The 115,343-nt window shown below is 65.0% G+C and carries 85 protein-coding genes, 2 tRNA genes, 1 other RNA gene and 1 riboswitch; of the genes, 22 read left to right on the plus strand and 66 right to left on the minus strand.

The window, feature by feature from the left end; translation table 11 throughout:
* Together KOM00_RS21030 and KOM00_RS11645 are read left to right on the plus strand one after the other, a co-directional pair.
* On the plus strand, positions 1–86 hold an 86-nt coding region (locus KOM00_RS21030), incomplete at its 5' end, for an IS3 family transposase (protein WP_407931683.1).
* A 145-nt stretch (positions 87–231) separates the two neighbouring features.
* Entirely contained in the window at positions 232–3,444 is a 3,213-nt protein-coding gene (locus KOM00_RS11645) for a DNA polymerase III subunit alpha (protein ID WP_216499095.1), read from the plus strand.
* On the opposite strand, the gene KOM00_RS11650 is transcribed toward KOM00_RS11645, so the two are convergent.
* From KOM00_RS11650 to KOM00_RS11765, 24 genes are all read right to left on the minus strand, one after another.
* Positions 3,410–5,569 (minus strand): sensor histidine kinase, encoded by a 2,160-nt coding sequence (locus KOM00_RS11650; RefSeq protein WP_216499096.1) that lies wholly within the window; start codon positions 5,567–5,569, stop codon positions 3,410–3,412. The two genes, KOM00_RS11645 and KOM00_RS11650, sit on opposite strands and share 35 nt — an antisense overlap.
* A 258-nt stretch (positions 5,570–5,827) precedes the next feature.
* Positions 5,828–6,982 carry a cell division protein FtsZ gene (gene ftsZ, locus KOM00_RS11655; RefSeq protein ID WP_216499097.1) on the minus strand — a complete coding sequence of 385 codons (1,155 nt, stop codon included), beginning with the start codon at positions 6,980–6,982 and terminating at the stop codon, positions 5,828–5,830.
* Positions 6,983–7,093: 111 nt separating this feature from the next.
* A complete protein-coding gene (ftsA, locus tag KOM00_RS11660) occupies positions 7,094–8,332 on the minus strand; it encodes a cell division protein FtsA (RefSeq protein WP_216499098.1) in 1,239 nt (412 codons plus the stop codon).
* 15 nt (positions 8,333–8,347) lie between these two features.
* Positions 8,348–9,172 (minus strand): cell division protein FtsQ/DivIB, encoded by an 825-nt coding sequence (locus KOM00_RS11665; protein WP_216499099.1) that lies wholly within the window; start codon positions 9,170–9,172, stop codon positions 8,348–8,350.
* A 196-nt stretch (positions 9,173–9,368) separates the two neighbouring features.
* Complete coding sequence (locus tag KOM00_RS11670; protein ID WP_216499100.1) at positions 9,369–10,286, minus strand: D-alanine--D-alanine ligase; 918 nt, start codon at positions 10,284–10,286, stop codon at positions 9,369–9,371.
* 109 nt (positions 10,287–10,395) lie between these two features.
* Complete coding sequence (gene murB / locus KOM00_RS11675) at positions 10,396–11,301, minus strand: UDP-N-acetylmuramate dehydrogenase (protein WP_216499101.1); 906 nt, start codon at positions 11,299–11,301, stop codon at positions 10,396–10,398.
* On the minus strand, positions 11,298–12,683 hold the full coding sequence (murC, locus tag KOM00_RS11680; protein ID WP_216499102.1) for a UDP-N-acetylmuramate--L-alanine ligase: 1,386 nt from the start codon (positions 12,681–12,683) through the stop codon (positions 11,298–11,300). Before murC ends, murB begins: the two co-directional genes overlap by 4 nt.
* Before the next feature lie 116 nt (positions 12,684–12,799).
* Positions 12,800–13,882 carry an undecaprenyldiphospho-muramoylpentapeptide beta-N-acetylglucosaminyltransferase gene (gene murG / locus KOM00_RS11685; protein ID WP_216499103.1) on the minus strand — a complete coding sequence of 361 codons (1,083 nt, stop codon included), beginning with the start codon at positions 13,880–13,882 and terminating at the stop codon, positions 12,800–12,802.
* A complete protein-coding gene (ftsW, locus tag KOM00_RS11690; RefSeq protein WP_216499217.1) occupies positions 13,879–14,958 on the minus strand; it encodes a putative lipid II flippase FtsW in 1,080 nt (359 codons plus the stop codon). Before ftsW ends, murG begins: the two co-directional genes overlap by 4 nt.
* A 20-nt stretch (positions 14,959–14,978) precedes the next feature.
* Complete coding sequence (gene murD, locus KOM00_RS11695; RefSeq protein WP_216499104.1) at positions 14,979–16,340, minus strand: UDP-N-acetylmuramoyl-L-alanine--D-glutamate ligase; 1,362 nt, start codon at positions 16,338–16,340, stop codon at positions 14,979–14,981.
* Positions 16,341–16,508: 168 nt separating this feature from the next.
* On the minus strand, positions 16,509–17,585 hold the full coding sequence (mraY, locus tag KOM00_RS11700; RefSeq protein WP_216499105.1) for a phospho-N-acetylmuramoyl-pentapeptide-transferase: 1,077 nt from the start codon (positions 17,583–17,585) through the stop codon (positions 16,509–16,511).
* The gene (locus KOM00_RS11705; RefSeq protein WP_216499106.1) at positions 17,585–18,994 is read right to left on the minus strand and encodes a UDP-N-acetylmuramoyl-tripeptide--D-alanyl-D-alanine ligase; all 1,410 of its coding nucleotides are present in this window, start codon (positions 18,992–18,994) and stop codon (positions 17,585–17,587) included. The genes mraY and KOM00_RS11705 overlap by 1 nt, the downstream gene beginning before the upstream one ends.
* Positions 18,995–19,112: 118 nt before the next feature.
* On the minus strand, positions 19,113–20,627 hold the full coding sequence (locus KOM00_RS11710) for a UDP-N-acetylmuramoyl-L-alanyl-D-glutamate--2,6-diaminopimelate ligase (RefSeq protein WP_216499107.1): 1,515 nt from the start codon (positions 20,625–20,627) through the stop codon (positions 19,113–19,115).
* Between the two features lie 13 nt (positions 20,628–20,640).
* Positions 20,641–22,605 (minus strand): penicillin-binding protein, encoded by a 1,965-nt coding sequence (locus tag KOM00_RS11715; protein ID WP_216499108.1) that lies wholly within the window; start codon positions 22,603–22,605, stop codon positions 20,641–20,643.
* Positions 22,602–22,937, minus strand: a complete 336-nt coding sequence (gene ftsL, locus KOM00_RS11720) for a cell division protein FtsL (protein ID WP_216499109.1) — start codon at positions 22,935–22,937, stop codon at positions 22,602–22,604. The genes KOM00_RS11715 and ftsL overlap by 4 nt, the downstream gene beginning before the upstream one ends.
* A 14-nt stretch (positions 22,938–22,951) precedes the next feature.
* On the minus strand, positions 22,952–23,890 hold the full coding sequence (rsmH, locus tag KOM00_RS11725; protein WP_216499110.1) for a 16S rRNA (cytosine(1402)-N(4))-methyltransferase RsmH: 939 nt from the start codon (positions 23,888–23,890) through the stop codon (positions 22,952–22,954).
* Entirely contained in the window at positions 23,891–24,373 is a 483-nt protein-coding gene (gene mraZ / locus KOM00_RS11730; protein WP_216499111.1) for a division/cell wall cluster transcriptional repressor MraZ, read from the minus strand. It lies immediately after the preceding gene.
* Positions 24,374–24,649: 276 nt separating this feature from the next.
* On the minus strand, positions 24,650–24,976 hold the full coding sequence (locus KOM00_RS11735) for a hypothetical protein (protein ID WP_216499112.1): 327 nt from the start codon (positions 24,974–24,976) through the stop codon (positions 24,650–24,652).
* A 30-nt stretch (positions 24,977–25,006) separates the two neighbouring features.
* Positions 25,007–25,501, minus strand: coding sequence for a hypothetical protein (locus KOM00_RS11740; RefSeq protein WP_216499113.1), 495 nt, complete (start codon positions 25,499–25,501; stop codon positions 25,007–25,009).
* A 267-nt stretch (positions 25,502–25,768) separates the two neighbouring features.
* Positions 25,769–26,161: RNase P RNA component class A (gene rnpB / locus KOM00_RS11745), an RNA gene on the minus strand.
* Positions 26,162–26,267: 106 nt separating this feature from the next.
* Positions 26,268–26,984 (minus strand): zinc ribbon domain-containing protein, encoded by a 717-nt coding sequence (locus tag KOM00_RS11750; RefSeq protein ID WP_216499114.1) that lies wholly within the window; start codon positions 26,982–26,984, stop codon positions 26,268–26,270.
* A 47-nt stretch (positions 26,985–27,031) separates the two neighbouring features.
* Positions 27,032–28,150, minus strand: a complete 1,119-nt coding sequence (locus KOM00_RS11755) for a Nif3-like dinuclear metal center hexameric protein (protein WP_216499115.1) — start codon at positions 28,148–28,150, stop codon at positions 27,032–27,034.
* Positions 28,151–28,270: 120 nt separating this feature from the next.
* Positions 28,271–28,347, minus strand: a tRNA-Ile gene (locus KOM00_RS11760).
* A 75-nt stretch (positions 28,348–28,422) separates the two neighbouring features.
* Complete coding sequence (locus tag KOM00_RS11765; protein WP_216499116.1) at positions 28,423–29,547, minus strand: THUMP domain-containing class I SAM-dependent RNA methyltransferase; 1,125 nt, start codon at positions 29,545–29,547, stop codon at positions 28,423–28,425.
* A 377-nt stretch (positions 29,548–29,924) separates the two neighbouring features.
* On the opposite strand from KOM00_RS11765, the gene KOM00_RS11770 reads away from it, so the two are divergent.
* Positions 29,925–31,214: a sensor domain-containing diguanylate cyclase gene (locus KOM00_RS11770; protein ID WP_216499117.1), complete on the plus strand. Its 1,290-nt coding sequence runs from the start codon at positions 29,925–29,927 to the stop codon at positions 31,212–31,214.
* 87 nt (positions 31,215–31,301) lie between these two features.
* On the opposite strand, the gene KOM00_RS11775 is transcribed toward KOM00_RS11770, so the two are convergent.
* The 5 genes from KOM00_RS11775 to KOM00_RS11795 form a co-directional block, all read right to left on the minus strand.
* Complete coding sequence (locus tag KOM00_RS11775) at positions 31,302–32,081, minus strand: outer membrane protein assembly factor BamD (protein WP_216499118.1); 780 nt, start codon at positions 32,079–32,081, stop codon at positions 31,302–31,304.
* A gap of 77 nt (positions 32,082–32,158) precedes the next feature.
* Positions 32,159–33,964: a translational GTPase TypA gene (typA, locus tag KOM00_RS11780; protein WP_216499119.1), complete on the minus strand. Its 1,806-nt coding sequence runs from the start codon at positions 33,962–33,964 to the stop codon at positions 32,159–32,161.
* Positions 33,965–34,068: 104 nt separating this feature from the next.
* Positions 34,069–34,797: a tetratricopeptide repeat protein gene (locus tag KOM00_RS11785; protein WP_216499120.1), complete on the minus strand. Its 729-nt coding sequence runs from the start codon at positions 34,795–34,797 to the stop codon at positions 34,069–34,071.
* Positions 34,798–34,855: 58 nt separating this feature from the next.
* A complete protein-coding gene (locus tag KOM00_RS11790; protein WP_216499121.1) occupies positions 34,856–36,364 on the minus strand; it encodes a lytic transglycosylase domain-containing protein in 1,509 nt (502 codons plus the stop codon).
* Positions 36,365–36,836: 472 nt separating this feature from the next.
* Entirely contained in the window at positions 36,837–37,970 is a 1,134-nt protein-coding gene (locus tag KOM00_RS11795) for a DUF362 domain-containing protein (RefSeq protein ID WP_216499122.1), read from the minus strand.
* Between the two features lie 60 nt (positions 37,971–38,030).
* Here KOM00_RS11795 and xerC point away from each other — a divergent pair, with 60 nt between their 5' ends.
* A complete protein-coding gene (gene xerC, locus KOM00_RS11800) occupies positions 38,031–38,906 on the plus strand; it encodes a tyrosine recombinase XerC (protein WP_216499123.1) in 876 nt (291 codons plus the stop codon).
* A gap of 101 nt (positions 38,907–39,007) precedes the next feature.
* Here xerC and KOM00_RS11805 read toward each other — a convergent pair whose 3' ends face one another.
* Together KOM00_RS11805 and KOM00_RS11810 are read right to left on the minus strand one after the other, a co-directional pair.
* Positions 39,008–40,606, minus strand: coding sequence for an acetyl-CoA hydrolase/transferase C-terminal domain-containing protein (locus KOM00_RS11805; RefSeq protein ID WP_216499124.1), 1,599 nt, complete (start codon positions 40,604–40,606; stop codon positions 39,008–39,010).
* Between the two features lie 669 nt (positions 40,607–41,275).
* A complete protein-coding gene (locus KOM00_RS11810) occupies positions 41,276–43,357 on the minus strand; it encodes a methyl-accepting chemotaxis protein (RefSeq protein ID WP_216499125.1) in 2,082 nt (693 codons plus the stop codon).
* Positions 43,358–43,566: 209 nt separating this feature from the next.
* Here KOM00_RS11810 and KOM00_RS11815 point away from each other — a divergent pair, with 209 nt between their 5' ends.
* Entirely contained in the window at positions 43,567–44,007 is a 441-nt protein-coding gene (locus KOM00_RS11815) for a PAS domain-containing protein (protein ID WP_216499126.1), read from the plus strand.
* Between the two features lie 75 nt (positions 44,008–44,082).
* Here the strand turns inward: KOM00_RS11815 and bfr are convergent, their stop codons facing one another.
* From bfr to KOM00_RS11835, 4 genes are all read right to left on the minus strand, one after another.
* Positions 44,083–44,550 carry a bacterioferritin gene (gene bfr, locus KOM00_RS11820; RefSeq protein ID WP_199387718.1) on the minus strand — a complete coding sequence of 156 codons (468 nt, stop codon included), beginning with the start codon at positions 44,548–44,550 and terminating at the stop codon, positions 44,083–44,085.
* 236 nt (positions 44,551–44,786) lie between these two features.
* Entirely contained in the window at positions 44,787–46,067 is a 1,281-nt protein-coding gene (locus tag KOM00_RS11825) for a uracil-xanthine permease family protein (protein ID WP_216499127.1), read from the minus strand.
* A 63-nt stretch (positions 46,068–46,130) separates the two neighbouring features.
* Complete coding sequence (upp, locus tag KOM00_RS11830; protein WP_216499128.1) at positions 46,131–46,760, minus strand: uracil phosphoribosyltransferase; 630 nt, start codon at positions 46,758–46,760, stop codon at positions 46,131–46,133.
* A 230-nt stretch (positions 46,761–46,990) separates the two neighbouring features.
* Positions 46,991–47,827 carry a rhomboid family intramembrane serine protease gene (locus KOM00_RS11835; protein WP_216499129.1) on the minus strand — a complete coding sequence of 279 codons (837 nt, stop codon included), beginning with the start codon at positions 47,825–47,827 and terminating at the stop codon, positions 46,991–46,993.
* Between the two features lie 212 nt (positions 47,828–48,039).
* Here KOM00_RS11835 and KOM00_RS11840 point away from each other — a divergent pair, with 212 nt between their 5' ends.
* A complete protein-coding gene (locus KOM00_RS11840) occupies positions 48,040–49,131 on the plus strand; it encodes a Glu/Leu/Phe/Val family dehydrogenase (protein ID WP_216499130.1) in 1,092 nt (363 codons plus the stop codon).
* 110 nt (positions 49,132–49,241) lie between these two features.
* Here the strand turns inward: KOM00_RS11840 and KOM00_RS11845 are convergent, their stop codons facing one another.
* The 5 genes from KOM00_RS11845 to KOM00_RS11865 all read right to left on the minus strand — a co-directional run bounded on the left by KOM00_RS11845 (position 49,242) and on the right by KOM00_RS11865 (position 54,957).
* Entirely contained in the window at positions 49,242–50,456 is a 1,215-nt protein-coding gene (locus KOM00_RS11845; protein ID WP_216499131.1) for a dihydrolipoamide acetyltransferase family protein, read from the minus strand.
* A gap of 140 nt (positions 50,457–50,596) precedes the next feature.
* Positions 50,597–51,559 (minus strand): alpha-ketoacid dehydrogenase subunit beta, encoded by a 963-nt coding sequence (locus tag KOM00_RS11850; RefSeq protein ID WP_216499132.1) that lies wholly within the window; start codon positions 51,557–51,559, stop codon positions 50,597–50,599.
* 1 nt (position 51,560) lies between these two features.
* Positions 51,561–52,616: a pyruvate dehydrogenase (acetyl-transferring) E1 component subunit alpha gene (gene pdhA / locus KOM00_RS11855; RefSeq protein ID WP_216499133.1), complete on the minus strand. Its 1,056-nt coding sequence runs from the start codon at positions 52,614–52,616 to the stop codon at positions 51,561–51,563.
* A 66-nt stretch (positions 52,617–52,682) separates the two neighbouring features.
* The gene (locus KOM00_RS11860) at positions 52,683–53,366 is read right to left on the minus strand and encodes a TVP38/TMEM64 family protein (RefSeq protein ID WP_216499134.1); all 684 of its coding nucleotides are present in this window, start codon (positions 53,364–53,366) and stop codon (positions 52,683–52,685) included.
* Positions 53,367–53,427: 61 nt separating this feature from the next.
* The gene (locus tag KOM00_RS11865) at positions 53,428–54,957 is read right to left on the minus strand and encodes a mercuric reductase (protein WP_456264251.1); all 1,530 of its coding nucleotides are present in this window, start codon (positions 54,955–54,957) and stop codon (positions 53,428–53,430) included.
* A gap of 249 nt (positions 54,958–55,206) precedes the next feature.
* Between KOM00_RS11865 and KOM00_RS11870 the strand changes: the two genes are divergently transcribed.
* A complete protein-coding gene (locus KOM00_RS11870) occupies positions 55,207–57,780 on the plus strand; it encodes a sensor domain-containing protein (RefSeq protein ID WP_216499135.1) in 2,574 nt (857 codons plus the stop codon).
* A gap of 108 nt (positions 57,781–57,888) precedes the next feature.
* Here the strand turns inward: KOM00_RS11870 and KOM00_RS11875 are convergent, their stop codons facing one another.
* The 14 genes from KOM00_RS11875 to KOM00_RS11940 form a co-directional block, all read right to left on the minus strand.
* Entirely contained in the window at positions 57,889–58,641 is a 753-nt protein-coding gene (locus KOM00_RS11875) for a hypothetical protein (protein WP_236026913.1), read from the minus strand.
* 155 nt (positions 58,642–58,796) lie between these two features.
* Positions 58,797–58,946, minus strand: coding sequence for a lmo0937 family membrane protein (locus tag KOM00_RS11880; protein ID WP_199396604.1), 150 nt, complete (start codon positions 58,944–58,946; stop codon positions 58,797–58,799).
* Between the two features lie 56 nt (positions 58,947–59,002).
* Complete coding sequence (locus tag KOM00_RS11885) at positions 59,003–59,194, minus strand: Thivi_2564 family membrane protein (protein WP_216499137.1); 192 nt, start codon at positions 59,192–59,194, stop codon at positions 59,003–59,005.
* A gap of 158 nt (positions 59,195–59,352) precedes the next feature.
* Positions 59,353–59,532, minus strand: a complete 180-nt coding sequence (locus KOM00_RS11890; RefSeq protein WP_216499138.1) for a CsbD family protein — start codon at positions 59,530–59,532, stop codon at positions 59,353–59,355.
* A 200-nt stretch (positions 59,533–59,732) separates the two neighbouring features.
* Positions 59,733–60,023 carry a hypothetical protein gene (locus KOM00_RS11895; RefSeq protein ID WP_216499139.1) on the minus strand — a complete coding sequence of 97 codons (291 nt, stop codon included), beginning with the start codon at positions 60,021–60,023 and terminating at the stop codon, positions 59,733–59,735.
* Positions 60,024–60,151: 128 nt separating this feature from the next.
* Positions 60,152–60,802 carry a response regulator transcription factor gene (locus KOM00_RS11900; RefSeq protein ID WP_216499140.1) on the minus strand — a complete coding sequence of 217 codons (651 nt, stop codon included), beginning with the start codon at positions 60,800–60,802 and terminating at the stop codon, positions 60,152–60,154.
* 20 nt (positions 60,803–60,822) lie between these two features.
* Entirely contained in the window at positions 60,823–62,760 is a 1,938-nt protein-coding gene (locus KOM00_RS11905) for a sensor histidine kinase (protein ID WP_216499141.1), read from the minus strand.
* A complete protein-coding gene (locus KOM00_RS11910) occupies positions 62,744–63,751 on the minus strand; it encodes an ABC transporter substrate-binding protein (protein WP_216499142.1) in 1,008 nt (335 codons plus the stop codon). The genes KOM00_RS11905 and KOM00_RS11910 overlap by 17 nt, the downstream gene beginning before the upstream one ends.
* A 289-nt stretch (positions 63,752–64,040) precedes the next feature.
* Entirely contained in the window at positions 64,041–64,931 is an 891-nt protein-coding gene (locus KOM00_RS11915; RefSeq protein WP_216499143.1) for a M48 family metalloprotease, read from the minus strand.
* Between the two features lie 10 nt (positions 64,932–64,941).
* Positions 64,942–65,451, minus strand: coding sequence for an SH3 domain-containing protein (locus tag KOM00_RS11920; protein ID WP_216499144.1), 510 nt, complete (start codon positions 65,449–65,451; stop codon positions 64,942–64,944).
* A gap of 52 nt (positions 65,452–65,503) precedes the next feature.
* A complete protein-coding gene (locus KOM00_RS11925; protein ID WP_216499145.1) occupies positions 65,504–73,765 on the minus strand; it encodes a CHAT domain-containing protein in 8,262 nt (2,753 codons plus the stop codon).
* Entirely contained in the window at positions 73,750–74,319 is a 570-nt protein-coding gene (locus tag KOM00_RS11930; protein WP_239027588.1) for a DUF1318 domain-containing protein, read from the minus strand. The genes KOM00_RS11925 and KOM00_RS11930 overlap by 16 nt, the downstream gene beginning before the upstream one ends.
* A gap of 151 nt (positions 74,320–74,470) precedes the next feature.
* On the minus strand, positions 74,471–78,088 hold the full coding sequence (locus KOM00_RS11935; protein ID WP_216499147.1) for a hypothetical protein: 3,618 nt from the start codon (positions 78,086–78,088) through the stop codon (positions 74,471–74,473).
* Between the two features lie 85 nt (positions 78,089–78,173).
* On the minus strand, positions 78,174–78,596 hold the full coding sequence (locus tag KOM00_RS11940; RefSeq protein WP_216499148.1) for a cytochrome c3 family protein: 423 nt from the start codon (positions 78,594–78,596) through the stop codon (positions 78,174–78,176).
* A 309-nt stretch (positions 78,597–78,905) separates the two neighbouring features.
* On the opposite strand from KOM00_RS11940, the gene KOM00_RS11945 reads away from it, so the two are divergent.
* The 11 genes from KOM00_RS11945 (at position 78,906) to KOM00_RS11995 (ending at position 94,659) form a co-directional block, all read left to right on the plus strand.
* Positions 78,906–79,523 (plus strand): TetR/AcrR family transcriptional regulator, encoded by a 618-nt coding sequence (locus KOM00_RS11945; protein WP_216499149.1) that lies wholly within the window; start codon positions 78,906–78,908, stop codon positions 79,521–79,523.
* Positions 79,513–81,054, plus strand: a complete 1,542-nt coding sequence (locus KOM00_RS11950) for an ABC1 kinase family protein (RefSeq protein ID WP_216499150.1) — start codon at positions 79,513–79,515, stop codon at positions 81,052–81,054. The genes KOM00_RS11945 and KOM00_RS11950 overlap by 11 nt, the downstream gene beginning before the upstream one ends.
* Before the next feature lie 97 nt (positions 81,055–81,151).
* The gene (locus KOM00_RS11955; protein WP_216499151.1) at positions 81,152–81,841 is read left to right on the plus strand and encodes an ABC transporter ATP-binding protein; all 690 of its coding nucleotides are present in this window, start codon (positions 81,152–81,154) and stop codon (positions 81,839–81,841) included.
* Positions 81,838–84,390: an ABC transporter permease gene (locus KOM00_RS20820; RefSeq protein ID WP_216499152.1), complete on the plus strand. Its 2,553-nt coding sequence runs from the start codon at positions 81,838–81,840 to the stop codon at positions 84,388–84,390. Before KOM00_RS11955 ends, KOM00_RS20820 begins: the two co-directional genes overlap by 4 nt.
* Before the next feature lie 198 nt (positions 84,391–84,588).
* A complete protein-coding gene (locus KOM00_RS11965; protein WP_216499153.1) occupies positions 84,589–85,395 on the plus strand; it encodes an outer membrane lipoprotein-sorting protein in 807 nt (268 codons plus the stop codon).
* A complete protein-coding gene (locus KOM00_RS11970; RefSeq protein ID WP_216499154.1) occupies positions 85,392–86,624 on the plus strand; it encodes a hypothetical protein in 1,233 nt (410 codons plus the stop codon). Before KOM00_RS11965 ends, KOM00_RS11970 begins: the two co-directional genes overlap by 4 nt.
* A 160-nt stretch (positions 86,625–86,784) precedes the next feature.
* Positions 86,785–89,367, plus strand: coding sequence for a sigma 54-interacting transcriptional regulator (locus KOM00_RS11975; RefSeq protein WP_216499155.1), 2,583 nt, complete (start codon positions 86,785–86,787; stop codon positions 89,365–89,367).
* Positions 89,368–89,520: 153 nt separating this feature from the next.
* Complete coding sequence (locus KOM00_RS11980) at positions 89,521–89,793, plus strand: hypothetical protein (RefSeq protein ID WP_216499156.1); 273 nt, start codon at positions 89,521–89,523, stop codon at positions 89,791–89,793.
* Positions 89,794–89,976: 183 nt separating this feature from the next.
* A riboswitch (M-box (ykoK) riboswitch) is annotated at positions 89,977–90,145 on the plus strand.
* Between the two features lie 437 nt (positions 90,146–90,582).
* Positions 90,583–93,264 (plus strand): magnesium-translocating P-type ATPase, encoded by a 2,682-nt coding sequence (gene mgtA, locus KOM00_RS11985; protein ID WP_216499157.1) that lies wholly within the window; start codon positions 90,583–90,585, stop codon positions 93,262–93,264.
* Positions 93,264–94,055 (plus strand): PTS sugar transporter subunit IIA, encoded by a 792-nt coding sequence (locus tag KOM00_RS11990; protein WP_216499158.1) that lies wholly within the window; start codon positions 93,264–93,266, stop codon positions 94,053–94,055. The genes mgtA and KOM00_RS11990 overlap by 1 nt, the downstream gene beginning before the upstream one ends.
* 13 nt (positions 94,056–94,068) lie before the next feature.
* On the plus strand, positions 94,069–94,659 hold the full coding sequence (locus tag KOM00_RS11995; protein WP_216499159.1) for a DUF4337 domain-containing protein: 591 nt from the start codon (positions 94,069–94,071) through the stop codon (positions 94,657–94,659).
* Between the two features lie 9 nt (positions 94,660–94,668).
* Here KOM00_RS11995 and KOM00_RS12000 read toward each other — a convergent pair whose 3' ends face one another.
* A complete protein-coding gene (locus tag KOM00_RS12000) occupies positions 94,669–96,150 on the minus strand; it encodes a hypothetical protein (protein ID WP_216499160.1) in 1,482 nt (493 codons plus the stop codon).
* A gap of 179 nt (positions 96,151–96,329) precedes the next feature.
* Here KOM00_RS12000 and KOM00_RS12005 point away from each other — a divergent pair, with 179 nt between their 5' ends.
* The gene (locus KOM00_RS12005; RefSeq protein ID WP_216499161.1) at positions 96,330–99,197 is read left to right on the plus strand and encodes a hybrid sensor histidine kinase/response regulator; all 2,868 of its coding nucleotides are present in this window, start codon (positions 96,330–96,332) and stop codon (positions 99,195–99,197) included.
* A 129-nt stretch (positions 99,198–99,326) separates the two neighbouring features.
* Here KOM00_RS12005 and KOM00_RS12010 read toward each other — a convergent pair whose 3' ends face one another.
* The 8 genes from KOM00_RS12010 to KOM00_RS12045 form a co-directional block, all read right to left on the minus strand.
* The gene (locus tag KOM00_RS12010) at positions 99,327–101,585 is read right to left on the minus strand and encodes a response regulator (protein WP_216499162.1); all 2,259 of its coding nucleotides are present in this window, start codon (positions 101,583–101,585) and stop codon (positions 99,327–99,329) included.
* 17 nt (positions 101,586–101,602) lie between these two features.
* Positions 101,603–102,868: a sensor histidine kinase gene (locus tag KOM00_RS12015; protein ID WP_216499163.1), complete on the minus strand. Its 1,266-nt coding sequence runs from the start codon at positions 102,866–102,868 to the stop codon at positions 101,603–101,605.
* A gap of 38 nt (positions 102,869–102,906) precedes the next feature.
* Entirely contained in the window at positions 102,907–105,096 is a 2,190-nt protein-coding gene (locus tag KOM00_RS12020; RefSeq protein WP_216499164.1) for a CHASE domain-containing protein, read from the minus strand.
* Positions 105,093–107,585, minus strand: a complete 2,493-nt coding sequence (locus tag KOM00_RS12025) for an ATP-binding protein (RefSeq protein WP_216499165.1) — start codon at positions 107,583–107,585, stop codon at positions 105,093–105,095. The genes KOM00_RS12020 and KOM00_RS12025 overlap by 4 nt, the downstream gene beginning before the upstream one ends.
* A 586-nt stretch (positions 107,586–108,171) precedes the next feature.
* The gene (locus KOM00_RS12030; RefSeq protein WP_216499166.1) at positions 108,172–109,005 is read right to left on the minus strand and encodes a hypothetical protein; all 834 of its coding nucleotides are present in this window, start codon (positions 109,003–109,005) and stop codon (positions 108,172–108,174) included.
* Positions 109,006–109,119: 114 nt separating this feature from the next.
* Complete coding sequence (locus KOM00_RS12035) at positions 109,120–109,572, minus strand: phosphate-starvation-inducible PsiE family protein (protein ID WP_236026914.1); 453 nt, start codon at positions 109,570–109,572, stop codon at positions 109,120–109,122.
* 324 nt (positions 109,573–109,896) lie between these two features.
* Positions 109,897–109,972 (minus strand) — tRNA-Phe (locus tag KOM00_RS12040).
* 111 nt (positions 109,973–110,083) lie between these two features.
* Positions 110,084–110,647 (minus strand): elongation factor P, encoded by a 564-nt coding sequence (locus KOM00_RS12045; RefSeq protein WP_216499167.1) that lies wholly within the window; start codon positions 110,645–110,647, stop codon positions 110,084–110,086.
* A 95-nt stretch (positions 110,648–110,742) separates the two neighbouring features.
* On the opposite strand from KOM00_RS12045, the gene KOM00_RS12050 reads away from it, so the two are divergent.
* Positions 110,743–110,940 (plus strand): RNA-binding S4 domain-containing protein, encoded by a 198-nt coding sequence (locus KOM00_RS12050; RefSeq protein WP_216499168.1) that lies wholly within the window; start codon positions 110,743–110,745, stop codon positions 110,938–110,940.
* A 5-nt stretch (positions 110,941–110,945) separates the two neighbouring features.
* Here the strand turns inward: KOM00_RS12050 and KOM00_RS12055 are convergent, their stop codons facing one another.
* Both KOM00_RS12055 and KOM00_RS12060 read right to left on the minus strand, forming a co-directional pair.
* Complete coding sequence (locus KOM00_RS12055) at positions 110,946–111,311, minus strand: translation initiation factor Sui1 (RefSeq protein WP_216499169.1); 366 nt, start codon at positions 111,309–111,311, stop codon at positions 110,946–110,948.
* A 183-nt stretch (positions 111,312–111,494) separates the two neighbouring features.
* On the minus strand, positions 111,495–112,574 hold the full coding sequence (locus tag KOM00_RS12060; protein WP_216499170.1) for a ribonuclease Z: 1,080 nt from the start codon (positions 112,572–112,574) through the stop codon (positions 111,495–111,497).
* 112 nt (positions 112,575–112,686) lie between these two features.
* On the opposite strand from KOM00_RS12060, the gene KOM00_RS12065 reads away from it, so the two are divergent.
* A complete protein-coding gene (locus KOM00_RS12065; RefSeq protein WP_216499171.1) occupies positions 112,687–113,019 on the plus strand; it encodes a cupin domain-containing protein in 333 nt (110 codons plus the stop codon).
* Positions 113,020–113,267: 248 nt separating this feature from the next.
* Positions 113,268–114,137, plus strand: a complete 870-nt coding sequence (locus KOM00_RS12070) for a rod shape-determining protein (protein WP_216499172.1) — start codon at positions 113,268–113,270, stop codon at positions 114,135–114,137.
* A 161-nt stretch (positions 114,138–114,298) separates the two neighbouring features.
* On the opposite strand, the gene hemB is transcribed toward KOM00_RS12070, so the two are convergent.
* Entirely contained in the window at positions 114,299–115,318 is a 1,020-nt protein-coding gene (gene hemB / locus KOM00_RS12075) for a porphobilinogen synthase (protein ID WP_216499173.1), read from the minus strand.
* Between the last annotated feature and the right edge of the window lie 25 nt (positions 115,319–115,343).

The following is a 115,343-nucleotide window of genomic DNA, read 5'->3' on the forward strand; positions in this document are numbered from 1 at the left end:
TTTACAATCGCAAGAGGCTACACTCTGCCATTGGCTATTGCTCCCCAGAAGAGTTCGAGCAGCAGGAGTTGAAGATGGCAGCATAAGGGTTTCTAACGTGTCCTCTATTGCGAAGATAGGCCAGACCTAACGGCCGCGTCCTCAACCTCCCGCTCCTGTCCCTCCCCCTCAGGGGCGGGAACTGAGTTTAATCCCTTGTATCCCTTGTATCCCTGTCAATTAGGTTTCCCGATGTTTATCCATCTCCACGTACATTCGTCCCTCTCCCCCAACTGGGGGGTGCACTCGCCGGAGGCGCTCTGCGCCGAGGCGGTGCGGCTGGGCTTCGATACCCTGGCGATCACCGACCGAAACGGGCTCTACGGGGTACCGCGCTTTCTGGACGCGGCACGGGAGGCGGGCATCTCCCCCATCATCGGCACGGAGGCGGTGACGCAGCAAAACCGCGCGGTGCTGCTGGCGGTCGACCAGGAGGGTTACGCCAACATCTCGCGGCTGCTCTCGGATCTCCACTGCGACAAGTCGTTCGATCTCTGTCACGCGCTTACCCGCTACCGGCACGGGGTGATCGTGCTGAGCGACGACCGGCGCCTGCTCTGCGCGCTGAAGCGAACCTCGGCGGAGGGACTTTTCGTAGAGCTCTCACCGGGCCACGACATGCACCGGGCACTGGCAATGTCGCGGGAACTGCGGCTGCCGCCGGTGGCAACGGCAAGGGCTGTCCTTCGCGCTTCGCGCTTCGCACCGGAGTCCCATGCTGCCGACGCCCTCACCCCGACCCTCTCCCGGAGGGAGAGGGGGGATGGGGACGAATCCAATCTCTTGGTTAAGGGGGAAGGGGTTAAGGCAACAGGGGGTAAGGCAACAGGGATTAGGGAGACAGGAGGAACGGGGGGAGGGGGTAAGGGGACAGGCACCTTGCGGAACACGTACCCATCAAGGGACCGCGGGGAGGTGACCGACTTCCACCTGCACCGGGTACTGCGGGCCATTCACCTCAACGCGAAACTGTCCAGGTTGGCGCCGGAACAGACGGCTTCGGAGTCGGATGCGCTGTACTCTCCGGCACAGATGGCTGACTTCTTCCCGCATTGCCCGGAGGCGCTGGAAAACACGCTGCGCATCGCCCAGTCGTGCCGCCGGGAATGGGACTTCTCCCGCACCATCTTCCCCGCCTTCCGCGAACTCGGCAACGACGACGCCTTCGAAACCTTGAAAGCGCGCGCCCTCTCCGGCGCGCTCTGGCGCTACGGCGCCGTCGACGACAGGGTGGCGGCACGCCTGGAGAAGGAACTCGCCATCATACGCGACAAGGGGTTCGCCCACTACTTCCTGGTGGTGGAAGAGATCACCAGGCAGTCCCAGCGCACCTGCGGCAGGGGGAGCGCGGCGGCGTCACTGGTCGCCTACTGCCTCGGCATCACCCACGTCGATCCCATCCGCCACAACCTCTTCTTCGAACGCTTCCTGAACGAGGGGCGCAGCGACCCGCCCGACATCGACGTGGACTTTCCCTGGGACGAACGCGACGCCATCCTCGACTTCGCCTTCGCCCGCTACGGCGCGAGACGCGCGGCGATGGTGGCGAACCAGGTGGGCTTCAAGGGGAGATCGGCGCTGCGCGAGGTGGCCAAGGTGTACGGCCTGCCGGACTTCGAGATCAAGGAGATGACGGAGCGGATCTCGGGTTTCTGGCGCGCGGAACAAAGCGCCGCGGCGATGGCAGGGCACCCGCTGTTCCAGGGGGAGGCGCTTTCCGAGGACTGGCAGGAGATCCTCGCCACGGCGCGCCACCTCAACGGGCAGCTGCGGCACCTCTCGCTGCATTGCGGGGGGCTCGTCATCGTCCCGGACGAGATCCGCAGGTACGTCCCGGTGGAGATATCGCACAAGGGGCTCCCCCTGATCCAGTGGGAGAAGGACCAGGCCGAGGACGCGGGGCTGGTGAAGATCGACATCCTGGGGAACCGCTCGCTCGCCGTTATCCGGGACGCGCTGGCGGCGGTGCAGGAACAGACCGGGATCGAGATCGACTACGCGTCCTGGCGCCCGCTCGAGGACCCACGGACGCAGAGCCTCATGCGCCGCGGCCTCACCATCGGCTGCTTCTACCTGGAGTCCCCCTCGGTGCGCCTGCTTTTACGAAAGATCTGGAGTTCCACGGCGCCGCCGGAGACCTTCGACAGCGACATCTTCGAGGTGCTGGTACAGGCCTCCTCGATCATCCGCCCCGCCGCCAACTGCTTCATCCAGGAATACGTCGCCCGGATGCAGGGGAAGAAATGGACCCACCTGCACCCGCTGCTGGAACCGGTCCTCGGGGAGACGCTCGGGATCGCCATCTACCAGGAGCAGATCACCCAGATCGCAATGGAACTGGCCGGTTTCTCGGCAAGCGAAGGGGACCAGCTCAGGAAGGTGATCACCAAGAAGCACCGGGAGAAGAGGCTCGCGGACTTCCGGGCCAAGTTCATCGCGGGGGGGAGGGAGCGGGGCGTCGCGGAACCGGTGCTGGACGCGATCTGGGAGCAGATCCTCTCCTTCGCCGGTTACTCGTTCTGCAAGCCGCACTCGGCGAGCTACGCCCTGTTGAGCGCGAAGGCCGCCTACATGAAGGCGAACCATCCCGCGCAGTTCATCGCCGCGGTGATATCCAACCAGGGTGGCTACTACTCCCCTTTCGCCTACATCTCGGAGGGGCGCAGGCTGGGGCTCACCATCCTGCCGCCGGACATCAACGGGAGCGACTACCACTACACCGGCTTCGACAAATCCCTCAGGATCGGTCTGATGCAGATCGACGGGCTGACCCGGGAGGGGGCGCAGCGGCTCCTCAAGGAGCGCCGCGAGCGGGGGGCGTTCTCCTCGTTCCGTGATTTCCTGCGCCGGGCAGCCGTGCAGCGTGCGGACGCGGAGCGCCTGGTGAAGGCGGGGTGCTTCGACGTGCTGGAGGGGGAACAGAGGCGGCCGGCGCTTTTGTGGGAGCTGCTCCAGTTCCAGCAGCAGGCGACGGCGCTCCTCTTCGAGCAGAAAACCGAGCTCCCCGCGCCGCCCCCCTACGACGCGGCCACGGTGCTGAGGCAGGAGGTGGAGGCGCTCGGTTTCCTTGCCTCGCGGCACCCGCTCACACTGTACAAGGCGCAGTGGCAGCGGCACCGCCCCATCAAGGCATCGGAGCTGATCGGGCATGCGGGGAAGTGGGTGACCATGGTGGGATGGTGGATCACGACCAAGACGGTGGAGGACAAGCGCGGCCGCCCCATGGAGTTCGTCTCCTTCGAGGACGTGACGGCGATCTTCGACGCCACCTTTTTCCCGGACGTCTATGCGCGCTTTTGCCGCAAGCTCTCGCAGCGCCGCCCCTACCTCTTGAAGGGTGTGGTCGAGGAGGAGTTCGGCGTAGCGACCCTCAGGGTGAAATGGGTCGGCTTCCTGGACTGCTGAAGGAGCCGCCGCTTTGCGCCGACGCATCGGGGTCCCGCAGTTCGGGAACGCCCGCCGCGGCCGCCCCGGTGAGCAGCGGGAGGTACACGTTCAAGGTTGTGCCTATGCCGGGGGTGCTGTCGATCTCCACGTACCCCTCGTGCTGCTTGACGATGCCGTAGACGATGGCGAGCCCCAGGCCGCTCCCCTTGCCGACCTCCTTGGTGGTGAAGAACGGGTCCAGGACGTGCGCCTTGGTCGCCTCGTCGATGCCGGTGCCGGTGTCCGTGACCGAGACCACGGCGTAGCGCCCCGGCCTCCCGTACCCTCGCAGATCGATCCACTCCTCGTTCATCTCCATCAAGCTGGTGCCGATGGTGAGCGTGCCCCCGTCCGGCATGGCGTCGCGGGCGTTGTTGACCAGGTTGGTGATCACCTGGTCGATCTGGCCGGAGTCCGCAACGACCGCCAGCTTCTCGGGCGAAAGCTCGATGCGCAGCGTGATCTTGGACGTCACCAGCCGGCTCAGGAGCCTGCGCAGGTTGCCGACCACCTGGTTCAGGTTGACCGGTTCGGGATGGTTGACCTGTTTCCTGCTGAACGCCAGCAGCCCCTGCGTCAGCTCCGCGGCCCGCTCCGCGGCACTCAGCACCTGTTCCAGGTATTCCTGGGCGGGATCGTCCCTTTTCAGCTTCATCTGGGCCAGTGCGACGAACCCCATCATGCCGGTGAGAAGGTTGTTGAAGTCGTGGGCGATCCCACCCGCCAGGACCCCGACCGATTCCATCTTCTGCGACTGCCGGATCTGCTCCGACATGCGCCGCTCCCGCTCCAGGTAGATGGCGTTACGCAGGCTCATGCCGATGACGGGGGCGATGCCGGCCAAAAGGCTCAGGTCGCTCTGCATCAGCGGGCGCTGCGATTGCTTGTTGTCCACCGCCAGGATCCCCAGCACCTCGCCGTCGCAGGCGATGGGACAACAGATGAAGGAACGCGCCTCCAGTTCCTGGGAAAAGACGAGGCTGCGCGGCGTATGCAGGTGCGCGACCTCGGCGAAGTCGCTCACGAACCTGATCTGGTTGTCACGGAAACAGGTTACGAAGACCCCCTGGGCGTCGGGGGAGGTGAGGTCGAAGGAGGCGTTGAGGAGTGCGTCGCGTTGGGCGTCGGTATAACCGTAGCCGGTACGGAAGGTTAGCCTCGATTTCCTGGCATCGGCGAGCATGATGACGGCCCGGTCGTAGCCGAGCCGCTTCTCGATCACCCTGATGACGCTTTCCAGCACCTCGTCGATCCCGCTCTGCTTGCTGAGCGCCTGACCGACCTCGTTGACCATGCGGGCGTTGTTGTAGTTGACGCCCATCTGCGCGAGCACCTGCTCGGTCGATTCCTTCACCTGGGAGAGGGCGGTGTCGATCTCCCGCGTCTCCAGCCGCTGGGCCAGGTAGGAAGTCCCCAGGGCGAAGAAGGCAAGGGCGGTAACCACTTCCACCAGGTGCCCGACCTGCCAGAAGTGCTGCAGCAGCGCGTAGGCGACGACGGCGATGGGGATAAACCGGTTCCTGGCGCTGCGAACGGAGGCGTACAGCGTCTTCCTCCAGGAGATGACGTAACGGCAGCACTCGCCCCCCTGGAAGATGCACTCGGTGTGCTCGATCTCCGGGGGCTGGTAGTTGAAGAGCATCACCACCGCCTCGAAGAGACCGATGCGGTTCTCGCACTGGTAGGGCTGCTCCTCCACCCCCTGGTGCGGCACGGCGGTGATCTCCACCTTGTTGTCGGCCAGTTTGGTCGCCGTGTAGGCCGCGGACCGGCTGAAGTGGCCGGAACACTTCCCTATGGCAAGGAGCGTGTTGGCCGGACCGATCAGCCCGAAGGTGTACTTCATCATCATCCCGTGGGCGGCCTCAGAGGCGGCGTAGCGCCCCCCTTCCCTGGAGATGTCACTACCCACCATCTGGGTCATCCGGGCGTGGAAGCGGTCCACCTGGCGCTGGGTGAGCCAGTGCCCCTCGTCGCTCACTTCGTAGGGGCTGATCTCCGCGTACTGCAGCAACTCCCCGACATCCACATGCGGGTACTTCTTCCGCAGCAGGCTCACGAAGATACTGACGATCTTGCTGTTGTAGAGCGGCTGTTCTTCCATCGTACGTAACTCCGGCTGCGGGCGCGGCGCAGGCTCGGCCTGGATTTTAAGAGGCCATTATGCACCTATCGGAGAAATCAGCGGTTGCTTGAGGAATTCGGGCTTGTCGCGGCGGATAAGGACAACTTTTCCCCCTCCCCCTTCGCGGGACGAAGCGCTTGGGCGCGCAACCCCGCCACGGGAGGGGGAAAAACGACACAAAAAAGGCCCGGCTCCCTTGCGGGGCCGGGCCTTGTCGTGCCTTGTGTGCGGTCGGTGCTAGTCGACCGACTTCCTCAGGAAGGTCGGGATATCGTACTGATCCTCGTCATCCATCAGGAAGCTGCGCTGCTGCCGGGAGACTTCGCGCTCCTGCTTGGCGCGGATGTAGGTCGGGATCTCGCGGTTCACCTCGGGCTGCGGCTTGACGAGGCTGCTCACGTTCTTAATCTCGTGACGCCCTTTCTCGAGGTCGAAGCGGTCGCCGAAGCCGGTGGCGATGGCGGTCACCTTGATGGTCTCACCCAGGTTCTCGTCGATGACCAGACCGACGATGATGTTGGCGTCCTCGTGGACCTTCTCGTGGATCACCTTGCTGGCCGCGTCGAACTCGTCCATGGTCATGGAGGAGGAGCCGGAGATGTTGACCAGGACGCCCTTGGCGCCGGAGATGTCGATGTCTTCGAGGAGCGGGCTGGAGATGGCCTTCAGCGCCGCGTCGACGGCGCGGTTCTCGCCGTTGCCCAGGCCGATGCCCATCATGGCCATGCCGCGCTCGCTCATGATCGATTTCACGTCGGCGAAGTCGACGTTGATCAGGCCGGACTGGGTGATCAGGTCGGAGATCCCCTGCACCGCCTGGCGCAGCACGTCGTCGGAAGGCTTGAAGGCGTCCAGGATGGACATGGACTTGCCGGCCAGGCCGAGCAGCCTGTCGTTGGGGATCACGATGAGGGAGTCGACGTGCTTCTTGAGTTCCTTGATCCCGTCCTCGCCCTTGGCCAGGCGCTGACGCCCTTCGCGGGTGAAGGGCTTGGTGACCACGCCCACGGTGAGGGCACCCTGTTCGCGGGCGATCTCGGCGATGATCGGGGCTGCGCCGGTTCCGGTGCCGCCGCCCATGCCAGCTGCGACGAAGATCATGTCGGCGCCCTTCAGCGCCTCGGTGACCTTGTCCTTGTCTTCGAGGGCTGCGTCACGGCCGACGTTGGGGTTCGCGCCTGCGCCGAGACCCTTGGTGAGCTGGGTTCCGATCTGTATCTTGACGGGCGCCTTGGACATCCTGAGCGCCTGCGCATCGGTATTGGCAACGATGAAATCGACCCCGGTGATGCCCACGGACATCATGGTGTTGACTGCGTTCCCACCGGAACCACCAACGCCTATCACCTTTATCTTCGCACTCTGGTCGATGCTTTCATCGAAATGAAACATGAACTACCCCCCTTATTATCGCGCCCCCCGGCGGCGGAAAAATTATTAGCCGGTTTTATACTACGTTTACTGTGATAATGGAAGCCCAAAAACACTATATGTTGTGTTTTTTTAGAAGAACTCGCCGAACCAATCCTTCATCCTGCGGCTCACCCGACGGAACACGGTCTCGTCACTTTGCTGGGTCGGGAACTCGTGCGCGCCGACGTTCTTGGAACCGTAGACCACAAGCCCCACGCCGGTCGCGTAAACCGGCGAATTGACGACGTCGGTGAGGCCGCCGATCCGCTGCGGCAGGCCGCGGCGCACCGGGAGGTTGAAGATCTGCTCGGCCAATTCCGGCATCCCTTCCAGGATGGTGGAACCGCCGGTGATCACGACGCCCGAGGCGATCATGTCCTCGAGGCCGCTCTTCACGATCTCGCGGTTCACCAGGGTGAAGATCTCCTCGACGCGCGGCTCGAGGATCTCGCACAGCAGCTGGCGGGAGAGGATGCGCGGCTTCCTTCCGCCGACGCTCGGGACCTCGATGGTCTCGTCCTTGCCCACCAGGGAGGAGAGGCAGCAGCCGTACTTCTGCTTGATGCGCTCCGCCTCGGCCATCGGGGTCCTGAGGCCGACGGCGATGTCGTTGGTCAGGTGGTTGCCACCGAGGGAGAGCACGGAGGTGTGCTTGATGGCGCCGTCCACGAAGATGGCGATGTCGGTGGTCCCGCCGCCGATGTCGACGAGGGCCACGCCCAGTTCCTTTTCGTCGGCGGAGAGGACCGCCTCGGAGGAGGAGAGCTGTTCGAGGACGATGTCGGCGACCTCGAGCCCTGCGCGGTTGCAGGACTTGACGATGTTCTGGGCGCTGGCCACGGCGCCGGTGACGATGTGCACCTTGGCTTCCAGCCTGACGCCGCTCATCCCCAGCGGCTCGCGGATGCCGTCCTGGTCGTCGATGATGAATTCCTGGGGGAGGATGTGGATCACTTCCCGGTCCATCGGGATGGCGATGGCCTTGGCGGCCTCGATCACCCGCTTCACGTCCTCGGGGGACACCTCGCGGTTCTTGATGGCGATGACACCCTGGGAGTTGAACCCCTTGATGTGCCCGCCGGCGATGCCGGCGTAGACGGACTTGATCTCGCAGCCGGCCATCAGCTCGGCCTCCTCGATCGCCTTCTTGATCGCGGAGACGGTGCTCTCGATGTTGATCACGACACCCTTTCTGAGCCCCTTGGACGGGCTGGTGCCGATGCCGACGATGTCGATTCCGTCCTCGGTGACGTTGCCGACGATGGCGCAGATCTTGGTTGTGCCTATATCAAGGCCGACGATCAGGTTATCCCTTCTGGTTGCGGACATGCTCCCCCCCTTTTCCTACACTTTTTTCACTATGATTTTGTCGATGTAATCGAGGTCTATGTAATCCAACGCGTGCATCTGAGGTTTAAGGTCACGGTAGATGTTGGACAGGCGCGCGAGCTTCTGGCTGAAATCGCCGTTGCCCAGCTTGACCGGAACGCCCCCCTGCATGGTGAACAGGGTGAAGCCGTACCCCTTGCTGTAATGAATCTCCGAGATATCCGCCAGACTGAACACGCTTCCCGACCTGAGGGTTCCGATCAGTTGCAGCGCACTCTTCAGCGCCTCCTGGCATCCCTTCGGGTCCTGGGTCAGTTCCTCCTCGGTGATGCCGGTGATGAGCGGGAAGTCGAGCCGGTCCCCTTCGGAGAGGGACTTGAACAGCACGCCCTTCTCGTCCAGGTAGTAGAGGCAGCCTACGTTGGCCACGGCCTGCGGGGTCCGTTCGGAGGCGGAGATGGAAAGCGTGTGCGGGAAGTAGCGGCGCACCTGGACCTGCTCCAGCCAGGGATCCTTGGAGAGGCGGGCCATGATGGTCTTCAGGTCCAGCCCCAGCATGGAGTCGCCGGGCCTGACCCCCGCCCGGGTGATGATCTCGTCCCGGGAGACCCTCTTAAGCTGTGACACCTCGATGGTTTCCAGACGGAGCAGCGTGGTGCGCGTGACGAGCCCGTACGCCTTCCAGCCGCCGAAGCCGGCGACGGCGCAGATGGCCGAGGCGCCTATCCCCCGGGAGAGCCACTTGAGGATGGGGCCCCAGTTGATCGGCTTCCGCTCCTTGGGTGGTTTCTTGACCCTGTTATGGGGCACCCTCTGTTTTTTGGCGTGTAGATCGCGCATGGCAGTTACCGTCTAGATTGAATTTCAATGCACAGTGCAACAAATAACATCGGTGAACCAGGTTAATACTGAGACAGGTTAATACTGAGACTAAGATTAAGACTAAGATTAAGATTAAGATTAAGACTGAGGTCGTTGATCCTTACTTTATCTTTATCTTTATCTTAATCTTTATCTGCTTTACCTTATCTGTTTTTCAGATCTTCAGCGATGCGGCCAGCAGGATGCGCACCACCAGTTGATCAAAATCGATGTCCGAACCGCGGGCGATCTCAGGGAGCAGGCTCAGGTCCGTCATCCCCGGCAGGGTGTTCACCTCGAGGAGGTAACACTCGCCCGCCTCGTTCACCAGGAAGTCGACGCGGCTGTAACAGTCGCAACCCAGGGCGGCATGCGCCTTCTCCCCTTCCTTCAAGACCGCCCGGTACACCTGCTCCGGAAGACGGGCGGGGAGGATGTGCTCGGCACCTCCGTCGGTGTACTTCGCCTCGTAGTCGTAGAACTCGTTTTTCGGCACGATCTCGATGGCGCCCATCGCACGCCCGTCCAGGATGCCTACCTGCACTTCCTTGCCGCTGATGAACGCTTCGACGAGGATCTCCGAGTCGTAACGGAAGGCTTCCTCGAGCGCCTTTTCCATCTGCCCCGGCTCTTTCACGATACTGACCCCCACCGAGGAGCCTTCCTTGGAGGGCTTCACCACCACCGGGAGGGGGTTCTCAAGCTTCAACTCCTCGCCGCGGCGCAGCACCTGGTAGGGGGCGAGCGTCAGCCCGGCGGCGGCGAACATCACCTTGGCGGCGATCTTGTCGATGGCGAGGGCCGAGGCGAGAACGCCGGACCCGGTATAGGGGATCGCCATCAGCTCCAGGAGCCCCTGGACGGAACCGTCTTCGCCGAAGCGGCCGTGCAGGGCGATGAAGGCGAGCTCCACCTTCTCTTCGGCCAGCCGCTGGGCCAGGTCGCGCCCGACGTCGATCCCCACCGCGTCGTACCCCTGGCGCTGCAGGGAGGCGAGCACGGCCTTGCCGCTGTTAAGGGACACCTCGCGCTCGGCGGAAAGTCCCCCCATCAGCACGGCGATCTTCTTGTTTTTCAGCTCCGCTACGGTCATCTCGAAGGTTCCTTTGTCCTTATACTGCTTTCAGCTCTCGCTTCCCCCCTCTCCCCCGGGGAGAGGGTCGGGGCGAGGGTTGTGCACCCCGGGGAAGGGCTGCTTCGATTTATGCTTCGCCGACGATCCTTACTTCTTCCTCGAGCCCGATCCCGGCGGCCTCCTTCACCCTGACCTTGACCAGCTCCGCGAGAGCCAGGAAGTCCGCGGCCTGCGCGCCCCCCGTGTTCACCAGGAAGTTCGTGTGCACCTCGGAAACCTGCGCTCCACCCACCGTGGCGCCGCGCAGCCCGGCCTGGTCTATCAGCCGCCAGGCGCTCTCTCCGGCGGGGTTCTTGAAGAAGGAACCCGCGTTGGGGAAACCGACCCGCTGGCCGCCGCGCTTCCCGATGTACTCCCGGATGTTCTCCTCAATGAGGCGACGCTCGACCGGTTCGAGTCTCAGCCGCGCCCCCAGTATGATCTCGCCAGGCGCAAGCTTCAGGAAACGGTAGCCGTACTCCAGCTCGCTCCGCTTCCGGACCAGCACCCCGGTCTCCCGCAGCGTGGTCAAAAGCTCGACCCGCTGCATGGTCTCGCCGCCGTGGGCGCCGGCGTTCATGGTCAGCGCGCCGCCGAAGCTCCCCGGGATGCCGCTGAGGAATTCGATCCCCCCCAGGCACTGTTCCGCCGCGAAGCGGGTGAGAACCTGGTTGGTCACCCCGGCACCCACCTCGAGCCTCGCGCCGGGAAGCGGCTCCAGTGAGTCGAAGCGCTTCAGGGAAACCACGCACCCCCTGATGCCGCCGTCGCGCACCAGCAGGTTGTAGCCGGATCCCACCACGAGGCAGGGGACGTTTGCCGACCGGAGCAGCTCCATGCCCCTCTCCAGGTCGGCGAGGTCCGCCGGTTCCAGGTAGAGGTCCGCCGGGCCGCCCACCCTGAGCGAGGTGTGCCGGGCCATCGGTTCGTCCCACAGCACGGTTCCCCGTACCCCTTGGGCGACCCGCTCGAGATCGGCCCGGGACCAGGTCACTTTTCCCCCGCCGCCTTCATGCGCTCCAGCATGCTCTCCCCCACCTGCCAGACGTTGCCGGCACCCAGGGTGAGCAGGATGTCACCCGGCACCAGCACGCGGTCAAGATGCTCGCAGAGCTTGTCGCGTTCAGGGATCCAGGTCACGTCCTTCTGGCCGTGCCGTCTGACCCGGGCCGCCAGCGACTCGGCGGTGATCCCCTCGATGGGGGTCTCCCCGGCCGCGTAGATGTCGGTGAGGATCAGGACGTCGGCGTCGTGGAACGCCTTGACGAAGTCCTCGAAGAGCTCCTTGGTGCGCGAATAGCGGTGCGGCTGGAACACGACCACGAGGCGGTTCTCCGCGAAGCCGGACTTGGCCGCGGCGAGGGTCGCCTTGATCTCGGTCGGGTGGTGGCCGTAGTCGTCGACCACCATGACGCCGTTCACCTCCCCCTTCAGGGAGAAGCGGCGCCCGACGCCGCCGAAGGCCTTGAACCCTTCCTGGATCGTCTCGAAGGGGATGTCCAGCTCCATGGCGACCGCGATGGAGGCCAGGGCGTTCAGCACGTTGTGCGCGCCAGGCATGGAGAAGGTGATCTCGCCGAGCTTCACCCCCTTGTGGTGGGCGACGAAGCTTGTGGAGAAGCCGGAGAGGCGCACGTCGGTGGCGCGGAAGTCCGCCTGGGCCGACAGGCCGTAGCTCGTGAAGCGCTTCTTCACCCGCGGCAGGATGTCGGCGATGTTGCCGTTATCCAGGCAGAGCACGGCCAGGCCGTAGAAGGGAACCTTGTTGATGAACTCGACGAAGGTGTCCTTGATCTCCTCGATGCCGCTGTAGAAGTCGAGGTGGTCGGCGTCGATGTTGGTCACCACGGCGATGGTCGGGGAGAGGAGCAGGAAGGAGCCGTCGGACTCGTCTGCCTCGGCCACAAGGAATTGTCCCTGCCCCAGGCGCGCGTTGGTCCCCAGCGAGTTCAGCCTGCCGCCGATCACCATGGTCGGGTCGATCCCCCCCTTGGCCAGGAGGGTCGCCACCATCGAGGTGGTAGTGGTCTTGCCGTGGGTGCCGGCCACCGCGACGCCGTACTTCATGCGCATCAGCTCGGCCAGCATCTCGGCGCGCGGGATCACCGGGATCAGCTTCAGGTGCGCCTCGACCACCTCGGGGTTGTCTTCGTGCACGGCGCTGGAGATGACCACCACGTCGGCCTGGGCCACGTTCTCGGCGGCGTGACCGATGAAGATCTCGCCCCCCAGGCTTTCCAGGCGCTGGGTGGTGTCCGAGCTCTTCAGGTCGGAGCCGGAGACCTTGTACCCGAGGTTCAAGAGCACCTCCGCGATCCCGCTCATGCCGATGCCGCCGATGCCGACGAAATGTATCCTCTCTATCTTTCCGTACACGCTTGCTCCCTTCGGTCGCAGACTGAGATCAAGATTAAGATTGAGAACAACCTTTCCTTTTTCTCCCTGCCCACCGAGCTGCTATCTCTCTTCGTTCCTTAGTCTTAGTCTCAGTCTTAATCTGTCTTCAAAACCATGGCCGCGACGATGGCCTGGGCTGCGTCCAGCTGGGCCAGGGACCTGGCGTTCTTCTCCAGCTCGGCCACCTGCTCGGGGTGCTCCATCAGGTTCAGGATCTCGGCGGCCAGGTGCTCGCCGGTCAGATCCTCTTCGAGAATCATCCGCCCGGCGTCTCGCTTCACCAGCGACTCGGCGTTCTTCCTCTGGTGGTCGTCGGCGGCAAAGGGATACGGGATGAAGATGCACCCCTTGCCGCAGGCGGTCACTTCGGCGATGGTGGTGGCCCCGGCCCGGCAGATCACCAGGTCGGCCGCCCCGTACGCCGCGGACATGTTGTCTATGAAGGAGAGCACCTGCGCCTGGACTCCCTGGGCCTGGTACCCCTCGCGCACCCGCGCCACGTCCTTCTCACCGGTCTGGTGCGTGATGCGCAGCTTGTGCTTCACCTGCTCCAGGTGGGGCAGCGCCTCCAATAGCGCGCTGTTGATCCGCTGCGCACCGGCGCTGCCGCCGAAGACCAGCAGGTTGAAGGTATCGCCGGTCAACCTGGCGCGCTGCTCCTGGAATCCCCAGAGGATCTCCTTGCGGATCGGGTTCCCGGTCATCTGGGTGACCTTCCCGGGGAAGAAGCCCGCCGCCTCCTCCATGGAGATGAAGATCCCGTCGACCACGCGGCTCAGCACCTTGTTGGTGAGGCCGGGGGCGGCGTTCTGCTCGTGGATGAAGGTCCGGACCCCCATGCCGCGCGCGGCCAGCAGCATCGGCGCCGAGGCGTATCCCCCCACCCCCAGCACCATGTCGGGCTTGAAGCTCTTCAGGATCTTCCTCGACTGCGAGTAGCCGTACAAAAGGCGCCCGGCGCTCAGGAGCTTCTTGACGCTCCCCATCCCCTTCATGCCGCTGGCGGAGATCAGCTCCAGCCGGTAGCCGAGCTTGGGCAGAAGGCGCGCCTCGATGCCGCGCTCGGTGCCGACGAAAAGCACCTCGTTTTCCGATCCGCGTCCCAGGAACTCGTCGGCCACCGCTATCCCCGGGAAGAGATGCCCCCCGGTCCCCCCCCCCGCAATGATAAGCCTCATGGCGTCCCCCTCATCCTGGTCGAGACGTTGAGAAGCACACCCACCGCGCAGAGCGAGATGATCAGCGAGCTGCCGCCGTAGCTCAAAAACGGGAGCGCGATCCCCTTGGTGGGGAGCAGTCCCGTGACCACGGACATGTTGATGAAGGCTTCCAGGCCGATCAGCGAGGCGATGCCGAAGGCCAGGAAGCGTCCGAAGCTGTCCTCGGCGGAGATGGCGACCCGGATGCTCCTTTGCACCAGTAACAGGAACATCGAGGCGATCACGATCACCCCGATGAACCCCATCTCCTCGCCGAGCACGGAGAGGATGAAGTCGGTATGCGCTTCCGGGAGGTAGAAGAGTTTCTGTTTCCCCTCCCCGAGCCCCTGCCCGAAGAAACCGCCGGTCCCGAGAGCCAGCCAGGACTGGATGATCTGGAACCCCGCGTCGGTTGGATCCTGCCAGGGGTCCAAAAACGCCGTGATGCGCCGCATGCGGTAGGCCTTGGTGAAGACCAAGTAGCAGATGCCGGGCAGGGCGACGAGCCCCATCCCCAGGATGTACTGCACCTTGGTACCGGCGGCAAAGAGCATGACGATCGCCACCACCAGCATGGTGAGCGCCGCCCCCATGTCGTGCTGCGCCAGGAGCACCGCGATGAAGACCCCGAGGATCAGCATGTACGGGAAGAAGCCGGACATGAACTGCTTGAGCTTCTCCTGCCGCTTCTCCAGGGAGTAGGCCATGTACATGATGAGCGCCACCTTGGCGAGCTCGGAGGGCTGGAAGTTGAAGCCGGGAAGGCGGATCCAGCGCGATGCCCCCTTGGCGGTCCCCCCGATGCCGGGCACGAACACCAGCAACAGCAGGAAGAAGGTCCCCAGAAAGAGCGGCACCGCCCACTTCTTCCAGACGTGGTAGTCGACGTGCATGGCGACCCCCATGCCGATGAAGCCGATCAACGCGTAGAGGGACTGCCTTTTCAGGAAGAAGAAGCCGTCGTGAAACTTCTTGGCGGCCATCACGGAGGACGCGGAGTAGACCATGACCACACCGAAACAGGTGAGGATCACCGCCATCATAAGCACGATCATGTCGTACCCCTCCAGTCGCCTCACTTTCCTTCAGCCTCCTTGGCCGCGCGTACCGCCGCCTTGAAGCGCTCGGCGCGCTCCTCGTAATTCTTGAACATGTCGAAGCTGGAGCAGGCCGGCGAGAAGAGGACCACGCCGCCGGGCTGGGTCACCCTGCGGGCGATGTCGACCGCCTCCTCCAGCGTGTCGGCGAAACGGGTGTCGGTGAGATCGCCCAGCGCCTGGTGCATGCGCTCCCGCGCCTCGCCGATCAGGACCAGGTGGCTCACCCGGTCGGAAACGAGCTGGACCAGCGGCTCGTAGGAGCCACCCTTGTCCTTCCCCCCCGCGATCAGGGTGATGCCGGAGTCGAAGCTCTCCAAGGACTTGACCACGCTCCCCACGTTGGTCCCCTTGCTGTCCTCGTAATAGGCGACCCCGTTCACCTCCTCGACGAACTCCATGCGGTGCGGCAGCCCCTTGAACTCCTTGACCGAGGCGTAGGCGCAGTCGCCGTCGCAGCGCATGAGCAGGGTGGATGCCATGCTGGCCATGATGTTGTCCAGGTTGTGCACCCCTTTGAGCTTGAAACCGTCGGTGCCGAAGCGGAGCACCTTGCCGTCGTGGGCGAAGGTGATGAAGCCGTCGCGGTAGCTGATCCCCTCCTTGAGCTCGTGGAAACGGCTCATGGGGAAGAGGCGCGCCTTCAGCCTGGTGGCGCAGGCGGCCACCAGCGGGTCGTCGATGTTCAGGACCGCGAAGTCTTCCGCCCCCTGGTTCTCGAAGATGCGCAGCTTGGCGTCGATGTACTCCTGGAAGCTGTGGTAGCGGTCCAGGTGGTCTTCGGTCAGGTTCAAAAGCACCGCGACGTGGGGACGGAAGCTCTCGATCCCCTCCAGCTGGAAGGAGGAGAGCTCGACCACGACCCGCTCCACCCGCTCGCCGCTCATGGCGAGCTCGATGAGGGGGTTGCCGATGTTCCCGCCGACGAAGGTGTCGAAGCCGCACCCCTTGAAGATCTCGCCGGTCAGGGTGGTCGTGGTGGTCTTGCCGTTGGTGCCGGTGATGGCGACCATGGGGGCCTCGATGAACCAGGAGGCGAGCTCCACCTCGGAGACCACGCGGCGCTTCTGGGCGCGCGCCATCTCCAGCGGCTTGATGTCCATCGGGACGCCGGGGGATACCACGATCAGGTCGGCCATCAGGAAGCTGTAGGGGACGTGGCGCCCGAGCTCCAGGCAGAGGTCGAGGTCTGAGAGTTCCGCGAGGACGTCCTTGAGGGCCTCCTCGTCACGCATGTCGGTGACGGTGACGAGCGCGCCGCGCTCGGCCAGGAAGCGGGTCACGGCCACGCCGGTCTTCGCAAGCCCCACCACCAGTATTTTCTTGTCCTTTAATTCCATATGCCCTTCTTCTCCAAGAAAACCTAAATCCCCCTGCCCCCTCGCAAAGGGGGGGACGCGGGATCACGTGCAGTACTTTGTGGCCGGGAACGGCCTCGCTTCCCATCCCCCGACGAAACCGCGCAAAGGGGAGGCGGGGAGTTGGCACATCCTCACGCGGAGACGCGGCTAGCGCATCTTCAGCGTCGAGATGGCGACGAGCGCAAGGATGATGGTGATGATCCAGAACCGGACGATGATCTTCGGTTCGGCCACCCCCTTCAGCTCGAAATGATGGTGAATGGGCGCCATGCGGAAGATCCGCTTGCCGCGGTACTTGTAGGAGCCCACCTGGAAAATGACCGAGAGCGCCTCCACGACGAAGACGCCGCCGACGATGACCAGCAGGATCTCCTGCTTGGTGAGCACGGCCAGGGTGCCCAACCCTCCCCCCAGCGACAGGGAGCCGACGTCCCCCATGAAGACCTCGGCCGGGTAGCTGTTGTACCAGAGAAAGCCAAGTCCCGCGCCGACCATGGCCCCGCACAGGACGGCGAGCTCGCCGGCGCCCGGGACGTACGGGATCTGCAGGTAGCCGGAGAGTCTCGCGTTACCGGCGATGTAGCAGAAAAGCATGTAGGTGGCCGCGTTGATGGCCACCGGCCCGATCGCCAGCCCGTCCAGGCCGTCGGTCAGGTTCACCGCGTTGCTCGCGCCCACGATGACCAGGGTCACGAACGGGATGAAGAGGATACCCAGCTCCGGGTGCAGCCTCTTGAAGAACGGGAAGTAGAGCTCGGTGGAGAAGCCGGGGAGGTAGTAGAGGAAGATGCCGACGCCGCCGGCCAGAATCACCTGCCAGAACATCTTCTGGCGCGGCGAGAGCCCCTTGGGGTTCTTTTCCACCACCTTCTTGTAGTCGTCCACGAAGCCCAGCACCCCGTAGCCTGCGATGATGAGCAGGGTGAGCCAGATGAAGACGTTCTTCAGGTCGGCCCAGAGGAGGGTCGGCACGATGATGCAGACCAGGATCAGCACCCCGCCCATGGTGGGGGTCCCCTGCTTCTTCAGGTGCGACTCGGGACCGTCGGTGCGGATCACCTGGCGCGCCTGCAACCCTTCGAGCTTCCTGACCACCCAGGGCCCCACGATGAAGGAGAGCACCAGCGCCGTGATCATGGCGTAGATGGTGCGGAAGGTCAGGTATTTGAAGACGTTGAAAAGCTTGTAGTCCGAGGCGAGCGGATACAAAAGATGGTACAGCATCAGTCATGCCCCCCTTGTTTCGTGGGTGCCAGCGCCTCTTTTACCGCCGTCGCCACCTTTTCCATCTTCATGCCGCGCGACCCCTTGAAGAGGACGCAGTCGCCGGGCTGAAGCCAGGCGATGAGCCCGCCGGCCAGCGCCTCGTGGCTCGTCGCGCGCACGATACGCTCGGCGGGAAGCCCCGCTTCGAGCGCCCCTTTCTCGACCTCCGCGGCCAGTTCGCCCAAAAGGTACAGGCGCTCCACGGTGCCGGCGGCCTTGCGGCCGAGCTCCCGGTGCGCCTCCTCGGTACCGAGCCCCAGCTCCAGCATGTCGCCAAGGACCGCCGCGCTGCGCGCCCCGTCCGCCACCTCGTGCAGCGTGGTGAGGGCCGCCGCCATGGAGGCGGGGTTGGCGTTGTAGCTGTCGTCGATCAGGGTGATGCCGGCGACCTCCTCGAGCTGGAAGCGCTTGTCGTAAGGGGTGAACTCCTCGAGCCCTTGGCGGATCACCGCTCCCGGCACGCCCAAGGCGTGCGCCGCGGCCGCCGCGGCCAGGGCGTTGTAGATGTTGTGCCGGCCGAAGGCCCTGAGGGTGACCTGCTCCTCGCCGTCGGGTAGCCTCAAGGTAAAGCTCTCCCCCAGCTTCCCAAGCCCCCTGATGGATGCGGAGGAGACCTCCGCGCCGCGAAGGCCGAAGGTGAGCCGGGTCACGTTCAAGTGGGTCGGACAGGCGGAGACGAGGGGGTCGTCCACGTTGTAGACCGCGACCGCGCCTTCCTTCAGGCGCAGGAAGAGCTCCCCCTTTGCGCGCGCCACCCCTTCCACGCTCCCCAGGGTCTCCAGGTGCGCCGGGAAGGCATTGGTGATGATCCCCACCTGCGGCTCGGCAATCTCGGCCAGGCGATCGATCTCGCCGAACTCGCTCATGCCGATCTCCACCACCGCCCAGCGCTCGCGGCCGGTGAGCCTGAACAGGGTGAGCGGCAGGCCGATCAGGTTGTTCAGGTTCCCCTCGGTCTTCAGGCCGGGGCCGGTCTGGGACAGGATGCCGGCCAGCATCTCCTTGGTGGTGGTCTTGCCGTTGCTGCCGGTCACCGCGACCACCTTGAGGTCGAAGCGGCGGCGGTGCCAGGCGGCCAGATCCCCCAGGGCACGCAGGGTGTCCGGGACCGCTACCGCGCAGGCACCCGCCGGCAGGGCGTGTCCGGCGAGCCAGCTCTCGGCCATGAGAAACGCGGTGACCCCGCGTCCCGCGGCCGTGGTGATGAAGTCGTGGCCGTCGAAGCGCTCTCCCACGAGCGGCACGAACAGCTCTCCCGGGGCGACCTGGCGCGAGTCGGTGGACACGCCCGACACCACGGTCTGCGCCTCCCCGATCATCCTGCCGCCGGTTGCCTCGGCTATTTCTTTCAGCGTGAACATCGCCATCTAAATCCCTGTTTCCTTTATGCTGCCGGGCGTCTCGACGCCCTTCGTTTTCCGTTTTTCCAAGGCACGACGCAAAACCAGTAATGTGCCGCAAAATAAGGGAAAAGGGAACCTTTTTTTACGCCCTGAGTTTCAGGGCCGCGGCCGCCTCTTCACGGTCGTCGAAGTGGAACTTCTCGGTGCCCACGATCTGGTAATCCTCGTGCCCCTTCCCGGCCAAAAGCACTATGTCGCCGGGCCGGGCGGCCAGGATGGCGGTGCGCACCGCGGTGCGCCGGGACTCGATGGTGGCGAACCCCTTCTCGCGCACCCCCCCTTCCAGTTCCTCCAGGCTGTACTCCTTCAAGCCCGTCGGGATGCCGGCCCGGACGTCTTCGAGGATCGCCTGCGGATCCTCGGTGCGCGGGTTGTCCGAGGTGACGATGGCGAGGTCGCTGTAGCGGGCCGCGATCTCCCCCATCACCGGGCGCTTCCCCTTGTCGCGGTCGCCGCCGCAGCCGAAGATGGTGATGATCCGGTCGGTTTTCAGCTCGGCTATGGTGGAGAGGACGTTCTCCAGCGCGTCGCCGGTGTGGGCGTAGTCGACCAGCACGATGATCCCCTGGTCGTTTTGGACCCGCTCCAGGCGCCCCGGAACCTTCTTGTGCCCCTCGATCCCGGCCTCGATCGCCTCCTTGGGGATCCCCAGGGCGAGCCCGGCACCCACGGCACCCATCATGTTGTACAGGTTGAAGCGACCCAGGAGGTCGGAGTTGATGTTGATCTCCCCCACCGGCGAGTTGAGGCGGCAGCGGATTCCGTGCACCGAGAAGTTCACCTCGGCGACGCTCAGGTCGGCCGGTGCGTTCACGGCGTAGGTCAAGACCGGCGCTGCGGAATCGGCCGCGATCCTCGCCCCGTAGGGGTCGTCCAGGTTCACCACCGCGCGCCGAAGCGGCTTGTGCGCGCTCGGGGTCAGAAGGTCGGTGAAGAGCCTCAGCTTGCTCTGGTAGTAGGACTCCATGTCGAGGTGGTAGTCGAGGTGGTCGCGGGTCAGGTTGGTGAAGATGGCCACGTCGAAGATGCAGCCGTCGGCGCGGCGCTGCTCCAGGGAGTGCGAGGAGACTTCCATCACCGCGCCCTTCGCCCCCTGGTCCACGAGCTCCCTCAGGATCCGCTGCAGGTCGACCGATTCGGGGGTGGTGTTCGGGGCCGGGATGCTGGTGCCGCCGAAGCGGTAGCTGATGGTGCCCAAAACCGCTGCCGGGATGCCGGCCTGCGCCATGATCCCCTCGACCAGGTAGGTGGTGGTGGTCTTGCCGTTGGTGCCGGTGATGCCCACCAGCGGGATCTCCCCGGTGGGGGTGCCGTAGAACACGGCGGCCATGAGGCTCATGGCGCGGCGGGCGTCGGGGACCTCGACGCAGGCGACCCCGGCAACGGCGCAGGGGCGGTCCGCAACAATTGCGACCGCCCCCCCCTTTACAGCGGATGCCACGTATTCTGTCCCGTCGCTCTTCACGCCGCGCAGGGCGAAGAAGACGGCACCGGGCGTCACCTGCCGCGAGTCGTAGCAGAGCGACCCTATCTCGATGGCGTCGTCCCCGGTCACCTTGGCGCCCGGAACACATGCCAGAAGTTGTTTCAGTTTCATACTTCCCCCATGGTCAGGCCGTCGGCACGAAGCGTACCCAGACCTGGTCCTGCGTGGTGATGCGCGCTCCCGGCGGCGGGTTCTGTTCCACCGCCCTCCCGCTCCCCTGCAGCTTGACGTTGAGGCCGCGCTGCTCCATGACCCTCAGCACCTGCCTCATGCTCATGCCGCGGAAGTTGGGCATGGTCCCGGCGTCCGCCCCTTCGACCGTCCCCCCCTCGACCACCGCCTGCTCCGCCTGCGGGGTGACCTTCTCGGGTGCCGGCGCCGGCTTCTTCTTGATGCTCTTGTCAGGCGGGACGTTCAGGTAGCAGAGGGACTGCTGCGCTATGGCGCTGAACGCGGGGGCGGCGACGACCCCCCCGTACACGTTGGCGGTCGGCTCGTCCACCATCACCATGATGGCCAGCCGCGGCTTCTCGACCGGCACGAACCCGATGAAGGAACCGATGCGCTTGCTGGCCGAGTAGCTGCGCCCCTCGACCTTCTGGGCGGTGCCGGTCTTGCCGGCGACCCGGTAGCCGTCAACCGCGGCCCCGGTCCCGGTCCCGCCATCGGCCACGACCCCCTCCAGCATGCGGGCCACGGTCCTGGCCGTCTCCGGGGAGACCACCCTTCTCTTCAGCTGCGGCCCGAACTGCTGCAGCACGACCCCCTCGTCGTCCACGATCCGGTCCACCAGGTACGGCTTCATCAGGTTGCCGCCGTTGGCGACGGCGGACACCGCGGCGGTAAGCTGCAGTGCGGTGGCGGTCACCCCTTGGCCGAAGGAGATGGTGGCCAGGTCGATGCCGTACCACTTCTCCTGCGGGCGGAGCATCCCGGAGACCTCGCCGGGGAGGTCGATGCTGCTCTTCTCTCCGAACCCGAAACCGGTGAGCGCCGTGAACAGGCGCTGCGACCCGAGCCTCTGGCCGATCTTGGCGGCGCCGATGTTGCTCGAGTACTTGAGGATCTGCGGCACGGTCAACGCACCGTACTTGTGCGTGTCGTGGATGGTCCTGCCGTACATGTTGCAGGAGCCGTTCTCGCAGTTGAAGCTGTCGCCCGGGCGGATCACCCCCGCCTCCAGCGCCGCCGCCACCAGGAAGATCTTGAAGGTGGAGCCGGGCTCGAAGCTGTCGGCTATGGCGCGGTTCCTGATCGCCCCGGGGGCGAGCTCCTTGATGTTGTTCGGGTTGAAGGAGGGGTAGTTGGCCATGGCCAGCACCCGCCCGGTGTCGGGCTCCATCACGATGGCGATCCCCGCCTTGGCACCGTTTTTCTCGATGGTCTTGGTGAGCTCCTTCTCCGCTATGTACTGGATGTTCTTGTCCAGGGTGAGGACGACATTACTCCCCTTGGAACCCGCCTTCCCCTCGCTCCCCTTCTTGAGGGCGATGTCGCGCCCCAGGGCGTCGCGCTCGGTCACCAGGTAGCCGGTGTTGCCGAGGATGATGTTGTCGTACTTCTTCTCGACCCCTTCCAGTCCGCTCGGGTCGACCCCGGTGAAGCCGATCACGTGGGCGGCGACCTGGGAGTTCGGGTAGAAGCGGCGGCTCTCCTTGACGAAGCCGACCCCTTCCAGGTCGAGCGCCTTCACCCTTTTCGCCTGCTCGGGGGGCATCCTGCGGGCCAGCCAGACGAAGTTCTTCGCCCCCTTCAGCTTCGCCTCGAGCTCATCCTTGGAGTACCCAAGCGCCGGGGCGAGCTGCGCCGCGGCCTCGGGGATGTTCTCCATGTTCCGGGTCTCCGCGTAGCAGGAGTCCATCTCGATGGAGACGGCGAAGGGCGCGTTGTTGCGGTCGTAGATCCCGCCGCGGCTGGGCGTCAGCAGGATGCTCTTCTGGTGCTGCTTCTCGGCGATCTTCACCAGCTTGTCGTTGTCAAGCACCTGCAGGTAGAAGGCGCGTCCGGTTGCCGCTATGAAGAATCCGACGAAGAGCAGAGCCACGAAGCGCATGCGGACCCTGGCCCATTTCTCCCACTTGTCTATCACTTGACCAGGACCACCTGCTGGTCGGTGGGGAGCGCCATGCCGAGCTCACCCTTGGCCAGCGCCTCGATGCGGGCCGGCGCCTTGAGCGACGCCACCTCAACCTTGAGGCGCTTGTTCTCCTGCTGCTGCTCCCTGAACTGCCGGCTCGCCTCGCCTATCCTCAGGTTCATGTCGATCACCTCGACCCGGGACCAGACGTGGAAGATGGAGACCAGCGTGAGCATGACCATGACCCCCGTCAGATAACGGAAGCTGATCCAGTTTTCCCTTACTACCGCGCCCGGGCGTGCCGGTGCGGCGACCTTGCCGTAGGCAACTTTGCTCTGTGCCATAGTGCTACCTCTTGTTAAATCTTCTCGATGCCTCTAAGGCGTGCGCTCCGGGAGCGCGGGTTCGCTTTCAGTTCCTCATCCCCGGCCTTGACCGCCTTCTTGGTGAGCACCTTGTACTGGGGCACCCGTTTGCAGACGCAGATCGGGAGTTCCTTGGGGCAGATGCAGCCGGCGGAGGCGTCTCGGAAGGCCTCCTTCACGATGCGGTCCTCCAGCGAGTGGAAGGAGATCACCGCGCCGCGCCCTCCGGGTTTGAGGAGCTTCAAGAGGTCGGAAAGCCCGTCCTCCAGGCTCTTCAGCTCCTCGTTGACCGCTATGCGCAACCCCTGGAAGGTCCTGGTCGCCGGGTGCAGCCGCTCTTCCCACTTCGCCTTGGGAATCGCCCCCTTGATGACGTCCACCAGTTGCATGGTGGTCTCGATCGGGTGCTCTTCCCTCGCCTTGACGATGAAGGAGGCGACCCTCTTGGCCCAGCGCTCCTCGCCGTAGTCGGCGATGATGCGGTGCAGCTCCCCCTCGGAGAGGGTGTTCACCAGGTCGGCCGCGCTCGGCCCCGAGCTTCGGTCCATGCGCATGTCCAGGGGCGCGTCGGCCTGGAAGCTGAAGCCCCGCTCCTCCTTGTCCAGCTGGTGGCTGGAGACCCCGAGGTCGAGCACGAAGCCGTCGATCGCGGCCACACCGGCTTCGGCCAGGGTCGCGGCTATGGAGGAGAAGTTCCTCTGGAAGATCCTGACCCGGTCCCCGAAGGGTGCGAGTCTTTCCCGGGCCACCGCGATTGCTTCGGCGTCGCGGTCGAAGCCGATCAGCATGCCGTCCGGCGCGCTCGCCTCGAGGATCAGGCCGGCGTGGCCGGCGCCCCCCAGGGTGCCGTCCACGTAGATGCCGCCCGACTTGGGGGCGATGAGCTCGAGGACCTCGTCCGGGAGCACCGATATGTGATGGAAGTCCGCCATCTAGAGACCCAGACCCGCGAGGGCGGGCGAATCGAGCGGGAAGTTCTGCTCGTCCTGGGCGCAGACCTGGGCCCAGACGGCCTGGCTGTAGATGTCGATCTTTTTCTGCATGCCCACGAAGTGGAGTTCGCGCTCCAGCTGCGCGGTCTTTCTCAGGTCGGTGGGGACCAGGATGCGCCCCAGCTTGTCCGCCGTGCATTCGACGGCGGGGACCAGGACGGTGCGGCGCACCGCGGCCAGCTGTTCGACGGAGAAGCCGAGGGCGGCCCCGTCCTTGAGCCTTTCTTCCAGGGCCAGGAACTCGGTGTAGGGATAGATGACAAGGCCATAGCCCATCGCCCCACCCCCCAGCCGCAGCGGACTGGACTTGGTGAGGAAGAAGCGCTCGTCGCCGAAGCTGTCAACCAGAACCTCGCGGAATTTCGCGGGAATGCTGGTGCGCCCCTTGGCGTCGATGGTCGTGTCGAACTTCCCTCTGAACATGGTTTCCCCGGCACTCGTTGCCACTTTATACCACTACATACCACTTTCGTGCACGAACTATACGGGAGGCACGCATTGATGTCAAGGCAAAATTAGCGGCAAATAGGGAATTTTTGGGAGGTTTTCCGATGAGTTAAGCGGGGAGCGGGAACCGGTGGCAAGAAGTGGTAAAAGCCGGGGGGTGAATCGGGGCAAATTAAAAAGCCTAGCGAACAGCGCGGTGGAAAACGAGGCGGGCGGGGCCTTGATGACCCCGCCCGGAACGGTGCGACATTACTAATTCTTTTTCCTGTCGAACAGGGACACCACGTTCCCCTTCTTCTGGGAGCCCCCGTTGTCGACCGGGGGGACCGGCTTCAGGGGAGGCTCCGGCGAGACGATCTTCTCGAGCATTATGGGCGTCCCGGACATGGTGAAGGGGGCGCCGTTCACCTGGCTCTCGTCCAGGATCCAGTTGTAGACCTGGAGCGGCACGGTGAGCACCAGGAGCTTCACCTGCCACCACCCCGGCTTCGCGTCAGGCGAGATGTCCTCGATCCTGGCGTGGAAGGCGGGTTTGTTGTCGATGTGCACCAGCACGATGTCGTTGATCGTTGTAGCCATGGTCACTTCTCCTGTGGGGTCAAAGCAGGGTCAAAGCAAGGGGCCGTCCATGCTCCGCGCCGGGAACAGGGCGCGGATCTCGGCGTAGCGGGCGGAAAGCTCCTGCTCCATCCGGTAAAAGCGGGACACCTCGTCCCGCGTCAGCTGGTCCTCGATGAGGTCGCAATTAAAGGTGATGCAGTTGAAGGGACGGTAGCCGGCGGGGATCAGGCATTCCGGCTCGCCCAGAAACGGGCAGAGGCCGTTGTCGAAACGGGGTGCGAAGAGCGGCTTTGCCGTGGCCAGGTAGACCAGCAGGTCGACGGCGCTGAAGTGGTAGCGCCCCCTGACGCAGCAGGCCCCGCCGCAGCCGGCGCAATGGGCGGCGGCGTCGGCGCGGGCGACCAGTTGCTGCATCGCCTCCTTGTGCGCCACCATGCCGCGGGCGTGCCCTTCCAGGTTCTGCCGGGCGGCATCGGAGAGCCGCTCGAACGCCGCCGCCACCCTGCTCACCGCCTCCTGCCACTCATGATCCCATCCGGCCACGCGAAACCTCGTGCAACATAAAAAAACGCCGTCCGGAGCGACCGGAAGGCGGTCTATACTTTAAAACCGTTTTTTTAAACGCAAAGACGCCAAGACGCAGAGACCGCACAAAAACGAAGAACGGCAAAGGCATGAAGCGGCGCGCCCCCCACGGCTTTGCGCCTGGACCCGGTCGTTCGAGACTCGGCACTCAAGGCTTGGGGCCCGCCGTCGCCGGGTCAGGCCGGAGCGAGCGGACGGCGAAGCTTGAACGTCTTTTGTATTTTTGGCCGAAGCAGCCCGTAAGCCGGGTTCTGTTCCCGCAACCGGTTACCCGGAGGCGGGCGATGGTCATTCATCTAGGAGTGCCGTTGCCGACACCCTCAAGCAACCAACCCGGAAGCACGGACGGGCCGTCCTTGGCGCTTCCCTATTTGGTCTTGCTCCTGGTGGGGTTTACCTGGCATCCGGCGTCGCCGCCGAACCCGGTGAGCTCTTACCTCACCCTTTCACCCTTACCCCCCTTCGCCAAGGCTTCGGAGGGCGGACTTCTCTCTGTGGCACTTTCCCTGGGGTTGCCCCCGCTGGACGTTATCCAGCACCATGCCCTGTGGAGCCCGGACTTTCCTCCCTCCCCCTTCGCACAAGGCTACGGGGGACGGCGGCCATCTGGTCTGCTTCGGCCAAAACTTAACTGCAGTCTGAGACAAAGATTGAGACTAAGAAAAGGCGCCCCCTTGGGGTTGTGCCTGCTTAATCTTAGTCTCAGTCTTAATCTGGATTCTCTTTAGTCCTGCACTTCCAGCTTCATGATCAGGATACGCTGGCAGTGGGGACAGGTCACCACGTCGTCGGCACGGAACAGGGTGTTGTAGAGCTGCGGCGGCAGATGCATGTTGCACCCCATGCAGTTCCCTTCCTTGGCCTCGACCACGGCGACACCCCTTCTCTGGTCGCGCAGCTTGCTGTAACGCTTCATGACCGAGGCGGGGAGCCCCTTCACGGTCTCCTCGCGGGTGGCGGCATCCTTGGCGATCCCCCCCTCCAGCGCATCGACCTTCTGCTGCACCTCGGCCTGCTGCGCGGCGACGTTGGTCTCCATCTCGGAGAGGTCGGCTTCCCGCTTGGCGATATCGCCGTTGATCTCCTCTATGGCGTTGATCTTCTGCAGGATCTGCTCCTCCAGCTCGGCGATCAGCTTCTTCGCGCCGGAGATCTCCTTGGAGACGGCCTGGTACTCCTTCTGGGTCTTGATCTCCTTGAGGTGCGACTCGGAACGGGCGATGTTGTCGTTCTCGGAAGCGAGGTTCGCCTCGAGCGCCCCCTTCTCCTCCTCGAGCGCGCTCACTTCTTCACGCCGCGCCGCGATCTTCTCGCGCGCTTCCGCAAGCTTCGCTTCCAGCGCCTGGGACTCGCCCAAAAGCTGCGCCTTCTCGCCGTCCAGACCGTCGATCCTCAGGTCGATCTCCTGCAATTCGTATAACGCCTTCAGTTTGTTACGCAAAATCCGCCTCCCCAACTACCTTTTTATGTTCTCAAAGAGCAGATGCCTCACCAGAAGGTGAAAGGTTCCTGCTCTCCCTGGTATTCAACTATTTCCGCCTCGAAGCGGCGCGCCGCGAGGAACTCCCGCAACTGCGCCCCGAGCCCCTGCACCATAAGGCGCTCGGTGGCAAAGTGCCCGGCGTCGAGGAGTGCCACCCCGAGGGCCTCGGCCTCGCGCGCCTCGTGGTATTTCACGTCCCCGGTCACGAGGATATCGGCACCCTTTCGCGCCGCGTCGTGCAGCAGCGAGACGCCGGAGCCGCCGCAGACGGCGACCTTCTTCACCTGGCGCTCGGGATCCCCGACCAGCCGCACCCCGGCGGCGCCGAGACGCTCCCGGACCTCCTTCGCAAAACACGCTGCCGTTACCGGGGCAGCCAGCGTCCCGATCCGCCCCAGCCCCCGCGGTGCCCCCTGGTTCAGCACCGGGTACAGGTCGTAGGCGGGCTCCTCGTAGGGGTGCGCCCCCTTCATGGCGGTGACGGCGGGACCGATGCGGTCCTTCATGATCAGGAGCTCGAGCCTGCTTTCCGGCTCCGCGTGCCCCGCCCCGACCTCGCCCACGAACGGCTTGGCGCCGGCAAGCGGGGTGAAACGCCCGGTCCCCTCCGACTGGTAGGAACAGTCGCGGTAGTTGCCGATCAGGGGGATGAAGGGGGAGAGCGCGGCCAGAAGCTTCTCCTCGAAACCGCACGGCGCGAAGAGCACCATCTTGGCGTACTCCTCCCCGCCGGTGATCTTCAGCGGCTGCGCACCCTGGATCCCCAGACGGCCGGCCAGGAGGTCGTTCACGCCCCCTTGGGCTATGTCGAGGTTGGTGTGCATGGAGATGATGGCGAGGTCGTGCTTGAGGGCGAGGATGGTAAGGCGGCCGGTCTCGTCGGCGGCGGTGATCTTTTTCAGCGGGGAGAAGATGAAGGGGTGGTGCGTGACGAGCAGCTGGCAACGGGCTTCGATGGCCGCCTCCACGGCGGGACGGCCGGGATCGAGCGCCACCATGAGCCGGGAGACCGGGGCGACCGGGTCGCCCAGCTGCAGCCCCACGTTGTCCCAGGATTCAGCGAAGTGAATTGGGGCGATTTTACCAGTTATTCCAACTAGATCCGAAATTCTTGGAGTTATCATCGCGCTCAAAAGAAAAAGAGTGCAACCGCTTGGTGTGCACTCTTTCTCCCCACTAGAAGTGTATTTTTTCGTCTGACCAGGTGCTTTAAGGGCATCCCCACATCATCCTAATTTGTAAGGTGGTGGGCCCACCAGGACTCGAACCTGGGACCGACCGGTTATGAGCCGGTAGCTCTAACCAACTGAGCTATAGGCCCGAAAAGCGAAATTAAAACATATAGTAAAAGGGTTAGCGTGTCAAGCTTCTATTTTAATGACAGAAGCCCGCTTCCCTAATACATCTCGTACTTGAGCAGGCGACACTCGATGGGGCCGTTGTAGAGCACCATCCTCCGGGTCGCCTTCAGTCCGACCGACTTGGCCAGTTCGAGGTTGCCGGTGAAGAGGTAGGCGGTGTACCCCTTGCAGCGCTGTTTCAGGGTGTCGCCGATCTCCTTGTAGAGCGGACGCAGCGCCTCCTGCTCGCCGAGCCTCTTGCCGTAGGGAGGATTGACGATCAGCACCCCCGGCCCCGGGGGCGGGGTGAGCTCGGCCATGGGGAGGCGTCCCAGCACGAGGTGCTGCAGCACGCCGGCGCGCTGGGCGTTCTGGGCCGCCATGCCGACCGCGGAGTGGGAGAGGTCGGTACCCTGCACCGGCGCGGGAAGCCGCTCCAGCATCCCGGCGCGCGCCTCGGCCACGATCCGCTCCCAGAGCGCCCGGTCGAACCCCTGCCAGCGCTGGAAGCCGAAGCGGCGGTTGAGCCCGGGGGGGATGCGCAGCGCCTTGAGCGCCGCCTCGATGGCGATGGTGCCGGTGCCGCACATGGGATCGACCAGCGGGGTGCTGCCGTCCCAGCCGGAGAGCTCCACCAGCGCCGCCGCCAGGTTTTCCTTGAGCGGGGCCTCGTGACGGTCCAGGCGGTAACCGCGCCGGTCCAGCGGTTCGCCGGAAAGGTCGAGGCTCAGGGTGCAGCGGTTCTTGAAAAGCCGCACGTTGACGCGCAGGTCGGGGTCCTTTGTGTCCACGCTCGGGCGGCTACCGTAGTGGTCGCGCAGGGCGTCCACGATGGCGTCCTTGGTCTTGAGCGCCACGAAGCCGGAATGGGTCAGCGCGGAGTCGCGCAGGTTGCAGTCGACGGCGAGGGTGAGCTCCGGGGTGAGGAAGCGCTCCCAGGAGACGCCGCGCACGCCGCGGTACAGCTCCTCCGGGGTCTCGCAGGGAAACTCGGCGAGCGTCATCAGCACGCGGCTCGCGCTGCGCAGCCAGAGGTTGGCGCGGTAGGCCGCCTCCATCCCACCGGCGAAACGGGCGCCGCCGCTCTCTACCGACACATCGGACACCCCGAGCCTCACCAGCTCGGCAGCCAACGCCTCTTCCACCCCCTTGGCGGTGGTGGCGAAAAAAAACTGTTTCATCCCCTCTCCTTGAAAAACGTGCCGGCACTGTCATGAGAAGCTCAGGCCTGCCGAGCCACCGAAGGCACCCCCCTGCCGCTCACCTTCATTAGGACTATACACGCAGCGGCTTTGCCGCCGCAACGGCAAAGCGTAAATTAATGTTGTCCGGCCGTTGCACTGATTAAAAAATAATGATAAAAAATTAATTTCTTTAGTTGGCTGAGGTTGTGCCGATACATATTTTCATGAGCGCCGTGCCAGCCTGCTTTCCCGGCCCAACCGTCGCCGGCGGAGTGTTTTCCCCTCCGGCGCGGCGGTTGCCTTTGCGTCGCCATCGTTTACAATTTTCCGGTGTCCGGTGCCACAATCCCTTGGTTTTTCGGAGAAAACCGCACATGAAGAGACTGTTAAGAGTCCTGATCGTAGAGGACGCCCCGGACGATGCCCAGCTGATCGTCATCCAGCTCGAGCAGGGGGGCTTCGACGTCCATTTCCAGCGGGTGGACAGCGCTCAGCCCCTGGCCGAGGCGCTCGACTCGTCGCCGTGGGACGTCATCATCTGCGACTACGTGATGCCCGGCTTCAGCGGCCTGAAGGCGCTGCAGATACTCAAGGAGCGCGGCAGCGACATCCCCTTCCTGATGATCTCCGGGAAGGTCGGCGAGGAGGCCGCGGCGGCGGCCATCCGCGCCGGCGCCGACGACTTCGTGCTCAAGGGCAACCTGGCCCGGCTGGTGCCGGCGGTGCAGCGCTCCATCGCGGAGGCGACGCTGCGGCAGCAGAGTCGGCGCCACGAGCAGGAACTGAAGGATAAACTGGAGTTCATCCAGATCCTCATCGACACACTCCCCACCCCCATCTTCTACAACGATCCCAACGGCCTGTACCTCGGCTGCAACAAGGCGTTCGAGGAGCAGATCGGCATGAAGCGGGACGGGCACATCAACAAGAGCATCTACGACATCCTCCCCCCGGACCTGGCCGCCCTCTACAGCCGCGGCGAGGAGACGGCGCAGAACGGGGTCGGCCCGCGCAGCTTCGAGGGGACCATCACCTGCGCCGACGGCGAACGCCGCGACATGATCTTTTACAGCGCCACCTTCAAGAACTCGGGGAGCAGCTCCGGGGGAGTGGTCGGGGCGCTGCTGGACATCTCGGAGCGCAAGCAGGCCGAGCTGAAGCTGCGCTATCTGAGCAGCCACGACATCCTGACCGGCATCTACAACCGCGCCTATTTCGACGAGGAGCTCGAGCGGCTGAGCAAGGGGCGGAAGTTCCCGGTGAGCATCGTGATGGTCGACGTGGACCGCCTGAAGGAGGTCAACGACCAGCAGGGGCACGCGGCCGGCGACGACCTGCTCCGGCACGCGGCCGAGGTGCTCAAGAACGCCTTCCGGCGCGAGGACGTGGTCGCGCGCGTCGGGGGGGACGAGTTCGCGGCCCTCCTCCCCAACACCGACGAAGCCACCCTGCGCGAGGCGATGGAGCGGCTCCAGGCCCAACTGGCCCAGAGCAACGATGAGCACCCAGCCCTCCCCTTGAGCCTCTCCATCGGAGCCGCCACCGCCCACGACGGGGAGGAGCTGATGGCGTCCTGGCGCCTGGCCGACCAGAGGATGTATCGACAGAAGAAGGGTCGCAAAAACAGCAACGCCGGCAGCAGGCAGCACCAGTTGGTGGCCTAGAGCCGGCGGGGAGCAATGAGGGCGCGCGTCCCGGGATCGGGGCGCGCGCCTTTTTTATCGGGTGCAGCGAAAGCTTTTCGCCAGCCGCTACTTGAAGATGATCATGGGAAGCTCGTCCGCCTTGCCTGCGGCCGGCTTCGCCCCCTCCCCCTTCGCCTCTCGCGCCTTCGCGGGGTATTCCGCCTCGAGCCTCTTCGCCACCTCATCCGCACGTGCCGTGTCCCCAGACTTCAGGTAGGCCTGCTGCAGGTTGAAGAGGGTGTCGGCGAGCCCGGGCTCGCCCGGGAAGCGCTGCAGCGCCTCGTTCAGCCGCTTGATCGCGGAGGGGTACTTCTTGGTTCTCAGGTAGAAATTCCCAACGTAGTTCTCGTAGGCGAGCTGCTTGCCGCGGCAGTCGGCGAGCTTCACCTTGGCGTCCGCCGCGTACTCCGAGCCAGGGTACTGGGCCAGGAACATCTCCAGGTAGTGCACGGAGTTCTTCACCGCCGTCTGGTCGGTGTCGATGCCGGTGATCTCGTTGTAGTTGGACACTCCCAGGCGGTACAGCGCGTACGGGGCCTTCTCGTTGCTCGGGTGGAGCTTGCGGAAATCCTCGTAGGCTGCGGCCGCCTCGATGAAGGCGCCGTTATCGAAGTGGGCATCCGCGATCTTCAGCTCGGCCTGCGCCGTCAGTTCGGGGTTGCTGTAGCTCTCCTTCACCTTCTTGAACTGCGCGATGGCGTCCTCGAAGTGCCGGGAGGCGTAGGCGGCCTCGCCTTCCTTGAAATAGGTCTCGGGACTCTTCACCGGGGCCGGAGCCGTAGCGCAGGCGCCGACCAGCAGGAGCAGGGAGAAAAGGCCCGGGTAACGCAGGTGTCGAGAGTGCATGTGTGACTCCTCCAGTGCGATGAGATCATGAAAAAGCCCCCGAGGCCCAAGCCGCTACGGCCCCGGAGGCTCAGTATTTAAGCCCGGCCGGCGCGCTTGCGCTTGGTCGGGTCGAGCTCCTTCTTGCGCAGTCGGATGGACTGCGGCGTCACCTCTACCAGTTCGTCCTCGTCGATGAACTCGAGCGCCTGCTCCAGTGTGAGGACGCGCGGCGGGGTGAGCTTGATGGCGTCGTCGCTGCCGGAGGCGCGCACGTTGGTGAGCTTCTTACCCTTGCAGGGGTTCACCTCGAGGTCGTTGTCCTTCGCGTGCTGGCCAATGATCATGCCGCCGTAGACCTCGACGCCGGCGCCGAGGAAGAGGATGCCGCGCGGCTGCAGCGCGTCCAGCGAGTAGGCGGTGGTCTCACCCTGCTCCATGGCGATCAGGACGCCGTTCTTGCGCCCCGGGATCTCCCCCTTGTAGGGTGCGTAGTTGTGGAAGGTGTGGGTGATCACCGCGGTGCCGCGGGTCTCGGTGAGGAACTCGCCCCTGATCCCGATCAGGCCGCGGGCCGGCACGATGAACTCCAGGCGCACCGTCTCGCCCATCGGGTTCATGGCGACCATCTCCCCCTTGCGGGGTCCCATGCGCTCGATGATGGCGCCCTGGTACTCGGCGGGGACGTCCACCACCAGGTACTCCATCGGCTCGTGGCGCACGCCCTCGACCATGCGCATGATGACCTCGGGCTTGGAGACGGCCATCTCGAACCCCTCGCGGCGCATGTTCTCGATCAGGATGGAGAGGTGCAGCTCGCCGCGGCCGGAGACCTGGAAGGTATCGGCGTTGGCGGTGTTGGCGACCCTGAGCGACACGTTGGTGCGCAGTTCGCGGTCCAGGCGCTCGCGGATGTTCCTGGAGGTCACGAGCTTACCCTCGCGCCCGGCGAAGGGGGAGGAGTTGACGATGAAGTTCATGGACAGGGTCGGCTCATCGATGGCGACGTAGGGGAGCGGCATCGGGTTTTCGGCCGAGGCCAGCGTCTCACCGATCCCCACCTCGGTGAAGCCCGCGATGGTGACGATGTCGCCGGTGAAGGCTTCCGGGATCTCGACCTGCTTCAGCCCCTCGTACCCCAAGAGCTTGGTGACGCGCCCCTTGGAGATGGTGCCGTCGCGCTTGATGAGGGCCACGGTCTCGCCGGCGCTCACCTTGCCGTTGAAGATCTTGCCGGTGGCGATGCGGCCGATGTAGTCGTTGTAGTCGATGTTGGTGACCAGGAGCTGGAACGGCGCTTCCGGGTTCCCTTCGGGGGGATGCACGTTGTCCTTGATCAGCTCGAACAGGGGCTCCATGTTCTCGGAGGGCTGGTCCATCTCGCGCATGGCGTACCCCATCTTGGCGCTGGTGTAGCAGATGGCGAAGTCGAGCTGGGCGTCGGAGGCCTGCAGTTCGCAGAACAGGTCGAAGACCATGTCGACGACTTCCGAGGGGCGGGCGCCGGGGCGGTCCACCTTGTTGATGACCACGATCGGTTTCAAGCCCAGGTCGAGCGACTTCTTCAGTACGAAACGGGTCTGCGGCATCGGACCGTCGAGTGCGTCGACGAGCAGCAGCACGGAGTCGACCATCTTGAGCACGCGCTCCACTTCGCCGCCGAAGTCGGCGTGTCCCGGGGTGTCGACGATGTTGATCTTGTAGTCGCCGTGGTGGATGGAGAGGTTCTTGGCGAGGATGGTGATGCCGCGCTCCTTCTCCAGGTCGTTGGAATCCATCACGCGCTCGGTGATCGCCTCGTTTTCCCTGAAAACACCGGACTGTTTCAACATGGCATCGACCAAGGTGGTCTTGCCGTGGTCGACGTGGGCGATGATGGCGATGTTTCTGATCTTCTCCTGCATGCTTTACTGCTCCTTTTCTTGGCTCGGCTACAAATAAAAAGACGAGCAGCGAAGCCCGTCTTAAAAAACAGCTCAATATGGCACTTTTGAGATATCTTTACAAGCTATTTTCTGATAATCCGGCGCTTTCCACCCATTGCTGCCATCTGCTGCTTCTGGATGGTCGCCAAACTCTCCAGGTGGAACTGCAGCCACATCTCGCCGTACCCCTTCATCTTCATCTTCTTCCCTTCGCGCAAAAGCTCCAGGTTCTGCTTCAGGTTCTCGTCTCCGGGGAGCTTCGCCACCCCCTTGGCCACGATCTCGCAGGCCTTCACGTTCTCGCCGATCTCGTTGAGGCAGTAGCCGTAGAGGGCGTAGAGCAGCGACTCCTTGGGGCTCGCCATGAGCGCCTTGTCGAAGGTCTCCTTCATCTTGTCGTGCTTGTTCTTTTTCATGTAGGTGACGCCGAGCATCCCCATGGTGACCCAGTTCTTGAAGAAACCCTTCTCCAGGTACGGGAAGGCGGTGGCGAACTCGCGCCTGACGAAGTAGACCATGCCGATGGCGGAGTTGATCTGGCTCTCCACGTAGATCTGCCACTTGCCGTAGGGGAGCGCCGACTTCAGGTCGCGGATCCCCTTCTCGAAGCGCTGGGCCTGGATGTCCTTCATGGCCGGCTCCATTATCGCTTCGAGCCTCTTGGTGATGATGCGGGAGATGATCAGAAAGCTCGCCATGAAGACGATCATGGCGCCCAGAAGCGCCGCCCACCAGTACTGGAAGCCGGCGGCGAGGGAAACGACGAGGAAAACTGCGATAGCTGCGCCTGCGGAAATAAGAAGGTTGTACATCGGCTGATTTATCCTTTCGTGGTGCGGGTCACGTGATTTGCGAGACGGTCGATTGGGGCTACCCCTCGTCCCTGACCAGGGCGCCCTTCTTCTCCTGGTACTTGGCGACGATGATGCGTTTGCCGGGCTTTAAAGCCACCCGGGTCTTCAGGTTGTTCCAGGCGGAGAGGAGCCTGGCCGTTACGTTGAACCTCTTGGCGAGCGAGGTGAGGGTATCCCCCTTTTTCACCGTGTAGTACTTGTGGAACTCCTTGGGCTCGGCCTTGGCCACCGCCTTGATGTCCTTCGCCACAACCACCGGGCTCTCCGGCTGCGCCTGTTGCGCCTGTTGCGCAGGATGCGCCGGGTGCCCTTCGCCCCGCGCGGAGGCGACCTGGACCGGGATGGTCAGCACTCGCCCGGCGAGTTTCACCTTCCTTTTCCCCAGGTTGTTCAGCTCGGCGATGCTCTGCGGCGAGGCGTTGAAGCGCCTGGCGATGGAGGTGAGGGTGTCGCGCTTCTTGGCCCGGTACTGCACGTTCCTCACCCGCTCGACGTAGCGGTCGGACTCGGGGATCTTCGCGTACTCGGTCGCGCAGGCGCCCCCTGCTCCCTTGGGGACCTTCAGCAGGTACCCCGGGTAGTCCGGCGGCGTGGTGGCGCGGCGCAGCTCCGGGTTGAGCTCCTTTATGTTCTGAAGGGGAACGCCGCACGCCTTGGCCATCACGTCGAGGTCGGTACGGGACGGGATCGGTACCTGGTCGAACTCGATGGGGGGGAGGTAGGCGACGTCGGCGAAGCCGAACTTGGCGGGTTCCTTGGCGATGATGGCCGCGGCCAGGAGCTTGGGAACGTAGTCCTTGGTCTCGCGGGCCAGGTAGCTCCCCTTGGAGATCTCCCAGAAGTCGCGGGTGTTGTACATGTTGATGGCGCGCAGGATCTTGTTCTCTCCCGCGTTGTACCCCGCCGCGGCGAGGTACCAGTCGTTGTTGAACAGCGCGTAGAGCTCTTTGAGGTAGAGCGCCGCGGCGATGGTTGCCTTCAAGGGGTCGCGCCTCTCGTCGATCCAGGGGTCGATCCTGAGCGCGTAGCGCTTGCCGGTGGCCGGCATGAACTGCCAGGGGCCGACGGCGGCGGCCACGGATACGGCGTGGGGCATGAAGCCGCTCTCGATCATGGCCAGGTAGACCAGGTCCTCGGGGAGCGCTTCCTTCTTGAGCACCTCCCGCATCATCGGGATGTAGCGCTCGCTCCTTGAGAGCCACTTGGCGAAGGAAGCGCGGCCGGAGCCCTGGAAGTAGCGGGTGAAGTACTCGACCTTGGAGTTGAACGTGAGGGGGATGTCGGAGTCGGGAAGCTCCATTTCGGGGAGCTTCAGATCGAAGTCGTCGGAGTCGTCGGTTACGTCGTCGTTGCCGGGGAAATCGGCGGAGGTAAGGCCGAGTCCCCTGGAAAGGGCGAGGTCGGCCGAGGCAAGCTGCTGGGTCTGGTGGTCCTTGCGTCCGGACTCCTGGGAGAGCTCTCCAGGCGCCGCGAGGGCGAAGCAGGGGGTCAGGAGTGCAACTATGATCAGGGTAACTTTAAGCATTCAATACCTTTTTTTGAGTGACGACACGCGTACGCACAGGCGCGCAGAATAGCGGAATTTGGCACAGTTGTCAATTCAAAGGGGGTTTGACCGATGCAGACCAAGGGGCGGAGGCGGCAACCGGGTGCCCCACGCCCCTATCGGGCGCATCGGCGATGCGGTGCCGGACTTTAGCGAAAGGGTACGAAACGGCCGGATCTGGCCCGGGGGGGGCAGGTGAGGCAGGAGATACAAAAGGCCCCCCGTTGCGAACGGGGGGCCTTTTCCGATGGGGGAGCCCGCCGCGGTCAGGCGACGGGCCGACTAGGGCAACCTTCTTTGCAGTGGGTTACCGGACGGATCATGAAGAAGTTAGTCCACATATCCTGATCTCCTTTTCCCTGGTTGGATTTGCATCCCTCGCTTTATGGTTCCCGGAGGATGGGGAAAAATATAATGGTCCCCCCTCTCCTTGTCAACCGCCCCCGGCAGGCTACGGACCGTGGCGCTTCTTCATCAGCCGAAGCAGCCATCCGTCCCTGAGCGCCAGCGCCGCGTGGGGACAAAGCTCCCGACAGCAGAAGCAGCGGATGCAGCGCTGGTAGTCGAAACGGAGCCGCCCCCCCTCCACCCGTATCGCCGCCGGCGGGCAGGCCTTGACGCAGACACCGCAGAGTTCGCACTTGCCGGGCGCGACCTCGGGACGGGAGGTGAACTGGTTTCTGAGCCGGTTCTTCAGGAACCCCGGGAGCCCGAACTGGACGTCGGAAAGATGGGGGAGCCGGAGCGGGCGCTCCAGCACCGTTTCGGGGTCACCCCCCACAACCGTCACCTCCTCGGGCCGGGTACCGGGGAGCCCCATGCGCCGGGCCGCGTTCTCCAGGTAGAGGAGCGCCCTCGGTATACCCGCCACCCGCGCGGCGACCTGGTCCACGGCAACCGCGTTGTCCCCGGCCAGAAGCACGCCGACCTGGCAGGGGTCGCCGCTCCCCGGGCCGTTCCCCTCCATGGCGACCACCGCGTCGACGATGTTCAGATCCGGTTCGCGCAGCCGGTACAGTTCGAGGAGCATGCTGGCGAAGAGCTCCTTGTCCGCCCCGGCCTTCAGGTGCCAGGCGGCCTTGGCGGTCCCCACCACGGCACCGAACAGGTTCTTGACGCAGCAGGTCATGGTCATCATCTCGTGGGTCTTCAGCTTGGGGAGGTTGATCAGGCGGTCCGCCTCGAGGTACGGGCGCGCCAGCTCGAACTCCTTGAAGGTGCCCACCCCCGCCACGGGGAGCGCCTCGGTGAAGGGGACGAACTCCGCCCCGGTCTCCTCGATGACCGCCATCATGCCCGAGCGTTCCGCCACGCGGCGACCGCTCCCCACCCCCGGTGAGTCTCCCACCAGAGGCACGCCACCCGCCCGGCGCACCTCGAGGATCACGGCGCGCAGCAGCTCCGGGTGCGTGGTGACCGCCGCCTCGGGCGGCTTGGCCGAGAGGAGGTTCGGTTTGATCAGCACCCGCTCCCCCGGCTTCACGTAACGCCCCATCCCCCCCAGCGGTTCCAGGAGCCGGGCCACCGCATCACGCACCTCTTCGCGCCCGTATCCCGAAACCCGCTCCAGCACCACCTGATACATCTCATCCTCCCGGTTGAAAGCTGTTGTAAAGTGCCACGGCACTGAGGTAGATTCCATACCATGAAACGGGCCATCGAGCAATTCTGCGACTACCTGGAGACCGAACGCAACGTCTCGCCCCACACCCTTGCCGCCTACCGGAGCGACCTGGAGCAGTTCGCCTCCTTCCTGGCGCAGCGGAGCGAGCCGCTCCCCGAAGCGGTCGACCACCTCGCCATCAGGCAGTACCTGGCCCAGTTGCACAAGGGGCACGCCAAGAGTTCCATCGGGCGCAAGCTCTCCGCGATCCGGGCGCTGTTCCGCTTCCTGCTCCGGGAGGGGCGCCTGGAAAAGAACCCCGCAGAGCTGGTCAGCACACCGAAGAAGGAAAAGCGCCTCCCCTTCCACCTGAACATCGACCAGGTCAGCGCGCTGGTGGAGGCTCCTGCCGGGAGCAGGCTCCCGCTTCGGGACCGGGCGGTGCTGGAGACCCTCTACTCCTGCGGCATAAGGGTGAGCGAGCTGACGGGGATGAACATCGGGGACCTCGACCTGGCCGACGGGGTGGCGCGGGTCATGGGCAAGGGGGGGAAGGAGCGCATCGTGCCGGTAGGCTCCTTTGCCCGGCAGGCCCTGTCCGCCTACCTCGCCGAGCGCGGCGCCACGGACCCCGGGGAGCCGCTCATCCTGAACAGCCGCGGCAAGAGGATCAACCGGCGCAGCGTCACGCGCATCGTGGACACCCACATGCTGCTCATCGCCGCCATGCGCAAGGTCTCCCCGCACACGCTGCGCCACACCTTCGCCACCCACCTTCTGGAAGGGGGGGCCGACCTGCGTGCCATCCAGGAGCTCTTGGGGCACGCCTCGCTCTCCACCACCCAGAAGTACACCCACGTCAGCATAGACAAGCTGATGGAGGTGTACGACCAGGCCCACCCCAAGGCCCGCGGGTAGCCGTAGCGGCGAGACCATCTGCCGGCGTGCCCGCCCCGCATCAAAGAAAAAGGCCCCACCGTTTCCGGCGGGGCCTTTTTTGCTGCTTTTGCTGCGAGCGGTTAGTCTTCGCAGAGATCGATCTTCACATCCCAGTTCTTGAGCTTCATGGTGCCGTTCTTCTCAAGGTTGAGGTGCATCTTGAAGGCGCGATCCCAAAGCTGCGGCTCGTGGCCGACCTTCCTCGCCAGGCAGTCCTTCTCGGCGATGTTGAGGTACTCGGTGAGCTGCGCCTTGTAGTCCGGGTGCGCGCACTTCTCGATGATGCGACGGGCGCGCTCTTTCGGAGCCAGGCCGCGCAGGTCGGCCAGACCCTGCTCGGTGATGACGCAGTCGAGGTCGTGCTCGGTGTGGTCGATGTGCGAGCAGTGCGGCACGACGCAGGAGATACCGGTCGGGTCGGTCTTGCTCGGACGGGAGGACGGGGTGTGCATCATCTTCAGGAAGCCGTTCCTCAGGAAGTCGCCGGAGCCGCCCAGGCCGTTGATCATGCGGGTACCGCCGACCAGGGTGGAGTTGGCGTGAGCGAAGATGTCGATCTCCACCGGGGTGTTCATGGCGATGCAGCCCAGACGACGAATCGGCTCCGGTGCGTTGGAGATGGAGAGCGGACGCAGGGTGATCTTGTCGAAGTACTTGTCCATGTTCTCGAAGAAGCGCGGGAAGCCCGGGCTGGCCGAGAGGGACAGCGAGCAGGAGGAAGCCGCGTCGAGCTTGCCGGAGTCAAAGAGGTCCAGCATGGTGTCCTGGAGCACCTCGGTGTAGACGGTCAGGTTCTTGAAGGGGCCTTTGGCCAGACCGCCGATGACGGCGTTGGCGATGGAGCCTACGCCCGACTGGATCGGGAGCAGGTTCTTCGGCAGACGGCCCGCTTTCACCTCGGTGGTGAAGAAGTCGATGATGTGGTTCGCGATCGCCTCGGAGGTGTCATCCTGCTCGGCGAAGGCGCGGCCCTGGTCACGCAGCTTGGACTCGACCACGGCAACTACCTTGCTCGGATCGCACGGGATGGAGGTGGAACCGATCCTTTCCCCGGCGTGGGTGATGCCGAAGATCTGACGGTTCGGCGGGGTGAGCGGGGTCAAGAGGTCGTGGATCCCTTCGAAGGAGGGCTGTCCGGTGTTCACCTCGAGGATGATCTTGTCGCAGATCATCAGGATCTCAGGGATAACGCCGCAGGAAGAGGTCGGCACCAGGGAGCCGTCTTCCTTGATGGCGGAGACTTCGATGATGGCGAGGTCGAGTTTGCCGCTCTCGGAGTCCTTGGTGTAGAAGCCGTAGCCCAGGTCCTGTGCGAACAGGGAGAGGTGCTTGTCGCCCATGCGGATGCGGCCGGAGTTGATGCCGGCGGCGATGTTCTTGCCGGTCTGGTACGGCCAGCGGCGGTCGATCATGTCCAGAGTCGCCCAACGGTCTTCGGTCTCGGCACCAACGGAGGCCCCGATGAAGAGGTTGAACTTCAGCTTGCCCTGCAGGTTGTTCTTCTCAACATGGTCAGCCAGGGCGATGGGCACCACTTTCGGGTAACCAGCCGGGGTGAAGCCGGACCAGCCGAGGTTCATCCCGTTCTTGAAGAACTCAATGGTCTGCTCGGGAGCCATGACCTTGTTCAAAAGTTGTTTGCATTTTACCCGGTCTTGAAGTGTGCCGTACTCGGACATATCTGCCTCCTGTTTTGTTTTGATGTTTACGACAAAATCAGCGTAAAGCTGACAAATCACATGGTTTTCTGCGCCACGCCGCACGCGGTAAATACCTTGCTTGGCGTGATTTTGCTCGCTTTGGGTGAAAATTAGAACTGAATTCTACTTAAGGGCGCCCACAGAGTCAACTAAAAAGCCGTAACGCCCCGTACCGCTCCCCTGCCCCCCGAAAACCTCGATCCCGGCGTGGCACGGCCGCATCCGGAGGGACCTACGGGTATGTATACAGTATGCAATCTAATCTGAACTTGCCGTTCACGTCAAGAATAAAAAGTTGTTTCGTGCGCCTGGAGACGCCGCGCCGGCCACGGCCGAAGCGCTTTGTTCTGTTAAATTGGGTATTTTCATGAAGGAAAGAGTTCGGGCGCGGATGGAAATTTTTCTTTCAATTCTGCCCCTCTATGCGACGACGCCGCGGCGCCCCGGGGCGGGGCCGCGGCAGGATGGACCGCCTGCCGGCTTGAAGCCGCCACCCCGGTGGGCGCTGCAGCGGCGGCCACCGCCTGCAGCGCGTCTTACACAAAAATAAAACAAAAGGAGGGTGGTCGGCGGCTCCGCTCAAGCGGCTGACGTGCAGGAGGCGGAGCCGCCACGGGGGCGGCCGTTTCCGGGCGTCCGGAGGCGGCGCTACTTGGCGAGGTATCCGAGCCGGACGGCGCCCCAGTGCCGGTTGTTCAGGACGATCGGGGTGGAGATGTCGTTCATGATCTCCCCGGTGTCCCTCATGTAGGTCTGCAGCAGGTACGGCTCGGTGTTCTGGGCCGCCTTGAGGCCGGTCTTGTCGTCGAAGATCCGCTTGGTCCGGTTGTTCACCTTATCGGTTTCCGGGTCGCCGGTCAGAGGCTTGGAATAGCGGAGGTTGTGGCAAGGGACGTAGCCGTGGTCGTCGACGCAGATGGCGAAGAAGATGGTCCCCTTGCGCCCCAGGACCTCCTCCTGCACCGGCGAGACATACTGGTCGAAGAAGCCGTCGAACGCGGTGTGGAACTTCTGCGGCGAGGTGTTGGCAATGGGGCGGTAGTTGCGGTCGAAGAGGTCGGCCATGGTGATCTTGCCCGAGGCGACCCCCTGTTCCAGGGTCGAGGTAAGCTTGTCCCTCAACTCCGTGGCGAGACTCTTCATCTCGTCGTGCCGGTTGCCTACGCTGAACTTCCCGACCGTGGAGAAAATCTGCTCCGCCACCCGGGTCAGGTCGGTGAAGGCCCGGTCGCTTTCCCGCATGTCCTCGTGCACCCCGGAGGCGGAGTTGGAAACGTTGTGGATCTTCTCCGCGATCTCGTTGGTGGTGGCACTCTGTTCCTCGGTCGCGGAGGCGATCTGGTTGATGAGCTGCGCGGTCTCGCCCGCCAACCCCAGTATCCGCTCCAGGCACTCCCGGGCCGCCGCCGACTTCTCGACGCCGTCTTCCACCCGCCCCTGCTCCTCGGTGATGGAGCGGGCCGCCTCGCGGCTCTCGATCTGGATGTTGGTGATGATCTTGGCGATCTCCTTGGTGGAGGTGGCTGTCTTCTCCGAGAGCATCTTCACCTCGTCGGCGACCACCGCGAAGCCGCGTCCGTGCTCACCGGCACGCGCCGCCTCGATGGCGGCGTTGAGGGCCAGAAGCTTGGTCTGGTCCGCGATGTCCTCGATGAGGACGATGATGTCGCCGATCTGGGCCGACGAAGTCTCCAGCCGCTCCACGGTCCCCAGGGTCTGCGCCACGTTCTCCCGGATCAGGGTGATCGAGTTGCAGGCGCTGTCCACGACGCTCATGCCGCGGTTGGCCGCCTCGTCGACCTCGGAGGAGAACTCCGCCGCCTGGTGGGTGTTGCCGGCCACGACGTTGAGGGTCGCCGCCATCTCCTCGGTGGCAACCGCAACCGCCTCGGAACGCTGCTTCTGTTCCGCCGCGGAGGTGACCGTCTTCGCCGCGCGGGTGGAAACATGGCACAGCGAGATCGAGATGTTCTCGGCGAGGTCGTAGATCACCGTGATCGTCTCGCGCAGCTTTCGGACCAGGTGGTTGATATGGCGCGCCAGGTCGCCGATCTCGTCATCGGAGCGGACCGGAATCTCCTTAGTGAGGTCCCCCTCCCCTTCGGCGATGTCCCTGAGCTTCTCTGAGAAGAAGAGGATCTCCCGCATCACCGATTTCCTGAAGAAGAAGTACATCCCCCCCATCATGCAGCCGAAAAAGATGCATCCCGCCCCCACCAGGATGGCGATCATCCTGACCGCGCTCTGGTAGCCATCCTCGAGGGACGAGGTTAAAAGTACGGCCCCGAGGTACTTGTCGCCGGCATCGTGGCACTGCTGGCAGCGTTGTTCGTTCTTCATCGGGACCGCGGAACGAAGGGTGTGGATGCCGCCGACCGCCTCCCGCTTCTCGACCCGCTTCCCGGTGACGAAGCTCTCGGCGACGTCCTTGTTCGCCGCCCCGGTCACCGGATCCTTCGCATCCTTTCCGAAGACCTGGAGGTCAAAGCCGAAGTGCTGCGCCTTCGCCGTCTGGGCCAGGTTCAGCACCGACTTCGTGTCGTCCTTCATCATGAAAGCGGAGATCTCGTCGATGATGACGGCCGACATGGTGCGGCTGTTCTGCTCCTGCAGCTTCATGGTGGAACTGTACTGGAGCCAGATGGCCAGGCATCCCACTATGGCGATCCCGACCAACAGGTTGATACCGACGATAGCGAGTATCTTGTGCATCAGCTTGTTCTTGAACATCATACCTCCCAGGTGGGCGCGAGAACCCTCAGTCAGTACTGTGACTATCGGCAAATGCCTCCCCACCTTTAGAAACAGCGTTTAAAATTATCAATATTTAATTCAACCGAACCTCACACGGCGACTCCGTTCACGGTCTCTTGATTTCGGTCAAAAGCCGGCAGTGCAATGGATGGTATCATTGATACAAATCGGCAAGGGAGGACACCATGAACGGGATAGACGAACAGGAGCTCTTTCGGCAACTGGTACACAACTGCAATGACGCCATCATCTTCTCTGACAGGGAAGGTTTGATCAGGCTCTGGAACAAGGGGGCGGAGGAGATGCTCGGGTTCAGCGCCGAGGAGGCGCTGGGGCAGTCGCTCGACATCTTCATCCCGGAAAACCAGCGCGCTCGCCACTGGGAAGGGTACCATCGCGTCATGGAGACCGGCATCACGCGCTACTCCAAGGATCTGCTGGCGGCCCCCTCCCTGAAAAAGGACGGTTCGCGCGTCTCGACGGAGTTCTCCATGACCATCATCAGGGATGCCCAAGGGAAGGTCGCCGGAACCGTGGCGGTGATGAGGGACGTGACGGCCCGATGGCAAAAGGAAAAAGCGCTGCGGGCGCGCCTCGCCGAACTGGAAAAGGCGCAGGGAGCCTAACGGCTCCGTAAAAAAAGAGGGCGCCGGGAGTGATCCCGGCGCCCTCAGCTCGCCCTCGTGCTGCCGTTAACGGCGTCAACCTACCTGGTCGACCAGGTAGTTCTGCACCCCCATCTGCGAGATCTGATCGAGTTGGGCCTCGATGTCGTCGATGTGGTCCTCCTCCTGCTTGAGGATCGATTCCAGCAGCTCCTTGGTCCCGTTGTCCCCAAGTTCCAGAGCCAGCTTGATGCTCTCGTTGTACCCCTTGATGGCGCTCTCCTCGAGGGCATGGTCGAACTGGTGCATCTTCGGGATCTCCCCGCCGATGTGGATCGGGTCCAGCCTGCTCACGATCGGCCGCCCCTCCAGAAACAGTATCCGCTCGATCAGCTTCTCCGCATGCTTCATCTCGGTGATGGCGCGCTCGCGGATGGCGGAGTACAGCCTCTTGTAGCCCCAATTCTCGCACATCTCGGCGTGCACCATGTACTGGTTGGTCGCGGTCAGCTCCTCCGCCAGGCGTACGTTCAACTGCTCGATCACCCTCTCGTTTCCCTTCATGGACGACCTCCTTTTTTGGCGGCCCGGCAGCTGCGGGCGCGTTCGCTTCCGGCAACCGAAAGGGTGCGCCGGCGTGCGCTGCTAATTTATTCTAATTTAAAACGAATAGATTATACCCGCGCTGGCCTGGTTGGCAATTCAAGAGCCGCTTAAGAGGGGAGAGGCGAAGAGACCAACAAAAAACGCCGCCCCGCTTTCGCGGGACGGCGCATGTTTTTGCAGCTGGGGAAAGGGTGCTACGCGACCGTCTCCTCCGGTTCCTCCTCCACGGCGTCCCCCCCCATCGGGGCGGCCTCCCCTGTCGGGAGCAGCAGGTTCAACAGGATGGCGGCGATGCCGCACAGGCTCACGCCGTGCAGGTGCTGACCGGCCACGTTGATGCTGAGCCCGCCGATGCCGAAAACCAGCACCAGCGAGACGATGATCAGGTTGCGCGGGCGGTGCATGTCGACCTGGGCGTGGATGAGGGTGTTCAGGCCGACGGAGGCGATGGAGCCGAAAAGGAGCATCATGATCCCCCCCATGACCGGCACCGGGATGGACTGCAGGATGGCGTTGAACTTCCCGAAGAAGGCCATGACGACGGCGAAGCCGGCGGCCCAGGTCATGATGACCGGGTTGTAGCAGCGGGTGATCATGACGGCGCCGGTCACCTCGGCGTAGGTGGTGACCGGAGGTCCCCCCACGAGCGCGGCGGCGCAGACCGCCAGGCCGTCCCCCAGCATGGTGCGGTGCAGCCCCGGCTTCTCGGTGTAGTCCTTGCCGGTGACCGCTCCGATGGCGACGACGTCGCCCACGTGCTCGATGGCAGGTGCCAGGGCGACCGGGACCATGAACAGGACGGCGGACCAGTTCCACTCGGGTGTCACGAACTTGGGCACCTCGATCCAGGGGGCCGCCGCGATCTTGGAGAAATCGACCAGGCCGAAGAAGATGGAGACGATGTAACCCACGGCGACGCCGGAAAGCACCGGCAAGAGGCGGAAGATCCCCCTGGCGCGCACGGCCACGACGGCGGTGGTGGCGAGCGAGATGCCGGCCACGAGGAGCGCTGTGTCGTAGTCGACCAGCACGGCCTTGCCGTCGCCGGTCTTGCCCATGGCCATGTTGACCGCCACGTTGGCGAGCCCAAGGCCGATGATCATGATGATGGGACCTACCACCACCGGCGGCATGATGTGGTGCACGAAGTCGGCGCCGCGCAGGTAGATGGCCAGCGAGAAGGCGAGGTAGAGCCAACCCGCGGCGAAGAGCCCGCCCATGGTCGAAGGGAGCCCCCAGGTCTGCACGCTGTAGATGATGGGCGCGATGAAGGCGAAGGAGGAGCCGAGGAAGATGGGGACCTGGCGCTTGGTGCAGAGCTGGAAGATGATGGTGCCCATCCCCGCGCCCAGAAGGGCCATGCTCGGGTTGAGCCCGGTGAGGATCGGAACCAGCACCAGCGCGCCGAAGGCGACAAAAAGGATCTGCGCGCCGGACAGCGCCTGGCGCCAGACCGGCTCTTTTACTTCAGACATGCAATAGACCTCGCTTGGAAAATGATACGGAGGGGACACCCCCGCTAGGGTACGGCAGGGGTGCTACTTGGTGCCGAAGATCTTGTCGCCGGCGTCGCCGAGCCCGGGGAGGATGTAGCCGTGCTCGTTGAGCCGCTCGTCGATGGCGGCCACGTAGATGTCTATGTCGGGATAGGCGGAGCTGATCTTCGCGAGCCCCTCGGGTGCCGCGACCAGGCAGAGCACGCGGATCTGGCGGCAGCCGTTCTTCCTGAGCATCTCGATGGTCGCAGCCATCGAGCCGCCGGTCGCCAGCATGGGATCGATGATCAGGGCGAGGCGCTCGTCCAGTTTGCCCACGAACCGCTCGAAGTAGGTGTGCGCCTCGAGGGTCTCCTCGTTCCTGGCCAGCCCCACCACGCTCACCTTCGCGTTGGGGATCATGTCCAGCACGCCTTCCAGCATGCCGATCCCGGCGCGCAGGATGGGCACCACGGTCACCTTCTTCCCCTTGATCTGCTGGATCTCGATGGTGCTGCCGTCCCAGCCGGTGATGTCACGGGACTCCAGCGGGAAGTCGCGGGTGGCCTCGTAGGCGAGCAGGCAGGCGATCTCGGCGGTGAGCTCGCGGAACTTCTTCGTGCTGATGCCGGACTCGCGCATCAGGCCAATTTTGTGCTTCACCAGGGGGTGGTTTACTTCGTGGACGCTCATCTGGCTCTCCCGTCGAAAATTTTGGTCATACCATACCGGATTTTATGACTGGAAACAAGCAGTTGCGCATTAGACAGAGCCAATCGGGACGGCGGAGGTTTGATAACGGCAGACAGCCGGCAGGGTGAGCTGTTCCTGGCCGGGTCACGGCCGCCGTCGGGGGTGGATCGCCCCGGGCGCGCCGTTGAACCGGCGGCCCGATTGCTGCGGTGAAGCGGGGGGAAACGGGATCAGAAGTAGCGGTAGGAAAGGACTCTGACGCCCTTCCAGGCGCCGAAGGCGAGGACGGCAACGGTGAGGAGAAGACAGAAAAGCGCGGCCACGCGGTGCAGCGCCGTCTCGCGGCTCCGCTCCCGGTAGCCCAGCAGCTTCGCCGTGACGATGCCGCCGACGATGCCCCCGCCATGTCCCCAGTTGTTGATGCCGGGCATGATGAGGCCGAAGACCACGAGGCTGATCAGCCAGCCGCTCACCTCGCGCGAGACGGCCTGGCCGTAGTTGCCGCCGCGGCTCTTGCCGAAATAGAACAGGGCGCCGATCAGTCCGCAGACCGCCGCGGAAGCCCCGATGGTGAAGGGGACGCCGGCCAGCACGGAGAGGAGGTACCCGGTCAGACCACTTACCGTGTAGATGACGAACATGCGGCTCGCGCCGAACTCGGCGCAGACCCAGGGGCCGATTTGCCGCAGCGCCATCATGTTGAAGAGGATGTGCAGCGCCCCCCCGTGCAGGTAGTTGGCGGAGACGAGCGTCCAGAGGCCGTACCGGAACAGGGGATAGGTCCCGGTGGCCCCGAGCAGCGCCAGGCTGTTGTCGTCCGGAGACAGAAAGCCGAACAGCCCCCCGCCCAGCGCGGTTCTGCTCGAGACCAGCAGCGACAGGAGGTAGTACGCGACGTTGGCGACGATGAGGGCGTTGATGACGAGATCGCTCCCCCTGTCGCCGCGCAGCACCTCGACCACCCTCCCCCCGGGGCGCGACAGCGCGGCGCCGCACCAAAGGCAGGAGGAGTATCGGGCGTCGGTGGCGCGTCCGCATTCGGGACAGGTTATGGAAGGGTGAGCCATGGGGGATACCTCTGAGAGAGTTTGCGCCCCACTGTACCATTTTCGCCGAATAAAACAACATGGACTCTGCCATGACGCCCTTAAAAAAGCGCGCCGGCAGTCACTTTACCAGGAAGCGCCTTCGATTCGTTGCGACATCAACGCGGCATGATAGATTCTTATCGTCGTTCACTTTCATCTAGATCCTGTGCAGCACCCCGGCGAGGTGTCCTATGACAGAGATTTGCTGCGATGAACTCGGCCCTTCACGCGTCATTCACCTCTATTCCCCCAAGGAGCGGCTCCGGGCCTTCGTGGTCATCGACAATACCGCGCTCGGACCTGCGGTCGGAGGGGTGCGCGTGTCGCCGACGGTTGGCGTCGAGGAGGTGGCGCGGCTGGCGCGGGCCATGACTCTCAAGAACGCCGCGGCCGGCCTGCAGCATGGCGGCGCCAAGGCGGGGATCGTGGCCGACCCGTCGGACCCGCGCAAGGAGAGGATCTTCCGGGTCTTCGCACGCATGATCAAGGATCTGACCGACTACATACCCGGCCCCGACATGGGATGCGACGAGACGGCCATGGCCTGGATCCGTAATGAAACGGGGAGATCGCTGGGGCTGCCGGCCGAGCTCGGGGGACTGCCGCTGGACCGACTGGGCGCGACGGGGTTCGGCGTGGCCGAGTGCGCCGAGGTCGCGGCCGGATTCGCCCGGGTCGAGCTGAAGGGGGCGCGGGTCGCCATCGCGGGGTTTGGCAGCGTCGGCAAGGCTGCGGCGCGCTTTCTTTCGGAAAAGGGTGCGCTGCTCGTGGGAGCCTCCGACAGTCGCGGCGCCGTCCACGATCCTGCCGGCATCGACCTCGCGGCACTGGTCGAGGTGAAGCGCCGGGGGGGGAGCGTCGCCGACTACGGCAAGGGAGACCGGCTCTCCCGAGACGAGATCTTCGCCGTTTCCTGCGACATCCTGGTGCCGGCGGCCACGCCCGACGTCATCCACCGTGGCAACGTCGGGCAGGTCCAGGCCCGCCTGATCCTGCAAGGGGCCAACATCCCCTGCACCGCGGAGGCGGAAAAGGAGCTGCAGACGCGCGGCACCGTGGTGGTGCCGGATTTCATCGCCAACGCGGGGGGCGTGATCATGGCGGCCATGGAGTACGCAGGGAGGAACGAACAGGAGGCTTTCGCGGCGATCGCACAGAGAATAAGGAAAAACACGAGGGTGGTGCTGGAGCGGGCCGCGGGCGCCGGGATCCTGCCGCGGGAGGCGGCGGATGCGCTGGCCAGGGAACGGGTCGAAAAGGCTATGAGCTTCAGGGACTATTGAAAAGGTTCTACGTTCTACGTTCTACGTTCAAGGCTCGAGGCAGAGGCGAGAGCCGAGCCTGCAGGGACCCCGCGGAAGCACCGGTCGGGACTCCTTGAGCGGCCGCACTCCTAGCCGCAGTCCAGGAACAGCAGGGCGGGGTCTTCCAGGTAGCGCAGCACCTTCCCCAGGAACCTCGCGGCGTCGGCCCCGTCGGTGGCCCGGTGGTCGAAGGTAAGGGAGAGGGGGAGGATCTTCCTGATGGCGATCTCCCCCCGGTGCACCCAGGGTCGCTCCACGATGCGCCCGAACCCCATGATGGCGACATCGGGCCAGTTGATGATCGGGGTGGCGAAGGTGCCGCCGAAGTGCCCGTAATTGGTTATGGTGAAACTGCTCCCCTTCAGCTCGTCGAGGGCGATGCTCCGCTCGCGCGCCTTGCGCCCCAGCTCCTGGATCGCCTGCGCCAGCTCGATGATGCTCTTCTTGTCCACGTCCCGGATCACCGGGACCATGAGCCCCTCCGGCGTGTCCACGGCGATCCCGAAATGGTAGTGCCGCTTCAGCACCAGCTCCTGGGTCTCGTCGTCTATGGAGGCGTTCAGGAGCGGGTGCTCCTTCAGCGCGTGCTGCACGGCCTTCATGAAGAAGGGTAGGAAGGTGAGATGGGTGCCGCGCGACTCCACCTCCCCCTGCTCCCGGCTGCGCATCTCGAAGACATCGGTGATATCGACCTCTTCCATGCTGGTCACGAAGGCGGTGATCCTCTGGGAGGCGGTCACGTTGCGCGCGATGGTGCGGCGCAGCCCCCGCAGCGGCACCCGCTCTTCAGGCCCTGCGCCCCCCATCACCCTTGCGGCGGGGGGAAGCTGCCGGTCCAGGTCCTCGGGCCTGATGCAGCCGCGCGGCCCGCTCCCCTTGATGCTCCTGAGATCGATGCCCCGCTCGCGCGCCAGCTTGCGCACCATCGGCGTCGCCAGCCCCTCGAAGGCGCCGGCCACAGCCGGGAGCGGTTCCTCCTCCGCCTCGGGGAGCGATCCCACGATGCCGACCGACGCAGGCCGGGGTGCCGGCCGCTGTTCCGCTGCCTGCAGCTTGGGTTCGGCCTCCCGGTCCGCGAGGGTCAACAGGACCTCGCCGACCTGAACCGTCTCCCCTTCCTTGCGGCGCAGACCCGACACGACACCCGACCGGGGCGAGGGAACCTCGACCACGGCCTTGTCGGTCTCCACCTCCAGAAGCGGCTGGTGCTCCCGGACCGCGTCCCCCTCGGCGACCAGCCAGCGGCGCAGTTCCACCTCGGCGATCCCTTCACCCAGATCCGGAAGTTTGAAGTCGAAGGCCATGTGCGATTCTCCTTGAAATCCCTGTCAGTCCGACGTTCACCTGCATGGCTCCTCCCCCCGGAGGTGGGAGGAGGGAGGGAGGAAATGGGCGACGCCGCGCATCCCTCCCCTAAACTCTCCCCTCCGGGGGAGGGGGCGAATCAATACTGCAGCACCTCGTCGAGGGCGTTCCGGATCTGTTCCGCGCCGGGGAGGTAGTGGTCGATCAGCTTGGCCAGGGGGACCGGGACGTCGGGCGCGGTGACGCGTAAGATGGGGGCGCGCAGGTGCAGGATCGCCTCCTCGGCGACAGTCGCCGCTATCTCGGCGCCGAAGCCGCAGGTCTTGGCCGCCTCGTGCACGATCACCAGGCGTCCGGTCTTCTGCACCGACTTGACGATGGCCTCGCTGTCGAAGGGGTTCAGGGTGAGGAGATCGAGCACCTCCGCGTCGTAACCCTCGACCGACTTCAGCACCCGCTCCAGCATGCTCCCCCACGCCACCACGGTCACCGAGTTCCCCCCCCGCGCCACCCGGGCCCGCCCGAGCTCCACCAGGTACTCCCCTTCCGGCACCTCCTCGCGCAGGAGGCGGTACAGCCGGGTCGGCTCCAGGAAAAGCACCGGGTCGGGGTCGCGCAGCGCCGCCAGCAAGAGCCCCTTGGCAACGTAGGGCCCCGACGGCACCACCACCTTCAGCCCTGGGACCTGGCAAAAGAGCGCCTCGGTGCTCTCCTCGTGCAGTTCGGGGGCCTTGATGCCGCCGCCGTAGGGGGTGCGCACCACCATCGGGCAGCTGTAGCGGCCGCGGGAGCGGGAGCGGAGCCTGGCTGCATGGGCGAAGAGCTGTTCGAAGGCGGAATAGGTGAAGCCCAGGAACTGGATTTCCGGCACCGGGCGCAGGCCGTAGGCCGCCATGCCTATGGCCGCCCCCATGATCCCCGCTTCGCACAGGGGGGTATCGATGACCCGCTCGCTGCCGAAGCGCTCCCAAAGCCCCTCGGTCACCCGGAACACACCGCCGTCGCGCCCGACGTCCTCCCCCAGCAGGAGCACCCGGTCGTCGCGCGCCATCTCCAGGGAGAGCGCCTGGTTGATCGCCTGTACCATGTTGAGCTGGGCCATGTCAGCGCACCTTCCTTTGCCCGGCCTGACGCGGGGTGAGCGTGGCGAGGACCCCTTCGAAGAGATCGGCCGCGGCCGGCGGGGGCTGCGACTCCATCTCCCGCACCCCGTCGTCGACGATTGTAGCGACCTTTGCCGCGGCCTCCTCCCCCTTTTGCGGGCTCCAGAGTCCGCGCCCCTCCAGAAAGCGCTCCAGGCGCAGGATGGGGTCGCGCTCTCCCCAGTATGCGACCTCTTCGGCAGAGCGGTAGCGCCCGGCGTCGTCGGCGGTGGTATGGTCGGCCATGCGGTAGGTGAGACATTCGATGAAGGTGGGACCGCCGCCGCTTCTGGCCTTCTCGACCGCCTGGCGGGTGGCGCGATACACGGCGAAGACGTCGTTGCCGTCCACCTGCACCCCCTCGAAACCGTAGGCGATCGCCTTCTGCGCCAGGGATGCGGAGGCGGTCTGCCCCTTGAGGGGGATGGAGATAGCCCACTGGTTGTTCTGGCAGATGAACACCAGGGGAAGGTTGAAGACGCCGGCCAGGTTCATCCCCTCGTGGAAGTCCCCCTTGGAGGTGGCCCCGTCGCCGAAGTAGGTGACCACCGCCACCGGGTCGCGGCGGTAGCGCGCAGCGAGCGCCGCCCCGGCCGCCTGCGGGATCTGGCTCCCGACGGCCACGCAGAAGGGGAAGATGTTCAGATGCGGCGGCACCTTTTGGGCCCGCTCGTCCCCCCCCCAGTACTGCAAAAGCTGCGAGATCGGGTAGCCCAGCGTCAGGTGCGCGCCCATCTCCCGGAAGGATGGGAAGAGCCAGTCCTTTTCCGTCAGGGCAAAGGCGCTCCCCACCTGGGCCGCCTCTTGCCCCCGGATGGGGGGATAGGTGCCGATGCGCCCCTCCCGCTGCAGGGCGACCGCGCGCTCGTCGAAGATGCGCGCAAGCAGCATCAGCTCGTAGATGCGCCAGATCTCGGCGTCGGAGAGTGGCGGCAAAAGCTCCGGATCCGCCTCCCCCTTCTCGTTCAGGACTTCCAGGCGCTTGATTTGAAAATCGGCAAGTAGCAGTTCCGGCATGGCACGCTCACTTATTAAAATCTCGGCTCGGCGATTGGGAGAGTGTAAACGGACACTTGCACGATGTCAAAAGCGATTCTGCCGCCGTTTCAGCTTGCCGTAGAGGACCGGCACCAGGGCGAAGAGCCCCAGCAGGGCGAAGGAGCCCAGGACCCGGGGCGAGGCGACATCGGCAAGGGAGTCGATCGCGGCGAGGCTCGCCCCCGCGTTGACGAAGACGAAGCCCCCGGGGATGATGCCGATCAGCGTCCCCAGGACGAAGACGCGCAGCGGCAGGCGGGTGAGCCCGGCGGCCAGGTTGATCAGGAAGAAGGGAAAGAGCGGCACGAGCCTCAAAAACAGCAGGTAGTTCCAGCCCCGCTGTTCCAGCTCGCGGTTGAGCCCCTCCAGCCGCGCGCCGAAGCGGCCGGCCACCGCGTCCCTGAGCAGGTACCGGGTGACCAGGAAGGCGAGCGTCGCCCCGATGGTGGCGGCGCAGACGGCATAGACGGTCCCGGCCAGCACCCCGAAGAGCGCGCCCGCGGCAAGCGACAGGACGGCGGCGCCGGGAAGCGACAGGGCGGTCTGGAGGATGTAGATTCCCATGAAGAGGGCGACGCTCGCCCCCTTGTGGGCCGCGCAGTAGCCGGCGAGGAACTGCCGGTTCGCCTTGAGCGCCTCCAGGGTGAGGAAGCGCTCAAGGTCGAGGTAGAAGAAGAGCGCTACGGCTCCGGCGGCGGCCAGGAGAATCAGGGTCTTTTTCAGGTTCATGAAGGTGGTATCTCCTGCAGCTGTAGAGTATGCAGGTTTTAACATATCGGCAGCCCGGGCGTTACCATTTTCTTTGCCAGGCAAGCCAGGCCCGCAGGAGTCGCTGCACCAGGGGGGTGAGGCGGCGGCGCTGGTAGGCGTCGGCAAGCTTGCGCCAGGATTCCGCCTGGGTGGGATAGGGGTGGATGGTGTTGCCGATGGCGGCAAGACCGAGCCCCGATCCGATGGCGAGGGTCATCTCGCTGATCATCTCCCCCGCGTGCCGCGCCACGATGGTGGCACCCAGGATGGTGTCGCCCCCCTTCTTCAGGTGCACCCGGGCGAAGCCCTGTTCCTCGCCGTCCAGGACGGCGCGGTCCACCTCCGAGAAGGGGACGGTGAGTGTGTCCACCTCGATGCCCCGTGCCGCGGCATCCGCCGGGTACATGCCCACGTGGGCGACCTCCGGGTCGGTATAGGTGCACCAGGGGATGGTGAGCGAGGAGTTCTTGCGTCTCCCCTTGAAGAGCGCATTTGCGATCAGGATGCGCGCCTGGGCGTCGGCCGTATGGGTGAAGCGAAAGCGCGAGCAGACGTCCCCCGCCGCGTAGACCCGCGGGTTGGAGGTCTGCAGGGTCTCACTCACCGTGACGCCGTCCCGGTCGCAGGCTATCCCCGCCGCCTCGAGCCCCAGCCCCTCGACGTTGGGGGCGCGGCCGGTGCCGACCAGTATGCTCTCTACCGGGACCTCGAACTGCACCCCTTCCCGCTGCAGCTGCAAAACCTTGACGCCGCCGCGCCTCTCCACGGCGACCACCTCGGTGCGAAGGTGCAGCGCCATCCCCTCGCGGCCGAAGGCATCCTGCAGTATGGCGGCGGCATCGGGGTCGTCGCGGCCGAGGAGCTGCGCCCCCGGCTCGACGATGGTCACCTTGGAGCCGAAGCGGCCGAAGGCTTGAGCCAGCTCGCAGCCGATGGGGCCGCCCCCGATGACGGCCAAGGTCGCCGGGAGAACGGTGAGCGAGAAGACGGTTTCGTTGGTGAGATAGCCCGCCTCGGCCAAGCCGGGGATGGGGGGGACGGCAGCGCGGGCGCCGGTGCAGATGGCGGCACGGGCGAATTCCAGCTCCGCGCCGGCCACCTCCATGCGGTCCGCCGCGGTGAAGCGTGCCGTGCCGAAGAAGACATCGACCCCCAACTCGTCCCGGAAGCGCAGCGCCGCATCGTGGCGGCCGATATCCGCCCTCAGGCGCCGCATCCGCTCCATGGCGGCGCCGAAATCGGGGCGCACTCCCTCGCCCCCCCCAACTCCGAAGGGGGCGCCGGAGCGGGCATCGAAGACGGCGCGGGCAGCCCGCAGGAGCCCCTTGGAGGGGACGCAGCCGACGTTCAGGCAGTCGCCCCCCAAAAAGCCGCGTTCGACGAGGGCCACCCGTCCCCCCAGCCCGGCAGCGCCCGCCGCGCAGACGAGCCCCGCGGTACCGGCACCGACGACCACCAGGTTGTAGCGGCCGGCAGGTTCCGGGTTCCGCCACCCCTCGGGGCGCACGCTCGCGGCAAGGAGACGGTTTTCCTCGGTATCCGGTAAAAGTTCCAGGTCATCGCTCATCATGAGTCTGTCCCGTCCCAGCCGCCGCCCAGGCAACGTGCTGAAATACCGCCCATTGAGTGGGATGAATGAAGTTTCGTTTCGATAATTCCCGGTGCACTTTTGCTCCTTTTCCCTTATCATTTTTATCATAATAAGGGCCGGCCGGGTGGTCCAATTAGGAGCGCCACCGGCATCCTCCGGGCAACCGCCCGAAATCACAGCGCTGACCGTAGCCGCACAACTCATTTGGCCGAAAACACGGAGGAGCCCATGAGCGGAGCAGTTGGGACGAAGAGGAGCAGTCGCGGCATTCGCCCCGAAAAGAGCAGCTCGAAAAAGACTACCAAGGCCACGCGCCTTTCCCGCAACGAACTCGTCGCGGAACTCAAGTTGTACACCGACCTTTACGAGCACGCACCGGTCGCCCACATCACCCTGGACCGTTGCGGGGTGATCCGCGCCGTCAACCTTACCGGAGCGGAGATGCTCGGAGTGGAACGCTCCTCTTTGCTCAGGCGCCCCTTCGCCGACCTGTTCAGCGAGAGCTCCCGCCGTCCCCTGGCCGAATTTTTCGAACACCTGCTCGCCTCCAACCAGAGAAGTTCCTGCAACGCGCTCCTTTCCGACGCCGGGAACGCGCTGCAGCAGCTGAGGATCGAGGCGCTTCCCTGCCGGGACGGCTCCGAGGTCCGGCTGGCCCTGATAGGAATCACGGAAAGCGAAAAGGCGGCCAAGGCCCTTCAGATCTCCGAGGCGCGCTACCGCGGTCTTTTCGAGGCGGCCAAGGACGGCATCATGCTCGTCGATGCGGCCACCGGCGAAATCAACGACGTCAACCCCTTCCTCATCGAGATGCTCGGATACCAGCGGGAAGAGATGGTGGGGCGGTTGCTCTGGGAAGTACCCCCTCTTGCCGCCATGGCTGCGAGCGACACCGAATTCGCGGTGCTGCAACACCGGGATTACCTGCACAACGACGATATGCGCCTTTTTACCCGCGACGGACGCAGCGTGATCGTGGAGGTGGTGGTGACCGGCTACCGCATCGACCGGAGCAAGGTGCTGCAGTTCAACATCCGGGACATCACGATCCGCAAGAACGCAGAAGAAGCGCTTTTGAAAAGCGAGGAGCAGTGCCGCACCATCGTCAGCAACATAAACGAGTACGTCTACAGCGTGCGCTTCGAGGGGGGCGACATAAAGTCGATCTACCACAGCCCCAAGTGCCTGGACATCACCGGGTACAGCCCGGAGGAGTACTACCGCGATCCCCTTTTGTGGTTCACCATGATCCACGAGGAGGATCGCAACCAGGTGGTCCAGTTCCTGAACAGCATCTTCTCCGGAGAAGACCAGGAGCCGATCCGGCACCGCATCGTGCACAAGGACGGCTCGATACGCTGGATCCTGAACAACTGCGCGGTGCAACGGATCCGCAAGGCGAACCGGGTCACCATCTCGCGGCTGGACGGCTTCATCCTCGACATCACCGACATAAAGCGCGCCGAGGAGAACATCTTCTTCCTCGCCCACCACGACCCGCTTACAAAGCTCCCCAACCGCAGCACCCTCTACGCCAGGATCGAGGACGTCCTCAGGGTGGCACAGAAAACGCACACCAGCGTGGCGCTGCTTTTCCTCGACATCGACGGATTCAAGCAGATCAACGACTCGATGGGGCACGACGTGGGGGACCGGCTGCTGCAGTCGGTTGCGCGCAAGCTCGGGGACTGCACCCGCTCCTGCGACGTGGTCGCCAGGCTTGGGGGGGACGAGTTCGTGGTGGTGCTCTGGGACTGCGGGGCGAGCGAAACCAGCGTGGTAGCGGAGAAGATCATCAGCGCGGGTTTCCCGCTGCAGGGAACGAACGTCATCGTAACCCCCAGCATCGGCATCAGCATCTACCCCGAGGACGGCAAGGACTACCTCGCCCTTTTGAAGCACGCCGACATCGCCATGTACCACGCCAAGAAATGCGGCGGCAACAACTTCCAGTTCTTCACCCACAAGCTTAACGAGATGGCGCACGAGCGATTCGCCCTGGAGGCGGAACTGCGTCACGCGCTGGAACACGACGAGTTCGTGCTGCACTACCAGCCCAAGGTGGATCTCGCCACCGGCCACTTCAGCAGCATGGAGGCCCTGATCCGCTGGCAGCACCCGTTACGCGGCCTGGTGATGCCGGAACATTTCATCCGGATCGCCGAGGAAAGCGGCCTCTTGAACCAGATCAGCAAGTGGATCATCCCCACCGTCTGCCGGCAGCTCCGGCAGTGGCAGCAGCAGGGCCTGGGGCAGGTCTCCGCCGCGGTCAACCTCTCCGCCAGCTTCTTCCAGCACCGCGACTTCGAGGAAACCATCGAGGCCTCGCTGCTGGAGACCGGGATCCCCCCGGAGTCCCTGGAACTGGAATTGACCGAGGCGACCATCATGAGCGACCCGCAACGGGTGCTGGGGAGCATGGCGGCGATGAAGGCGCTCGGGCTGCAGCTTTCCATCGACGATTTCGGCACCGGCTATTCCAGCCTCAGCTACCTCAAAAAGCTCCCGGTGGACAAGCTAAAGATCGACCAGTCCTTCATCCGCAACATCGCCCGCGACAACGACAACGCGGCGGTGGTCCGGGCCGTAATCAGCATCGGGCGCAGCATGCAGCTCAAGGTCATAGCCGAGGGGGTGGAAAACGCTTCACAGCTCGCCTGGCTGCAGGCCGAGGGGAGCGAGGAGGCGCAGGGTTACTACTTCAGCCGCCCGGTGCCGGTGCAGAAGATGACGGCGCTACTCAGGGAAAGGGCCAACTTCCTGCACAACCCGCGCGGCCGGATGCAGGCCAAGCAGCTCTAACCCACCCGAACGGTTTTAAAAAAAGGCCGGCGCAAGGGATTTTGTTTCCCCTGCGCCGGCCTTTTCCTGTGCGGGCCGGTGCGGCAACTGCGCCGCGCCGCTTACCCGTCACTCCTCGTCCGTATCCTCGTCGTCGTTCCAGCCGTGATCTCCGCTGTCATCGTCATCATCGGAATCGTCCATCTGTTCCGGCGCCATGGGCCCCAGGCGGCGCATCATCATCCGGTGGCTGCGCTCCATCTCCTCCGTCATCTCGGCCCGCTGCCGCACCATTTTGGCCACGGCTTCGGCCAGCAGGTCCAGCTTTTTCTCGCGCGGGGCCTGTTCCATCTCGCGCACCAGCGCGGCGAGTTCAGCGTCCTGCCCCTTCACTTTCTGCAGCATCCTTTCCATCATCATCCCGCGCCCGGGGAACCCGCCGGGCCACCCTCCCCCGGCTCCCATCCTTGGGGCGCAGCCCGGCGCACCGCAGCCGGCCAGCATCGGCTCGACATGCCGCTTCACCTGGTCCGAGTCGATGCGGTCCTGCCGCACCAACTCTTCCAACGCCCTCAGATGGCTCTTCACCTGCACCAGGTGCTCGTCCATCATGCGCTGCAGCTCGGGGGGCACCTCCCCCGCTACGGAGGCGCGGTATTTCTCCATCTCCTCGACGCTGCGCCTCATCTCGGATACCGCGACCCGCGCCAACTGCGGCGGGACAGTGGCACCTTCCTCTGCGGCACCGTAGAGGAGGCGGCCGAAATTGGCGACGTTTCTGTGGTAGGCCATCATCAGCAGGTGCTCGTGGGAGCGCATCATCTGGCGCCCCATCGCCCTCTTCATTACGTACCCCGGGGAACCGGGCACGGCGTCCGCCATCTGGGGCATCCCGCCGGGTGAACCGGCCGGACCGGCAGCGAAGGCAGGCAAGGCTGCAAGAACTGCTAACACTGTCAACACTGTTTTCACTGGCAATCCCCCTTTGCACCGGTTCGAGCGGCCATCTCCACGCTCTCTTTTTGCAGCGCCACTGACTATAGAGGCCTGCGTCCCTGTATCAGGTTCAGTATAACGATGATGATGGCGATGACCAGCAACAGGTGGATGAATCCGCCCAAGGTGTAGCTGGTCACCAGACCCAGCAGCCACAGTATCAGAAGTATCACTACGATGGTCCAGAGCATCTCTGCCTCCTTTGGGAGCCTTTCAATTACCTGCCGGGGCTCCCCGTTGCCTGCCGTCATTTGCCCACCCTGAGCCTCGTCAGGTTTTCCAGGAGCCCGAAGACGTTCAAAAGCCAGAGCACTACCACGATGACGACTACCGCGTTCAGTATCGACTTGATCGAGCCGGCCATGGGGATGTACGTGTTCACCAGCCACAGCAGAACCCCGACCACGATCAGCACCAGTAAGACGTGTACCAAGGGCATGTAGGGCACCTCCTCTTTGACCGGCTGTCCGGTTTCCTTGAAAGCAGCGCCGCGATCACCAGCAGAGCGACCGCAGCCACCACCGGGGCATCCGGGAAACTCCCGCGATGACACCCTCCGCAGCGTTGTTTCCACCCGGTGGCAGGCTAGGTGCGGCGCTATTTCTCCAGTTTTTTCTCCGCCTTACCGACGTTTTTCTCAACCTTGCCGGTAATCTTCTCCCCCCTGCCTTGTTGCTCCATGGAAACATTGCGGGTGGCCTTTCCAGCCGATTCTTTGACCTGTCCTTTCAACTCATGCATTTTCCCTTTGGCTTGGTCTTTCGTGCTCGGTTTCATGATGTACCTCCTAAAGCGATGCTTTCTGTGCGGGAGGGTGCAGGTTGCATGGTGACTGCGGTCGCTCTGCTGGCGATCGGCGGCTGACAGGAAAACACCATATTATTAAATTTTGTTAATTTGCAACTGGACAAGTTTATAGTGCGTCGCTTTTGTGTCAAGCGACAGATGGCGTGGAACCGGATGACGGAGCGGGGAATTTACTTTTTAGGCTTCGAGGAGGAGACCAGGAACGCGGCGTGGTCGGGATGGCGGCAGAGGTACTGGTGGCCGAAGGACATCACGTGAGGGCAGGAGCGCTTCTTCAGCAGGCAGATGGAAAAAGCCGGGACCAGCGGATGGGTGCGGCAGCAAGCGTCGGCGGACTCCCCTGCCACGGTGTCGAAGGAGTCACGGGCCTCCTCCGCTTGAGCCTCGGTGAAATCGCGGAGATTTTCGGGTTGAGCCTTGGTGGAGTCCCGGACCTCTTCCGGTTCGGTTTTCGTGGGCATTTCCTACTCCTGGCGGGTGTGATTTACTCGGACCATGGCCAGTATGCGGTGAAGCGCCCTCCAAATAAATAGGTAAATCGGCAAACAGTACTACGGCAAATCACACGCCGCCCCGGGACGGGGCGGCATCACTTCAACGAGGTCAACCCCTGGCGCACCGCGTACTTGGTCAGCTCCGCGATGCTGAAGAGATCCAGCTTCTTCATGATGCTGTGGCGCTGGTTCTCGACGGTTTTGACGCTGACGCCGAAGGCGAAGGCGATCTCCTTGGCGTTGGAGCCGTTGGCGATGAGCTGCAGGATCTCTCTTTCCCGCGTGGAAAGGTTCTCGTAGGTCGCCGGAACGTCCTCGGGAATGCGCTGCAGGTATTCCTTGATCAAGAGGGTGGTCACCCGCGCGGGAAGGTAGGTTTCGCCTGCGGCGACGGCGCGGATGGCCGTGGCGAGCTCGGAGAAGGCGGCGTCCTTCAGCACGTAGCCGTTGGCCCCCGCCTTCAGCACTTCGACCACGAAGCGGCGGTCGGATTCCATGGAAAGGGCCAGCACCTTCACCTCGGGGAACGCGGAGGTGATGCTGCGGGTGGCATCGATCCCGTTGGTGTCGGGCATGGAGATGTCCATCACGATGATGTCGGGGCACTCCTCCCGGGTCAGGCGAATCGCCTCGGCGCCGGTGCCGGCCTCGGCACTCACCATCATGTCGTCTTCCTTGTCGATCAAAGCCCGCAGCCCCTGGCGCACGATGGCGTGATCGTCGGCAATCAAAATCTTCATCTTCATCTTTGCCCCCTTTTATAAGCCTAAGACCCCAGCGGCACCTTGATGGTGGCCACGGTCCCGCCGGTTTCCTTGCTGGTGACGGAAAAACTCCCGCCCAGATGCTGTATCTTCTGCCTCACGTTGGCGAGCCCGAAGCCGCCGCTGCGAGTCTCCGCCGCATCCTGCTCGTTCCGGTAGCCGACGCCGTCGTCATCGACCGCAATCACCAGCCCCCCGTCGCTCCGGGACAACACGACCCGGCAACGCAGCGTCCCGGCATGTTTGATCACGTTCAGCATCAGCTCGCGGACCGCCTGGAACACGGTGGAGCGGATCTCGTAGGGGAGGGTCTTGTCCTTGCCGTCGTCGCAAAACTCCGCTTCCAGCCCGAAGTCCGCGTGCAGTTCCTCGCCGAGCCAGCGCAGCGCCGCCTCCAGGCCGGCGCTGGCCAGGAGCGGGGGGCGGATCTGGAAGGTAAGCGACCTGATGTCCTGTATGGTCTGCTGGACCAGCGTCCCTACCGCCGCGGCCTCGCACTCGCATTCGCCGGCGGGGATGCCGCTGGCCAGGGCATCCAGCTTGATCTTGGCCAGGATGAGCCGCTGACCGACCTGGTCGTGCAGCTCGCTGGCGATGCGGTCGCGCTCCCGCTCCTCGGCCATGGCGAGGTCGAGGGACATGTCCTGCAGCTTCTGCTGCTGGGCCAAAAGCTCGACCTCCACCTTCTTGCGGATCTCGATCTCCTGGATCAGGTGCTCGTTGGTGAGCTGCAGCTTCGCGGTCCTCTGCTGCACTTCCTCCTCCAGGTGTTGACGGGCCCCGGCCAGCATCTCCTCCGCCACCTTGCGCTCAGTGATGTCCAGCACCACTCCCATGAGCCCGCTCACCTCGCCCGCCTCGGAGAGGAGCGGCTGGTAGCTTGCGAGCCAGTAGCGCTGATCCTTTTCGGCGGGACCCACCCTTCCCTGCAGTTCGACGTCCCGGACGCACTCGCCCCGCTCCAGGATGGGGCGCCAGAGTTCCTTCAGGTGCACGACAAGCTCCGGCGCCAGGACCTCGTCGACGGTGCGCCCTACGTGCTCGCAGATGCTCTTGCCGTTGAGCCTCGCCAAGTGCTCGTTGAGGCGCAGGAAACGCAGGTCGCGGTCCACCGCGAAAAGCCCCACCGGGGTGTGGGTGTAGATGTTGGCCAACTCCTGCAGCTGCATGCGGTAGCGCTTCTCGCTGTCGTGCAGCGCCTGGGTGTAGTCCCGTATCTGGCAGGTCACGCTATTGAAGAGCCTGGCCAGTTCCGACAGCTCGTCGTTGCCCTCGACCTCTATGCCGCTGTTCAAGTCCCCGGAAGCGATGACCTCGGCGCCACGTTTGATCGCGGCCATGCGCCTGTGCAGCACCCCGTTCAGGAACGCGGAGTTGAGGATGGTCACCAGCGCCATCAGGATGACAAGCAGCAAAGTGAGATAGATCATCCGGTTGCTGGCACTTTGGAAACGGTCCCGGGCGTACTGCTGCAGGCTCACCGCCTCCCTTTGCAGCGCCGAATCACTGAGCATGATCTGGCTGTAGAGCCGGCTGGCGAACTCGTCGTGATGCGCCGCGGCAGGGTCGGCAACGGGCACCCGCCGCATCTGTTCGACCAGCCGCTTTGATATCTGCACCGACTCGGCCAAGGCCAGCCGGGCCCTAACCAGCCCCTGCTCTTCGGTTCCATCGAACTGCTGCGCCCCTTGTGCCAGCAGATGGATCGCGGCGTCGTTCATGGAGAACCACTGCTGCCTGGCCCGCTCGATCCCGAACAGGAAATACTCGTCGCGCATGGTGGCGCGGTTAAACACGGTGGACTGGATCTTGTCCGCCACGAGGTGGTTGCGCTCCGCCAGGGTCAGTTCCCTGGATGACCAGGCAAGCAGCGCCGTCACGATCACCAGCAGGGTGAAGGAGAGGAGCGAGATTATCTTCAGTCTAAGGGCGAAGGTCACCTTGCAGCACCTGCTGGTCCACCGCCTGCGGCTTTACCGACAAGAGCGGGCGCGGATCGATGTATTCCAGATAATTCGGCATGTGGGCTTCACGGGTAAGGTGGTATTTCACGGCCCAGCGACTCTCTTCTTCCAAGGTAATCAACAACGCGTGGTCGAGCCCCACGGTACGGGTGCTCTCGCTCCAACACTCAGAAAGCGCCCACACGGGGACGCCGGAGGCCGTGGCCACGATCGACTGGGCCTCCTTGGGGTTGCGCGCGGCGAACTCTTCGGCCCGGACCAGGGCACGCAGCAGCCGCCTCATCGCCTCCTGGTTGCCTTCCACATACGAGGTCAACCCGGCTATGACGAAGGTCTCGGTGTAGATGTGGGGTTCCTCGAAGATGATGCTGCGCTGTGCCAGCTTCCTGGCGATTATCTTTATGTCGGCGCCCCAGGCCGAGACCGCGTCGACCCGGCCGGAGAGAAGCGCGTCCTGTATCCGTTCCGGCGCCAAGGGGACCGGGGTGACGTCCTCGCTGCTCAGACCGTTGGCCGAAAGAAAGGACGAAAGGAACATGTGGGTGGTGGTTCCGGAGGTGAACGCGACGCGGCGCCCCTTGAGATCTCCGGGGAGGGCGATGCCGCTGTTACGGTCGGCGAGGATGGCATGGTTCCTGTTGGAGGTGAAGATGCTCCCCAAGATGGAGAGCCTCTGTCCCTTCAAGGCCGCGAACATGACCGGGGTCTCGGCGACGGTGGCGACGTCCGCCTTTCCTTCCAGGACAGCCTGAAGGGCCGTTTTGCCGTAGTCGTAGCGCTGCGCCTCTACCTTCACCCCCTCGTCCCGGAGAAACCCCTGGGCGACGGCTATCTGTACCAGTGCGCAGTCGTGCCGGGTGACGTAGGCCAGGCGCAGAGGGAGGGGAGGCCCCGTCTGGTGCTGTACGGGGCTTTGGCAGCCGGCGATGAGCAGGCACAGTATCGATATGAGCGCGGCTCTCAGCATCCACTCCTTCAAGTACGGGGCGGCTTCTGCGGGTCTGTCGGCGACGGCCGGGCCCGGTTAAATGTTCTTGTCGGGCGGTCGTTTCAGGTCATTGCCTCACTAAATTGTCGACAAATATATGACAATTGCCTAACAAAGTACAATTAATTTTATCATCTAAATGACATAGTTCCATCTGCCCAGTGAAGAAGAACATAAAAAAAGGGAGGGTCAAGCCCATTCAGCCTGCCCCTCCCCACCCTAAAACAGAAATCGTCCACGATTCTCGGAGACTATGACTGTCGTTACATCACTTGACCGATTTCCCGCTCCTCGCCGGCTTCACGTACTTGGCGAAACGGGCCGGCAGCTTAGCCGATCCGGCGGAGGGATACTTGTCCAGCCGCGCCGAAAGCCTGGCGATCCGCTCGTCCAGCGGGGGGTGGGTCGAGAACCAGGAGCCGCTCTTGGCCGCGGTCGCCTCCTGTTTCTTGAGCTTTTGCAGCACGCTCACGAAGGCAGCGGGGTCGTAGCCGGTGCGGAAGGTCGTCTCCAGGGCGGCCTGGTCCGCCTCGTACTCCATCCCCTGGTCCAGTCCCTTGTCGAAGAGGGTCGACTGCATGTCGCCGACCATCGATTCGAACTGCTGCCCCTTGCTCCCCTTCATGGTGGCGGCGGTGATGGCGCTGGCCCCCTGCAGGAACTGGGCGCGCCGGATGCTCTTCAGCGCGTGCTTCTCGGCCACGTGCCCCACCTCGTGGGCCAGGACCCCGGCAAGCTCGGCCTCGTTGTCCAGCACATCGAGGAGCCCCCGGCTGATGAAGACGATGCCGCCGGGGGCGGCAAAGGCGTTCTGCACCGGGCTGTCCAGCACCACGAAACGGTACGGGATGGTGGAGCGCCGGCTGTTTCTGGCCACCGCGTTCCCCACCAGGTTGACGTACTTCTGCAGTGCCTCGTTCTGCACCGGCTTGCCGAAACGCTGCATGCTGTCGAGCGCGAGGCTTTCCCCCACGGTGCACTCGGTCTGGTAGGTCATCTCCTGCGACGAGGAGAGTACCTGGGTGGCCCCGGAGAGGATCTTCCCTTCCTTGGAATCCGGCTTCATCAGGTTGTTGATGGTGTCCTGCCATCCGGCGTGGGCCTGTGCCGCGATCAGGCAGGAGAGCGCCACCAGCGGTAAAAGACGTAGTTTGTTCATGGCTCCCTCCTTACTGGGCGTACTCGCCGATTTTACCTTCCTTGAGGAAGGCCTTGACCTCGTTGTTGGAGACCTTGCGCGCCAGGATCTTGTCCAGCTCCTTCTTCAGGGCCTCCGGGGTGCCGTGCTGCTTCGCGTAGGCGGCGGTCTCCGGGGAGAGGCCGCGCACGCTGCGGGCGCTGTCGGCCTTGGCGGTGTTGATCTGGCTCTTCTGCATGCTGTCGCCCAGAAGGCCGTCCCCGCCTGCCACCTCGGCGACCGGCTGGGTGTCGGAGACCCGCCCCGCGTAGACCCACCCCTCCTTGCCGTCGGCCGTCTGCACCTTGAGCCAGCGCCCCTCACCCTCCACGAGGGTCAGCTCCGCGCCCACGGGGAGGTCGGCCAAGTTCGCCGCGCTCACCGACTGTTCCTTCTTGAGGGTGGTCCCTTCGCTCACCACCCAGCGTTTCTCGGCGCCAAGCGCCTGACCCGCGCACAGGGTCAGCAGCAGCAGCGCGCCGCCTAAAACTCGCTTCTTCATGGTTTCACCTCCGTGAATCGGCCGGAGCGGATCCGGCCGGGTTGTCGTCCCTTTACTTGTAATCGCCCGTGAGGACGAAGGCCCCCCAGTAGCCGGGGTGCGGGTAGCGGTTTCTCACGTGCAGCATGGCCAGGCGCAGCGCCTGGGCCTTGTCGTTTTGGCCGTAGTCCCGGTAGAACTGCTTCATCAGTATGGCGCTTGAGACGTCGGAAACGCGCCACAGGCTGGAGACCAGGGCGTGGGTCCCGGCGAAGAGGAATGCGCGGTTCATGCCGATCACGTCGTCGCCGCTCTTCACGTCCCCCAAGCCGGTCTGGCAGGCGGAGAGCACCACGAGATCCGCCTTGATGTCCAGCCCGAACACCTCTTCCGCCTGCAGGCGACCGTCGTTCTTGCCGTCCTTGGCCAGCCGGATCGAGGAGAAGAGCGGGTTGACCGTGTCGAACTCGCCGTGCGAGGCGAGATGAATGATACCGAACTTGGCGATGTTCTCACGCACCCAGCTTTCGGTGGCCCGCTCCCGGGTCAGGGTGGTCACGTCGCTGTAGTTCCAGCGCAGCGTCCCGGCCTCCTTCTCGGCGAAGGGGAGGTCCAGCGCGGCGTTGCCGAGGTCCGGGTTGCCGATGGCCAGGATGCGCAGGTTCTTCTGTGCCTGGCGCCGGGCCAGGGTGTGGCGGTACACCGAGGCGGCCGGGAGGTGGAACAGGGTGTGCCGGTCCACCAGGTAGTCCCTGCCGTCGTAGAGGGTGGCGAAGGAGAGGTAGTGCAGGCTGCCGTGCGGCACGATGCCGATCGTCTGTCCTTCGGGCATGCCGGAGAGCGGCTCCGAGAGGAGGAGCCGGTACAGCTCCCGGGAGTTCTGCTCCAGCGGCTCCAGGTTCTGCAGCATGCGCCGGTAGGTGGCGATCCGGTCGGCGAGCTCCCGCGCGGAGACCTTGAGCACGAAGAGCCGCGAGCCCTGCCGCTCCAGGCGCCAGCAAAGGAGCCGGTCCGGGAGCTGGTAGTAGGAGAGGAGGGACACACCTGGCTCCAGCAGGGCCTGCACCTCGGCCGCCGTGACCGGCGTCACCTTCACCAGCGCCAGAAGCTCCGGACGGCGCCTCTCGATGTCGAGCAGGAGGTCCTGGTAGTCGGCGCGCAGCTTGTCCAGCGCCCCCGCGTACATGGTGCGCTCGGCAGGGGTCGCGGCCTGCTGCGCGAGCTGCTCCTGTTCCTGGATTTGCTCGCGCAGCCGGTTCTGGCGGTCGTAGAGGTCCTGGTCGGCGCCGCCGGAGAGGGAGAGGCGCTGCCGCCCCAGGATGTCGATCAGGTTCCTGGCCCGGGATCGCTCGGCGACGGCGAAGGCCTCGTCGTGGCGCTTGAGGTCCACGAGGAGCCCCACGAGCCCCTGGTAGACGTCCATCTTGTCCGCCAGGAAGCCGTCTTTCAACTGGTCCAGCCTGATCTCGGCGCGCAGCCCCTCCACCGTCTCCAGCGCCTGGCGGTAGGAGGCGACGGCACCCTCGCGGTCCCCCCCCTGTTCTTTGAGCCGCGCCAGGCCGAGCAGGGCGCGCCAGCGCACCTCCCTGAGCAGCATGGCGTCGGCGAGCTCCAGCGCTTTCGTGTAGCTTTCCGCCGCAGGGGCGCTCATGTTGCTGCGGGCCCGGGCGTCCCCCAGGGCCAGGTGGATCTTGGCCTGGTTCACCTTGTCGCCGATGGCTTCGGCAAGTCCCGCCGCCTCGGCGAGCAGTTTCAGCGCGCCCGCCGGGTCCCCCATCTTGAGCCGGGTCTGCCCCAGGTTCCTCAGGTCGTAGGCGATGGCCCAGCGCGAGCCGAGGGCCCGGTCGATGGAGAGGGCCTGCCCCAGGCTCTCCAGCGCACCCTGGTAGTCGCCCGACTCGCGCCGCACGAGCCCGATGTTGTTCAGCGTGGTGGCGCTCTCGTCGCGGCGCACCTCGAGCTTGCCGGCCAGCTCCAGGGCCTGTTTCAGCTCGACCAGGGCGCGCCTGTTGTCCCCCAGGGTCCACCAGATCAGGCCGCCGGTGTTCTTGGCCATCACCTGCTCCAGCGCCCAGCTCTCCTTGAGCGCCGCCTTTTCCACCTGCTCGCGCAGGTCGAAGGCCTCCTGGTAGCGCCCCTGGAACCAGGCGTTGTTCCCCTGCTCCAGCACGATGCGCATGCGGGTCTTCAGCTCGGAACTCCCCACCTTGGCCAGGGCCTCGCGGTACAGGGCATCGGCGCTCGGGAAGTTCCCCAAAAGGCGCTGGCAGCGACCCCGCTCCAGGATGGTCTCGGCCTCCAGGGCCTGGTTGCCGTTTTTCGCGTAGAGCTCCTGTGCCTTTTGGTAGTAGCGCTCGGCGACGGCGAACTGGTTCAGGCGCAGGTCGAAGATGCGCCCGAGGTTGCGGTACTGGTCGGCCAGGTTCAGCTCGTCTTTCAACTGGGCGCGCAACCCGGCCGCCTCCTCGAAGAGAGAGCGCGCGGCGGGATAATCGACCGCGTTCTCCATGACCACCCCAAAATCGGAAAGGGCGGCGGCCTGGTCCTTGGCGAGCCCGAGGTCGGCGAAGATGGAGACCCCTTCCTTGAGCGCCGCCGTCGCCTCCTTGAAGTGCTCCAGGCGCCCCTGCAAAAGCCCCAGCCGCAACAGGGCATCGGCGTGCTCGGCGGAGTACGGCTTTTCCTTGGCCAGCCGCTGCACCAGCAGTTCGGCATGGGCCACGGCGCGTTCCGTGAGCCCGGCGCCGAAGGCGCTCTCCCGTGCGTGGCGGTGCAGCGCGGCGCGGTTCTTGGCGAGCTCCGGGGTGGCATCGGCGACCACCAGGGCGTTGTCGAATAGGGCCAGGGCCTGGGCGTAGCGCCCGTCGTTGTGCGCCTGCACCGCTCTTTTTACGTAGTCGTTGAAGAGCTTCTTGGCGAGGAGGGCGCTCTCCCCGGCGTCGCCCCCCCAGTCGCCGATGAGGAGCCAACCTGCGGGAAGCTCCCGCCGCGCCTGGGCGAGCGAACGAAGAGCGTAGCTCTTCGCGAACGGGGTCAGGTCGGCGGGTCGGTCGGACAAGAGGAGGCTCGGCACCCCGACGAGGGTTGCCAGCTGCCCGAGGTACCAGGCCTCTCCCGCTCCCCCCCTGGGGGCCAGGAGCAGCGACACCGACTCGCCGTCGGCAAGCTGCACCAGGTCGCGACGCACCCCGCCGGCATCCTCCCAGGCAGCACTGAGGGTCCCCCCGTCCCCGGGCCGGTTCGGCACCGTGGGGAGGAGCCCGGCGGCGGCAGGAAGTGCCAGGGTGTGGGCGTCGGGAAGACGGGCCGGCAGTGCGTCGGCCGGGAGCTTCGTGAAAGGCGCCAGGGTCGGCCACACCCCCGCCGGGTCCAGCACCTGGGTCCGCAGCGGGCGGCGCTGCGCCACGCTCTTCAGGAGCTGGCTCGCGCTCACCCCCCAGCTGAGGACGTTCGCGGAGGCGAACTGTTCGGGCCTTTCGTAGAGGGCGACCAGGGCGGGGTCGTTCAGCCGGGGCGCGACCGCCGAGCGCGGCAGCGTTTCCGCCTTGAAGCCGTCCTTGCCGTCGAAGGCAAAGACGAGAAAGCGGTCGCCCGGAAGCGGTACGAGGCGCAGCACGGGACGCCCGGCAAGCCGCTCCATGACGTCGATCGCCTCGGCGGGCTGCGGCGCCAGGGCCTGGCAGAGCTTGGCCCCTTTGCCGGAAGCGCACTCCTTGCGGAACGAGGCCAGGAGCGCCGCGAAACGTTCCCTTTCACCGGCGCTGCCGCCCGAGAGCGCGGCCGACGAGGCGGCCAGCCGGAGCGCGCCGGGGCCGGCAACTGCGTAGTAGGGGGGAAGGAGCTCCAGCTTCTTGCCCAGTACCCCGTCGAGGACCGTCTGCTCCTGCTGTGCGCGCAGCTTCAGATAGGCGGCGTCCTCGGGCGCGGCCTTCCCGAGCGCGGCGCTCACGCGGTCCAGTTCCGCCAGGTGCGGCGCGCCCTTGCGCAGGAGTTCGACGGTGGCGCCGTCGTCGACGCCCAAGAGGCTCCGTCCCAGGATCTGCACCCGCTCCAGCTCGGAGAGCCGCTCCACCAGGGCGAACCCCTGCTCCGGGTCCTTGGCGGTCAGCGCCTCGATGCGCGGTGCGAAGCGCTCGGCAAGCTCGCCGAGCCGCAGGTCGTACTCCGTGGGGGGAAGCCGGTCCAGGAGTTTGAGGGCGGCGTCGTAATCCCCAAGCGCCGCCTGGGCGCGCCAGGCCATGGCGTCGTTGCCGGCGGCGCGCGCCTCGGCGAGCGCGGCGGTGTAGCCGGCCTGGGCCGCCTCGGAAAGCCCCAGCGCGACAAGCGTCGCCGCCCGGTTCAGGCGCGCCGCCAGGCGCGCCCCCACGGTGTGCCGTCCCTGTAGGGGCGAATAATCATTCGCCCCCCCCACTGCCGCGCCGGCTTTCAGCACCTTGTCCCAAGCTGCCACCGCCTTGTACAACAGCGCCTGCCGGCTGGCCTCGTCGGCACGCCCGGCGGCAAGCCGGGCCAGGATGGCGCCGGCGTCGTTGCCGTAGCGGGCGACCGCATCCGGCGGAAGCGCGTCGCGGTAGGTGTCGGCCAAGGCAGAGCAGGTCCCCTGCGACTCCAGGAATTCCGCCACCTCGCCCGGCGCGGCGTCCTCCGGGAGCAGCATCCCCCAGTTGACCAGGTTCAGCATGGCGCCCACGGCGTTGCCGTTTCTGAGTGCTACGGCGGTCGCCTTCTTGAACCCCGCGGCGGCCGCGGCACGGTCCCCGCGGGCGTAGGCGAGCTGGGCGGCCCGGTGGCTCAAGAGCCCCACCCCGAAGAGGTCCCCCTCTGCCAGCTTTTCGACCCGTTCCGGGTAGCGCCCGAGCAGCTCCTTGAAGAGCTTCTCCGCCGTGGCGTTGTCGCCCAGGTCGGCGGCGATGCGCGCGAGGTAGCTCTGCGCCAGGCGCCTTTCCTGCTCCGCCGAGAAGCCGAAGGCGGCCTCGGTGGAGCCCCCCTTGTCCAGGGCGACGTTGGCGGCCACGTTGATCAGCCCGCCCCCGCGCTTGGGCGCGCTCTTCTCCTCGGGTGGGTACTGGTCCAAAAGCGCCAGCACCTCGGTGAACCCGTCCCGGGAGAGCGCCAGGAGCCTCTGCCGTTCCGCACCGGAGGCGGTCTCGGCCTGGCGGTAGGCGGAGATGCTCGCCGAGCGGCGGTTCGCCGCCAGGTTGGCATGGCGCCCGAGCGCCCGGTTCAGCCGGTAGGCCTGGTCGAAATGGGCCAAGGCCTGCTCGAAGCGCTCCGCGTCGAAGTTGGCAAGGCCCAGCCGGTCGTGCAGCTCCGCCCCGGTCTCCACCAGGCGCGGCACGTTGTCCAGCTCGCGCTCCACCGCGCTCGCCATCGCGTTCAGCTCCAGGAGGTACTTCTCCCCCTGCGGCACTCCCGCGCAGGCCTCGGCGGAGAGCTTACGCTGCCGCACCAGGAGGCCCCTCAGTGCCTCCTCGAACTTCCGCCACCCCGCTGCCGGGGGCGCTTCCACCCGGTCCACGCCGAGCAGTTCCAGCTCCGCATTGATCGCCTGCTGCCCTGCGAGCCACTGCTCCTGCTGGGGAGAGAGCTTCTGCCCGGCGAAGAGACGCTCGTTGACCCGGCGGGTCAGGCGCCCGAACTGCTCCAGGGCACGCGCCGGCTCCAGGCGCGACTCGGCCAGCTTGAGCGCCCGGCCGTAGCCGTCGATGGCGGCCTGCTTCTCCCCCACCTGGAAGGCGACGGCGCCGTAGCGCTGCTCGAAGAGGAGCTCGGTGTCGACGTTGTCGAAGGGGACCTTGGCGGCGAGGCGCTGGCTGTAGAAGCTCCAGGCCGTGGCGTTGCGCCCCAACAGGTACGCGATGTTGCCGATGTTGAGGGAGAGGTTCGCGCTGTTCTCTGGGTTTTCCTGGGGACGGTTCAAAAGCTTGGCGCGGCGGTAGAGGTTCAAGGCCCGCTCCAGCCCCCCCCGCTCGCCGTGCACCGTTTCCAACACCTCCGCGATGTAGCCGCGGGTCTGGAATGGGTACTCGGAGCCGGGCAGCCGCTCGGCGGCGCGGGCGATCAGGCGGTCCCCCTCCTTGAGGGATTCCTTCCCCGGGAGGTAGGTGTAGCAGAGCCCCGCGCCGTAGAGGAGCACCGGGTCCTCCGGGTAGGATTGCAGCATCTTCTTGTACAGCTCCAGGAGCTCCCGGGCCTGCCCCTGGGCGGCCACGGACTTTATGTAGCCGCGGTGCGCCTCGAGGCTCTTCCCCTCGTAGCGGATCAGGTCCAGGAAGGCGGCGCGGGCGGCGGAGACCTCACCCAGGCGGTACAGGCTCTCGCCGGCGGCGAGGCTCTTTCTCAGGTAGGCGGCGCGGGCGAGCTGGTACAGCGGCGCATCCTCGGGATGCTCACCCATCTCCTTTTCATAAAGTGCCGTCGCCTCGCCGTAACGCTCCTCGCGGTAGAGGATCTCGGCCAGCGCGAAGCGGGCCGCGGCGGTCGGTGTGGCGATCGCGGGGAACTGCTCCAGCACGGTGCGGTAGGCGTCCTTGGCGCGCACCCAGTCGCCCCCGCGGTAAGCGAGGTCGCCGACCCGATTCCAGGCCCCCATGGCCAGACGCGGCAGGTTGGCGCGGTACTGCTCGGCCAGGGCCGCCAGGCGCTCGCGCGCGTCGGCGTTTTTCGCCGTCAGCTGGTCCAGGATCTCGGCGATCGCTGCCTCGGCCCACTGCTCCTGCCGGTCGTATTTCTTGGCCACCTCGACCAGGGCCGCGACCGATCCCTCGCCCCCCTCGATCCGGGCCAAAAGCCTCGCACGGCGGTAGGCGGCCTCGGCCAGGATCTCAGGAGCGGCGGAGGTTTCGGCGAGTGCCTTCTCGAAGCGGGCGATGGCGGCCAACTGGTCTTCCGCGCCGGAGCCGTATTCCGCCTGGAGCCGGGCGCCGTCCACGAGGGCCCGGGCCGTCGCGTCGCTCCCCTTGCCTTGCGCCGCCCGCAGCATCTCTTGCTGGGCCTCGGCGATCACCGTCTTGCGGCGTCCGGCGACCACCACCTCTTCGCAGCGGCTCTCCGCCTCCAGCCGCAGCCGCGCGATCGCGGCAAGCGACGATTCCGGGAAGGCTGCGTAGCGGTGCGCGGCCTCGGCGTAGCGATCCTGGGCCTGGCTGCGCTCGCCGCCCTGCTCCATGAGCCCGGCGAGGGCCAGCGAGGCCAGCGCCCCTTCCCGCGTAGGCGCCTCCTCCCGCGCCAGCACGCGCAGGCAGGCGAGCCGTGCCGTGGCCGGGTCCGCCGGCTGGCGCTCCAGGATCACCCGGGCCACCTGCCATTGACCGGCGGGGTCCGCCTGGTCGGGGACCTCCCCCGAAACCGGCAGCGACAGCACCTGCCCCCCCGCCGCCGCGCCCGCCACGAAGAGCACCCGGTCCCCGGCCGGGACCGGGGCCGCGGTGGAGAGAAGGCCGGAGGTGAGCGGGAAGGCGGCCGGGAAACCGTGGCTTCCATCGCGCTTTAGTTGCAGCCGGAACACCGCTCCCCCGTCGGGCCCGTCCGCCGCATCCCCGGTCGGGGGAGCGAAGCGGGTGAAGAGGAGGGTCTCGCCGTCCTGCCAGACCGGGTAGAGGTCGCGCTCGGCGCCGGTGGTGAGCTGGGTCAGGCGCCCTCCTTTCTCCCAGAGCCAGAGGTCCCCCCCCGGATCCTTGTCGCGGGAGACGAAGGCGATCCGGTTGCCGTCGGGGGATGCCGCCGCGAAGGCCGCGTCGATGCCGATGGGGAGAACTTCCCCCTTGCCTGTGCCCAGTTCCAGGCGCACCAGGTCGCGGCGCTCGGCGCCGGGGAGCTGGCGCTGGTAATAGAGGGCGCTCCCGTCGGGGGAGAAGCCCGGTGCGTCTTCGCCTGCGTCGTTGCCGGTGAGCCGGCGCGGCTCGGCGCCCGCTCTGGCCAGGTCGAGGAGCCAGATGTCCCCCTTCAGGTCGTCGCGCTCGTCGGCGTAGGCGAGTTGCGTCCCCGCCGCGTTGAAGGCGGGAGCGGAGATGCGCACGGGGCTCTTGGACAAAAGGCGCGGCAGTTCCGCCACGTTGCCGGCCGGGTGCAGCCAGAGCTCGTACCCCGCGTCCCCCTTTTCCACCGTGGCGATCCACCTACCGTCCCGGGAGCGAGTGGCGTAGAGCACGGACTGCGGGGTGTAGACCGCCGGCGTCGGCGCCACTTCCGGGCGCGAGCGCGGGGCCGGGCGCGGCGCTGCCGGAGCGAGCAGCTCCTCGCCCAGCGGCACCGCTTCCGCCCTCCCGGAGAGGAGCGCGGCGAGGGCCAATAGCAGGGTGATCTTTCTGGCGACGGCGTTCATCGGGTTACCCATTTCCCGTCATCCTCTTGCACCTTGGTGCCGGGGGCGCTGTTCTGGCGGTTCACCCGCGCGAAGACCTTGCGGATGGCGGGGAGGTCCTTCGCCGTGAAGTTCTCGTTGGTCTGCACCACCCGGAGCATCAGGATCTCGCGTGAGCGGTTCACTTCGTTCACCACCTGGCGGAATTCCCCCTCGCCGAAGCGGCCGGCGAAGGCCTTCAGGTCTGCCGGGGCCTTTTCCGGGACCTCGCGCGGGAAGCCGGTCAGGGTCCCCTCCAGGTTTTCCCCCACCCACCCAAGCCGTTTCAGGGCCTCGACGTCGTCTGCGTGGAAGGCGATGTTTTCCAGCGCCTGCGCGGCCTCCTGCTGTTCCGGCGAATGTTTGGGCGGCGTTTCCACCCGGCCGGTGGGCGAGACCCCGCGCACCGACGCGACCAGGAGCACGTCCTCGGAAAGCGCGTTGTAGGTTCCCAGTACCTGGTTTTCCAGCGAGGTCCGCTCGCTCGCCACGTTGACGTCGACCTTGGCGAGAGTGCAGCCGTAACTTGACGCCAGCAGCAAAACCACGACCGCCAACTTTGCGGGAGCCAGGAGGAGGGGGCGAATCGACAATTGACAATCGACGATGGACAACGGGGTCGACCAACGTCGAACGTCGAACGGTGAACGGTTTTGAAGGTTCAACGTAGAACGTAGAACACAGAACGTAGAACCTGTTTTAGTCCTTGGCATTGCTCCTCCTTTTCAGAGACGGCTTACCTTTTTCATCGATGACCAGCGTGTCGGAACGGACCAGGTCCAAAAGGGTCCTGGACGAGGCGATGGCGACGAGCAGCCGCTTCAGTTCGTTCTGGATGGGGAGTTCCGAGATGCGCAGGCGCTCGATCCTCGGGATGGCCACGTCGACTCCCTTCACCACCACCTCCCCCTCGCAGTCGAGGGCGCCGTCGACGGCGCTCACCCGCAACCCTTTCAGGTCGGCAACCTGCAGTGACTTGCGCTGCGCCACGATCTTCTCGTTACGCTGGTACGGATCGAGCGCGAAGAGGGCGCGGTCCAGGATGCGCGAGCTGAAACGGCGCAGGTTCAGGTTCAGGCGCATCCCTTCCAGGAGCGCGCGCTGTTCGGTGGCAAGGGGCGCGGAGAGGCTCAGCTCGCCGGTCAGTTCCCCTTCCCCGCCGGGACGCTCCCCCCCCGCCGCCGGGAAGAGGAGCACCGGGTCGAGGCGGGAGAAGTAGCAGTAGGTGGTGAGGACCGGGACATCGCGGGAGAGATCGATCATGCCGCGCGCCCGCACCGTCCCCCCTCCCACCTCGGCCTGGAAGAAGCTGACCCCCAGCGCCTCGGGCTCGAGGAGCAGGTCCGCCTCCAGGGCGCTGGCATCGATGGGAACGGCGCCGGACTTGAAGGAGGCGCTGCGGACACTGATCTTGCGCGGTCCCCCCATGAGCCCCCTCAGGTCCTCGTAGATGCGCGCCGACAGGTCCGAGTTGGGCGCTCCCAGGGGTGCTACCGGCGCCGGTCGCACCAGCCCCGCCGAGAGTGGTACCCACTCCTCCCCCTTCCCCTGCGATTGGGCCAGCGCGTAGCTGCGATCCAGCACGAGGTCCGCCCTGACGCCGCTCGCCGCCACCCCCTTGCCGTCCGCCACCCCGAAGTCGCGGCACTTGCCGTACCCCCGCACCCTCAGCTCGCGCGCGGCGGTGAGGTCGACACGCGCCCCAGCGGAGAGGTTCCCCGCCAGTCGCCACCCCGCCAGCACCTGCTTCGCCTCGGGCGGGAAGTTCCCCTCCAGGTGGGCGAACATGGTGGCGTCCAGGCGCCGCAACAGGGTGGCCGCGTCGAACTTCCCTCCCGGGTCCTCGAGGAGGGCATCGATCCGCCCGACGGTGAGGTCGGCGATCTGGGACAGCCCCAGCGAGGCGACCTTCAGCTCTTGGGTCAGCCGGAGCTCCTTCCACCCCGCCAGCTCCCCCTGCAGCGTGAGCGTCCCGGACTGCAGCGGCAGCGTTCCCGCCGTGCCCGAGAGGCCGGTGATCGACGCGAAACGGAAGCCGCCGTCCATGGCAAGCGGCTCTCCCGGACGCGGCAGGGACAGGCGCAGTTTCGGCGCCGTGGTGAGCCCCTGCACCCGGTAGCTCCCCCGGGGGGCGGGGACACGAAGCTCCAGGTCGGTCAACTCGAGCGCCAGTTCGGCCCGCTCCAGCAAAGCGAGGCTTCCCTTCGCCTTGCGCAACGGGTTCTCCTCCCTGGGGAGCGGGGCTAACGGCAGCGGCGCCGCGAAGTCCCAGGAGGAGGAGGCCAGGCCGGCGGCATCGAAACCGGCGGGAAGGAACGGGCGCGCGACCGGCATGAGGCGGCGCAGGTCCAGGCGCAGATTCCCCTTGCTGGCGGCGAGCTGCCGCCCCTGCCCGGTAAGGGCCGCTTCGGCATCGAGCGAGAGGGCATCGGACGCCGCAAGCGAGCAGGTGGCGTGCTGCACGGTCGGGCTCCCCCCCCCCTTGGGCGGCAGGTGCACCCCTTGGGCGGCGAGGCGCGCGCTGAACGGTTGCAGCGTCACCCGCTTCCCCTGCTGGTTCGCCTGCACGGTCCGGGCGGAAAGCTGCAACAGCGGCAGCGCGAGATCGAGGGCACCGCCGCTGAAGGTGCGCGCCTTCAGCTCCAGCTCCTCCCGCACCTGCTCCAGCGCCAGCTCGCTCCCCACCCCGGCCCGCTCCAGCTCCAGCGTCTGCCTGACGTCGGCCAGGGCGCGCTTCCCCTTCAGATCGATCGCGGTCAGGGCGAGCTTCACCCCCCCCTTCATCCCGTCCACCCGCACCGGCTTCTTGCCGGCCAGGTCCAGCCGGCGCCCCGTATAGGACAGGTCGGCCGCCACCCGCACCGGCTTCATCTTTTTCAGGGGAATCACCCCCTGGTCCAGCGAGAGGGCGATCCCCTCCCCCTGCAGGGGGCCGCCTGCCAGCGCCAGTTGCAGCCGCGGCAGCTCCACCCCTAATTTCTCGATCCGCACCGTCCCGTCGTTGGCCGGCCCCTCGAGGCGCACCTGCAACCTTACGAGCGACACCGTCCCCTCAAGCTCCCGCACCGGCAGGTTCTCGGGGAGAAAGGGTGCCGCCACCTGCCGGGCCCGTCCGAGCTCCAGGCGCAGCGGCCCCAGCTCCGCAGCGACGCTGCGCGACTTCTCGGTGGGGCGGTCGACCAGCGCGTGCCAGGACGCTGCGATCAGCCCGGGGCTCGCCAGGCTCCCCTCCTCGAAGGCCACCTGCTGGCGCTCGTGGTTGCTGACGAGTTTTTGGCGCAGACGCAGGTTCAGGGGGCCAAGGCCGCCCCTTTTGCCCGGCAGGCGGCTCACGGCCAGCCGGTCGCCGTCCAGGGCGAGCGCCACGCGCAGGTCTCCGGCTCGGTCGGTCTGCGCCTTCAGGTCCAGCGCCAGCTTCCCCCCCAGCTCCGGGACGGGCTTCCTGGCGAAGGGTGCCGCGAGACGGACCAGCTCGGGGAGGGAAAGGGCCAGGTTGGCCTTGAGCCCCTCGGGACGGGTCACCCCGCCGACGGCGCTGAAATCGACACCCGGAAGAGCCGCCCGCGCGGTGAAGGAGGCGGCCGCGGGCTTGATGCGGTAGGCTGCCGTGACCAGGTCGGCGAGCTCGGCGCTCAGGCGCACCGGCTGCGGCTTCCCCTCGTCCACCGCGACCTTCCCGGAGAACGAAGTACGGATGGGGAGCCGGCTCAGCGAAGGAACGGCGAGGCCGAAGGTGAAGTCGCTCAGGAGCAGGTCGCGCTTGGAGTCGGGGTCGGCGTAGTGGATCTTCATGGGGGCGGCATCCGCCGAGAGGCGCAGGTCGAGCGGCAGCGGCCACTCCATGGACTGGAACTTCTGCACCCCTTCCGCGATGCGGGTCAGCGGATCCTTGAGCGGCTTTGCCTCGGGGGGCTTCGGGGGGCCGGGGGCGAGCTCGGCCTCAAGCGTCCTGACCTTTAGGTCGACGCTCAGGCACCAGCGCCCGGTCCCCTTGTCGCGGGAAAGGCCCGGTTCGAGTTTCAGCTGCTGCAGGGACGCGTGCAGAAGCGGCGGTGGTCCGTCGCCGAGCACCAGCCCGGTGAGGGCGATGCCGTCGGACCAGGAGACGTCGAGGTCGGACCAGGAAACCGGTTTTTTCAGGGCCTTGGAGATCCCCAGCCGCAGCAGGGACTGCGCCGGGTCGGTGGAGAGGAGGGCAGGCAGGAACGCCACCAACAGCACCAGCAGGAGGAGGGCGGAGAGCGCAAAGGTGCAGCCCACGAAAATGACGCGTCTGACACGAAGGGTACTGATGTAGGCAAGGAGGCGACGGAGCATCAGTCAATGTCCCAGGGGTACGGAGGAAAATTTCGAAGAGTTTTTGTTACCATCTCCGCCGTTTAAAGTCAAACCGGATCGACCCTCAGAGGCCGGACCTCAAATACCTGTGGCAGATGTAGCAAAGCTCGTCGCCATCCTTCACCAGGTGCGGCGCCGGCCGGGTCAGGTTATGGCAGGACAGGCAGGTGATCTTGCCGTCCTCCAGCTCGCAACCGGCCGCCAAGAGCTCGGACTCGGGCGCAAACTTGTCCTCTTTGCCGAGAGGGGGATAACCGCGCAGGACCGGATGGTGGTTGGAGTAGAGACAGTGATCGTCGAGACAGATGGAAACCGGTCGGGCGGAGTCTTTGGAGTGGCAAGCCATGCATTCGGCCATGGTGAGGATGCGGCTGGCACCGGTCTGATGGTATATGTTGGCTTCTCCCATCTCGAAGAAGAGCATGCCACCCAAGGCGGTAGCGATCAGTGCTTGCAGCCTTAAATGCACCGTCCCTGACTCGACCATAAGTCACCTATGTACTAGAGGTCATCAAACTCCGTATCTGACTGTTTTTTGTGGCATTGTGACATCAGACGGTAATTTTCAAGCTCACTGGCAAAGCATAGCACAGCGGCTATGACAGACAACGATGCCGCGATTATATTCGACTCATTGGGGCGCCCCGGCGCGCAGGGATGTCAAGGGAGGGAAAGGAAGCAGGCGGCAGGCATCCCTGGCCGGCAGGGGCACCTTTGTGAGCGCGCTCATTTTTACATTGACTGCCGCCGCGCGTCTGCTATAGTGAGCGCGTTCATTTTACTCGGAGAGCGGACGATGCGTATCAGCGAGCAGGCAAAACAGTTGTGCCGGGCCCGGATCCTGGAAAAGGCTGCCGAGCTCTTTGCCGCGCGCGGCTTCGACCAGACCACCACCCGCGACATCGCGCTCGCGGCCGGCGTCGCCGCCGGCACCATGTTCAACTACTTCCCCAGCAAGGAGACCATGGCCATGACCATGGTGAACGAGGCGCTGGCGCGGGGACGGGAGGAATTCCTGACCCGCCTGGAGGGGAGCGAGTCGCTGGAGGAGGAGCTGTTCCTGCTGATCGGCACCGAGCTGCGCCGCCTGCGCCCCCTGCGCCCCTTCCTGGGGCCGGTGCTGGAACGCTCCCTGAGCCCATTCCCGCGCAAAAGCGTCTGCCCCGAGGGAGAGACGGCGCGCCAGGAACACCTGGAGTGCGTGCGGCAGATCATGCAGCGGCACGGCTTCTCCGCTCCGCGCGAAGACGTCGCCGGCACCATCTACTGGTCGCTCTACCTCGGCATCCTCGCCTTCTGGACCGGCGACGATTCCGAGAACCAGGAGGCATCCCGGGCCCTCATCGATTACGCCATCAGGACCTTCGTGCAGATGATCTCGGGCAACGTGCAGGGAGGTCCCCATGCCCGCTGAGCGCCCGCAAAAGCATGGCATCGAGGGTCGGGCCTCGCTCCTTGACCTCATGCCGCAGCAGGAAGAGGCCGCACGGCGGCGCCTGGCGGAACTGGTCGAATCCGTCGCAGCCAGACGCCCCCCCACCACCTCCTTCTCCCGCCTCTGGATCCTCGGCTCGCTGCAGGCGAAGGTCACCTGCGCCTACCTCGCCTACTGGTTGCGCAGCCGCTGGGCCGACGCCGACGAGCGGGAGCGGCTGAAAAGCGAGACCCACCTGAAGGCGGCGCTCGAGCTTTTGGGGACCATGGGCTACCTGCGCGGGGCGGTGATGAAGCTGGGGCAGATGCTGGCCACCTTCCCGGATGCTCTCCCCGACGAGTTCGCAAGGCTTCTGCCGGCGCTCCATTTCGAGGCTCCCCCGATGCACTACGCCATGGTGCGCGAGGTGTTCCTGGACGAGTTCGGCAAGGAGCCGCACGAGCTCTTCGAGAGTTTCGAGCGGGAGGCCTTCGCCGCCGCGTCGCTCGGGCAGGTGCACCGCGCCCGCCTCCGTTCCGGGGAACTGGTGGCGGTGAAGATCCAGTACCCCGGTATCGCCCGCACCATCGAGGCGGACCTCAAGAACCTGCGGCTCCTCATGCAGCCGATGCGGCTGGGGGAGGACTGGGACAACGTCGTCGCGAAGCTGGCCGAGGTGGAAAGGGTGCTCCTCGCCGAGACCGACTACCTCGCCGAGGCGAGGTTCGCGCAGGAGGTGGGCAACTCCTTCACCCCGGAGGACGACATCGTCATCCCGCGGGTCTACCCCGACTACTCCACCCGCCGGGTGCTGACCACGGAACACCTGGAGGGGGTGCACCTGGAGGAGTTCCTGGCCGGCAACCCCTCCCAGGAACTGTGCGACCGCTACACCCACCTTTTGACCGTCGCCACGTTGCGCGCGCTGTACCGCACCCGCTGCCTCCTCGCCGACCCCAATCCCGGCAATTACATCTTCATGCCGGACGGGCGTCTGGGGCTGGTCGACTTCGGCTGCACGCGGCGGTTGACCGAGGAGGAGTGGCAGTTCCAGTGCGAGGTCGAGGAGGCGTTGCTGCGCCGGGACGAGGAGGAGATGGAGCGCCTCATCGTGAAGTCCTCGCTCTACGACTCGGCCGAGCAGATGGGGCGGGAGCGCCTGGAACTGATCGGGACGGTGATCCGCTGGCAGCTGGAACCGTGGCTTACGGACGGCCTGTTCGACTTCGGCGACCCCGACTTCTTCCGCCGCGGCATGGACGCCATGGTCGGGGTGACGCGCAAGGGGTTCATGCGCGGCATGCCGGTGCACATCTGGACCACGCGTTTCATCCTGGGGGCACGGGGCATCGTGTACCGCTTGAAGGGTCGCTGCGATTTCCAGGCGATCTACCGGCGGGAAAGCGGTCGCAACATGGCGGCAGAGTGCGCTGAAACCAGGAGATCAGGCAGGACGGCGCATGTCGCGATGCCCCCTCCCCCTCCGGGAGAGGGTCGGGGTGAGGGGGCGGATGTGGGGTTGGGCGAATGATTATTCGCCCCTACAGTTTCCCTGGCAGACCTTTTTTCGTGAACCGAACACTGTAGGGGCGAAAAATCTTTCGACCCCTCCGAAGGAGGAACCAACCGTGCTGCAACTGAAAGACGTGGTGAAATCGTACGACGGCAAATCGACGGTGACGGCGCTCGCCGGCATCACCCTTTCCATCGCCGCCGGCGAGATGGTGGCCATCATGGGGCCGTCGGGCTCGGGCAAGTCGACCCTTTTGAACCTGATGGGGGGACTCGACGTGCCGAGCTCCGGCGAGGTGCTGGTGGCAGGGACCGACCTCGCCAAACAGAATGAGAAGGGACGCTCCCTGTTCCGGCGCGACCACGTCTCCTACATCTTCCAGGCCTACCACCTGATGCCCACCCTGCGGGTCAGGCAGAACGTGGCGCTGCCGCTGCGGCTCGCCGGGGTCCCCGCGAAAGAGGCGGAGGCCAGGGTGGAGCGCGTGCTCGCCGAGGTCGGCCTGGAAAACCGCGCCGACCACCTCCCCGACGAGCTCTCCGGCGGCGAGCGCCAGCGCGTCGCCATCGCCCGCGCCCTGGTCACCGATGCGCCGCTGCTTCTGGCCGACGAGCCGACCGGCAACCTGGACAGCGCCCGCGGCAGGGAGATCCTCGCCCTGCTCCGCTCCATCCACGGCCGGCGCGGCACCACCATCGTCATGGTGACCCACGACCGGGAGGCCGCCTCGGCCTGCGACCGCCTGATCCGGCTGAGGGACGGCCGGGTCGAGGACGACGGAGCCGCCCCGGGAGGTGACCGATGAGGTTCCTGCTGCGCCACCTCTCCCTTTCCTACGCCCGGCGCCACCTGGCCAAGACCATCCTCACCCTCCTGGGGGTGGTGGTCGGCGTCACCACCTTCAGCTCGATCAAGACGGCGCAGGACGCGCTGGTGGTCGGCATCGGCTCGACGGTGGACCGGGTCGCGGGTAAGGCGCACCTGCAGGTGACCATGGAGGGGGGCGTACCCGAGGCCCTGCAGGAAAGGCTCAGGAACCTTCCCGGCATCCGGGCCACCTCCCCGGTGATCGAGCAGATCGTGGTGCCGGAAAAGGGGGAACTGGGAAGCCTGATGGTGATCGGCGTCGACCTTCTGGGCGACCGCGAGATGCGCGACTACGGCTTCGAGGGGGACGACGCCGACCTGGACGACCCGCTTCTTTTCCTGGCCCAGCCCGATTCCGCCCTCTTCACCCGCGAGTTCGCCAAGCGCGCCGGGCTCGCCACCGGCACCTCCCTCGCGGTCAAGGTCCCAAGCGGCGTGAGAAAGGTGACCGCGCGCGGCCTGATGAGCCCCAAGGGGTTCGCCCAGGCCTTCGGCGGCAACCTCATGGTGGTGGACGTCTACGCAGCCCAGGAGCTCTTCGGCAGGGGGCGGCGCTTCGACCGGATCGACGTGCGGCTCCAGGACGGTGTCAGCGTCGCCCAGGGGATCGAGCTGCTGCAAAAGGCGCTCGGCCCGGCCTACCGCGTGGAGACACCGGCGCGGCGCGGCGAGCAGATGGAGCGCCTGGTGGCGAACTTCACCGCCGGCTTCAACGTCTCCAGCGCCTTCGCACTCTCCATCGGCATCTTCCTCATCTTCAACGCCTTCAACGTCTCGGTGAACCGGCGGCGCCGCGACATCGGCACCCTGCGCGCCCTGGGGGCCACGCCGCGGCAGGTGCAGCTACTGTTCCTGGCCGAAGCTCTCATCATCGGCCTGCTCGGCGGCGCGCTCGGCTGCCTGGCCGGGACCGCATTTTCCCAGGCGCTCCTGGTGAGCATGGGGCAGAGCACCGAGATGGTGTACGGCATCTCCGGTTCCGGCATCGTGCACCTCACCCCCGCCATCATGCTGCAGTCCATGCTGCTCGGCCTCGTCGCCTCGCTGGTCGGCGCCTGGGGGCCTGCCCTCTCCGCCTCGCGCATCTCGCCCACCGAGGCCTTCGCCAAGGGCGCCTTCCAGGCCAAGGCGCAGCGCCGGGTGGGACCGAGAATCGCCACGGGTGCGGCCCTCGTCGCCTGCGCCGCGGCGCTCGCCCTGAGCAGCGCGGTCCAGGGGAACGCGCTGGTGCTCTGCGTGCTCCTCTTGGGGGGGATCGGGCTCGTGCTCCTGATCGGCCCCCTCTCCCGCGCCGTGCTGCTCGCCCTCGGCCCGCTGCTCACCCGCCTGTTCCCCTCGGCCGGCCCGCTCTCCTCGGACGCGCTGCTGGGCAACCCGCGCCGCAGCTCCGGCACCATCATGGCCATGGCGCTCTCGCTCACCTTCGTACTGGGGCTTGGGGGGTACATGGGCTCCACCAGGCTCACCATCGAGCGCTGGATGGACGACATCCTCACCTGCGACCTTTTCGTGCGCGCCTCGGCCAACTTCTCCCGTCCCGACTTCCTCTACCCCGGCGCGGTGAAGGGCGAGATCCTCGCGCTTCCGGGGGTGCGCACCGTGGAGAGCTACCGGGCCATCCGGCCGCAGTTCCGCGACAGGCAGATCCTGGTCGGCTCCGTGGAGATGGACACGCTGATGCAGAGGGTGCGCTACGACTTCGCCCAGGGGGACCGCGACTCCATGCGCGAGGGGCTCATCAACAAGGAGATGTGCGCAGTCACCGAGAACTTCCGCGACCGCTTCGGTCTCGGCGTCGGCGACAAGGTGCCGCTCAACACGCCGGGAGGGATGGTGGAGTTCCCGATCGCCGCCGTGATCCGCGACTACTCGTCGGACCAGGGGGCCGTGTTCCTGGACCGCAAGGTATTCCTCAGGCACTGGCAGGACGACCGGGTCGACATCTACGACGTCTCGGTGAAGCCGGGGACCGACCCCGGCCGCGTGCGCGACGCCATCCGCGCCAAGCTCTCCGGCAGGTACCCCGCGCTCATCTCGACCCAGCGCGAGTTCAAGGACGAGATCGGCAAGGCCATCGACGCCTTCTACGCGGTCATGCGCATCACCGTGTTGCTTGCGCTCGGGGTCGCCTTCCTCGGCATCGTCACTTCGCTCCTCATCTCGGTGGCGGAGCGGACCCGGGAGATCGGGATACTGAAGGCGCTCGGAGCGCTCCCCGGACAGATCGCCCGCAGCGTCGTGCTTGAGGCCCTGGTGCTCGCCCTGGTGGGGCTCATGCTCGCCCTTCCCGCGGGGAACCTGTTCGCTTCCTTCATGGAGGGGCCGGTGGCCAGGGCGTTCACCGGCTGGGCCATGCCGCACCACTACCCCTGGGAGGTGCTGGGGCAGCTGCTGGTCGCCCTCCCCTTGGTCTCCTTCCTCGCCGCCGGCATCCCGGCGCGGCAGGCGGCCGGGGTCAAGGTGACCGAGGCGATCGAGTACGAGTAGAGCCCGCATCCTCCCTCTCCCCCCGGGAGAGGGGCGGGGTGAGGGCGCCGGCAGTAGCAACCAGCTTGCCCGTGGCAGCACCCTCACCCGGCCTGCGGCCACCCTCTCCCGGAGGGCGAGGGGGTGGCCCCCCTCCCGCAAGGGGAGAGGGGGACCGGTCGGTAACCATTGCACATGCATGTAACGGAGGTATTCACCATGATCCGAATTCTACTGAAACCGCTGCAATTCCTTCTCGCAGCCGCCCTGCTCCTGCCGGTTACTTCCGCCCCCGCCCTCGCCGCCCCCGACGCACGCGCGCTTTTGAAGGAATCCGAGAACCGGCACCGCACCAAGACCCAGCAGTACTCGGGCGACCTCACCGTGGTGAACAAGGAGGGGAAAGTCCGCAAAAAAGGGTGGAACAGCTACCGCCAGGGGTACGCGGGCGACTCGAAAAACCTGATCCGGTTCACCGATCCTCCCGAGGTGAAGGGGGTGGGCTTTCTCTCCCTGCCGCGGCCCGGCTCGGAGAACCCCGACCAGTGGCTCTACCTCCCCTCCATGAAACGTGAGCGGCGCATCGCGCCCCAGGACCGCGACGCCTCCTTCGTCGGCACGGACTTCAACTACGAGGACATGGAGGAGTTCGACCACGAGAAGTACAAGGTCTCGCTGCAGGGTGAGGAAACGCTCGACGGGCAGCCCTGCTGGGTGATCGCCGCCATCCCGCTGGAAAAGGGGAGCAGGTCGATCTACCAGAAGCTGACCCTCTACCTGAGAAAGGACATCCTCTACCTGGTGCGCGAGGACCTGGTCCGGAAGGGTGAGAAGGAGCCGGCCAAGCGCCTGATCCTCTCGGACATCAAGAACGTCGAGGGGCACTACGTCGCCGCGCGCATGGAGATGACCGACCTGAAGAAGGGGAGCCACACCACGGTGACGCTGAAGCAGATCTCCTTCAACCGTCCCCAGCCCGCCAGCCGCTTCACGCTGCAGAACCTGACCCGCGAGGGGGGCGATTGACAACCCGGCTTCTGATCCTTTTTCTGCTCTTCTTCCCCTGCTCCGCCTTCGCAGAGGGGTTCTCAGGCTACGCCGAGGTGAAGGGCTTCGCCTATGGCGAGCGCTTCGCGGGCGAACCCCGCGGCGCCGGGTGGGGCACGCTCTACGGCAAGTGGGAACAACGCCTCGACCAGAGCCAGTTCACCTCCTCCCTGCGCGCCGAGTGGCTCACCTCCCCGCAGACGAGCCCCCTCGTCTTCGACCCGGCGGACCGCAGGCTCAGGCGCCCGCCGCTCTCGGTCCCGGAGCTCTGGCTGCGCATCCCGCTCGCCCCGTCGCACGACCTGGAGTTCGGGCGCTTCCAACTCGGCTGGGGCAAGACCGACGGCTACTCCCCCGCCGACGCCTTCCTCCCCCGTGACGTCACCGACCCCTTCGCCGACGAAAAGCTGCCTCTTTGGGCCGTCCGCCTGAGCGGCCAGGAGGATAACCTGCGCTACCAGGCCGTGCTGGTGCCGGTAACGACGCCCTGGCGCCTCCCCCCTCTGGGAAGCCGCAACGCCCCCATCGCCCCGGGCGCGCTCCCCCAGGGAACCAGGTTCTACGAGAAGGACGATGAACCACCGCTCCCCGGATTCGCCGCCCTGCGCCTTTTGGCCACCCACGGCGACTGGGACCTCGGCGTCTGGGGAAGAAGCGGGGTGCGTCCGGCGCCCATCCTCGAATTCTCCCTCGACCCGGCGCTGCAGAGCGGGCCGGCCCCGGTGATCTCGGTCGGGCGGCGCTACCCCCGCGAGCACGGCGTCGGGGTAGAGGTGTCGCGGGTGGCCGGCCCCTACGTCCTGCGCGGCGAGGCGGCCGCCCTCTTCTCGGCGGACCGGGAGCTTGGTGACGCGCTCATCGGGACCCTGAGCGTCGAGCGCGGCTTCGGGGACGGGACGCTCCTGGTCACCCTGGCCGGCAACGCCATCGATCCGCCGGTCGATCCGACGCTCCTCTTCGACCGCGGCCTCCTCCCCGCCCTGATCGTCGCCTGGAACCGGACCGAGGAGTGGGGCGCCTGGAAGCTGGTCTGGGACTGCGGCCTGAAAAGGGGCGACGGCCTCTTGAAGGGAGAGGTCGGCTACAACCTCACCGACACCTGGAAGGTCACCGTGGGGGGCGATCTCCCCTACGGCTCGGAGCAGGGTCCGCTGGGCGCGCTGCACGGCGCGCGGCGCCTCGTGGCTGCGCTGCGCCGCAGCTGGTAGCCGCCCGCCGCGGGTACGTATACGCGCCCGCAACCCTTTGCACGGTATACGTTTTAGACACCACCCCGCCTTTACGCTACCATCGTAAACCTCTTCGGCAGTCTGCCACGGCCGAACCGCCAGTGCGCCGGACACCCCACCTGCCGAAGCCGGGAGAACGATGGCTTCAATCAGTTCCGAGACCATTTCGGGCATACGCCTTTTCAGCGGCCTCAACGAGGAGGAGCTGCAGCGCATCGCGCGGCGCCTGGAGCTGCGCGATTTCGCCGCCGGCGACGTGATCCTGGCCAGGCACGAGCCGGCGCAGGAGCTCTACGTGATCCTCTCCGGGAGGATCAGGGTCGAACTCCTGGACCGCTCCGGACAGATCCTCAACCTCACCGAACTCGGCATCGGCAACGTGATCGGCGAACGCGCCATCCTGACCGACGAGAAGCGCTCCGCCGACGTGCGCGCCATCACCGAGGTCCAGGCCGCCCGGCTCACCCGGGAGCATTTCGAGGAACTGCTGGAGGCCATGCCCCTTCTCTACGCCAACCTGAGCCGCATCCTGGCGGCGCAGCTCGGCTCGTGGGCGCACCGCCACCAGCGCGAGGAGAGCGAGCACCGCGAGGTGATCACCAACATCATCGGCTGGCAGCTCCTCCCGGAATTCGGCGAGTTTCCCGGCACCTCTCCCTGGGTGCGCCTTTTGAACCAGCGCCTGCAGCACCTGGCCGACACCAGGAGCCACGTCCTCATCCTCGGGGAGCCGGGGACCTGGAAGGACCTCGCCGCCCGCCTGATCCATTTCCACAGCACCGGGGACCGACCGGTCCTCTTCCTCGACTGTGCCGCCCCTCCGCCGGTGATGGGGGAGGAATGCTCCGCCAGCGACTCCGCGCAGCAGAACTCGCTCCTTCTCGGGCTCGCCCAGGAGGCGGCCCTGTTCGGCCACGCCCCCGAGGGCGCCATGTACGCACGCCGGGTCAGGCGCGGCATGATCGAGCTCGCCGCCGGCGGGGACATCATCCTCAGGAACATCGACTGCCTCTCCGGCGCCGTGCAGGATGAGCTGGTCGATTTCATGGAGAACGGCCATTTCACCCGCCGCGGGGAGACGAAGCTCAGGAGCGCCCAGGTGCGCATCATCGCCACCTGCGGCAAGCCCCTGCAGCCGCTGGTCGACAGCGGCAAGTTCAACGCGGTGCTGTTCAAGAAGCTCTCCGGGGAGACCCTTGAGCTCGTGCCGCTCAGGGAGCGCAAGAAGGACATCCCGGTCATCGCCAGGAGCCTCTTGAAGTCCCTGAACGCGAAGCACCACAAGCAGGTGCGCCGCCTCTCCCAGGACGCCCTGAACCGCCTGGTGGACCACGACTGGCCCCTTAACGCCAGCGAACTGTACCAGGTCGTCTCCCGGGCCGTCGTGGTCTGCAACGATGACGAGATCCAGCCCGAGCACATCTCGCTGCAGGGGCACCCCTTCGGCGACGGACGCTTCAACCTGCTCACCCTCCCGGCGGTGGAGAACCTGGCCAGGAACCCGCGCTTCCCGCGCCTTTTGCGCTGGCTCACCGTGCCGCTCTTCCTCGCGGTCACGCTCTACACCCTGTTCGGCCCGCGCCAGCACAACGCGGCCAACCTCGTCGCCTGGACCATCGGCTGGCCGGCGCTTTTGGTCACCGCCTTCCTGTTCGCCCGCGGCTGGTGCAGTTTCTGCCCCATGGAGGCGATCGGCGAGTACCTCGGGGTCTCCAGCCGCGTGGTGCGCGACCCCGCCCCCTGGCTGCGCCGCTGGGGGCCGTCGCTCTCCTTCGCCGCGCTGGTGGCGATCCTCCTTTTGGAGCAGGCGACCGGCATGTTCAGCTACGCGGGGGCCACCGGCGTGCTCCTCTCGGGGATCCTCTGCGCCACGGTAAGCGCGGACCTGGTGATCGGCCGCCGGGGGTGGTGCAAGTTCCTCTGCCCGCTGGGGCGGATCGTGAGCCTCGTCTCGCGCATCTCTCCGCTTGAGATGCACAGCAACCACAACGTCTGCCTGAGCCGCTGCCGCGTCGACGACTGCATCAAGGAGAAGGGGTGCCCGATGGGGCTGCACCCCTCGGGCGTTGACAGCTCGGACCACTGCGTGCTCTGCCTGAACTGCGTCAGGAGCTGCCCGCACCGCTCCATGCAGCTCGACCTGAGAAACCCGACCTGGGGGGGCTTCAACCGGGCCCGGCGCGGCTTCCGCGAGGCGCTCTTCAGCACCACCCTGGTCGGCGTGGTGATTGCCGCCAAGGGAACCCCGCTCCTGGCCGGCCGCCCCCCGGAGATCTTCACGCGCACCCTCTGGAGCGTGAACGACTACCTGCTGGCCCTGGCCATCGTGGCGGGCTTCACCCTCCTCGCCGCCCTCGCCTCCGCGGCGGTGCGCGGCACCGGCTGGCGCTCGGTCTTCACCACCAGCGGCCTCGCCTACCTGCCGCTGGCGGTGGCCGGCCTGTTCATGATCTTCTTTCGGGCCCTCGTGGAGGGGGGCGCCGGGATCGTCCCGCTCCTCGTGGAGGCACTGAGGCTTGAGAACCTCCTGGACGCGGCGGCGCTCACCCCGGAGCTTGGGACGCTGCGCCTGCTCATCTACCCCTTGCTTTTGCTCGCCGCCGTCTTCTCCTGGGTCATCCTGGGCAAACTGCAGCGTCAGGACGGCCTTCCCCCCCGGGCGCTGATCGGGCACCGCCTGCTCATCCTGGCGGCCGCGGTCATCTTCATGGCTATCCTGTAAAGCGATAGTGTGAGATAATTCAAGTAACAGCCGCACGCCATGTCACAGGGTGCCCGGACGTCCGGCATCTTCTTGACACAGGCGGTGGGGGTGTTACTACTTATGCGGGACATCTCACTACCGGCAAGGACACCACAGACAAGGAGGCGCACGATGAAGAGGATTGCTTTGATTGTCATGGCAGGGTTCCTGGCAATGGGCAGCGTACCGACTTTCGCCGCTGACATGGGCGCGAAAGACGAATGCCTGCTCATCTCGAAAAACTGCAAAAACGAAGTGGACAGCATCCAGCAGAAGATCGCGAAACTGCAGGGCGAGATCAACAAGGGGAGCAGGGTCTACACCGCGGACGAGCTGAAAAAACTCCACGACAAGCTGAAAGAGGCCAACGACGTCCTCGACGAACTGAACAAGCCCGGCCACTAGTCCCCCCTCCAGGTACCGCTTCATTTCGACACCACAAAGGCCATCGTGACGCTCACGATGGCCTTTGGCGTTTCCCCCTTTCCCGGCTACTTTTTGCTTGCCACCTGTACCCAAAACTGCTACAAATTTTTGGTCAGGGTGCGGAAGGCCCTTCCCGTTCTGGCAACAAACGCATAGCAGCACGGAATTCCTCGTTAAGATGAGGCGTTTGCACAAACACAGGCTACTGCCCGGAAACGTCGAAAGACGCCAATGGGTAGACCAGGTATTGCCGGATTAAGGCTTTACTTAAGGTAGCTGGTCCCTGCGACCTACGTTGTGCACTGCCGAAAACCTACGAGTGGGGAATCGCAGGCAGACGTCCAGGCCCGGGTTCTCCCGTGGCCTTTTTTCGTATTTTCACGTCGGACAGAAAAGGTGGTGGTTCTACAAATTGGACAGTCATAGTAGCGAATATCCGTTACCCATCCCGTTCCCGCGGCGATAGCCTCCTGCAAAGCCTTCCTCCTTCCCTGTCTGCTTTGCTCCGCCGTCCGCCACCAAGGAACGGGGCTTGATGAAGCAGCGGGGAGTTCGTAGTACACTCCCATCTCAGTGCAATAACTCACCGGTTTACGCATCGGCGCAGTGCACCTGCCCGTTTGCGCTCGGGTCGAGGTGCGGGCATGCCTTTTGAGCCCCCCCCTCCCGGACCGTTTTGCCGTCGTCCCTTCCGGAGACCGACGCGAGGTCGTGGTCCGCCTTACGGGCGGCCGCACAGCAGCACAGCAGTTGATAGGAGAAGGCAGGATGTTCATCGTTTCCAATATAACCACAGGGCGCTCCGGGAAGCAGCACCCGGCCCAGCGCTCCGCAGCGCAGAAAACGGCGGCCCAGGGCGAAAACGAGCGCCGCCTGGTCGAGATCTGCTCCATGTCGGTGCGCGATGCACTCAAGGAGCTCGACACCAAGGCGAAGGAGGGGCTCACCACCGAGGAGGCCGAAAAGCGCCTCGACGAGTACGGCGCCAACGAGCTGGCCCACGCCAAGCGCCTGGGGGTCCTGGCCGACCTCCTGGAGCGCTGCAAGAGCCCGCTCGTCGTACAGCTCCTGGTGATCGCCGTCATCTCCGGCATCGTCGGGGAGACCAAGTCCGCCATCATCGTCGGCGCCATGATCATATTGAGCGTCGGGCTCTCCTTCATCCTGGACCGCCGCTCCGGCCAGGCGGTCGAGGCCCTGGGCAAGCGGGTGCAGTCCCGTACCCTGGTGCTCAGGGATGGCGAGGAGACCGAGATCCGGATTTCGGACGTGGTCCCGGGGGACGTGGTGCTCCTCATGGCGGGGTCCATCATCCCGGCGGACGTACGGCTTCTCTCCGCCAAGGACTTCTTCGTCAGCCAGTCGGCCCTCACCGGCGAGTCGATGCCGGTGGAGAAGAGCGCGCTGCCGGAGAAGGAGCATGAGGCCGGCCTTTCCGCCTGGGAACTCCCCAACGCCTGCTACTTGGGCTCCAGCGTGAACAGCGGCTCGGCCCGCGCCGTCGTGGTCAATACCGGCGTGCGCACTTTGTTCGGCTCCATCTCCGCGTCGCTTGCCGAAAAGGCCGAGGAGACCAGTTTCGACAAGGGGACCCGCTCCTTCACCTGGCTCATGATCCGCTTCATGCTGGTGATGACCTCCGCCGTCTTCCTGATCGTCGGCATGACCAAGGGGAACTGGGTCGACGCCCTCCTCTTCGGTCTCTCCATCGCCGTCGGCCTCACCCCCGAGATGCTCCCGATGATCGTGACGGTGAACCTCGCCAAGGGGGCCCTCACCATGGCGGCCAAGAAGGTGATCATCAAGAGGCTCCCCTCCATCCAGAACTTCGGGGCCATCGACATCCTCTGCACCGACAAGACCGGCACCCTCACCCAGGACAAGGTCGTCCTGGAGAAGTACGTGGACCTCACCGGCCGCACCAGCGAGGACGTCCTCACCTACGCCTACCTGAACAGCCACTACCAGACCGGCTTAAGGAACCTGATCGACCGCGCCATCCTGGACCACACCGACATGAACGTCCAGCTCTGCCGCCTGGTGGACGAGCTCCCCTTCGACTTCCAGCGCCGGCGCATGTCGGTGGTGGTGGACTTCGAGGAGGACCACGTGCTGATCTGCAAGGGGGCGGTGGAGGAGATCTACGAGTGCTGCAGCCACTACCAGATCGGCGAGGAGGTCTACCCCCTCTTCGACATGATCCGGGACAACCTCTTCGAGGAGGTGGAACGGCACAACCGCGACGGCTTCCGCGTGCTCGCCATCGCCTACCGCGAATTCCCGCGCCAGAAGACCCAGTTCGAGGTGAAGGACGAGTCGCAGATGATCCTTTTGGGCTTCATCGCCTTCTTCGACCCCCCCAAGGCGCAGGCCAGCGAGGCGCTGGGCCTTTTGCAGGAAGCGGGGGTGCGGGTCAAGGTGCTCACCGGCGACAACGGCCTGGTAACCCAGAGGGTCTGCACCAACGTCGGCCTGAAGGCGGAGCGGATGCTGACCGGCGCCGAACTCTCCCGGGTCACCCCCGAGGATTTCGCCGCCATCGTGCAGGAAGTGGACATCTTCGTGAAGCTCAGCCCCGCGCAGAAGGAGCAGATCGTGCGCAGCCTGCGCGCCAGCGGCCACGTGGTCGGTTTCCTGGGGGACGGCATCAACGACGCCCCGGCGCTGAAGGCGGCCGACGTGGGGATCTCGGTCGACTCCGGGGTCGACGTCGCCAAGGAGACCGCCGACATCGTGCTCCTGGAGAAGAGCCTCCTGGTCCTCGAAGAGGGAATCATGGAGGGGCGCCGCGTCTTCGCCAACATCGTCAAGTACATCAGGATGGGGGCCTCCTCCAACTTCGGCAACATGTTCTCCGTGATGGGGGCGAGCTACCTGCTCCCCTTCCTCCCCATGCAGCCGGTGCAGATCCTGACCAACAACCTGCTCTACGACTTCTCGCAGACCGGGATCCCGACCGACCGCGTCGACCCGGAACTGATCGCCAAGCCGCTCAAGTGGAACATCGAGAACATCAAGCGCTTCATGTTCTGCGTCGGCCCGATCAGCTCGCTCTTCGACTACGCGACCTTCGCCCTCATGTGGTATGTTTTCGGCTGCGCCGCCTACAACGCCCCGGGCGTCAGCGCCCTGCAGCAGGAAGGGTTCGCCAAGCTGTTCCAGACCGGGTGGTTCGTGGAGTCGCTTTTGACCCAGACCCTGATCGTGCACATCATCAGGACCCGGCGCATCCCGTTCATCGGCAGTTGCGCATCGCTCCCGATGACCCTGACCACCCTTGGCATCATGGGCATCGGCGCCTGGCTCCCCTACTCTCCCTTCGCCGGCGCGCTCAACCTGGTGCCGCTGCCCCCGGTCTACTGGATCTGGATCATCGGGTTCCTGTTGACCTACTCGGTAATGACCCACTTCGTGAAGACCTGGTTCTTCAACCGCTTTGGAGGTGACTGATGGATAGCTTGCTCGACGCACTACAGGAAGGACGTCTTCTCGAGATACCGGACGACTACGACAAGGAGGATGCGCTGCGCTTTCTGGCCCACATCCTCGAGGCCGTGCCGTCGCTGCCGCCGGACACCGACGTAGCGGGGCTGATCCTCGCCAAGGAAGGGGCCTCGAAGACCGCCCTGGGCAAGGGGTGGGCCTGCCCGGACGCCCGGGTCCCCTTTGACGAGGACCTGATCTGCGTCGTCGGATGGAGCCCGAGGGGGATCGACTACGGTAGCCCGGACGGCAAGCCGGTCAAGGTGATCGCCATGTACCTCGTGCCGGAGAACCAGCGCAGCAACTACCTGCGCGAGGTCTCCCTCCTCGCCAAGGCGCTGGAGATCTACCCGGAGATCGAACGGCTCAACGCCGCCGACAGCCTCAACGACATCCGCGACCACCTGCTCGACCTGATCAGCACCACCAAGGGGACCGTGGGACCCGATTCCCGCGCCAGGATGATCCGCCTGCAGGGGAAGGTGGCCGCCGTGGAGCCCGCCCCTTACGATCTCGCGAACCTCATCGTCGAGCCCATCACCATCATAGTGGGGACCGGGTTGAAGACGGTCGTGCTCGGCCATGACCACGCCCTCGTGGAGCTCCTGGAAGGGCTCCCGGGCCTCTCCGACGAGGTGGCCACGCACAGCTCGTTCAACACCGGGGGGTGGCGCATCGTGAAACGGAAGGAGGCCTCCTTCACCGGGGAGCGCCTCCTCGTCGACTGCCTCGCCCTGCGGACCCAGGGAGGAAAATGAAGGAGGATCTTTCATGTCAGAGCTGAACGATCTCAAGGAGCGGCTGGACTCGTCCGAAGCCAGAAACTCCCTCAACAACGCGGTGGCCATAGCGGTCGCGCTCATCTCGGTGTTCATGGCCGTCTGCAAGGTGAAGGATGACAACATCGTGCAGGCGATGCTGCAGGCGAAATCGGACCAGGTGGACACCTGGAACGAGTACCAGGCCAAGAAACTGAAACAGCACCTGGCCGAGCTGGGACTGAACCAGGTCGCCGCCCTGGAATCCATGGCGCCGGGGAGGGTGTCGGCTCCCCTGGCCGCCCAGCAGAAGCAGTACAGCGACAGCATCGCCCGCTACAAGGTCGAGGAAGCAAAGCTGGCCGAAAAGGCGAACGGCCTTGGGAAGCAGTACGACGACCTCAACTACCGGGACGACCAGTTCGACCTCTCCGACGCCACGCTGGCGGTCTCGCTGGCCATGCTGGCGATCACCTCGCTCACCGGGAAAAGAAAGCTCCTCTACCTGGCGCTGGCGTTCGCCGGTTTCGGCGTCCTGATGGGGGTGGCGGGCCTGGTCGGCCTCGCCCTGCACCCGACCGCCCTGGTGAAGGCGCTCACCTAGCCCCGCCGGCTATCCCCTGCGCCCCCCTTCCGCGATGGCCTCGAAGAGTTCGGACACCACCCTCGCGAGGTGGCACCCGGACAGGACCTGGGCGTAGCTGCGGTCGTCGGTGATGATCCGCTTTTTCAGCGGCCTCTGTTCGCTCTCCGCCAGCAGCTCCTCCAGGGTACTCCGGATGGTCTTTCCTTTGGGAACCACCTCGTTGTCCCGCCCGCACCCGGAGTCGTCCAGGGCGCACACGTACCACAGCCTCAGGGGGGCGAGTCCCGGGTCCGCCTCCAGGTGACCGCTGCTCTTCACGAAGTTGATCACCTTGAGCACCAGCTGCAGCTTGGCCATCTCGTAGCAGGAGTCGTCCACGATGTTGCCCTGCTCGAAGAAGGGGATCACGTGCAGCCACGGCTCCTGGCGCACCTGGTCCCCCCCGGGCTTCTGCTCCCGCCCCACCACGAAGAGCGCCCAGACGTAGGCCGTGTAGAAGAGCCTGGAACTGGCCGGGTTGCCGATCACGCTGTGCCCTTCGTACTCCAGGATGAAGGCCTCGCGGTCCGGGTTCAAAAGCTCCTGCTGCGCGCCGCAGATCTCCCCCTGGAAGAAGCTGCTGGGGGGCCAGAGCCTGCCGGTTATGCTGGCATGCAAGGCGGGATGGGCGCCGCCGCTTCTCCCCGCCACCGCTTTGCGCAGCTCCGCCAGCAGCTGTTCCTTCCTCTCGTCCCTCACCCTCACCCGCACCGAGTTGTTCTCGTCGCCGAAGCCGTACTGCAGGGTCACCGGTCCGCCCCACTGGTCGCAGCTGCAGATCGGCACGCTCGCCCCCCACAACAGCCACAGGTTTAAGATGGTCATCTGCTGCGGCGAGAAGGCACGGTTCGCCATCCGGTCGTAACAGGAGATGATCGGGTCCCAGTCGTCTGCGAACCGTGACATGAGCCCCGGCAGGAGGTTCAGCGGCAAAAGAAAGCCGTGCTCGATCTTCACGCTTGAGAGAAAGAAAGCCTGCTCGTCCAGCGAGAGTCTCAACTGCGATAACGCGAGGAGGTACTGCTTGATCCCCTCCTTGGTGCCGTCGTCGTTGAGGCGGAAGACGTCCACCACCTCGATTACCGGCTCCTTCTCCTTGATCTTCAGCGCCCCGAACTTCGCGCGCGTCGAGCGCTTCCACTCGGCCAGCTCGTGCCTGAAGGCCCGGTCGTCATACTGCAGCTGGTAGCGCTTGCTCCTGGGGTCGAGAAACCACTTGGGCTCTTGGCGCGGCTTCGGGTGCAGGAGCCTCAGCTCCAGCCAAAGCCGCATCTGCCTTCTGAACATGGCGGGGTGGAAAGGCCAGGCGGAGTCGCAGCATGCCTTCAACGTGTTCAGGACGGGAAGGTTTTCCCGGGTGGAGAGGCAGCGCCATACCAGGCGTACCGGGGGCACGAAGAACCAGAGGAGGTAGAAGAAGGCGGTAGCTGCCGCGAGGAGCAGAGCAACAATTTCCCTGTAGCTTTCCATGGCGCGCCCCCGCTCCAGATTAAAAACAGCCCACAAAGTGTATCTGCCGCACCACGTTTTTCAACGCAGGGCACCCTTGCCCACTACCTGGCGACATGCGGCTAATCTTTCGCAGTCATTTGCCGATAAGTGATGGTAGCAGCGCCCCAACTCCCCCCACTTTCCAAGAAAGAAACGGCATGAAGCGACGCACCATTCAGATACCGGCCCTGGCACTCATGGTCCTCATCTGTACCGGCCTGTGCGCCCTTGTCTTCCTGTTCGCCTATCAGCAGGCAAGGGAGTCCGCCGTCTCGAGGCTGCACGACGAGCAGATGATCCACGCCAAGCAGGCGGCCCAGGGGATCCAGGATTACTTCAGCACCTGGAGCGGCATCCTCAGTTCCATGGCGCGCATGAAAGAGATCGCGGCGGCTGACGCCTCCGGCCGCCAGCAGATGGAATTCTTTTACGACGCCCACAAGGAGCAGATCCGCGCCTTCACCCGGGTGGACGAGAACGGCATCGTCCTCGTAAGCATCCCGCAGCGGGAGATGGCGGGGAGGAACATCGCCTCCCAGAAGCACATCCAGGAACTGCTGCGCACCCGCAAGCCGGTGGTAAGCGACGTGTTCAGGGCGGTTCAGGGGTACGACGCCATCGCTATGCACGTTCCGGTGTACGAGGGGGGCCGCTTCCGGGGGAGCATCGCCATCGTCATCAACTTCCAGAATCTCGCCAAGCGCTACCTCGACGTCATCAAGATCGGGAAGACCGGCCACGCCTGGGTGATAAGCCGCGACGGAACGGAGCTGTATTCGCCGGTCCCGGGGCACAGCGGCCAGAGCATCCTCAGCGACGGCAGGGGCTATCCCGTCCTGCTCGCGGTGGCGCGGCAGATGATGCAAGGACTTTCCGGCACGGCAACCTATACCGCCCCCGCGGAGGGCGACCCGCACGGAGCGCCGGCCCGGCAGCTCGCCGTCTTCCACCCCATCCCCATAGGCAACACCTTCTGGTCCATCGCGGTCGCCTCGTCGGAACGGGAAATCCTGGCTTCGCTCGCCGCGTACCGCAACCGCCTGGTGCTGGCGGTGCTGATCCTGCTGGCGGGGGGGGTGGCCGTTTCCATCTTCGTGGTGAGGGCCATGGTCATCGTGAAGGAAGAGGAGGCCCACCGGGAGGCCGAGGAGGAGTTGAGGGCGAGCGAGCAGAGGTACCGCGACCTGTTCGAGCACAACCCCGCCCCGATGCTGGTCTACGAACGGGGGACACTGGAGATGGTGGCGGTCAACGACGCCTTCCTCATCGCCTACGGCTACACCATGGACGAGGTTCTCTCGCTGCACCTGACCGACCTCTACCCGGAAGGCGAGAAGCAGAAGATCGCGGAGGTGGCCGCACGGCTTTCCGGCCACACCTATGTCGGAGAGTGGCACCACCGCAGAAAGGATGGCACCCTGTTCCCCATCGTGGTCACCTCGCACGACATCGTGTACAAGGGGAGGACCTGCCGCATAGCGGTCGTCACGGACATCACCGAGCGCAAGAAGATGGAAAAGGCGGTCGAGGAGGAGTCGCAGTTCAACCGGATCCTGCTGGAGCAGTCCCCGGACGGCATCGTGATCATCGACCCGGAGACCGCGCGCTTCATCAACTTCAACGGCGCGGTCTGCCGGCAGCTCGGCTACAGCCGGGAGGAGTTCGCGGATCTCACGGTATTCGACGTGGAGGCCCGGGAGACGCACGAGGAGACCCGCCGGCGCATCGCCGAAATCCTGGCCAACGGCAGGGGGAGCTTCGAGACGCTGCAGCGCACCCGAACCGGGGAGCTGAGAAACGTCGAGGTGAACGCAAAGATCGTCAACGTCCAGGATCACCCCGTCTACTACTGCATCTGGCGCGACGTGACCGAGCACAAGAAGCTGGAGGAGCAGCTGCGCCAGTCGCAGAAGATGGAATCGGTGGGGCGCCTGGCCGGCGGCGTGGCTCACGACTTCAACAACATGCTGGGCGTCATCATCGGCTCCGCGGAACTGTGCCGGCACCGGCTCCCCGAGGAGAGCCCGCTGCACAAGTACCTCGAGCACATCCTGAAGGCGGCGCAGCGCTCCAGCGAGATCACGAAGCAGCTCCTGGCCTTCTCGCGCAAGGAGATCGTCTCGCCCAAGCCGGTGAACCTGAACAGCCAGATCATCGACGCGGAGAAGATGCTCTGCCGCCTGATCGGCGAGGATGTCCGACTCAACTTCAAGCCGGCCACCTCGATCTGGACCGTCCTCATCGACCCGTCCCAGTTGGACCAGATCCTCATGAACCTCTCGGTCAACTCGCGCGACGCCATGCCCGACGGCGGCACCCTGAACATCGAGACCGCCAACGTCCGCCTCGACGCCGATTACTGCCGGCATCACTCAGGCTGTGCGCCCGGCGACTACGTGAAGCTCACCGTGAGCGACACCGGGATCGGGATGGACCGGGAGACCCGGGAGCACATCTTCGAGCCCTTCTTCACCACCAAGGGGCTGGGGGTGGGGACCGGCCTGGGGCTCGCCACCGTGTACGGCATCGTCACCCAGAACGACGGGTTCATCAACGTCTACAGCGAACCTGGGCACGGCACCGTGTTCACCATCTACTTCCCGCGCCTGGGAGACGCGGAAGCAGACGAGGAGGAGATCGACGCCGCCATCCCGTCCACCGGGAGCGGTACCGTTCTTTTGGTGGAGGACGAGGAGATGCTCTTGTGGACCACGACCAGGATGCTCGAGGAGATGGGCTATACCGTGATCCAGGCCCAGAGCCCGGAAGTGGCCATCGGGATCTGCGGCAAGGGTGAGCGGATCGACCTGGTGCTGACCGACGTGGTGATGCCCGGGATGAACGGGCGGGAGATGGCCGAGCGGATCAGGGCGATCCGCCCGGAAGTGAAGGTACTGTTCATGTCGGGCTACACCGCCGACATCGTGGCCCAGCGCGGCATCGTGGAGCAGGGGATGCACTACATCTCGAAGCCGCTGGACGCGAGGAAGCTGAACGAGAAGATCGCGCAGATGCTGGCGTCCTGACGCCGCTCCGGCGCGACGCATCTCTCCAGGCACCGCCAGTCGGGAGGGTCGACAACCGCCGGAAACGCCCCCCTCCGCCGTCTCTTTTTTCCGACGCAGCAGCTGTTAGCTTTGACCTCCCGACGCCGGCTAACGGTCCAGGATATCCCGCATCCGCCGCAAAAGCTCCATGGGCTGCACCGGCTTCATGATGAGCTCCGTCCCGGCGTCTATGGAATCTCGCAGGTACACGAAATCCCTGGTGTAGCCGCTGGTGAACGCCACCTTCACCGCGGGATTCATGGCTCTTATGGCGTCGCAGGCCTCCTTGCCGTTCATCCTGGGCATGATCATGTCCATCAGCACCAGGTCGACACTCCCCGCGCCCCGGAACTTCTCGACGGCGTCGAGCCCGTCCTCGGCGAGGATCACCCGGTAACCGTACTCGACCAGGATGCTTTGCAGCAGCTCGCGCAGGACCGGCTCGTCCTCGACGACCAGGATGGTTTCCGAGCCCGCCCTGGGGGGATCGAAGTCACCCCGCGGCCTATCGCCCGACTCCACCGTCTCGATGAGCGGCAGGTAGATCCGGAAGGTGGTCCCGACCTGAGGCTCGCTGTAGACGTTGACGAAGCCATTGTGCTGCTTCACGATGCCGTACACGATGGACATGCCGAGGCCGGTCCCCTTCCCTTGCTCCTTGGTGGTGAAAAAGGGCTCGAAGACCCTGGACCGGGTCGCCTCGTCCATGCCAAGGCCGGTGTCGGAGACGGAAATGACCGCGTAGTTGCCCGGCTCGCCCAGGTCGTGGGGCATGACGCGACGCTCTTCGAGCGCCTGCCACGACGTCTCTATGGTCAGCACCCCTCCCTTGGGCATGGCGTCGCGGGCGTTGGTCGCCAGGTTCATGAGCACCTGCTCGATCTGGCCGCAGTCGACGTTGACCGGCAGGGGGGCGGCGCTGATCACCGACCTCAACTGGACGTCCTCGCCGATGACCCGGGTCAGGAACTTTTCCACGTGCAGGATGACGTCGTTTAGGTTCACCGCCTCGAGCTTCATCACCTGCTTGCGCGAGAAGGCGAGCAGGCTCGCGGTCAACTGCGCCCCCTTCTCCGCCGACTCGAGGATGTGCTCCACCTTCTCCTTCTGCCGTGAACCCAGGAGGGCGTCCGCGGTGAGCATGGAACCGTACCCCATGATCACCATCAGGATGTTGTTGAAGTCATGGGCTACGCCGCCGGCCAGCTGCCCGATGGCCTCCATCTTCTGGGACTGCCTGAGCTGTTCCTCGAGCTTGTGCCGCTCGGTGATGTCGTCCTTCAGGATCAGGTAGTGGGTGACCTCCCCCTCCTTGTTACAGATGGGCGAAACGGTGATCCGGGCCCAGAAGTATGCGCCGTCCTTTCTGTGGTTCAGCAGTTCCCCCTCCCAGGCGGCGCCGGCGGCGAGGCAGGCCTGGAGCTCGCCCTTGGCGCTGCCGGCGTCATCCTGCGAGGTGAGGAAGACGTCCGCGGGCTTGCCGACCACTTCCTCCGCCGAGTACCCGGTCATCTCGGTGAACCTCGGGTTGACGAACTCCACCACGCCGGCGCGGTCCGTGATGCGGATCGATACCGGGCACTGCTCGACGGCGTGCGACAGCTTTATGACCTGCTCTTCGGTATGCCTGCGCTCGGTCAGGTCGTCCACCAGTGCGATCAGGTAATCGGGAACGCCCTTTCTGTCCAGCGAGACGGAAGAGGTGAGGCGGCTCCAGCGCGGTCCGCCGGGGGTAGGGACCGGCGCCTCCCGCACCACGACCCGGCCCGGCGCCGGGAGCAGCTCCTCCGGGTCGAACCCCGCGAACCAGGTCTGAAACGGCTGACCCAAAAGCTCCGCCTCCGACCTCCCCAGGAATTCCCTCAGCTGGCCGTTCGCCCTCAATATCTCCCCGTGCAGCTGGAGGTGGGCGATCCCCAGCCCCGCCTGCTCGAAGGTGCTCCGGAAGCGGTGCTCACTGTCGATCAGCTTGCGGCGCGTCTGTACCGACTCCAGCGCGTTGGCCAGGGTGAGCCGGATCTCGGTCTCGTTCCACGGTTTCTTGAAGTAGTAGTAGATCTGGCTGCGGTTGATGGCCTCGATCACGGCGTCTATGTCGGCGTACCCGGTCAGGATCATGCGGGCGTTGTCGGGGTACTCCTCCGCCACCTTCTCCAGGAACTGGGTGCCGGTCATGCCCGGCATGCGCTGGTCGGAGACGATCAGGGGGATGTCGTTGCCTTGCAGCAACAGGAAGGCCTCCTCCGCCCTTTCCGCAATCAGCACCTCGTAGGTGTCGCGCAACAGCGCGCGCAGCGCCACCAGGTTGGGGCGTTCGTCGTCGACATAAAGGAGTTTCGGTCTGGCGGCGGCTTGCAGGTCTTCCATGATGACGGTCCTTTCCCCTAGGCTTCGAACTGCGGCAGCACCACCCGGAACAGGCTCCCCTGCCCGGCCCGGCTCTCCACTTCGATGCTCCCTTCGTGGTCGCGTACGATGCCGTGCGAGATGGCGAGTCCGAGCCCGACCCCGTTGCCCACCTCCTTGGTGGTGAAGAAGGGCTCGAAGAGGTGCTGCTTGACCTGGTCGCTCATGCCGACGCCCGTGTCCGCGATCTCAACCACGGCGCAGCAGCGGCCGTCGCGCTCTTCCAGCCGGGTGCTGACCCGGATCTCCTCGTCCGCACCGGAAGCGGGCTTGGCGTTGATGGCATCCACCGCGTTTCCCAAGAGGTTCATGAACACCTGGTTGAGCCTTCCCGGCTGGCACAGCCAGAGGGGGAGGTCGCCGTAGCGGCGGTCGATGCGGATGTGGTCCTTGTAGCGGCTGTGCAACAGCAGCAAGGCGGCATCGAGACATTCGTGCAGGTTGACGTTTTTCCTCTCGGCCTCGTCCAGCCGAGAGAAGATGCGCAGGCTGGCAACGATCTCGGCGGCCCGGTTGGCGCCGTAGCAGGCGTTCTTCACCAGCTCATTCATTTCCTGGCGCAGCTCCTCGGGGTGGTTGGCGCCGCTCCAGGCCTGGAGGCGCCCCAGCGCCGCGCCGTTCTCCCCCCCCGCCAGTTCCTGGCAGAGCACCATCAGCTCGTCGACCGGGGCCACCGTCTTTTGCAGCCCCTGGACGCTGGCGGAGATGAAGTTGAGGGGGTTGTTGAGCTCGTGGGCCACGCCGGCGGTGAGCAGCCCCAGCGCCGCCATCTTCTCCGACTGGATCAGTTGGGTCTGCGCCCGGGTCAGGTTCTGCAGCGCCTGCGCCAGGGCCTGGTTTTGCCGCTCGAGCTCCGCGCGCACGCGGGCGAGCTCGAGATGGGTCTCCACCCGGGCCAGCACCTCCTGCGGCTGGAACGGCTTGGTGACGTAGTCCACCCCTCCTTCCTCGAAGGCGCGCAGCTTGTCCGCGGTTTCCACCGCCGCCGAAACGAAGATCACGGGGGTGCGGGCCAACTGCGGGTCGTTCTTCAGCTCCCGGCAGACCTCGAAGCCGTTCATCTCCGGCATGTTTATGTCCAGCATGACCAGGTCGGGGGGCTGGATGCGGGCGGCCTTGAGGGCGAGGCTGCCGTTGATGGCGGCCCTGACCGTGTACCCCCTCTCCTGCAGGATCGACTCAAGGAGCTGCAGGTTGGCCGGTGTGTCATCGACTACGAGGATGTTCACTCTGCTCTGTGCCATGTTCCGCTCCCTATCGCTTCGGGGGACGCCCCCCGTTATCACCCCTGCCGCTCTCCCGCTCCCGCCTGCGCGACCAACTCCTCGATCAGGTCGAAACGGTACCTCTCAGCGAGCCCCTTAATCCGCCGGGCCACCCCGGGTGCGCTTTGCGCCACCGGTTCCAGCAGCTCCAAGAGGGAGTTTTTGTCCAGCCCCCGTGCGGCGGCAACCAGGCTGCGGCACAATTCCGGCGGCAACCGGGTCAGCTCCTGGTCCAGCTCCCCCGGTTCCGGCTTCCGCTCCGCGGCCGGCGCACCGCGCCGGCGGTCGAGGGCATCGGCCAGCTCCTGGGCGGTGGCATGGCTCAAGGGTACGCTGAGGTGGAAGCAGGAGCCCTGCCCCAGGGTGCTCCGCACCGTGATGTCCCCCCCCATCAGGCGGGCGTACTGGCGGCTGATGGCCAAGCCGAGACCGGTCCCCCCCAGGTCCGCCCCCCCCAGGTGCGCCTGCTCGAAGGCGTTGAAGATCCGCTCCAGGTCCTCCGGTGCGATGCCGCAGCCGCTGTCCTCGACCTCTACCTCCAACCACGCCCCTGCCTCGCGGATGCCGGTGCGGCTTCGTACCGACACGGCTCCTTCCCGGGTGAACTTGACGGCGTTTCCGACCAGGTCGCCCAGGACGTGGCGGATCTTCCCCTCGTCCCCCGCGGCGTAGCGCAACAGCTCCCCCGCCGGCTCATGGACCAGCTGCAGGCGCTTGGCGCGCGCCTCGGGGAGAAAGGCTGCCACGACCTCATCGAGAAGGGAGGGGAGCTCGAAGACGCCGCGCTCCAGGGCGGCGCGCCCCGACTCGATCCTGGAGACCTCGATCACGTCGTTGATCAATGCCAGGAGCTGTTCGCCGGAGCGGTTGATGATTTCCAGGTTGTGACGGTTCTCCGAGGTGAGGGTGGCGTCGTGCAGGGCGATCTGGCTGAAGCCGAGGATCGCGTTCAGCGGGGTGCGGATCTCATGGCTCATGTGGGCCAGGAAGACGGTCTTGGCCCGGTTGGCCACCTCGGCGCGCTCCTTTGCCTGCGACAGCGCCTCAATCGCCCCCTCCAGCTTCCTGGTCCTGTCCTTGACGCGTTCCTCGAGGTGGCCGTTCAGCTCCCGCAGGGTCGCCTCGCTGGACTGCAGCTCCGCGGTCCGGGCCAGGACCAGCCGCTCCAGCTCCTCGCGCTGCGCGTAGACCCCCCGGAAGTACAGCCCAAGGAACACGCTAACGAGCGCCCCGGCCGGCAGCAGCAGCCAGTAGGCCACCGGTGCGTTTCGTTCCAGGTACTCCCTACTGGGAGAAAGCCGCATCGCCCATCGGCGCCCGCAGAACTCGATGTTCCGGACCAGGGTCCGGGAGGGGGGCAGCAGTGGGGCGTACCAGGTCGCCCCCCCCTGCTGCCGGCCGCTCCACCGGTAGAGCAGTTGCTCCCCGAAAGGTGCGGACAGGTCGACAAGGTCGAAGTCGAGGCCGAACGGGGTCGCCACGCCGAAGGTCGCCACCAGGAGCTTCTCGATGTTGAGCACCGCAACGGTTGCGCCCTGGAACGCCGTCCTGCGCGCCGCCACGGTCCCGGCCGGAAGCCCCCTTGCGTAGACCGGGTGGAAGACCAGCACGCTGTAGTTGGAGGCCCGGTCCTGTACCAGCTTGATCCGCTCCGTCGCCGTCGCCCTTCCCGTGTCACGCGCGCGCTCCAGCGCGGCCAGCCGCACCCGGTCCGATCCCACGTCGAAACCGATCGCCTTGCCGTTCTCCGCCATCGGCTCGATGTACCAGACCGGATAGTAAACATCCCGCTCCGCGGCCGGGACGCGCACGCCGCTCGCGTCACGCTCGGTGAGGACGAACCCGGAGCCGGCTTCCCTGCGTCCCTCCTCCTCGAAGCGCGCCCTTTGCCCGCGTGGCACGGCAGGGTTCCAGGACAGCGCCTTGATGTCGGCGCGTTCCCTGAGAAACGTCTCCGTGAAGATGGTGAACTCCCCCCTGCTCACCTCCTTGCTCGAGGCAAAGTGGTTGCGCAGGGCCATCAGCACCAGCCCGGTGTCATCCACCTTGTTGGCCAAAGCGTCGGCGCAGTTGGAAACGTCGCGCTCCAGGCGGGACTCGAAGGAGGCCGTTTCCGAGTTGCGCACCACGAAGAAGAGCGCCAAGGTGACCAGCAGCCCCGCCAACACCACGATGGGCACGCTCCAGTGGGGTCGGCGCAGCCTCATCCCAGCCCCCCCGCCCCCAGGGATCGCAACAGCGCCTCCTCGATCAGGTCGAAGCGGTAGCTCTCGGCATGCCCCAGCAGGCGGCCGGCGGCCTCGGGCGCGACCGCGGCCAGCTCCACGAGCAGCGCCACCACGCGCCCCCGGTCCAGCTCCCTGGCCGCAGCGATCAGTGCCTCGCGCAGCTCCTGGGACATCGTCCCCAGCGCCTCCACGAAGCCTTGCTCCGAAAGCGCATCCTCCTGCGCCGGCGGCCGAGATTCAACCTCGTCATAGGCGAACTGCGCCGGGAGCAGGCGGGCGATCTTCTCCAGCAGCTCCTCCTCGCGAAACGGCTTGCGCAGGAAGTCGTCCGCCCCTGCCTCCATCACCTCGCGCAACTGCTCCTCGAAGACGCTGGCCGAAACAGCGATGATGGGGACGTCTCTTCCCTCCGGCAGGGCGCGGATGCGCCTTGTCGCCTCGCGGCCGTCCATCACGGGCATCACAACGTCCATGAGGACCAGGTGGGGCGCCTGGGTCATGAAAAGCTCGACTGCGCTCTCACCGTCTTTGGCCTCCATGGTTTCGAACCCCACCGGGGCGAGCATCTTCACAAGTATCTCCCGGTTGGTGTCCCGGTCGTCCACCACCAGCACCCGCCACCCTTGCTGCCCCGCCTTCAGGCGCGCGACGCGCGGGAGCCCCCCCCGGGCAGACGCAGCCGGGCGCTCCGCCTCGGCGACCGGCAGGCTCAGATGGAAGCACGACCCATGTCCCGGCTGGCTGGTGACGGTCAGGTCACCTCCCATGAGCCGGGCGTACTGGCGGCTGATGGCGAGCCCCAGACCGGTGCCCCCCTCGGTTCTGCGCCCCATCTCCGCCTGTTCGAAGGCTCCGAATACGTTCTGGATATCCTCCGGGGCGATCCCCGGACCGCTGTCCTGGACCTCCACCTCGAGCCAGAGTGCCCCATCCCGCACGGAGGTCCGGGCTCGGAGCGAAACCCCGCCCTTCTGGGTGAACTTGATGGCGTTGCCGAGCAGGTTGATGACGATCTGGCGCAGCTTCCCCGCGTCTCCCATGACGTAGCGGCACAGGTCCGGCTGAACCTCGAGCACCAGCTGCAACCCCTTGGCCAGCGCCTTGGGAGTGAGCAGCTCCGTCTCTTCCCGGAGCAGCCCGGGCAGGTCGAAGGCCGCCTGCTCCACGGTCATCCGCCCCGACTCGATCTTGGCCATGTCCAGGACGTCGTTGATCAGGGCCAGCAGGTGCTCCCCGGAGCGGTTCACCGTCTCGAGGTTGTGGCGGTTCTCCGGCGACAGCTTCGGGTCGTGCAGCACGATCTGGCTGAAGCCCAGCACAGCGTTCAGCGGCGTGCGTATCTCGTGGCTCATGTTGGCGAGAAAAAGTGACTTGGCCCGGTTGGCGGCCTCGGCCCCCTCCTTGGCAAAAGCCAATTCCTCCATGGTGGCGCGCAGCTTGAGATTGGTTTCCTGGAGCGAGTGGGTCCGTTCCTCGATGCGCTGCTCCATCTCCTGGTTGACCAGCTGCAGCTCCCTGGTGCGCGCCTTGACCTGATGCTTCAGGACGACGCCCCCGACGATGCTCATCAGCAGTGCGACACCCAGCACCGGTCCCAGAAACTCCAGCCACAGCGGCAGCTTCCAATCGACCTCCTCCGAGGTCCACCGTTTCAGGATGGTGTAGTAAGCGGACTGGGGATCGTTCTTCATTTCGGCGAGGTGGCGGTCAATGGCTTCCAGCAACTGCAGCGATTTCTCGGAGGCCGGTTTCTGTGCGGCAAAGAGGTAGGGGGCCGGATCGAACATGATGGGGGTATCTTCGAGGCCGGACTTCCTGGCGAACATCAAGCCGTAGTAGCGGTTGGTGACCCCGGCATCCACCTGCCCCGCGGCGATCATCTGGAACTCTGTCTTGTAATTGGAGACCGGGACCAGGGTCACTTTCAGTCCGAAACTCCTGGCCAGCCGGTCGACGGTTTCCAGTTGGATGGTCTTCTCCAGCCCCGCCACGCGCTTGCCGTTCAGATCCAGGATCGACTGGATGCCGCTCCCCTTGCGCGCGTAGACCTGGGACCAGCCGGACAGGATGGGGACCTTGTTGAAGACATAGATCTTTTCCCGCTCCGCGGTGTAGGCCACGTCCGGCATCAGGTCTATCTCCCCCTTCTGCAGGCGCTCCAGGCCTTCACTCCAGGTGCCGGGAACATAGCGCATGCGCCACCCTTCCTTTTCGGCGATCTGCTCGATGAGGTCGATGAAGATGCCGGTGGGCTTGCCGGCGTCGGAGGTGAAGATCTTGGGGGGATTTTCGTAGACGCCGACCGTCACGGTCCTGCCGGAGGCGCCCGCGGCTGCGGGGAAAAGACAGGTGAGGATCAGCAAAAGACAAAAGGCCAGGAAAACAACGGGATGGGCAAGGGTACGAGTGACGAAGCGGAACGCGTTCGTCCAGCGGGGCAGCTTTTCGACAGAGGGGGGAGCCGTCATGCGTGTCCTTGGTAACGGCCGCTTCAGTAGCTGCCGTTGCCCTGTGGGCTTTATTCAGACTGTACCTATCCCTCCACTATCAGTAGAGGAGATATATCATTCAAAGCAAAAGCATTCTCCTGTGTACAATGTGTCGCACCCCGAGCCGGAATAACACAGCGAAATCACCCATGACAGTAATTATCGCCCGTTGCTCCAAGGTCGTGGTAAATTTTACAACTAAAATGATTTTCTTCAATTAAGGAAAAAGTAAAAGGTATTTTCGGATCGGCTAAGACGAAGTCGATCAACCATATGACGGTTTGCTCGGCGCTTCTGCCTGAACAATTTAAGGAGAGTGCAACCTGCACCTGATCGCTCCCTACAGGAGTGAAGAGTCTGTGAGAACAGACGGAAATAAAGAGAGGGGCCAGTTGTGGAAACATGGCCCCTCTCGTTGATAATGGCAGGGAACGGACTTAGTATCAGGTTGTGCCTCTCTACCGCGGCGTCGACCGTTCGGCCTCTCAGATCCGGCAGCGTCACCGGTTCGTTTTCTCCCCGTTTCCCCTGCGCTCCCCCTGCCGCCGGCTCCTTCAGGGAACCACTATTGCGGTGGGCGCAACAGGTTTGCGTACTCGCGCAGCATCCAGCGCCTGGGCTCGACAGGGAGATCGAGGATGCCGGAGAGGAGCACGCGGTACCCCCAGCAGAGCTCCTCGTCCCCGGCCGCTTCCGGCTTCCCCCAGATCTTCCCGAACCGCTCCAGCTTTTCCGGCGCAAGCCTCCTCCGTATCTCCGCGTAGAGGGCCTGGTAGGCAACCGAGGTCTGCTCCTTCGTGTTGGCCGCGATGCGCGGCGACCGGGTGATCTCGGCAACCAGCGCCTGCTTGGTCAGGCGCAGGTACACCCGGGCGTCGTCGAGCGGAAGCAATTCCAGCCAATGGTAGTCGAAGGCGCTGCCGGGGCGGAGCATGCCGGCACAATCGTGCACGGGGAGCCGGTCGGCCAGGACGTTCATCACGCGCAGCAGCTCCTGGAAGTCGGCCTCGGAAAGCCGCGTCAGGCCACGCACCGCGTACTCGCCGGCCAGCGCCTTTCCGAAGGCGTCGAAGTCGGTGACGTGCCCCGCGTTTTCCTTCAGGGACGTGTAGAGAAAATCGATGACCGCCGGGTCGGACAGGGTTTCCTGCAGGTAGGACTCGAAGAGGCGGTGCATCTTCGTTCCCTTCTTGAAGGTGTTGTTCTTGTCGAGGAAGCCCTGGTCCTTCAGAAGCTTTGCCACCACCAGGTGGAACTCCTCACGGCTCGCCGTCAGTTCGCCCCCCCGCTCCACTTTCTTGTCCGGCGTAAGCGGCGCGACGGCCGCGCTGCCGACCCCGGCCGCCCCCAAGAGCAGCAAAGCCGCCACAAGGCAGCGCCCGAACCTGATCCATGACATGACCTTCTCCCTCCTCATGTGACGCCTGCTGCAAAACAGCCGGTCAAGGCAGCCGAACGCCGCCGTTCCGCTATCCCCCTGAACGGTACCCTGCTGTCCCTTGGCGTACCCTCCCTATCCCGCGGCGGAATCCCTCTTTTTGATCAGGAAATAACCGACCGAGAGGGCCAAAATGATAGCGGCTACACCCAATAAGGCCAGACCTGACAGCTCCTTTACATCGAGAATGATCACTTTCCTGGCAATGGCAATAATTGCCACCGCCATGACTATCTGCGCATGATCGACAGATTCGGCCATGTAGGTCTTCGCGATGGTATCCAAGAGTTCGATACCTATCAGGACCAGCATGAAGAGGCCGAAAATGTCGAGCAACTCGCTGATGTCAAGCAGCAACATGGGCGGAGAGATGATGTCCTCGATGATGATCCATGCAAGTTCAAGGGTACTGAGAAGCAGCACCACCGACATCAGGACCACCAGAACCATGATGATGCCTTTTTCGAAACGCTTAATCGCACGCAACATGCCGCCACCTCCTCTGGCACGGCTGACCTTCTCCGCCATCGACATCCCAAGGGTTTGTTCGCCGTCCCCTCGCCTTTTGGCTCCGGGACAAGCACGCGTGGCCTCCCGCCCGTCACTCTGCATGCAGCACCCTTTATCGGCAGGAAGCGCAATGGAGTGTCCGTCCTGCAAAACGGGGCTTCAGGACTTCCAAAGCCAATGACCAGTACCAGCATCCATACTCAATCACTGTTGCCATGACTGCAAGTTCTTCACAAACAGTAAGCAGTTTTTTCGTAACAGCAAAAACCACCTGAGTCAAGAACTTCGCCTGGAGACAAAAAAAGCCACCTACGAATTAACGTAGATGGCTTATTTTCTTTATGGTGCCCAGAGACGGAATCGAACCGCCGACACGAGGATTTTCAATCCTCTGCTCTACCGACTGAGCTATCTGGGCAAGAGACCAACTTTATACTTTGATTCGCCGACTGTGTCAACCCTTTTCTTCTAATTTTTACAGTCGACGACAGATTGCTTCATCGCCACAGTGCGCGGCCCAAAAGGATTCCTAGGCGCGGGAGATGAAACGGCCGTCGCGGGTGTCGACCTTGATCTTCTCGCCCGCCTCGAGGTACGGCGGCACCTGCAGACGCAGGCCTGTCTCCAATACGGCTTCCTTGGTCTGCGCAGTGGCGGTGGCGTTCTTCATGGCGGGAGCCGTCTCGGTCACCACCAGTTCGACTACCATGGGAAGGTCGACGTTGACCATGCGCTCCTGGAAGATGCCGAGTTGGACTTCGGTGCCGTCGAGAAGGAACGGCGCGATGGCTTCGAAGTTGTCCTCTTCCATCTCGAACTGCTCGTAGGTCTCCAGATCCATGAAGATGCCGCGGCCACCGTCGGCGTAGAGGAACTGCCCCTTGTGACGCTCGAAGTCGGCCTCGTCCACCTTGTCACCGGAGCGGAAGGTCTTCTCGAGAACCTGGGCTGTAATCAGGTTGCGGTATTTGGTCTTGACCATGGTGTTGGCGCCACGGGCCGAAGGGGATTGAAAACTTACGTCGACTAACACGCAGGGGGCTCCGTCCAGCTGGATGACGAGGCCTTTCTTGAAATCGTTGGTAGTGTACATGCAGGGTTCTCCTTAGCGAAATGTCCCTTTTTAACAGAATTCTGTGCTAAATTCAACCGCGCCATGACGGCGAGACTTTGAGATGTGGAGGATCGGTGAAGATAGATACAGAATTTATCAAGTTGGACAGTTTTCTAAAGGCGGTGGATGCGGTCTGCTCCGGAGGCGAGGCAAAGATCATTATCTCGGAAGGGATGGTCTCGGTGAACGGCGAGGTGGAACTGCGCCGTGGCAGAAAGCTGCGTCCTGGCGACCAGGTGGAACTTGGGGGGAAAACCTTCTCGGTGGAATAGCCGGATCAGCCTCCCGCGCGTTTGGCCTTATAGCCGCGTTTGGCGAGTTCAGCGAGCAGCACCTCGGCATGGTCCCCCTGGATCTCGATGACGCCGTCCTTGGCGGTCCCGCCGCAGCCGCAGCGTTTCTTCAGTTCGCCGGCGAGCGAGGTCAAGGCAGACGCGTCAAGGGGCAGCCCGGTGATGACGATGACGGTCTTTCCGCCGCGACCTTTGGTTTCGCGCCTGAGGCGCACGACGCCGTCGCCTGCCGGTGCTGCGGATTTCTTGCAGGCGCAGGCATTGACCGGCTTGCCGCAACCGGGGCAGATGCGGCCGAATTCACAGGAGTAGACTACGGGGGCATCGCTGTTGGAGGTGCTCTTTTTCATGGCTGCCTTTGTAGCAGAAAAGCTGAGGGAGATTCAAGACAAGAAAAAGGCCTTAACGCAAAGACGCCAAGGCGCGGAGACGCGAAGGTAAAAGCAAAATGACGCTGTCGGGGTCCAAGAGCTTTGCGCCTTTGCGGCTTTGCGCCTTTGCGGCTCTGCGACTTTGCGTTGATGCTTTTCAGGTTATATCTCGACCGGCCTCGGCACCTCGCTCTCCATTATGGGACGCGGGGTCAGACGATCAGGTACCTTCAAAACGGTGACGCCGGACGGCGGCTCGATCTCCGCGTAGAGTGGCCCGCTGCCGCGCTGATAGGTCTTCGAGAAGTGCATCGGCAACACGTACCTGGGACGCAAACGCTCCAGCAACATGTTGAACTGCGTGGTGCAGAGATGGCGGGACACCCTCGCCTTTTTCGACTCGGACGCCAGGAAGGCACACTCGCACACCAGTAGCGTCACCCCTTCCAGCAGCCCCGCCAGCTTCGCGACGTTTTCCTCGGAATAGCCGATATCGGTGACGTAACCGATGCTGGCGGGCTCTTCGAACTTCCTGATGCGCTGGTACAAGAGGCCGGCGTCCGGCTCTACCCTCTCCTCGAGGCTCCCGCCACTTTCGCACGGGTACCTGACCGGGCTCCCCTCCAGCACGCCGTCACGGAACAGCCTCTCCATCTCCTTGAGCCACGCCCCCTTCTTCACCCCTGCCGCCGCCATGCGTTCGTCGTCGAGAAGGAAGGCCGCTCCCTCGTCTACCCGGTAGGCCACGACCGGGATGTGGTGCTCGCAATGCGTTCCGGTCACGGTAAGGTGCCGGTTGCAGTAGAGGACGCCGTTGCGCTCCCCCTCGGGGGTGGCGAGGAACGCTTCCGGACCGCTGTAGAGCGTGCTCGCGACCCGTCCGCTCGCGCCCACCTCGTTGACCCTGAAATTTCCCCAGAAGGTGTCGGCGAGGTTCCAGTCGTAGCAGGCGAACTTGCTGGCCATGCGCCTGGAGAGACCGGGAGGGCCGAAGACGTCGATGGTGCGCGGCGAGGCGTGGCTGTGACGAATGACGCTGTCCATCCCCATGAAGTGGTCCATGTGGGCGTGGCTGATGAAAATGGCATCTATGGAGGTATAGACCCTCTTGGCAAGGTGATGCATCTTGCCGCAGTCGAAAAGGATCGCGCGACCGGTGGGACGCACACGGACCAGGAGCAGCGGGTCGTCGAACAGCCCCGCGAAGAAGGTAGGCTCGAGATAGCGGAAAGGTTTGGGCATGCGCAGAATTTTACCATTAGATTGACCTGCATCAATTGCAACACACTCTGTACGGGTTACAGTTCCTATCAAGAGAACAATCAAGCGAACTTAAAACATAAGGAGAAGGGACATGGCAGAGAAAAAGGGTGTAGCTCTGGGCGAGGCATTGAACCTGGTCAACCTGGCGGGCTATCAGGACGGTGCCGTGGTGAGCAGAACGGTCATAGACAAGCCGGTCGGCACCATCACCGCTTTCGCCTTCGACGCGGGTGAGGGCTTGAGCGAGCACACGGCCCCTTACGACGCTTTCGTGCAGGTGCTGGACGGCGAGGCGGAGATCAATATCGAAGGGACCGCGCACACGGTGTCTGCTGGCGAGATCATCATCATGCCCGCCAACAAGCCGCATTCGCTGCGCGCGGTGAAGCGCTTCAAGATGCTGCTGGTCATGATAAGGGCTTAAAACTACCGAAGCAGTTACGCAAAGCTGAAAAAGAAAGAATCCGCGAAGAGCGCAAAGAATGATTTCCGGGGGGACCCGAAACTGCTTTCTTTGCGTATCTCGCGGATTTTTTGCGTTCTCTGCGTAACTGCGGTGCTTCGAGATGCTACTGGTGCCGAGCAGGGGCGTGTTGACGCTTTTGTTTGACCCCACTTTCCCCTTGGGCTATGCTCACGTGAGCCAGAACAGCAACTTATCGGGACAGGGGCATGACTATTTTCAACATGGATCAGTGGCGACAGCACGTCGCACTCGATGTCGGGACTGCAACCACTCGCATTGCCACCGGGAGCTGCGGGATGCTGGAACTTCCCTCCCGGATCGGATCCCGCAAAGCGCTGCGCGACGGCGTAATCGTCGACCCGGACGCGGCCTTCCGGATCCTGCAGCCGGTGATCGAACGGCGCCGTGTCTTCGGCATGGTGAAGCCGAGCATCCTCGGCTGCGCTCCCAGCGACGCCACCGCAGAGGAGCGCCAGTTGCTGATGGATTCCATCATGAAGGCAGGGGCTGCGGCGGTATCGATCATCCCGGAGCCGTTGGCCGCGGCCGTCGGCGCCAATCTCGACGTTTCTTCCCCGTATGCCCAGATGGTCGTCGACATAGGCGACGGCGTGACCGATTGCGCCGTGCTCCGTTCCGGAAAGGTCGTCGCGAGCTACGCCTTAAGGGGAGGCTGTTGCCGCATGCGGCAAGCCGTCGTGACGGCGGTCGAATCCGTGCAAAAGACCGTGCTGCACGAGGAGGAGGCGGACCTGCTGCTGCGCGGTTGCGGCACCAGCCGCCCCGAGGAACACGCCGCGGGAGCAACCGCCGCTGCCGCCCTGGTCCCGGTCCTCGAAGAGATTGCCGACGGCATCGACTCCTTCATCAGGGACCTGCCCAACGACATAGGGTGCGACGTCATCTACAGCGGCATCTGCCTTACCGGCGGCGGCGCGCTGATCCCGGGATTGCGGCGCCTCCTCGAGGAGCGTACCGGCGTCGGTGTCTGCACCGCGGTCAACCCGCGCGGCGCCGTGGTCGAAGGGGCGCGCGCCATCCTTCCGGTCGTCGTGATGCTGAACCGCTGGAAATAACGGTGATGCAAATCCCCTTTGCCCCCCTTCGCAAAGGAGGGACGTTCATCAGCGTCGCTTCGTGAGCAACAGCCCCACGTCCACCGGAATCCTCCAATGAACATAAAAAAGCCCCTGCCGACCGAGTCGACAGGGGCTTTTCATTTGCATCGGTGCTGCCGCTACCTGCAGCCGCAGCCGCAACGGCCGTTCAGCTCGGCCTCGTACCCCTTGCGCAAGAGCTTGGCCACTTCCTTGGAGTGGTAGGTGAGGATCAGGTCGGCGCCCGCCCTCTTGAAGGACATCATGGTCTCCATGACCACGCGGTCTTCGTCGATCCACCCCATCTTGGCGGCGGCCTTCACCATGCTGTACTCGCCGGAAACGTTGTACACGGCGGTGGGGAGGTTGAACTCGTTTCTCACCTCGCGCACGATGTCCAGGTAGGGGAGGCCCGGCTTGACCATCAGGATGTCGGCACCTTCCTCGACGTCCATCCTCGCCTCGCGAATCGCCTCCAGCCTGTTGCCCGGATCCATCTGGTAGGAGCGGCGGTCACCGAACTGGGGGGTGGACTCGGCAGCCTCGCGGAACGGACCGTAGTATCCGGAGGCGTACTTGACCGCGTAGCTCATCAGCGGGATGTGGTTGAAGCCGTTGTTGTCCAGCGACTCGCGGATCGCGGCCACGCGGCCGTCCATCATGTCGGAGGGGGCGACCATGTCGGCGCCTGCCTGGGCGTGGGAAAGGGCTTCGCGGGCCAAAAGCTCCAGGGTCTCGTCGTTGTCCACGTCGCCGTTCTTGATCACGCCGCAGTGGCCGTGGTCGGTGTACTCGCACATGCAGACGTCGGTGATGACGGCGAGCTTGGGCACGCTCTTCTTGATGGCGCGGATGGTCTCCTGGATGATGCCGGTCTCGGAGTAGGCGTCGCTCCCCATCGCGTCCTTCTGCTCAGGGATGCCGAACAGGATCACTGCCGGAACACCCAGCTCGTAAACCTCCTGGGCCTCCTCGACGATGTTCTCGATGGACTGCTGATAGATCCCCGGCATGGACGAGATCTCTTTCTTGATCCCCTTGCCGAAGGCGGAAAACATCGGGTAGATCAGGTCGTTGGCCGAGACGGATGTCTCCCTGACCATGTTTCTGAAGACTTCCTTGCCCCGAATTCGTCTCGCTCTGTACACCGGGTAGAACATACCATTTCTCCTTTTGCTTTTCTGT

This window comes from Geomonas diazotrophica (genome assembly GCF_018919385.1).
Lineage (GTDB): Bacteria > Desulfobacterota > Desulfuromonadia > Geobacterales > Geobacteraceae > Geomonas > Geomonas diazotrophica.

Bases quoted from the DNA above. Each gene is read 5' to 3' on its own strand.
- KOM00_RS11645 (WP_216499095.1), top strand. From the start codon at position 232: ATGTTTATCCATCTCCACGTACATTCGTCCCTCTCCCCCAACTGGGGG.
- KOM00_RS11650 (WP_216499096.1), bottom strand. From the start codon at position 5,569: ATGGAAGAACAGCCGCTCTACAACAGCAAGATCGTCAGTATCTTCGTG.
- ftsZ (WP_216499097.1), bottom strand. From the start codon at position 6,982: ATGTTTCATTTCGATGAAAGCATCGACCAGAGTGCGAAGATAAAGGTG.
- ftsA (WP_216499098.1), bottom strand. From the start codon at position 8,332: ATGTCCGCAACCAGAAGGGATAACCTGATCGTCGGCCTTGATATAGGC.
- KOM00_RS11665 (WP_216499099.1), bottom strand. From the start codon at position 9,172: ATGCGCGATCTACACGCCAAAAAACAGAGGGTGCCCCATAACAGGGTC.
- KOM00_RS11670 (WP_216499100.1), bottom strand. From the start codon at position 10,286: ATGACCGTAGCGGAGCTGAAAAACAAGAAGATCGCCGTGCTGATGGGG.
- murG (WP_216499103.1), bottom strand. From the start codon at position 13,882: ATGAGGCTTATCATTGCGGGGGGGGGGACCGGGGGGCATCTCTTCCCG.
- ftsW (WP_216499217.1), bottom strand. From the start codon at position 14,958: ATGATCGTGCTTATGATGGCGGTGATCCTCACCTGTTTCGGTGTGGTC.
- murD (WP_216499104.1), bottom strand. From the start codon at position 16,340: ATGGAATTAAAGGACAAGAAAATACTGGTGGTGGGGCTTGCGAAGACC.
- mraY (WP_216499105.1), bottom strand. From the start codon at position 17,585: ATGCTGTACCATCTTTTGTATCCGCTCGCCTCGGACTACAAGCTTTTC.
- KOM00_RS11705 (WP_216499106.1), bottom strand. From the start codon at position 18,994: ATGGCGATGTTCACGCTGAAAGAAATAGCCGAGGCAACCGGCGGCAGG.
- KOM00_RS11710 (WP_216499107.1), bottom strand. From the start codon at position 20,627: ATGAAACTGAAACAACTTCTGGCATGTGTTCCGGGCGCCAAGGTGACC.
- ftsL (WP_216499109.1), bottom strand. From the start codon at position 22,937: ATGGCACAGAGCAAAGTTGCCTACGGCAAGGTCGCCGCACCGGCACGC.
- rsmH (WP_216499110.1), bottom strand. From the start codon at position 23,890: ATGGCGGACTTCCATCACATATCGGTGCTCCCGGACGAGGTCCTCGAG.
- mraZ (WP_216499111.1), bottom strand. From the start codon at position 24,373: ATGTTCAGAGGGAAGTTCGACACGACCATCGACGCCAAGGGGCGCACC.
- KOM00_RS11735 (WP_216499112.1), bottom strand. From the start codon at position 24,976: ATGGCTACAACGATCAACGACATCGTGCTGGTGCACATCGACAACAAA.
- KOM00_RS11755 (WP_216499115.1), bottom strand. From the start codon at position 28,150: ATGATAACTCCAAGAATTTCGGATCTAGTTGGAATAACTGGTAAAATC.
- KOM00_RS11765 (WP_216499116.1), bottom strand. From the start codon at position 29,547: ATGAAACAGTTTTTTTTCGCCACCACCGCCAAGGGGGTGGAAGAGGCG.
- KOM00_RS11770 (WP_216499117.1), top strand. From the start codon at position 29,925: ATGAAGAGACTGTTAAGAGTCCTGATCGTAGAGGACGCCCCGGACGAT.
- KOM00_RS11775 (WP_216499118.1), bottom strand. From the start codon at position 32,081: ATGCACTCTCGACACCTGCGTTACCCGGGCCTTTTCTCCCTGCTCCTG.
- typA (WP_216499119.1), bottom strand. From the start codon at position 33,964: ATGCAGGAGAAGATCAGAAACATCGCCATCATCGCCCACGTCGACCAC.
- KOM00_RS11785 (WP_216499120.1), bottom strand. From the start codon at position 34,797: ATGTACAACCTTCTTATTTCCGCAGGCGCAGCTATCGCAGTTTTCCTC.
- KOM00_RS11790 (WP_216499121.1), bottom strand. From the start codon at position 36,364: ATGCTTAAAGTTACCCTGATCATAGTTGCACTCCTGACCCCCTGCTTC.
- KOM00_RS11795 (WP_216499122.1), bottom strand. From the start codon at position 37,970: ATGTATCAGGTGGTGCTGGAGCGGGTTTCGGGATACGGGCGCGAAGAG.
- xerC (WP_216499123.1), top strand. From the start codon at position 38,031: ATGAAACGGGCCATCGAGCAATTCTGCGACTACCTGGAGACCGAACGC.
- KOM00_RS11805 (WP_216499124.1), bottom strand. From the start codon at position 40,606: ATGTCCGAGTACGGCACACTTCAAGACCGGGTAAAATGCAAACAACTT.
- KOM00_RS11810 (WP_216499125.1), bottom strand. From the start codon at position 43,357: ATGTTCAAGAACAAGCTGATGCACAAGATACTCGCTATCGTCGGTATC.
- KOM00_RS11815 (WP_216499126.1), top strand. From the start codon at position 43,567: ATGAACGGGATAGACGAACAGGAGCTCTTTCGGCAACTGGTACACAAC.
- bfr (WP_199387718.1), bottom strand. From the start codon at position 44,550: ATGAAGGGAAACGAGAGGGTGATCGAGCAGTTGAACGTACGCCTGGCG.
- KOM00_RS11825 (WP_216499127.1), bottom strand. From the start codon at position 46,067: ATGTCTGAAGTAAAAGAGCCGGTCTGGCGCCAGGCGCTGTCCGGCGCG.
- upp (WP_216499128.1), bottom strand. From the start codon at position 46,760: ATGAGCGTCCACGAAGTAAACCACCCCCTGGTGAAGCACAAAATTGGC.
- KOM00_RS11835 (WP_216499129.1), bottom strand. From the start codon at position 47,827: ATGGCTCACCCTTCCATAACCTGTCCCGAATGCGGACGCGCCACCGAC.
- KOM00_RS11840 (WP_216499130.1), top strand. From the start codon at position 48,040: ATGACAGAGATTTGCTGCGATGAACTCGGCCCTTCACGCGTCATTCAC.
- KOM00_RS11845 (WP_216499131.1), bottom strand. From the start codon at position 50,456: ATGGCCTTCGACTTCAAACTTCCGGATCTGGGTGAAGGGATCGCCGAG.
- KOM00_RS11850 (WP_216499132.1), bottom strand. From the start codon at position 51,559: ATGGCCCAGCTCAACATGGTACAGGCGATCAACCAGGCGCTCTCCCTG.
- pdhA (WP_216499133.1), bottom strand. From the start codon at position 52,616: ATGCCGGAACTGCTACTTGCCGATTTTCAAATCAAGCGCCTGGAAGTC.
- KOM00_RS11860 (WP_216499134.1), bottom strand. From the start codon at position 53,366: ATGAACCTGAAAAAGACCCTGATTCTCCTGGCCGCCGCCGGAGCCGTA.
- KOM00_RS11865 (WP_456264251.1), bottom strand. From the start codon at position 54,957: ATGATGAGCGATGACCTGGAACTTTTACCGGATACCGAGGAAAACCGT.
- KOM00_RS11870 (WP_216499135.1), top strand. From the start codon at position 55,207: ATGAGCGGAGCAGTTGGGACGAAGAGGAGCAGTCGCGGCATTCGCCCC.
- KOM00_RS11875 (WP_236026913.1), bottom strand. From the start codon at position 58,641: ATGGCGGACGCCGTGCCCGGTTCCCCGGGGTACGTAATGAAGAGGGCG.
- KOM00_RS11880 (WP_199396604.1), bottom strand. From the start codon at position 58,946: ATGCTCTGGACCATCGTAGTGATACTTCTGATACTGTGGCTGCTGGGT.
- KOM00_RS11885 (WP_216499137.1), bottom strand. From the start codon at position 59,194: ATGCCCTTGGTACACGTCTTACTGGTGCTGATCGTGGTCGGGGTTCTG.
- KOM00_RS11890 (WP_216499138.1), bottom strand. From the start codon at position 59,532: ATGAAACCGAGCACGAAAGACCAAGCCAAAGGGAAAATGCATGAGTTG.
- KOM00_RS11895 (WP_216499139.1), bottom strand. From the start codon at position 60,023: ATGCCCACGAAAACCGAACCGGAAGAGGTCCGGGACTCCACCAAGGCT.
- KOM00_RS11900 (WP_216499140.1), bottom strand. From the start codon at position 60,802: ATGAAGATGAAGATTTTGATTGCCGACGATCACGCCATCGTGCGCCAG.
- KOM00_RS11910 (WP_216499142.1), bottom strand. From the start codon at position 63,751: ATGCTGAGAGCCGCGCTCATATCGATACTGTGCCTGCTCATCGCCGGC.
- KOM00_RS11915 (WP_216499143.1), bottom strand. From the start codon at position 64,931: ATGAACAAACTACGTCTTTTACCGCTGGTGGCGCTCTCCTGCCTGATC.
- KOM00_RS11920 (WP_216499144.1), bottom strand. From the start codon at position 65,451: ATGAAGAAGCGAGTTTTAGGCGGCGCGCTGCTGCTGCTGACCCTGTGC.
- KOM00_RS11925 (WP_216499145.1), bottom strand. From the start codon at position 73,765: ATGGGTAACCCGATGAACGCCGTCGCCAGAAAGATCACCCTGCTATTG.
- KOM00_RS11935 (WP_216499147.1), bottom strand. From the start codon at position 78,088: ATGCTCCGTCGCCTCCTTGCCTACATCAGTACCCTTCGTGTCAGACGC.
- KOM00_RS11940 (WP_216499148.1), bottom strand. From the start codon at position 78,596: ATGGTCGAGTCAGGGACGGTGCATTTAAGGCTGCAAGCACTGATCGCT.
- KOM00_RS11945 (WP_216499149.1), top strand. From the start codon at position 78,906: ATGCGTATCAGCGAGCAGGCAAAACAGTTGTGCCGGGCCCGGATCCTG.
- KOM00_RS11950 (WP_216499150.1), top strand. From the start codon at position 79,513: ATGCCCGCTGAGCGCCCGCAAAAGCATGGCATCGAGGGTCGGGCCTCG.
- KOM00_RS20820 (WP_216499152.1), top strand. From the start codon at position 81,838: ATGAGGTTCCTGCTGCGCCACCTCTCCCTTTCCTACGCCCGGCGCCAC.
- KOM00_RS11965 (WP_216499153.1), top strand. From the start codon at position 84,589: ATGATCCGAATTCTACTGAAACCGCTGCAATTCCTTCTCGCAGCCGCC.
- KOM00_RS11975 (WP_216499155.1), top strand. From the start codon at position 86,785: ATGGCTTCAATCAGTTCCGAGACCATTTCGGGCATACGCCTTTTCAGC.
- KOM00_RS11980 (WP_216499156.1), top strand. From the start codon at position 89,521: ATGAAGAGGATTGCTTTGATTGTCATGGCAGGGTTCCTGGCAATGGGC.
- mgtA (WP_216499157.1), top strand. From the start codon at position 90,583: ATGTTCATCGTTTCCAATATAACCACAGGGCGCTCCGGGAAGCAGCAC.
- KOM00_RS11990 (WP_216499158.1), top strand. From the start codon at position 93,264: ATGGATAGCTTGCTCGACGCACTACAGGAAGGACGTCTTCTCGAGATA.
- KOM00_RS11995 (WP_216499159.1), top strand. From the start codon at position 94,069: ATGTCAGAGCTGAACGATCTCAAGGAGCGGCTGGACTCGTCCGAAGCC.
- KOM00_RS12000 (WP_216499160.1), bottom strand. From the start codon at position 96,150: ATGGAAAGCTACAGGGAAATTGTTGCTCTGCTCCTCGCGGCAGCTACC.
- KOM00_RS12005 (WP_216499161.1), top strand. From the start codon at position 96,330: ATGAAGCGACGCACCATTCAGATACCGGCCCTGGCACTCATGGTCCTC.
- KOM00_RS12010 (WP_216499162.1), bottom strand. From the start codon at position 101,585: ATGGAAGACCTGCAAGCCGCCGCCAGACCGAAACTCCTTTATGTCGAC.
- KOM00_RS12015 (WP_216499163.1), bottom strand. From the start codon at position 102,868: ATGGCACAGAGCAGAGTGAACATCCTCGTAGTCGATGACACACCGGCC.
- KOM00_RS12020 (WP_216499164.1), bottom strand. From the start codon at position 105,096: ATGAGGCTGCGCCGACCCCACTGGAGCGTGCCCATCGTGGTGTTGGCG.
- KOM00_RS12025 (WP_216499165.1), bottom strand. From the start codon at position 107,585: ATGACGGCTCCCCCCTCTGTCGAAAAGCTGCCCCGCTGGACGAACGCG.
- KOM00_RS12030 (WP_216499166.1), bottom strand. From the start codon at position 109,005: ATGTCATGGATCAGGTTCGGGCGCTGCCTTGTGGCGGCTTTGCTGCTC.
- KOM00_RS12035 (WP_236026914.1), bottom strand. From the start codon at position 109,572: ATGGCGGAGAAGGTCAGCCGTGCCAGAGGAGGTGGCGGCATGTTGCGT.
- KOM00_RS12045 (WP_216499167.1), bottom strand. From the start codon at position 110,647: ATGTACACTACCAACGATTTCAAGAAAGGCCTCGTCATCCAGCTGGAC.
- KOM00_RS12055 (WP_216499169.1), bottom strand. From the start codon at position 111,311: ATGAAAAAGAGCACCTCCAACAGCGATGCCCCCGTAGTCTACTCCTGT.
- KOM00_RS12060 (WP_216499170.1), bottom strand. From the start codon at position 112,574: ATGCCCAAACCTTTCCGCTATCTCGAGCCTACCTTCTTCGCGGGGCTG.
- KOM00_RS12065 (WP_216499171.1), top strand. From the start codon at position 112,687: ATGGCAGAGAAAAAGGGTGTAGCTCTGGGCGAGGCATTGAACCTGGTC.
- KOM00_RS12070 (WP_216499172.1), top strand. From the start codon at position 113,268: ATGACTATTTTCAACATGGATCAGTGGCGACAGCACGTCGCACTCGAT.
- hemB (WP_216499173.1), bottom strand. From the start codon at position 115,318: ATGTTCTACCCGGTGTACAGAGCGAGACGAATTCGGGGCAAGGAAGTC.